A 115343-nucleotide genomic window follows, 5' to 3' on the forward strand; every position below is an offset into this window, starting at 1 on the left:
TCGCTCGGCCTGGCAAGTGACCCAACCAAAACCCGGCAGATTCTGCTTCAAAAGCCCCGCCGGAAAACCTACCAACGCCACCCAGAACCAGTACTGGGCGACCCACCGCCATTCTGAACGAATTCTTTCAATCGCAACTCGCACCCGGCGACCACCAACGCAACAGAGAGGATGTTGTGGCGGGATCGCCTGGGTTGGTCTGACCCTCAACGCAACTGACCGTGGTGTCTTTCGCCGGATCTGTCGTCCGGCCTGGGTGGTCTCGTGTGCACGTCACCAGGCGGGCGGAAGTGACCTGATAGGAGCCTGTCTCACCAGGACCCATCTCTGTTCTGTCCGCCCCGCCCAGCCCGGTGCGTGCCGTCCCGACACGGTCCAGCGAGCAAGGACGGCGGCCTTCAGGATGCCCGATCCACACACCCCTGCCCACGGCGAGGTGTTCGGCGGAGTCGACACCCACACCGACACCCACCACGCCGCCGCACTCGACCACCTCGGCCGCCTCCTGGGCGACGCCGAGTTCCCCGCCACCCCCGACGGTTGCGCACAACTGCCCGGCTGGCTGACCGGCTTCGGCCCCATCGCCACAGTCGGCGTCGAAGGCACCGGCTCCTACGGCAAACAACTCGCGATATCGCTGCGCCAGCACGGAATCCAGGTCCGCGAAGTCTCCCGCCCCGACCGGCGAACCCGTCGCAGCCACGGCAAATCCGACGTCATCGACGCCATCAACGCCGCCCGCGCCGTCATCTCCGACGACAAAACCGCCACACCCAAAACCGCCGACGGACCAATCGAGTCCATCCGCGCCCTGCGCATCGTCCGCGGTGGCGCGGTCAAAGCCCGCACCGCCGCCCGCAACGAACTCACCAACCTCATCACCACCGCACCCGCCGCGCTCCGCGAAGCCTTACGCGGCAAACAACCCAAAGCACTACTCACCGCCTGCACCGCCCTGGAACCCGACCTCACCCAGCTGGCCAGCCCCACCCACGGCACCATGCTCGCCCTGCGATCCATGGCCGAGCGAATCGCCGCCCTCAACCAGCAGATCACCCAGCTCGACAAACACCTCGACCGGCTGGTCACCGCGACCGCCCCCACCCTGGTCGGCCTGCTCGGCATCGGCACCGACGTCGCCGGCCAGCTCCTCGTCACCGCCGGCGACAACCCCCAACGCCTGCACAGCGAAGCGGCCTTCGCCAAACTCTGCGGCGTCGCCCCACTCCCAGCCTCATCCGGACGAACCGACCGGCACCGCCTCAACAAAGGCGGCGAACGCCAAGCCAACCGCGTCCTGCACATCGTCGCCGTCGTCCGCCTGCGCTACTGCCCACGCACCAAGGCCTACCTGCAACGACGCACCGAACAAGGCCTCACCAAACGCGACATCCTCCGCTGCCTCAAGCGCTACATCCTCCGCGAAGCGCACACAGCCATCATGAAAGACCTCGCACAACACGCTTGACGTCTATAGGAGCGTCCGGCACCCCCGCACGCAAACGGTCCACGCCCCGCAACCACCCGAGCAACCCGACCACAGAAATTCGTTCCGGCACACGCCCGACGAAGGAGGGCATGTGCCGGGTCGGCGCAGCCGTCAAGCCGTCATACCCGCCGAAGACGGGCCGCGATGACCCGATCAAGCGCCCGATCAGACAAAACACGAACCAACCGAGTGAGCACGGCAGCATCCCGCCCAATCGTGTACCGAGTACGCGGCCGACGCGCCGTCACCGCCTTGGCCACCACCAACGCGGCCGCCTCAGCCGAAACCCCCGCCGCAGTCCCAGAATCCATCAACGAGTTGATCGCCAGAACCATCCCGCCATACCGCCGCTCCTGCTCGGCAGTCATCCCAGCAGCCAACTCGTCCGCCGTCGCAATCCCCCGCGCGGCCATCTCCGTCCGAACCCCGCCAGGCTCAACCACAACCACCTGCACGCCCAAAGCCGCAACCTCCCGCCGCAGCGAGTCGCTGACCGCCTCCAACGCGAACTTCGCCCCGGCATACGCCCCGTAAGTGGGCATCGCCGCCTTGCCGCCAACCGAGCTGATGTTGACGACCCGCCCCTGACCGCGCAGCAACGCGGGCAGAAGTGCCTGCGTCACGGCGACATGACCGAACAGGTTGACCTCGAACGTCCGCCGCCACTGATCCATCGGCAGCGCCTCGACCGGCGCGTTCACCTGGATTCCGGCGTTGTTGACCAACGCGTGCAGCGAAGGGCCGACCCGCAATGCGAGCGCCTCCACCTGCTCCGGCTTGGTGATGTCGAGGATGACCGGCTCGATCCCGGCCGACCGGATGGCGTCGGCATCGCTGTCCTGGCGCACCCCTGCCAGCACGTGGAACCCCTGACGCGCCAGTTCGACGGCCGTCGCCCGGCCCATGCCCGTGGACGCTCCGGTCACGACGACCAGCTTCCGACTTTCAGATGACGTTGTCACCTCAACCACGGTACGCACTCAGATGACACTGTCAACTGTAGGATGAACGACATGGTCACCCGTGCGGAGTCCGCCGCCGCCACCCGCCGCGCCCTGCTCGACGCGGCCGCCGAACTGCTCGACCTCGGCGGTCCGGAAGCGGTCACGTTGCGCGAGGTCGGTGCGAAGGCGGGCGTGACGAGGGGAGCGCCCTACCGGCACTTCGCGGACAAGGACAGCCTGCTCACCGCCATCGCCGCCGAGTGCTGGGAGGACATCGGCGACCAGGTGCACGCCGTGCGGCTCGACGAAACGCTGCCGGCCGCCAAGAAGCTGCGGGCCGCTCTCCAGGTGCTCGTAGGCATCGGCAGGGAGCAGCCGCACCTGTACCAGATGTTGTTCAGGTGGAACGGAAAGCGCCTCAACCAGCTGGAGCGGCTGCACCGTCAGGTGTGCGGACCGGAAGGAGATCCGGAAGCCGCCGATCGAGGCGCCGCGCGGTTCCAGGACGAGTTCCTGGCCATCGTCGCCTCCGTCGTGGGAGAACAAGACGCGCAGCACTACGGCGCGTTGCTGCTCACCAGTGCGCACGGCATCGCGGGCATGGAGCACAGCGGCCACCTCGGTGCGGACAAGTGGCACACCACGGCCGACGCCCTCGTCGACACGCTCGTCCGGATGGTCTCGGCAGCGCCGTGATCGTTCGCGGGTTATGCTCGCGACCAAACGCTCAAACGAACAGGCGGACGGTCATGCGTGAACCCAGCGATGCGCGGCGGCAGCGGATTCTGGCTGTCATAGCGTCGCGGGGCACGGTCAAGGTGAGCGATCTGGCGAGCGAGCTGGACGTTTCGATCGTCACGATCCGGCGCGACGTCGAGGAGCTCTCGCGGCTCGGCAAGCTGCGCCGTGGGCACGGGGTCGCGCGGTCGCTCACGCCGGTGGAGCAGCCGTCGCCGAGACGGGACGCGAACGGGGCGGTCGCGCTGGTCGTGCCGGAGCGGCACACCTACCTGTACGAGACGATGAACGGTGCCCGCAAAGCGCTGGAAGAAGCCGGCATGCGGGTCGTGCTGCACATCGCGCCGCAGGTCAAAGGCGCCGAGAAACCGATCGTCGAACGGGCGCTCGCGGAACCGGTCCAGGGCCTGCTCATCGCGCCGCGGTGGCGCAGCCACGAGGAAGAGCTGAAAGACGACTGGCTCGCCGGGACCGGGGTGCCGACCGTGCTGATGGAGCGCCGGCCGAGTGGCCACCTGCGAGCGATGAACTCGGTGTGCTCGGACCACTGGTACGGCATGCACCTGGCCGTGAAGCACCTGACGGACCTCGGTCACCGCAGGATCGTGCTCGCCGCCCGCGACGACAGCCCGACCGCGCGAGCGCTCAGGAAAGCGTTCAAGGAGATCTCGGCCGACCTCGAAGACGCCATCACGGTCGGCAGCTCGCCGGACACCGGGCTGGTCGGCATCCTCCGCGCGCATCGGGCGACCGCGACGATCCTGCACGGTGACGTCGACGCGTTGATGCTGGTCCAGCAGCTGACGGACGCCGGCATCGCAGTGCCCAGGAGGTGCTCGGTCGTGGCGTACGACGACGTGGTCGCCGCGCTGGGCAGCATCCCGCTCACGGCCATCGCCCCGCCGAAGACCGAGGTCGGGAAAGTCGCGGCCCAGTTGCTGCTCCGGCAGCTGCAAAGCCCAGGTCAGAGCGTCGAACGCGTCGAACTGCTGCCCGAGTTGAAGATCCGCTCATCGACTGAGCGTTTGACCGTTTCTTGACGATAAACCGATCAGGCGATCAGGATGCGAATCATGCGCCTGAGTCGTCGCACACTCCTCGCGGCGGGCCTCACGGCACCACTGGCGGCCTGCTCAACTCCGCAACGCCGCGGTGCCGGGGGCCCGGTAGAGATCACGTTCTGGTCGGCGCTGCGCGGTAGCCAGCAGGTCGTCGACGCGTTCAACACCACGCAGAACCGCATCAAGGTGATCTTCCAGCAGATCCCCTCCGGCGGGCAGGGCGGCTACGCCAAGCTCAGCAACGCGGCCAGGGCGGGCAACGCCCCTGACGTCGCCACCATCGAGTACCCGCAGGTGCCGGGGTACGCGATCGACGGCGTCGCCCGCGACATCACCGACCTCGTCACCGATCGCGTGAAGCAGAAGCTGTTGCCACAAGCGCTCAAGCTGACGACGTTCGACAACCGCGTGTTCAGCGTCCCGCTCGACATCGAGCCGATGGTGCTGCACTACCGCGCCGACCTGTTCGAGGCCAACGGTTTCCAGATCCCCGAGACCTGGGACGAGTACACCGACCTCGCCAGGAAGGTGCGGGCCAAGTTCCCGGACAAGAAGCTCGGGCTCTTCCCGACCGACGGCGCCATGCAGTTCGCCTGCTACGCCTGGCAGGCCGGCGCGCAGTGGTTCGACACGGGCAACGGCAAGTGGCAGGTCTCGCTCGCCGACGCGCCCACGCGGAAGGTCGCCGAGTACTGGCAGGGCCTGATCGACGAGGACCTCGTCTTCCGCAACGCCAGCGACAGCAAGCAGCACGACGCCCAGGTCGGTCAGGACCGGGTGATCACCAGGCTGAGCGGCGCCTGGGACGCGGGTGCCCAGATGCGCGCCCGTCCCGGCCAGAAGGGCAAGTGGCGCATCGCTCCCATGCCCGTCTGGGACCAGCCGGTGGTCGGCACGCACGGCGGTTCGACGTTCGCGGTCACCAAGGACTCCCAGCAACCCGAGGCGGCCATGGAGTTCATCGAGTGGCAGTGCACCCACCCGGACGCGCTCACCGCTCGCCTCAAGAGCGGCACCAGCAGCCAGTACCCGGTCGCGCCCGGCCTCGTCGACGCGGGCGCCAAGGCGTTCCCCGGCGAGTACTACGGCGGCCAGGACATCTACCGGCTCTTCAAGCAGGAGGCCGACAAGGTCCGGGACGGCTGGGTGTGGGGCCCGCGGATGACCGCCACCCAGAAGGTCATGCAGGACGGCTTCGCCAAGGCGGGCGCCGGCGTCGGCACGCTGATCGAAGCGGTTCGCGAGGCCCAGAGCGGCACCATGCCCGACCTCAAGGCGCTCGGACTGTCCACTGAGGAGGTCGAGCGGTGAAGGGCAAACTCGCCTGCGCCGTGCTGATGGCGCCGTTCTTCCTCCTGCTCGTCACGGTCTTCCTCGTACCGACCGGCACCGCGATCTGGCTCAGCTTCTTCGCGCAGGACCAGCCCGGACTCGGCTTCGGCGCGGAGAGCACGGTTTTCGTCGGTGTGCGCAGCTATGTCGCCGTGCTGAGCGACCCGACGTTCCGGGGCGGCCTGCTCACGGTGGTGCTCTACTGCCTGATCTACATCCCGCTGATGGTCGTCGGCGCGCTCGTCCTCGCACTGCTGCTGGACTCCGGCGTCGCCAAACTGCGCGGCTGGGCCCAGATGAGCCTCTACCTGCCGCACGCCGTGCCGGGCATCATCGCCGCGCTGATCTGGCTGTACCTCTACACCCCCGGCCTGAGCCCGATCATCGACCTGTTCGCCAAGGGCGACATCCAGATCAACTTCCTCGGCATCAACACGGTGCTGCCGTCGATCGTGAACATCGCCCTGTGGAGCAACCTCGGCTACAACATGGTGATCTTCTACGCGGCACTCCAGGCGGTGCCTCGCGAAGTCCTGGAAGCCTCGGTCGTCGACGGCGCGGGCCCGGTCAAGCAGGCGCTCCGCATCAAGACACCGCTGGTGCGCGGCGCGATCGTCACGGTCGGCATCTTCACGCTGATCTGGGCCCTGCAGCTGTTCACCGAACCCGTGCTGCTCAGCCAGTCCACGCCGATGATCAGCGCCCGGTTCTCGCCGAGCATGTACATCTACGACGCCGCCTTCACCCGCAACAACTACGGCCTCGCCGCGGCCGCGTCCGTGATCCTGCTGGCCTTCACGATCGCGCTGTCCTTCGGCGTCACCCGCTGGACGAACAGGAAGGCCGCCTGATGACCCTCCTCGGCCGGACCACGGTGAACGTCGTGATCGGCGTCGCCGTCCTCTACACCCTGCTGCCGGTGATGTGGCTGCTGCTCGCCGCCACGAAGAACGTCGACGCGCTGTTCGAGAGCGACCTCTTCTCCTTCAGCGACTTCTCGTTCGTGGAGAACGTCAAGAACCTGTTCGCGATGGACAAGGGCCTCTACGGCCGTTGGTACCTCAACAGCCTGCTGTACGCGGTGATCGGCGCGGCGGCCAGCGCGTTCATCTCGATCGCCGCGGGGTACGCGTTCGACAAGTACTCGTTCCGCCACAAGGAAAAGCTCTTCGGCCTGGTACTCGCCGCGGTCATGGTGCCGCAGACCGTGCTGGCGCTGCCGCTGTACCTGATGGCGTCCGAGGCGGGCCTGGTCAACACGTTCTGGGCGGTGTTCATCCCGGCGCTGTTCAACCCGTTCGGCGTCTACCTCGGCCGGATCTTCTCGCAGGGCTACGTGCCCGACGAGGTGCTGGAAGCCGCCCGCATCGACGGCGCGGGCGATCTCGGCACCTACTTCAAGGTCGCGCTGCGGATGCTGGGACCCGGCATGATCACGCTGTTCCTGTTCCAGCTCACCACGATCTGGAACAACTTCTTCCTGCCCATGGTCATGCTGTCCGACCAGAAGCTCTACCCGGTGAGCCTCGGCCTCTACCAGTGGAACAGTTCGGCCACCGTGTCCCCCGAGTACTACCCGGTGGTGATCATGGGATCACTCTTCGCCGTGCTGCCGCTGATCCTGGCGTTCATGCTGCTGCAACGGTTCTGGAAGGCAGGTATGACCGCGGGAGCCGTCAAGTGAGGATCGCGGGCCTGATGTCGGCGGCAGCTGCCGCCGCCGTCCTCACGCCCGTGCTCGATGATCTCAAGTCGGTCTGCGACTTCGGCCCGGTCGTCCAGGACCTCGCCGATCTTCCGGATGTCGACCTGCTCGTCACCGGCTGGGGCTGCCCGCCGATCACCGCCGCCGTTCTGGAACGGTTGCCCAGCCTCAAAGCGATCGTGCACACCGCCGGTTCCGTGAAGGGCTTCGTCACCGACGCCTGCTGGGAACGGGGGATCGTGGTGTCGTCGGCCGCGCAGGCCAACGCGCTGCCGGTCGCCGAGTACACCGTCGCGATGATCCTGCTGAGCGGCAAACGCGTGCTCGAACGCGCCCGCGAATACCGCTCGACCAAGCGGATGACCGTGTACGGCGTCCCTGACACCGTCGGGAACTTCGGCGCGACCGTAGGGATCCTGTCCGCGTCGATGATCGGCCGGCGGGTGGTCGAGCTGCTGCGGCCCTACGATTTCCACGTGCTGGTGCACGACCCGTTCGTGACCGAAGTGGACGGTGCCGAGTCAGTGAGCCTGCCCGAGCTGTTCGAGCGCAGCGACGTGGTCAGCGTGCACACGCCGTTGCTGCCGGAGACCAGGGGACTGGTGAGCCGCGAGCTTCTGGGCCTGCTGCGCGACGACGCCGTCCTGATCAACACCGCCCGCGGCGCCGTGGTCGACCAGGAGGCCCTGGTCGACGAGGCCGGGCGGATCCGGGCGGTGCTCGACGTGACCGACCCCGAGGTGCTGCCCGCGGACCACCCGTTGTGGCGCAACGACAACGTGCTCATCACACCTCACCTGGCGGGCTCGCAGGGCAACGAGTGGGGCCGCCTCGGCAGGCACGCCGTGGACGAGGTCCGCAGGTGGGTCGCGGGGGAGCCGTTCCAGACCCCGGTGCCCGCGGAGCGAAGGGGGCGGATCGCGTGATGCTGCTGGCCGAGGCCTCGGTGCCTGCGGAGCGAAGGGGGCGGATCGCGTGATGCTGCTGGACGAGACCCCGGTGCCTGCCGAACGAAGGGAACACATCGCGTGAAGCTGCCAGCCGAGGACCGCTCACTCAGCCCCCACACCGGCCTCACCCGCACCCACTGGGTCGCCGCCGCCGACGGCCTGCTCGACGCAGCCTGGCGATACGCGTCCCCCGACCAGGCTTTCCTCGACCTGCCCGGCCGCCCCTCGCGCAGCGGCGTGCGCTCCGACGGCCTGGAGGGCTACGCCCGCACGTTCCTCGCCGCCGCGTTCCGCACCGCGCACGGCGAAGACCCGCACAACTGGCTGGAGCGCTACGCCGCCGGTCTGGCCGCGGGCACGGCGGGGGAGTGGCCCGCGATCACCGACGTCGGCCAGCCGATGGTCGAGTCGGCCTCGGTTGCGCTGGGCCTGCGGCTGACCAAGCCGTGGCTCTGGGACAAGCTCCCCGAAAGCGTGCAGGACCGCGCAGAAGCCTGGCTGCGCGAGGCGCTGAGGCGCGTCCCCGCGGCGAACAACTGGTACTTCTTCCCCTACACCGTGGCGTCGTTCCTGGAAGCGGCCGGCCGCGGCGACGACGAGACCCGGCAAGCGAAACACCGGGCGATGGAACTCCTCGAAGGCTGGTACCGCGGCGACGGCTGGTACTCCGACGGCGACGGCCGCGCGTTCGACCACTACAACGGCTGGGCGCTGCACCTCTACCCGGCTCTGGACGCCCACCTCGACGGCCGGCCGGTCACCACACACCTCGCCGAACACCTGAAGAGCTTCCACCTGCTGTTCGGCGCGGACGGCGCCCCGATCTACTTCGGACGGTCGCTGACCTACCGCTTCGCCGCCGCCAGCGCGATCGCCCTGGCCGCGGTCACCGGCGAGACCCCGCTGAGCCCCGGACACTCCCGCCGGCTCATCAGCACCACGTTGAAGTACTTCGTCGACCGCGGCTCACTCACCGACGGCCTGCTCAGCCTCGGCTGGCACGGCCCGCACGAGGCGTCGTTGCAGCCCTACTCCGGCCCCGCCTCCCCGTACTGGGCGTCGAAGGCGTTCGTCTGCCTGCTGGCCGGTCCGGATCATCCACTGTGGACCGCACCGGAAGAAGGCGACTCCGGTGACCAAACGCTTGCGCTCCCCGGCCCCGGCCTGCTGATCCAGCGGCACAACGGCGTCACCAGGCTGCACAACCACGGCAGCGACCACGTCCGCCCGTTCGAGGGCGAGCACGCGACCGACGACGACCCGCTCTACAGCCGTTTCGCGTACTCGACCACCACCGGCCCGACGTCCGCGAAGAACCCAGCCGACAACCACATCAGCCTGCTCATCAGGGGCGACCGCAGCGTGCGGCGGCGGATCCACCCGCTGGGCGCGCGGGACAACTGGGCGGCTTCCTGGCATCGGCCGGTGTTCGACGCGAACCAGCCGATGGTGCCGGGACTGCGGATCGAGAGCGTCACGGCCGTGTGGGACGACCAGGAACTACGGATCCACCGGGTGATCGGCGCCCCGCCCGGCACACGGGCGGAGCTGACGGGCTGGGCGACCGATTTGCCGAACGCGCTGGTGCCGGTCCGGGGCTGGAGCGGCGAGGAACGGCGCGCGGCGCCGCAGGGCACGGCGTTCACCACCAACGCGAGCATCCCCGTGCTGACCGCCGACATCGAGGGCACGGTGACCCTCGCGGCGGTGGCGGTCCTCGGCGGGACAGCGCGGGAGATCGACTGGGACGCCCGCGTCGACGAGGTGCTCAGGCTGACTCTCGACGCACCAACGTCGTCGGCAGGATGAGTGACGTCGGTGTGTCCCCGTCGATCAGCCGCAGCAGCATCCGGGTCATCTCCCGCCCGAGCGCGTCGATCGGCTGCCGCACCGTCGTCAACGCCGGAGTGGTGTGCTGCGCCGTCACGATGTCGTTGAACCCCACCACGGCCACGTCGGCGGGCACCTGAAGCCCGCGGGCCGCCAGCACCGACAACGCCTTCGCTCCGCCCTCCTCGGTGAAGTCGCCGTGCGCGACCCGTGAGTCCTCGAGTCCGGCCTCAGCTCATCGACGGCACCTAGCAAGAAGTCCCGTGAGGTAACGCGGCGGCGGGGGAGGGCCGATGTACCGGTGTGCGCATCACCCTTCTCGCCGCCGCGTTCCTTCTCGCCGCCTGCTCCTCCACTCCGGAGGCCGCCCCGACGCAGGCACCGCGGACCCCGACCACAGTGGAGCAGCCGGCCGGCAACGGCCCGAACTGCGCCAACGCCAACTCGTCCGTCGTGGGCAAGGCACTCGGACTGCGGCTGCAGGGCCAGCAGGAGACCGTCGAGAAGGCGGTCACGACCTGCAAGTACGTGGGTTCCGGCATGCCGGTCGAGGTGCGGTTCACGACGAACGCGACGGCCAAGTCGTTCGCGCAGGGCAAGCCGGAGAAGGCCAAGGTCATCGACGGGTTCCACGACGAGGCCTACGAGGCCACGGCCGGCGGTTCGGAGACCACCCAGCACACGGTCGCCGCGCGCAAGGGCAAGACGCAGGTCGAGGTCATGTCACCCGCGGGCGTCGAGCCGTCGAAGAAGCTGATCAGCGAGCTGCTGGAGCGGATCTAGACAGTGTGCGTCTGAACAGCGCCGGGCCGCATGGGCACGTCGAAGAAGGAAAGTACGCGCGCGCCCGGTGCGAGCCACGGGCGCACGAGTTCGTGCGCACGGCTGGGATCGCGGTGGAACAGGCCGACGCGAACGGCGAAGACCAGGTCGAACCGGCGGTCGCCGAGGTTCATGTCCTCCAGCGACGCGATGAGGAACTCGGCCTTGCCGGACGCCACGTACGGGGCGTTGCGGCGGGTCGCGGCCTCGACCATCTTCGTGGACCGGTCGATCGCGGTGAGGGTGCCGGTGGACAGCAGCTGACACACCATCGTCGCGGCCACGCCCTGACCGCAGCCGATCTCCAGCACCCGCTCGTCCGGCCGGATCGCGAGTTGGTCGACCACACATCGCAGACGCTCGCTCATGGTCCACATGATGCGTCAGCAGGGCGGGCGGGGCCACCACCGCGGCCCCGCCCGTCATCGCTACCCGAGGCCGCCGAGGTTGACCATCCAGTTGATGCCGAACCTGTCGACCAGGTCGCCGTACTCGTCGCCCCACATCTGCTTCTCCAGCGGCGTACCGACCTTGCCGCCGTCGGCGAGCTTCTCGAAGTACGTGCGGAGCACCTCCTCGTCGCCCGACAGGGACACGGTGATGGTGTCGCCGGGGTGGTATCCCATGCCGGGCGGCGTGTCGGAGGCCATGAGCGTGTAGCCGGCTTCGGTCTCCAGCTGCGCGTGCATGATCTGGTCTGCCTGCGGCGTGTCCTGCATGCCGAACTCGCCGAACGTGTTCATCTTCAGCTCGCCGCCGAAGACCGAGTGGTAGAACTCCATGGCTTCACGGGCGGAGCCGTCGAAGCGGAGGTACGGGTTGAGCCGAGTGGCCACCGGGATCGCTCCTTATAAGAGACGGACCCGAATCCTCGCAAACCCTTGGCATGCATACAACTTGAAGTTGCCCAAGAAGAGTTCTACTCCGTGACTCCGGGGTCACCCTGAGCGACCTTGCCCGTGTACATGAGTGTGGCCTCGGGTGTGAGCGGGTGGAACGTTCCGGCGCGCACGTCGCGGTAAGCGCGTTCCAGCGGTGAACGCTTGAAGAACGACCGTCCACCCAGGACCTCCATCGCGAGGTTCACGACCTCGATCGCCTCCACCACGGCCTGGCGCTTGGCCAGCATCACCGTGACGGTCGACTCGGCGTTGGCCGTGTAGTCGTCGCCGAGCTCCTCGATCGACCCCATCAGCGACCACCACGCGGTGCGCAGCTTGTAGTCCATCAACCCGATCTGCCGCACGGCGTTCTTCGACGTCGACCGCACGGCCACGTCCCGCGCGCCGGAGGCGATGCCGAAGTACGTCGCCCCGCACACCGGCGCGAAGTGGACGACCGCGGCGAACAGCGGCGCGCCGAACTCCCCGTACGGCCGTCGTGCCGCGATCTTCTCTGCCGGGATGAACACGTCCTCCAGCACCACGTCGTGGCTGGCAGTGCCGCGCATTCCGAGCGTGTCCCACGTTTCCTCGATGCGCACGCCCTCGGCGTTGAGCGGCGCGCTGAAGTGCAGCACCTCCTCACCGAGGACAGCGGACGTGGCCACGACGTTCGCGCGCGGCGACTGGCTGCAGAACGTCTTGCGCCCGGAGATCAGGAACCCGCCGTCCACCTGCGTCGCCGTGGTCGTCGGCCACAGCCAGTCCGACCCGCCGCTGGTCGCGATGACCAGGCCCTCCGCGGCCACGCGCCGCAGCACGCCCTCCGCGTCCGGTGCGCCCTTGCGTCTGCGATATCCCTGCATCAGCGTCAGATACAGGTGCATCGTGACGGCCAGCGCGGTCGCGCCGTCGTGCCGCGCGAGTTCGGCCTGGGCGTAACAGACCTGGCGCATCGTGGCGCCGAGCCCGCCCAGTTCCTCGGGTACGGCCAACGCCAGATAGCCCTCCTCGCGCATCGCCTCGTACGCCTCGGCCACGAACGTCGCGTCGCTGTCGTGTTCGGACGCGTGGGCCGCCGCGATCGCGCCGATGCGGGCGGCCATCTCCACGAACTTCGCGTCGTCGTCCTTGGTGACAGTCGGGAACGTGCTGGTCACCCGCGGTGTTTCAAGAGTTGTCATGCGACGAACGTAAGAACAGACAAGCCCCGCAGGTAGTTCTGAAAGTGAACCGGACGGCGGTAACGAAACACCCGCGACGACGGAGACTTTCCCTGTGAGGACGTATGCGCAGTACTGCCCGATCGTCCGCGCCGTCGAGGTGCTGGGCGACCGGTGGACGTTGCTGATCGTGCGGGACATGCTCGTCGGTGCCTCGCGCTTCAACGAGCTCTCCCGCGGTCTGCCGGGACTTTCGCGCGCCCTGCTGTCCCGTCGCCTCAGGCAGCTGGCGAACGCCGGGCTGGTGGTGCGCACCGGAGACGGCTACACGCTGACCCCCTCCGGGCAGGCCCTGCGCCCCCTGGTGTTCGGCCTGGCCGACTGGGGCGCCCGGTACGCGTTCGGCGACCCGCGCGCCGACGAGCTCGACCCCGAGGTGCTGATGTGGTGGATGCACGGCCGCGTCGACACCGGCACGCTGACCCGCCGCGCCAACATCGAGTTCCGCATCAACGACCGTCACCGCACGTTCTGGCTCGTGGTCGAACCCGGTGACGCCTCTGTCTGCTACACCGATCCGGGCCTGGAGGTCGACGCGGTGCTGGCGTCCGACCTCGCGACGCTCTACCGGGTGTGGGAGGGGGAGTACGAGCTCCTCGACGCCGTGCGCGCGGGCACGGTCGAGCTGACCGGTACGCGCTGGGTGGTGCGCGGCCTGCCGAACTGGCTCAAGCTCAGCCCGGTCGCCGAGTACGTCCGCGCGGCTCGGGAGGGCTGACCAGCGCGAACAGGTTCCGCCGAAACTTTTTGAAGATTTTCTGGGCCGATTGTCGATCCGGTGTCGTGGCCGTTCGACGCATCAGTGGAAGGACACCACAGCCCAGGAGGAACCCGAGATGACCGCCACGACCGTCACCGCCGCCCCTGCCACCCGCAAGATCGCCGTCGGCCGCTACGCCACGATCATCACCCGCGTGCTGATCGGCCTGCTGTTCACCACGACCGGCTTGAACGGGTTCCTGAACTTCATGCCCGCGCCGGATCCGAGCACGATGGCGCCCGCCGGAGTGGCGTTCACCGCCGCTCTCTACGCGACGGGCTACATGCTGCAGCTGGCCTCGGGTGTCCAGCTCGTCGCGGGTGTCCTGCTGGTCGCCGGCCGGTTCGTGCCGCTGGCCCTGGCGATCCTGGCGCCGATGGTCGTGAACATCTTCCTGATCCACGTCTTCCTGGAGCCGTCGGGCCTCGGGATCGCGATCTTCGTGGTCGTCGCCGAGATCGGTCTGGCATGGGCGTACCGCGACAAGTTCCGCCCGATGCTGCAGGCCCGCTAGAGCCCGCAAGCGAAATCCCCCGCAGGCCACGTGCCGCGGGGGATTTTTTGTTGCCCGTACTGGGTTTCGTGCCCGCGCATGTCGAAATCGGGAGGTCTGGTTCGACGTATCTGTGAAGGCGAAATCCTTGGAAGGGAACGGAAATGTCCACCACCCGCTGCGCCACCGTCATCATGCGAGTGCTGGTCCGCAGCCGGGTCGCGCCCGTGATCGTGACGGCGCTGAACGTCCTGCTGGACACCAGCCACCTCGTCACCGCGCTCATCGTGGCGCTGGCCGAGATCGCCGTGGCGCTGGGTTCCCTACCGCGCCACGAATGCCGCCAGCAGCGCCTGCACCTCGTACACGTCGACGCCCTTGCCGAACTGCTTGGAGATCGGCGCGTCACTGCCGGAGATCCAGATCTTCAGCTCCGCGTCCAGGTCGAAGGTGCCGGCCGTCTCGACGGAGAACTGCGTGATCGCCTTGTACGGCACTGAGTGGTACTCGACCTTCTTGCCCGTCATGCCCTGCTTGTCGACCAGGATGAGCCGCCGGTCGGTGAACAGGAACGAGTCGCGCATCAGCTGGTAGGCCGCGTGGATCTGTTCCCCCTGCGCCAGAAGCCGCCCGAACTCCTTCGCGGCGTCCCGCGGGTCGAGCTTCGACGCGTTCCCCATCATTCCGCTGAGAAGTCCCATACGTCCAGGTTTACCAGGCTTGCGGAAAGATTGTCCCGGTCTTGGCGTTCTCCTGCACTTCTCCTGCCCGGGCACTTCCGGGCGTTACCTGAAAGTGGTGTTCAACAGCCACTCGATCGGGGAGAACCACACGATGCGCAACCGTTTCGCCGGAGTCGCCGCACTGGCCGGAGCCGCTTTGCTGGTGACCGGATGTGCCGGAAATGCGGCAGAAGCCGCCAAGCAGGACTCCAAGCCGACGAACGACCAAATCAAGGCGCTGTTCGCGGACTGGAACGCAGCCCTCGCCACGGGTGACGCCCAGAAGGTGGCCGACCGTTACGCTCCGAATGCGGTCCTGCTGCCCACGGTGTCGAACCAGGTGCGGTCCACCCGCGCCGAGATCGTCGACTACTTCGAGCACTTCCTGCAGAACAAGCCGAGCGGCACCATCCTCGACTCGCACATCGCGGTGCTCGACGCCGACGACGCGATCGACGCGGGCACCTACCGGTTCGCGCTCACCAGGGACGGCAAGCCGACCACTGTGGACGCTCGCTACACGTTCGTCTACGAGAAGATCGACGGGAACTGGCTCATCGTGAACCACCACTCGTCGGCGATGCCGGAGCAAGTCTGATCCGCACGCACAGCCCGCCACCGGCCGCGGCGTCCAGCGACACCGCGCCGCCGTCGTCGGTGACGAGCTGCTTGACGATCGCGAGGCCGAGACCGGACCCGCCCTTGCCGGTCAGGCCCTGACCGCGCCAGAACCGGTCGAACGCCCGCGCGCGATCGGCCGGCGGCAGCCCTGGCCCGGAGTCGATGACCTCCAGCAGACCCGGCCGGGTGGTGCGGATCAGGATCGTGGCGCCGTCCGGGGACACCTCCAGCGCGTTGGACAGCACGTTGTCCAGCACCTGCTCGAGGTGCCCCGGCGTCGCGAGCACCCGGATGTCGAACCCCTCGGACACCAGCGAGATCGACCGCTCGTCGGCGGCGGCGCGCCAGGCGGTGAACCGCTCGGCGACGACGTCCAGCACCTGCACGGGTTCGGGATGGGCGACGTCGGCCTCGGCACGCGCCAGCGCCAGCAATCCGTTGACCAGCCGCGACATCCGCACGACCTCGGCGGTCGCCATCTCGACGTCCTCGCGGGTGTGCGGGTCGTCGACACCGTCGGCCACGTTGTCCAACGACAGCCGCAACGCCGTCAGTGGTGTGCGCAGCTGGTGCGAGGCGTCACCGATGAACGCCCGTTGCGAACGCACCAGCGTGCCGATCGTCTCGGTGGCGGTGTTCAACGTCCTGGCGAGCGTGCGGGTCTCGGGCGGCCCGGTCTCCTCGGCGCGCGCGGTCAGGTCGCCGTCCCGCAGCCGCGCCGCCATGCCGTTCAACTCACGCAACGGCCGGGTGACCCGCCGCGCCAGCCACAGCCCGAGGAACGCCGCCACGATCAGCACACCCACCGCGAGCAGCGCGCGGAAACCCCAGATGTACCAAAGCCGGTCGATGATCGGACCGTCCGGATAGGACAGCCGGATCGCGCCGACGACGGTGCCGTCCGGTTTCCGCGCCTGCACCGTGAGCTTCAGGCCTTCGGAGTCCCAGACCTTGCTCTCCGGTTCCGGCCCGAGCACGTCGATCTGGCCGAGCGTCTGCCGTTCGTAGGCGTCCACCAACGCGCTCAACGACCGCGTGTCGCCGGACGCCAGCAGCAGCGCGGCGGTGTCGGCCTCGCGTCGCGCGGTGTTCTCCGCGTCGCCGAACAGCTGGTTGTTCAGGGTGAACGCCACCGGCACGGTGAACGCCGCGATCGCCACGGCGACCAGCAGCACGTAGCTCCAGACGAGTTGGCGGATCATGGGAGCACCAGCCGGAATCCGACACCCCGCGCTGTATCTCCAGGGATGGCCGTCGCGGCCAGCGTCGCGTTGCTCCTGGCGGATCGGCGCGTCACGGGAGCACCAGCCGGAATCCCACGCCGCGCACCGTTTCCAGCGACGCCGCGTCACCGAGTTTGCGGCGCAGCACCCCCACGTGCACGTCCAGCGTCTTGGTGGGGCCGAACCAGTTCTCGTCCCACACCGCCTCCATGATCTGCTCGCGGGTGAACACCGCGCCCGGCTCCTCGGCCAGGAACGCCAGCAGGTCGAACTCCTTCGGCGCCAGCTCCACCTCGCCGCCGTCGAGGTGCACCCGCCGCCCGCGCCGGTCGATCCGCAACCGCCCGTGCTCCTGCGCGGCTTCCTTGTGCGCGGGCTGCGCACGCCTCAGGACTGCCCGCATCCGTGCGACGACCTCACGCACCCCGAACGGTTTGGTGACGTAGTCGTCGGCGCCGATCTCCAGCCCAACGACCCGATCGACCTCGTCCGACCGTGCGCTGATCACGATGATCGGCACGTCCCCGCGCGCACGCAGCTCGCGGCAGACGTCCAGGCCGTCCATGTCGGGCAGCCCGAGGTCGACAAGCGCCAAGACGAAGTCATCGGCGGTGAGCGCCTCCGCACCCGTGCGCACCCAACGGACCTCGAACCCGTAACGGGACAGCCCGCGCGTGAGCGATTCCGCGATCGGCTCGTCGTCCTCCACCAGCAGCACCCGCATGGGCGCTGATCATTCCACTGAACGCGGCAGGGCGTTTCTCAACCGGATCCCGCTCGACCCCAGCGAGCTGGTGGTCACCGCGTCCCAGAACGGCCACAGGTTGGGCAGCACCCCGCAGCCCGATCCCCGCCTCCTCGTGCAGCGCGAACAGATCACCGACCCGTTCGGCGGGCCCCAACGGCAGGACTGGCTCGGTCGCCACCACGGCGTGCCCATGACCGTCGCCCTTCTCGTCGAACGGCCGGAACACGTCGGCGGGCAACCGGTACGCGTACAGCCGCACGGTCCACATGCGCTCCAGCCATCCGTACTCGATCGCGTGCACGCGATCACCGCAGCCGGGCCCGATGATCCGGTCGCGGTCCGCCGCCGAGGTGCGCGAGGCCGTCCACGCCATCGCCCGCGGGCACTGCCGCGGAAACCAGTAGTCGGGGGAGCGGCCCGCGTCCACGGCCCACACGTACTCGCCGGGTTGCCGCGCGGTGGCCGCCAGGTGCGGCACGAACCGGGTGATCGAAGGATCTTCGGAGAAGTGCAACACCTGACCGGGTTCGGGCCGCATGTGGTCATACTGGCCCGCATGCGGAGGTTGATGCTCGCGGTTTTGCTCGTCCTCACCGGCTGCTCCTCGGGCGCGGACAACGGAGTCGGCTTCACCGCCGTCGACCTCACGGCCACCCCGGAAGCGTTGGCCACGCACGCCGACATGCTGGTGATCGGCACCCGCCCGTCCGACCACCCGGAACTGGTCACGCGCACCAAAGACGGCACTCTCACCAACGTCCGGCTGACCCCGACGACCCCGTACGGCAAGGAAGCGCACTGGTACGGCATCACCTCCGACGGCACCACGATCACCGGCGTCGGCGGCGAACGCGGCGGCGCGCACGGCAACGTCCGCTGGAGCGCCTGGACCGGCGACACCCGCCAGATCGTCGAGAAGACGCAGGCCTTCAGCACGTTCGGCGGCTACGGCGCGGGCGAACTGATCGGCGTGGTCCGCACCGCCCAGGGCCCGCGGATCATCGGCACCTGGCAGAGCGCCAAGGCAGGCCTCGACATCGCCGCCTGGACCTACGCGGAGGACACCTGGACCCGCCAGCCCTCCGCCGGCACCGCCCTGGAGAGCTCACAGGACCTCCTGCGCTTCCCGCTCGCCGTGACCCAGAACGGCGACGGCGCCCTCGTCGCCGGCTGGCAGATCGCGAAGGGCACCGTGGGCGCGGCCGTCTGGCAGTTCGACGGCACGACCTGGACCACCGCCACCCTTCCCGACGGCGACGCCGCACTGGCCGCCCGCTGCTGGGACGGCACCTGCCACGTCGTGGGCCGTGCCAAGGGCAAGCTCGCCTGGTGGACCGGCTCCGGCTCGGACTGGAGGAAGCTGACCACGCCGGACATCCCGGTCGGTGACGACGCCGTCCTCGCCGCGCCGGTCCCGGTCAACGGCACGCCGACGCTGTTCGTCGACCACAACGGCGTCAAGCTCGTGTCCGGAAAGGACGAACGGCCGGCGGACGGGCCGAGCGGTGAGGTCGTGGCGGCGGAGAAGGCCGACGATCAGGTGTTCGTGATCGCGGGCGGCCGTCTCTGGCGGCTCAGCTAGCCGGCAGCGCGCAACGTCTCCAACCCGTCGAACACCGCTTCCGTTCGGCGGGAGAGGCCGCGTCGGGGAGATCCTGCGCCATCGCTCACCGGTGTCGACGCGGTCGGAGGACTCCGGCCTGCCCCGGTACGCGCTGACCGGCATCGAGGTCGGCCCTTGTGACGCGCTTCACGGCGTTCGGCCTAGCGGGCGACGTGGCCGAACTGCGCCCGCGGACGGAACAGCTGGTCGGCGGGGTGGCGGAGCTGCCCGTGCGCTGGACAGCCCAGTGATCGATCCAGTAACGGTGGACGCATAAGGCGCTTCGCAGCGTGATGCCCGGTTTCTGATCACATTGCGCTGCTTGTCCCACATCTTCCGGTCATTGCATTCACCCGGATGCGTCACATCCATCCGTGCCGCGACAGAACTTCACGGTGAATGCGGCGATCTGGACGCACAATGGTCACGCTTGGACACACAATTGCCGAGGGTCAACTGTTGATGTGGCTGTTCGGCCGTCCTTTTCGCCACGCATGGGTGACTATGGCCCGGTCAGTGGGCCCCTGCGAATCGTGGGGGTGGGCGGCGGTCCGCCAGATCGGCGGTTAATCTCTTGCAACTCGTCCACTGCAATCCAGTGTGCCGACGTCGCAACCACCGGGGAGAGGACTGAACACGGGTGGCCGGATTTCTGTTGCGGCGGTTGGTCAACTACGTGGTGCTTGCCCTGGTGGCAACGTTCCTCGCGTTCACGTTGGCCTCCGCCACCTTTGACCCGATCGGGGTGTTGCAACAACGCAACCCACCGCCTCCGGCGGCATCGATCGAGGCGAAGAAACGAGACCTCCACCTCGACCAGCCGATCCCGCAGCGGTTCGTGACGTGGATGGGCGGTGTGGTGCAGGGCGACTTCGGTCGCACGATCACCGACCGCCCGATCACCGACGAGCTGGGCCGCCGGATCGGCGTGAGTCTGAGGCTGTTCCTGCTCGGCATCACGATCGGCATCCTGTTCGGAGTGCTGCTCGGTGTGGTGAGCGCGATCAGGCAGTACAAGTTCAGCGACTACTTCGCGACCTTGTTCAGCTTCATACTTCTGTCGACGCCGGTGTTCGTGCTGGGCACGTTGCTCAAGATGGGCGCACAGGGCATCAACGACTCGATCGGCACCAACGTGCTGATCTTCGTCGGTGAGCAGACACCGGGCTTCCAGGGCAACTGGTTCGAGCACCTCGGCGACCGGCTGCAGCACCTGATCGTGCCGACGCTGACGATCGCGCTCGGTCAGATCGCCTTCTACAGCCGCTACCAGCGCTCGTCGATGCTCGACGTGCTGGGCAGCGACTTCCTGCGCACCGCCCAGGCCAAGGGGCTGACCCGCCGCAAGGCGCTGTTCAAGCACGGTCTGCGCACCGCGCTGATCCCGATGGCGACCCTGTTCGCGTTCGGTTTCGGCCTGCTCGTCGTCGGTGGCACGTTCACCGAACGGATCTTCGGCTGGTTCGGCATGGGTGACTGGCTGGTCACCGGCATCTCGGCGCAGGACACGAACATCACGGCCACGGTGACGCTGTTCGTCGCGGTGTGCGTGCTGTTCTCCGGCTGGCTCGCCGACGTGCTGTACGCCGCGCTCGACCCCCGAATCCGTGTGAACTAGGCAAGGTGACGACGACGTGACCGTGATCCTCAACGAGGGCGACTCCGCGGGAACCACCGGCGCCGCCTCCGGCAGCCCGGTCGACGCGGCGCCCGAACCGGGCAAGGCCATGACGCGTGGCCGGCTCGTGTTCATCCGCTTTCTGCGCAACAAGCTCGCCCTGGTCGGCCTGGTGGTCATCGTGGGCATGTACCTGATGGCGTTCGTGGGCCCGCTTCTGTCGAAGTGGAGTTACGACACGCAGGACTACAGCGCGTTCCTCGAGCCGCCGTACTCCGAGCACATCTTCGGTACCGACAAGATCGGCACCGACATGTTCGCGCTGACGATGCGCGGGCTGCAGAAGTCGTTGCTCATCGGCTTGCTCGTGGCGCTGATCTCGACCACCGTGGCCGCGATCGTCGGCGCGACCGCCGGTTACTTCCTCGGTGTCGCCGACAAGGCGCTCATGTGGGTGGTCGACCTGCTGCTCGTGCTGCCGTCGTTCCTGATCATCGCCATCCTGAGCCCGTGGTTCCGCGGCAAGTCGTGGTTCCTGCTGGTGATCATGCTGGCCGCGTTCCAATGGATGATCACCGCGCGCATCGTGCGCGGCATGACGCTGACGCTGAAGGAGCGCGAGTTCGTGAAGGCGGCCAAGTTCATGGGCCAGCCCGCGCGCAAGATCATCGCCAAGCACATCGTGCCGAACATGGCGTCGCTGCTGATCATCGACGCGACCATCAACGTCGGTTCGGCGGTGCTCGCCGAGACGGGCCTGAGCTACTTCGGCTTCGGCGTCCAGTCGCCCGACGTCTCGCTCGGCACCCTGATCGGGCTCAACGCCGAGTCCGCGACGACCTTCCCGTGGCTGTTCCTGTTCCCGGCGGGCTTCCTCGTCGTGTTCGTGCTGGCGGTGAACTGGGTCGGCGACGGGCTTCGTGACGCGCTCGACCCCACCTCCACGCGCGTGCGACGCAAGGAGAAGAAGGAAACCAAGGAGAAGGCCGCCTGATGACCACCTCGGAGATCCAGTTCGACACTCCGGCCGACCCGGTCGTCGAGGGACCGGTTCTGCAGGTCGAGGACCTTCACGTGTCCTTCCCGAGCGAGTCCGGCCGCGTGCGGGCCGTGCGCGGGCTGAGCTACCACGTCTCGCCCGGCGAGGTGCTCGGCATCGTCGGCGAGTCCGGTTCCGGCAAGTCCGTGTCCTCGCTCGCCGTCATGGGCCTGCTGCCGGACTCGGCGCGCATCACCGGTTCCATCAAGTTCCAGGGTCGTGAGCTCATCGGCCGCGGCGACAACGAGCTGTCGAAGATCCGCGGCCGGCGCATCTCGATGGTGTTCCAGGACCCGCTGTCCGCGCTCACGCCGGTCTACACCGTTGGCGACCAGATCGCCGAGGCGATCCTGGTGCACCGCAAGGGCGCCGTGTCCAAGTCGGCCGCCGCCAAGCGCGCGGTCGAACTGCTCGACCTCGTCGGCATCCCGAACGCCGTCGAACGCGCCAAGGCGTTCCCGCACGAGTTCTCCGGCGGCATGCGGCAGCGCGCGGTGATCGCCATGGCGATCGCCAACGACCCCGACCTGATCATCGCCGACGAGCCGACCACCGCGCTCGACGTGACGGTGCAGGCGCAGGTGCTGCAGCTGCTCGAGACCGCGCAGGAGGTCACCGGCGCGGGCATCGTGATCATCACCCACGACCTCGGCGTCGTCGCCGGGTTCGCGGACCGGCTGATGGTCATGTACGCGGGCCGTGCCGTGGAGAAGGGCAAGGTCGACGAGATCTACGAGCGGCCGCGCATGCCGTACACCCTCGGCCTGCTCGGCTCGATCCCGCGCCTGGACGTCGGCGAGAAGCAGGCGCTCGTGCCGATCACCGGCCAGCCGCCGTCGCTCACGGACCTTCCCCCAGGTTGTCCGTTCGCGCCGCGCTGCCCGATGGTCGTCGACGCCTGCCACACCGCCGAGCCGCCGCTGATCGACGTCGACGGGTCGGACGAGCACCAGGCCGCGTGCATCAGGACCGGCGAGATCGCCGCCACCGACGCCGAGGGCGCCGAGGCGGCCGCCGAGATCTTCGGTGCCGAGGTCGTCGAAGAGGCCGAGATCGCCAAGGTGCCGCGGGAACAGCGCGACGTCGTGCTGGGCCTCGACAACCTGGTCAAGGAGTACGCGGTCAACAAGGGCGTGGTGTTCAAGCGCCGCGTCGGCACCGTGCACGCGGTCGCGGGCATCACGTTCGACGTCCGCGAGGGCGAGACCCTCGGCCTGGTCGGCGAGTCGGGTTGTGGCAAGACCACGACCCTGATGGAGATCCTCGGCCTGGAAAAGCCGATGAGCGGCGAGATCTCGGTCCTCGGCACGAACGTGTCCTCTTTGGACTCCAAGCGCCGCAAGGAGATCCGCCGCGACATGTCGGTGGTCTTCCAGGACCCGATGGCCTCGCTCGACCCGCGCCTCACGATCAACGACGTCATCGCAGAGCCGATGCAGGTCCACGGCTACGGCAAGGACGAGATCAACCGGCGCGTGCCGGAGCTGATGCGACTCGTCGGACTGCGTCCCGAGCAGCTGTCGCGCTACCCCGGTGAGTTCTCCGGCGGTCAGCGTCAGCGCATCGGCATCGCGCGCGCCCTCGCGCTCGAACCGAAGCTCGTCGTGCTCGACGAGCCGGTGTCGGCGCTGGACGTGTCCATCCAGGCGGGTGTCATCAACCTGCTGGAGGAGCTGAAGTCCAAGCTGGGCCTGGCTTACCTGTTCGTCGCGCACGACCTGTCGGTGGTGCGCCACATCGCGGACCGGGTGGCCGTGATGTACCTCGGGAAGATCGTCGAGATCGGCGAGGTGGACTCGGTGTTCGACGCACCGCGCCACCCGTACACGCAGGCTCTGCTGTCGGCGATCCCGATTCCCGACCCCGTGAAGGAACGTCAGCGGGAGAGGATCCTCCTCACCGGTGACCTGCCGAGTCCGGCGAACCCGCCGTCCGGCTGCCGGTTCCGCACCCGATGCTTCCTGCACGCGTCGCTGCCTCCCGAGAAGCAGCGCACGTGCATCGAGCTGGAACCGCCGCGCGAAACGCAGGCCCCCGACCACGAGGCGGCCTGCCACTTCGCTCAGATCCGTCAGGTTCTCTGATGCATCCGTCGCCTCAGACGACCTGCGAGCACGAAGGAACAGTGTCCCCGGCAACTGGTGTCCGGGCACGAGGGAGGTTCACGACAGTGAGTCGACGTACCAAGGTGGGAGTGACCGCGCTTGTCGCGTTCGCCCTCACGCTTACCGCGTGTGGGGGGCCCAGCAACAACGCCAACTCCGGGCTCAAGGGCGCGGACAACGCGATCGGCCAAGCGGACATCAACCCGCAGGACGCCGCCAAGGTCAAGGACGGCGGCGAGTTCCGCTGGCCCGTTGACCAGTTGCCGGACAACTGGAACTACAACCAGCTCGACGGCACCAACGCCGACGGCCGGCGCATGATCGACACGTTGATGCCCAACCTGTTCAAGCAGAAGCCGGACTCGACGATCGAGGTCAACAAGGACTTCCTCGACGAGGCGAAGCTCGCGTCCTCCGACCCGCAGGTCCTCGAGTACAAGATCAACTCGAAGGCCAAGTGGTCGGACGGCACGGCGCTGTCCTGGCAGGACTTCGAGGCCATGTGGAAGTCCCTGAACGGGACCGACAAGGCCTACGAGGTCGCCGGCACCACCGGCTACGAGGACATCGAGAAGGTCGAGAAGGGCGCGACCGACCAGGACGTCAAGGTGACGTTCAAGAAGAAGTTCGCCGAGTGGGAGGGTGGCCTGTTCTCGCCGCTCTACCCGAAGGCCATGTCCTCCTCTGCCGAGGAGTTCAACAAGGGCTGGGCCGACGCGCCGAAGATCACCGCCGGTCCGTTCAAGATCGGCACGATCGACCGCACCGCCAAGCTCGTCACGGTCGTCCGGGACACCAACTGGTGGGGCGACAAGCCGAAGCTCGAGAAGTTCACGTTCCGCCAGGTCGACCGCCCCGCGCTCGCGGACGCGCTCGCCAACGGCCAGATCGACTTCTTCGACATCGGTTCCAGCGTCGACAACTTCACGCGCGCCAAGTCGATGCAGGGTGTGACGATCCGCCAGGCGATCACGCCGGACTACTCGCACATCACCTTCAACGGTGCGGACTCCTCGATCCTCAAGGACGCGAAGCTCCGCGTCGCGCTGATGCGCGGTATCGACACCAAGGTCATCACCAAGGCGCTGCTCGGCCAGATGCTGAAGGGTGACGCGCAGGTCACCGGTAACCACTTCTTCCTGCTGGGTTCCGCCGGCTACAAGGACAACTCGGCCGTGGCGGCGTTCGACAAGGAAGCCGCGAAGAAGCAGCTCGACGAGCTGGGCTGGAAGCTCGAGGGCGAGACCCGCAAGAAGGACGGCAAGGAACTGGTCGTCCGGTACGTCATCCCGACGCCGAACCCCGTTTCCGACCAGATCGCGAAGCTCGTGCAGTCGCAGCTGAAGGAGATCGGCGCCAAGGTCGACATCCAGGCCGTGCCGTCGACCGACTTCTTCAAGCAGTTCGTCAACGTCGGCAACTTCGACATGACCGGCTTCCGCTGGCTGGCCTCGGCCACGCCGATCTCGGACAGCAAGGGCATCTACACCCTCGACCCGGCCAGCACCAACCAGAACTACGGCCGCATCGGCTCGGACGAGGTCAACAAGCTGCTCGAGCAGGCGAACGGCGAGCTCGACAACGCCAAGCGCCTGGAGCTGGCCAACGAGGCCGACAAGAAGATCTGGGAGCTGGGCGCCCAGCTGCCGCTGTACCAGCTGCCCGGCGCGGTCGCGGTGAAGAGCAACGTCGCCAACTTCGGTGCCGTCGCGTACGCGAACCGTCCGTACGACTACATCCACATGGGCTTCACCGAGTGATGTGTAGTTAGCTGCTGAACGGCCCGGCGGGCTTCCCGCCGGGCCGTTCGTTTCTGTTTGGAGCTTCTCTTGTTGCGTTCCCGGGTCCGCGCGCTGCGTCATGGTGTTCTCGCCACGGCGATCGTGCTGTTCGTCTGCCTCGTGGTCGGCCTGCTCTCGTGGCTGTCCTATTCGGACTCACGCGCTGTCTTGTCCTCGTTGACCTCCCGCGAGGTCGGCGAGGTGGTGTCCTATTCGGACGGTGCGGTCGAGGTGCGGTGGCCCTCGGGTTCGGCGCGCGTCCCGTACGAGGACGGCGTGAAGTTCGTGGGACGGCAGACGCAGGTGGCGTTCGACCCCGCGGACCCTTCGCGCGCGGTGATTCCCGGCTCGAACCAGTTCGTGGACACCGACCGCGCGCTGGGCGGCGTGACGTTCTCGCTGGCGGTGGCGCTGCTGGTGGTCTTCGCCGGTTTGGTGCGGCTGGTGCTGGCGGTGCGGTCCGCGCGGGCCGAGGCGGTCACGGTGCCGGTGCGGCGGATCCGGTTGCAGTCCGGCCTGATGGTCCGGTCGTGGCTGGAGATCGACGGGCCGGTCGAGCGATGGCTGCCTGTGTTCTACGACCCGGTGCTCGTGACGCTGCCGTCACCGGTCGACGCCGAGCTGCGGGGCGGGCGCGTCGCGTTCGTCGACGGGGTGACGATCTACCCGTCCGGCAAGGCCGTGACCACACATCCGAGGGGCCGGCGCCTCGACAACCCGGCGCAGCCTGATCCGGAGACCCGCGCGCCTCGCGGACTGCTGGCCCAGCTGCGGGTGGACGCGGTGTTCATGGTGCCCGCGCCGTTCGTCGGCATGTTCTGGGCCTATCTCGACGGCAGCGGCTTCACCGGCTGGATCACGGCGACGGTGATCGCCGCCGTGCTGGGCCTGTGGTGGGGCGCGTTCCGGGGTTCCGACCCTTCGTAATGCTTTGTGCCCGCTGAGCGACCTCCAACTAGGAGGCCGCTATGACCGACGTCACACTGCGCGTGCGCGAAGACGGTGCCGACGACGAGCGCATCGAGCAGCTCACCACGTTCCTGAGATCCGAACTGCAGGAGTTCGCCGCCGTCTCGGGCGTGCCCGGCGAGGCTCCCGCCGGCGCCAAGGCCATCGACCTGAACGAACTGGGCACCCTGCTGACCACGGTCTCCCAGTCCACCGTCCTGGCCGCGCTGATCAACGCCGTGTCGTCGTGGCTGGGCCAGCGCCGCGAACGTTCAGTGACCGTCGAAGCCGACGGCGACACCCTGGAACTGACCGGCGCGCCCTCGAAGGCCGAACTCGCCCAGCGTTCCGCCTGGCTGGGCCGGCACCTCCACCGCTACGCCCTGATCATCGCGAGCTACGAGTTCGCCGACCCCGGCCTCGCCTCCCTGCGCGCCCCCGCTCACGACGCCGCCCGCCTCGGCGAGGTCCTGGCCGACCCGCGCATCGGCGCCTTCGACGTGCAGACCTTGATCAACACCTCGGCCGCCGAGGTGAACGAGGCCGTGGAGGACTTCTTCGCCGACCGCGACCCGGACGACCTCCTGGTCCTGCACTTCTCCGGCCACGGCGTGAAGGACGAGGCCGGCGAACTCCACTTCGCCACCTCCGGCACCAAGCTCAACCGCCTCGCCGGCACCGCGGTCTCGGCGGACTTCGTGGCCCGCCGCATGAACCGCTCCCGCTCCCGCCGCATAGTGCTGCTGCTCGACTGCTGCTACTCCGGCGCGTTCGGCCGCGGCATGGTGGCCCGCGCCGGCGGCTCGGTCGGCATCGAGGAACAGTTCGGCGGCAGCGGCCGAGCCGTCATCACCGCCTCGTCCGCCATGGAGTACGCCTTCGAGGGCGCCTCGGTGGCCGACACCTCCGAAAGCGAACCGTCAGTCTTCACCTCAGCCCTGGTCGAAGGCCTGGAATCCGGCGACGCCGACCGCGACCAGGACGGCCACGTGGGCCTGGACGAGCTCTACGAATACGTCTACGACCGAGTGCGACGCGTGACCCCGCACCAAACCCCGGGCAAGTGGATGCTCGACGTCCGAGGTGACCTGCGCATCGCCCGCCGGGCCCGCCCCGTCTCAGTGCCGGCCCCGCTGCCCGCCGAACTGCAGGACGCCATCGACCACTCGCTGCCCGGCGTGCGCGCGGGCGCGGTGCCGGAGTTGCGGCGGATGTTGACGGTGGCGCACGAGGGCCGGGCGCTGGCGGCACGAATGGCGCTGCGCCGGCTCGTCGACGACGACAGCCGAATGGTGGCCATGGCGGCGCGCAAGGCGTTGGGGGAGCCCGGCGAGACGGGGGAGCCGCCGAAGTCGGGCAGCTCGACGACGACCGCGGCAGCGTCCGGCAAGGCTTCATCCAGCAAGGCTTCGACCCGTGCGGCTCCGTCTGGCTCAGCCGCGCCGGCCTCGGTCGCAGCCAGTTCGACGGCGTCCGCCTCGGCCGCGCCTGCTTCGGCCGCGCCTGCCTCGACCGCGCCTGCCTCGACCGAGTCCCGCTCGGCTACGTCCGCCACGGCTGAGTCTCGTCCGCCGACATCCGCCTCGACCAAGCCCGAGCAGGACAGGAGCCGGATTGTGCGCACCGCGTCCGGCGCCGCGTCAGCCACCTCCGCTGCGATCCCCAGACGAACCCCCACCACCCCGACGGCCCCCACCACCCCGGACCATCCCGAACCTCCACACGTGGCCTCCCCGGAGGCCGTCAAAGCCGCGATCCCCCGAGTAGCCGCCGGCCTGGCCCTGACCTTCCTCACCATCGGCCTCGTGTCCGTCCCAGGCGGCATCCTCGGCCACATGAGCGACGCCAGTCCCAGCACCTGGCTGTTCGGATCCCTGTGGCCATGGGCCCTGGTGGCGGCGATGTTCGCGGTCACCTGCCGCGACCACCCGTGGGCCGCCGGCGCCGCACTGGGCTTCCTGGCAGGCATGACCGGCCTGCTGGCAGGCACCGGCGACACCTACCTGTGGTTCCTCCTGGGAATCGCGGCAACCGCCCTGGCGATCGCGTGCCGGACGAGCCCGTGGTGGATGGCGGCAGCAGGGGGCGTGCTGGGCGCGGCAGGCGTGTTCGTCGTCGGTTCCTCCACCGGCGACCTGGACACGATCGAAGGCGCCGATCTGGCCTTCATCGCCGCGGCCGCCGGCCTGATCGGACTGGCGGGTTACCGCATCTGGCGCGAACGGGCGTGGGTCGGCGCGATCGCACCGGTCCTGTTGCTCCTCGACGCTGCCCTGAACCTGACCGGCGTCCCGTCCTACGTCGCGCACGCCAGCCTGGCGGGCCTGATCGTGGTGCCGCTGATCGCCGCGCTGACCAGCGGCATCGCCAGGTTCGCCGGATACCTGGCGGTCGCCGCCGGATTGCTGGTGCGCGCCAACGAGTACGTGTCCGCCGGCGAACCGTCGTTCACGACCATCGCGCACGTGACGCTGCCGCTGGCGGCGGCAGTGGTCGCCTACTTCTCGCGTTCGCGCTGATTCTTGCGGCGCTTGCCCTCGTGCATCGCGACGACGCGGGCGACGGGGATCGTGTGCCCTTCGGCGATCAGGTCGTCGGGCAGGCGTTGCGCCGCGGGCATGAGCGTCGTCCACGGGTCGCCGTCGAACCTGGTCCGGACGGTGAAGTCGGCCGGGGTCACGTCCCTCAGCGACTCCCACGGCACCGGGAACGAGATCGGCAGGCCCTCGCGCAGGCGTGGGCTGTAGGCGGCGACGACCGTGGCACCCCAGGCGCGCGTCGAGTCGAGGAACACTTTTCCGCCGCGCTCGGCCCGGATGTAGGCGGTCGTGGCGATCTCCGGGTTGAGCTTCTCCGCCCGCACGGCCACCGCGCGCGTCGCCGCGGCCACGTCGTCGGCGTCGTGCTGCTCCAACGGCACGAAGATGTGCACGCCCTTGGCGCCGCTGGTCTTGACTGCGCCCTCAAGGCCAGCCTGAGCCAGCGCTTCGCGGATCAGGAACGCCGACTCGACCACGACGTCGAACCCGGAGCCCTCCGGCGGGTCGATGTCCAGCACCATGTGCGTCTGGTGGTCGACCCCAGAATGATCACTGACGAACAACGGCACGTGGTACTCGACCGCCCGTTGGTTCGCGAACCACATCAGCGTCTGCTTGTCGTCGCACAACGCGTACTTGATCTGGCGGTGCGACGCCTCCGCCCAGACCTCGACGGTCTTGACGTAGTCCGGCGTGTACTTGGGGACGTTCTTCTGCATGAACGGGTCCTGGCCGCGCAGGATCCGCCACACCGACAGCGGCCGCCCGGCGAGCACCGGCACGAACCGGTCGGCGACGAAGTCCAGGTACTCGACCAGGTCGCCCTTGATCGTGCCGCCGAACAACGGCTGGTCGAGCGACGAGAACTTCATGGCCTCACTGTTCATCAGGAACCTCGAGTTCGTCTCGGGCGGCCCATTCCAGCAGAGGTTCGATGGACCACACCGCGTCGTCGATGCCGGCGTGCAGGTCGCCCAGTTCGGCGTAGCGCTTCGGCACCGTGGCGATGGTGAAGTCGCGCGGATCGACGTCCGGGATCTCGTCCCAGCGGATCGGCGTCGACACCGTGGCCTCGGGAAATCCCCGCACCGAGTACGCGGACGCGATCGTGTGGTCACGCGCGTTCTGGTTGTAGTCCACGAAAACGAGCGACGGATCGCGGTCCTTGCGCCACCACGTGGTCTCGACGTCGTCGGGCGCACGGCGTTCGACCTCGTGCGCGAACGCCAAAGCCGCCTTCCGCACGTCCTGGAACCCGTAGTCGGGCTTGATCCGGACGTAGATGTGCAGGCCCTTGCTGCCGGACGTCTTCGGGAACCCGACCGCGCCCAGCTCGGCGAGCACCTCCTCGGCCACCTGCGCGACGCGGCGCACGCGGTCGAACGTGCACGTGGGGCCGGGATCGAGGTCGATGCGCCACTCGTCGGGCTTCTCGGTGTCGGCCGCACGCGAGTTCCACGGGTGGAACTCCACAGTGGACATCTGCACGGCCCAGATCACGTCGGCGATGTGCGAGACGCACAGTTCGTCCGCATGGCGGTTGTAGCGCGGAAAGTGCACGCGGACGGTCCGCACCCACGGCGGCGCGCCGTGCGGAAGCCTTTTCTGGTGCACTTTCTCGCCGGTCACGCCCTCGGGGAAGCGGTGCAGCATGCACGGCCGTTGCCGCAGCGCGCGGACGATTCCGTCACCGACGGACAGGTAGTAGTTCGCGAGATCCAGTTTCGTCTCGCCGCGCGCGGGAAAGTAGACGCGGTCGGGGTTGGAGATCCGCACCACGCGGTCCTCCACCTCGAGCTCCACAGCCGGGGACTTGCCCATGTGGGCCACGCTAGCCGTTTCCAGGCGTTTCCTCAGCCCGAACGGTGCTTGCATGCCAAGCGTGGCGCCCACACTTGATACCGGCCTGTGGCTCCGGCGATTCTCCGAGGCTCCTCCGGGAGCGCCTCGGCTCGTGTGCTTCCCGCACGCGGGCGGCGCGGCGAGCTGGTACCAGCCGTTCGCCCGGCACTTCGAGGGCCGCGCCGAGCTGGTCGCGGTCCAGTACCCCGGCCGCCAGGACCGGCGCGCCGAACCGCTCACCTACGACATCAGGTCGCTGGCTGACCAGATCGCACCTCTGCTGGCCCCGTTGTCCGAGGATCGCCCGCTGCACCTGTTCGGCCACAGCATGGGCGCGATGATCGCGTTCGAGGTGGCGCTCCGGAACGTTCCGGACCACCTGTTCGTCTCCGGCCGCCGCGCGCCGCACATCGTCCGTGACGACCGCGTGCACCAGAAGGACGACGCCGGTCTCATCGCGGAGGTCAGGAAACTCGCGGGCACGAACGCGCGGGTGTTCGACGACGAGGAGCTCGTGCGGATGGTGCTGCCGGCGTTCCGCGCCGACTACCGGGCCGCGGAGACCTACCGCTACCGGCCGGGCCCGGCACTGTCCTGCCCGCTGACGGCCCTGACCGGCGACGCCGATCCCAAAGCGAGCGTTGCCGAGGTCGAACAGTGGAGCGAACGCGGCACTGGTGTTTTCACACTGAGAGTGTTCTCCGGCGGGCATTTCTTTCTGAACGACAACAGAAGTGCGGTCGCCGCCGTTGTTTCCGGCGAAACCCCTAGTGCCTGAACCCCTAATTTTGCAAGGGATTCAGGACCGTCGGAGTTGCGGACCTTTGGTAAAGGTGATGAGAGGAAACGGGATGACCAGGCGCGCACTGATCACCGGGATCACCGGGCAGGACGGGTCCTACCTCGCGGAGCACCTGCTGAAACAGGGGTACGACGTGTGGGGACTCGTCAGGGGACAGGCGAACCCGCACAAGATGAGGGTCTCGCGGCTCATGTCGGAGCTGTCCTTCGTGGACGGTGACCTGATGGACCAGGCGTCGCTGGTGTCCGCTGTGGACCTGGTGCAGCCGGACGAGGTCTACAACCTCGGCGCCATCTCGTTCGTGCCGATGTCGTGGCAGCAGGCGGAGCTCGTGACCGAGGTCAACGCCATGGGCGTGCTGCGCGTGCTGGAGGCGATCCGCATCGTCTCCGGCCTGTCCAGCAGCCGCCACAACGGCGCCTCGGCCAAGAACATCCGCTTCTACCAGGCGTCGTCGTCGGAGATGTACGGCAAGGCCGCGGAGACCCCGCAGCGCGAGACCACGATCTTCCACCCCCGCAGCCCGTACGGCGTGGCGAAGGCGTACGGCCACTTCATCACCCGCAACTACCGCGAGTCGTTCGGCATGTACGCCGTCGGCGGCATCCTGTTCAACCACGAGTCGCCGCGCCGTGGCGCGGAGTTCGTGACCCGCAAGATCTCGCTCGGCGTCGCGAAGATCAAGCAGGGCTTCCAGGACAAGCTCGCCCTGGGCAACCTGGACGCGTTGCGCGACTGGGGCTTCGCGGGCGACTACGTGCGCGCGATGCACCTGATGCTCCAGCAGGAGGAGCCGGAGGACTACGTCGTCGGCACCGGCGAGATGCACTCGGTGCGCGACGCCGTGCGCCTGGCGTTCGAGCACGTCGGCCTCAACTGGGAGGACCACGTCTACATCGACCCGGTGCTGGTCCGCCCGGCCGAGGTCGAGATCCTCTGCGCCGACACCACCCGCGTGCGAGGTGAGCTCGGCTGGAAGCCCGAGGTCGACTTCTCGTCGCTGATGAAGATGATGGTGGAGGCCGACCTCAAGCACGTCGCCACCGAGCACCAGTACGGCGAACTGCTGGCCGCGGCCAGCTGGTAGAGCGATCTGCCCCGGATCCACAGCCGCTGTAGTTTGCGGCTGTGGATCTTTTTTCGCTTTCCCTGGGGGCACTTCTCACCACGGTGAGGGAGCTGACGGACGACGACTTCGCCCAGCCGTCCGGCTGTGAGGGCTGGCTGGTGCGGGACCTGGTGTGCCACCTCGTGATCGACGCGCAGGACGTGCTGATCACCCTGGTGACCACCGACCGCGGACGCCGTGACGCACGACGCCGTGACGTACTGGAAGGTCGCGCACGAGCCGTCTGACGACCCGCTGTCGGCGTTGACCGTCCGGCTGGCCGCCGCGTACGACGAGCCGTGGATGCTGAAGTTCCACGTCGACGACGTGGGCCAGGCCGCGTTGCGGGCCGCTCAGCTCGCCGATCCGCTGATCAAGGTCAGCACCCAGGACATGGTGCTGTGCACGTCCGGCTACCTCGGCGCGTACGTCTGGGAGTGGACGCTGCACCACCTCGACCTGGTCCTGCACCTGCCGCACGTCGCGGGCCCGCCCGCGGAGACGGTGGCGCGCTGCCGGCAGATGCTGGAGCAGATCGCCGGTGCCTTCCCGGCGTCGTGGCCGGACGAGGACGTGCTGCTGGTGGGTACGGGAAGGCGCGCCCCGACCGAAGCGGAGCGCGCCGAGCTGGGAGATCTCCCGATCCCGTACGTCCTAGGCTGAGTACAGCCGGGCGTAGAAACCCTGGGCCGCCATCAGTTCCTCGTGCGTGCCGCGTTCCACGACCGCGCCCCGGTCCATCACGACGATCAGGTCGGCGTTGCGGATGGTGGACAACCGGTGCGCGATGACGAAGCTCGTCCGCCCCGCGCGCAGCGACGTCATCGCCTGCTGAATCAGCACCTCGGTGCGGGTGTCGATCGACGACGTGGCCTCGTCCAGCAGCAGGATCGCCGGCTGGGCGAGGAAAGCGCGGGCCAGCGTGATCAGCTGCCGTTCCCCCGCGGACAGGCCGCCGTGCTCCTCGTCGAGCACGGTGTCGTAGCCGTCGGGCAGCGAGCGCACGAACCGGTCCACGCACATCGCCTGCGCCGCCTCGACGATCTCGTCGCGGGTCGCGCCGGGCCGTCCGTAGGCGATGTTCTCGGCGATCGTGCCCTCGAACAGCCAGGTGTCCTGCGAGACCAGCCCGATCGCGGACCGGAGTTCCTCGCGGGTCAGGTGGGTGATGTCCGTGCCGTCCAGCAGGATCCGGCCGCCGTCGAGCTCGTAGAACCGCAACAACAGGTTGCCCAGCGTCGTCTTGCCGGCACCGGTGGGCCCGACGATCGCGACGAGCTGGCCGGGGGAGGCCGTGAGCGACAGGTCGTCGATCAACGGCTTCTCCGGCGTGTAGCGGAAGGAGACGCGGGAGAACTCGACGTGGCCGCGCACCGGCGAGACAGTCGCGGGCCTGGCGGGCGCCGGCGACTGCTCAGGCTCGTCCAGCAGTTCGAACACCCGCTGCGCGGACGCGATGCCCGACTGGAGCTGACCGGAGAAGTTCGCGACGTCGATGATCGGCCGGGAGAACATGCCGGAGTACTGGATGAACGCCTGCACGTCACCGATCGACACACTGCCGCTGGCGACTCTAAGCGCACCGACGACGGCCACCAGCACGTAGTTGAGGTCGGTGATGAACCTGGTCGCCGGCCCGATCAGCCCGGAGATCGCCTGCGCGCTGAACGACGACCGGTACATCGTCCCGTTGCGCTCGGCGAACTCCCCGGCCGCCTGCTCCTGCCGGCCGAACGCGGTGATCAGCGCGTGCCCGCTGTACATCTCCTCGACGTGCGCGTTCAACGCACCCGTCGACTGCCACTGCTCGGCGAACTTCGGCATGGCGCGCTTGGAGATCCACGCCGCCAGCACCAGCGCGATCGGCACGCAGACCAGTACCAGCACCGCCAGTTCGACGGAGATCACCAGCATGATCGCCAGCACCCCGACGACGCTGATGACGCTCGTCAGCATCTGCCCGATCGACAGCTGCACGGTCCGCTGCAGGTTGTCGACGTCGTTGGAGACGCGGGACAGCACCTCGCCGCGCGGGTTGCGGTCGAAGTAGGACAACGGAAGCCTGGTCAGCTTCGCGTCGATCTCCTCGCGCAGCTTGTAAACGGCGTGCTGGACGATGTTCGTGACGACCCAGCCCTGCGCGAGCATCGACAGCGACCCGATCACGTACAGGCCGAGGATGATCATCAGCAGCTGGCCGAGCGCGGGGAAGTCGACGCCCTGGCCTGGCACGATGTTCACGGTGCTGATGACGTTGGCGAGCGTGTCCTTGCCCTCGTCCCGCAGCTGGGCCAGGATCTGCTCCTGGGTGGCGCCGGCGGGCAACGTGCGGCTGACCAGGCCGGTGAAGATCAGGTCGGTGGCGCGGCCGAGCAGGATCGGGCCGAGCAGGTTGAGGCCGATCGTCACGACGGCGAGCAACCCGATCACGACGAGCCTGCCCCGGTATGGCAGCAGCAACGCGAACAGTCGTTTCGTCGTACTGGGTTTCTTCTTCTCCGCGACCTCTGTGGACACTTCGGGATCGGCGAGCAGTGTCATCGGACGGCCCCTCCCACAGGCTGGGAGAGGGCGATCTCCCGGTAGGTCTGGTTGGTGGCGATCAGCTCGGCGTGCGTGCCGGAACCGACGACCTGGCCGTCCTCCAGCACGACGATCCGTGACACCGCCTCGACCGTGCTGATCCGCTGGGTGACCAGCAGGATCGTGGCGTCACCGAGTTCCTGTGCGAGCGCGTTGCGCAACCGGGCCTCGGTGCCGAGGTCGAGCGCGGAGAAGCAGTCGTCGAGCAGGTAGATCTCGGGCCTGCGCACCAACGTGCGGGCGATCGCGAGCCGTTGCCGCTGTCCACCTGAGACGTTCGAACCGCCCTGGGTGATCGGCGCGTCGAGCCCGATCGGCCGCACGAACTCGGCGGCCTGCGCGATCTCCAGCGCGTGCCACAGTTCGTCGTCGGTCGCGTCTTCTTTGCCGTAACGGAGGTTCGACGCGATCGTGCCGCTGAACAGATGTGCCTTCTGCGGCACGTATCCGATGACCTTGTGCAGTGCCAGCGGATCGAGGTCGCGGATGTCCACGCCGTTGATCCGCACCTGGCCGCCGGTGACGTCGTAGAGCCTGAGTGCCAGCGACAGCAGCGTTGACTTGCCGCTGCCCGTGCTGCCGAGGATCGCGACCGTTTCACCAGGCCTGGCCACCAGGCTGACGTCCCGCAGCACCGGCTTCTCGGCGCCGGGGTAGCCGAACGTGGCGCCGCGCAGCTCCAGGTTCCCGCGCGTGGCCATCTCCGTGACGGGCTTCGCCGGCTGCCTGATGCTGGACTCGGTTCGCAGCACCTCGTCCACGCGAGCCGCGGACACGGCGGCGCGCGGGGCCTCGGTGAAGACCAGCATCGCCATGATGATCGCGACGATGATCAGCGTGACGTAGGACAGCAGCGCGAGCAGTGCGCCGAGCTGCATGCTGCCGTCGTCGATGCGATGACCGGAGAACCAGATGATCGCGATCGTCAGCACGTTCATGATGGTCATGACCATCACCGGCAGCGTCGCCATGATCCGCCCGACCCGCAGCGTGGTGCCGTAGAGGTCGCGGTTGGTGGCGTCGAAGCGGCCGCGTTCGTGCGGGTCGCGAACGAACGCCCTGATCACCCGCACACCGGTGATCTGCTCGCGCAGCAGGTGGTTGATGCGGTCCAGGAACTTCTGCATGGCCTCGTAGAACGGCGAGAGCCGCTTCAGCATCAGCGTGAGACCGGTGATCACGATGATGACCAGTGCGATCAGGATCGTCGACACCGGCACGTCCTGCACGAGCGCCAACGCGACACCGCCGACGCACATGATGATCGCGGACACGGCGACGTCCGCGGTGGTCAGCACGATGCTCTGGACCTGCTGGACGTCGTTGACGGTCCTGGTGATCAGCGACGGCGCGCCGATCTGGTCGACCTCGCGCGCCGACAGGTTCATGACCTTGCCGAACACCTTCTGCCGCAGGTCCCGGCCGAGCCCGGACGACATGCGGGAGCTGAGCAGCATCGCGCCGCTCGCGGTGAGGATCTGCACGGCGGCCACCCCGAGCATGGTGAGCCCGGTGTTCCAGATGTAGCCGGCGTCGCCGAGGAGCACCCCGTTGTCGATGATCTGCGCGTTGAGCGTGGGCAGCAGCAGGGTCGCGGCGGTCTGGACCAGCTGGAGCACCACCAGGAGCACGAGTGTTCCCCGGTAGGACCGGAGGTGGTGGTTCAGGAATCTGACGAGCACACGGACCAGCAGACCTCAGTTTCTCGCGGAGATTCCCTAGCGTTCGCCCTCCTACCGTCTAGGGCATGAGCGAAATCCTCAGCGCCATCGAATCGGACGACGCGGTGGCGCAGGACTTCGAGGCGCTACCGGTGCCGGAGAGCTACCGCGCCGTGGTGGTCGAGGAGCGCGACGCGGACATGTTCGCGGGCCTTCCGAGCTGGGAGAAGGATCCGCGGCAGTCGCTGAAGGTCCGTGAGGTCGCGACACCGGAGCTGGCGCCCGGTGAGGCGTTGATCGCCGTGATGGCGTCCGCGATCAACTACAACACCGTGTGGACCTCGATCTTCGAGCCGGTGTCGACGTTCGGGTTCCTGCGGAAGCTCGGCGGGCGGCACCACCTGCCCTACCACGTCGTCGGTTCCGACCTCGCCGGTGTGGTGCTGCGCGTCGGACCTGGTGTGACGGTGTGGAAGCCGGGCGACCGCGTGGTCGCGCACTGTCTGGACGTGCCGTTGGAGCACCCGGACGGCCACAACGACACCATGCTGGACCCGCAACAGCGGATCTGGGGATTCGAGACGAACTTCGGCGGCCTGGCCGATCTCGCGCTGGTCAAGGCGAACCAGCTCATGCCGAAGCCCGAGCACCTGACGTGGGAGGAAGCCGCCTCGCCCGGTCTGGTCAACTCGACCGCCTACCGCCAGCTGGTGTCGGCCAACGGCGGCAACATGAAGCAGGGCGACACGGTCCTGATCTGGGGCGCTTCCGGCGGACTCGGTTCGTATGCCACGCAGTTCGCGTTGAACGGCGGCGCGACTCCTGTCTGTGTCGTGTCATCGCCGGACAAGGCCGAGATCTGCCGCTCGATGGGCGCGGAGCTGATCATCGACCGGTCCGCGGAGGGTTACCGGTTCTGGAAGGACGAGCACGAGCAGGATCCGCGTGAGTGGAAGCGGTTCGGTGCCCGTATTCGTGAGCTGACCGGCGGTGAGGACCCGGACATCGTGTTCGAGCATCCCGGCAGGGAGACGTTCGGTGCTTCGGTGTTCGTGGCGCGCAAGGGCGGCAAGATCGTCACCTGCGCGTCCACGTCCGGCTATCTGCACCAGTACGACAACCGCTACCTGTGGATGAACCTCAAGCACATCATCTCCTCGCACTTCGCCAACTACCGCGAGGCGTGGGAGGCGAACCGGTTGGTGGCCAAGGGAAAGATCCACCCGACCCTGTCCAGGGTGTACTCGCTCGACGAGACCGGGCAGGCCGCGCACGACGTTCACCGCAACGCCCACCAGGGCAAGGTCGGCGTGCTGTGCCTGGCGCCGTCCGAAGGGCTGGGAGTCCTCGACCACGAGCTACGAGACAGAAACATCGACGCGATCAACCGATTCCGCACCTCTGACTGAAGGTTCCCAAGATGACGGAAGAAGTAATCGCGCCGGCTTCGGCGTGCCCGTTCCCGTTCGCCCGCGACGCCCGGCACCCGCTGGACCTGCCACCGGAGTACGCCAGGCTGCGTGCCGACCGGCCGGTCCAGAAGGTGACGACACCGGCGGGCGACACGGCGTGGCTCGTGGCCCGCTATCACGACGTGCGTGCGCTTCTCGCTGACACGGAACGGTTCTCCGCCGAGGTGATGAACCCCGGCTATCCGCGGTACCTGTTCCCGGTGGACCCGCAGCCGGGTGCGTTCGTGACGGTCGATCCGCCGGACCACACCCGGTACCGGCGCATGATCATGTCGATGTTCACCAAGAAGAAGGCCGAGGAGGTCCGGCCCTCGGCGCAGAAACTGGTGGACGACCGGATCGACGCGATCCTGAAGCTGCCGCAGCCGGTCGACCTGGTCACGCACTTCGCCCGCCCGATCCCGCTGACCGTCGTGTGCGAGCTGCTCGGCGTCCCCTACAAGGACCGCCTGGCGTTCGGCCGCTGGATCAACACCCTGGTCGAAACCACTTCTTCGCAGGCCCACCGCAACGCGGCGGCGGGCGCACTCTTCGGCTACCTGACCAAACTGGTGGCGCGGAAGGAGAAGGAACCCACTGACGACGTGCTCGGCCGGTTGGTGACGAACCAGATGGCCGCGGGGGAGCTCAAACGCGAAGAGGCCGTCGTCATCGGCATGATGCTCCTGTCAGCCGGCTACGACACGACGGCGTCGTCGATCGCGCTCAGCATCCTGACCCTGCTGGAACATCCCGAGCAGCTCGTGAAGCTGCGCGAGAACCCGGACCTGATCGTCGGCGCAGTCGAAGAACTGCTGCGGCACCAGAACGTCATGCAGTGCGGCGTCGGCCGGGTGGCCAAAGTGGACCTGGAGATCGCCGGCCAGCAGATCAAGGCGGGGGAGGGCATCATCGCCCTGCTGTCCTCCGCCGACCGCGACGAGTCGGTCTACGCCGACGCCGACACGCTCGACATCACGCGGAAGGACTCGACGCCGCTGGCGTTCGGGCACGGCATTCACAGCTGCATCGCGAAGTTCCTGTCCCGCGTGGAACTCCAGGTCGCACTGCAGACGTTGATCACTCGCATCCCGACCCTCGCGCTGGCGAAACCCGCTGACGAACTGCGGTTCCGCGACGGCGCGATCGTCTACTCGCTGCGGGAGCTTCCTGTCGTCTGGTGACTGTTTTCCTTGTAGGGGCACCCTTCTCGTAGGGGTGCCCCTATTTGTGTCTAGGGGTATGCCAGGCGCTCGGACGCGAGGATTCCTGACAGGTCGCGTCTCGAGATGGGTTGTGGGATGGACAACGAACAGAAGCTCCGGGACTACCTCCGCCGGGCCAGCACGGACCTCCAGCGCACCAAGCGGCGCCTGCAGGATCTCGAGGCGGCCGCGGCGGAACCGATCGCCGTGGTCGGCATCGGCTGCCGCTTCCCCGGCGGGGTGCGCAGTCCCGAAGATCTGTGGCAGATGGTCGTGAACGGGGAGCACGGCATCCGCGCCTTCCCGTCGGATCGCGGCTGGGACCCCGAGATGCTCGCTCTGTCGTCGAGCGACCAGGGCGGCTTCCTGGAGGGTGCGGGCGAGTTCGACGCCGACTTCTTCGGCATCTCGCCCCGCGAAGCCCTGGGCATGAACCCACAGCAACGCGTGCTGCTGGAGGTCACCTGGGAGGCCCTGGAGCGCGCGGGCATCGACCCGCACGCGCTGAAGGGCAGCCAGACCGCCGTCTTCGCGGGCGCGATGAACCAGGACTACCAGCTCGGCCCCGGCGAGGGCGGCGAGGGCATGGTCCTGCTGGGTTCGTCGAACTCGGTGATCTCCGGCCGCATCTCCTACACCCTCGGCTTCGTGGGCCCGTCCGTCACCCTGGACACCGCCTGCTCTTCTTCCCTGGTGGCAATGCATCTCGCGATGCAGTCACTGCGCGCCGGTGAATCGACCCTGGCCCTCGCCGGTGGCGTCACCGTCATGGCGAACCCCGCGACCTTCGTCGAGTTCTCCCGCCAGGGCGGCCTGTCCTCCGACGGCCGCTGCCGCTCGTTCGCCGACTCAGCCGACGGCACGGGCTGGTCCGAAGGCGTCGGCATGCTGGTTCTCGAGAGGTTGTCCGACGCGCGAAAGAACGGCCACGAGGTCCTGGCCGTCCTGCGCGGTTCCGCCGTGAACCAGGACGGTGCCTCGAACGGCCTGACCGCCCCGAACGGCCCGTCGCAGCAACGCGTCATCAAGTCCGCCCTGGTGAACGCCCGCCTGACCAGCGACCAGATCGACGTCGTGGAGGCCCACGGCACCGGCACCGTCCTGGGCGACCCGGTGGAAGCCCAGGCCCTGCTCGCCACCTACGGCCGCAACCGCCCCACCGACCAGCCCCTCCTCCTGGGCTCGATCAAGTCCAACATCAGCCACACCCAAGCCGCCGCGGGCGTGGCCGGCGTGATCAAGATGATCATGGCCATCCGCGCCGGCGTCGTCCCCCAGACCCTGGGCGTAGACACCCCGTCCACCCACGTCGACTGGGAAGCCGGCGCCGTCCAGCTGGTCACCTCGAACACCCCGTGGCCCGCCACCGGCGAACCCCGCCGCGCCGCCGTCTCGTCGTTCGGCCTCTCCGGCACCAACGCGCACACGATCATCGAGGAAGCGCCCGCCCCGGACCCGGCCGCTCAGGAATTGTCAGACCCCTCTGAGACGATTGGGATGGGGGGTAGCTCCCCCCAGGGGGCCCGCGAATCCGTATCGATTCCGAACGCTGATGCCGCGCCGACGAGGGCCTCTGCCGCGCCGACACAGGCCTCTGCCGAATCAGTGCAGGCCGGAGCCGTGCCAGTCGAGGCCGGAGCCGTGCCGTTCCTGGTCTCGGGCCGGTCGCGCGAGGCGTTGCGAGCCCAGGCCGAGCGCCTGCTGTCCGCCGTGGACGCCCCAGCGCTCGACTCCGCTGGTGCGCTCGACTCCGCCGGTGCGCTCAACGCCTCCCAGCCGCTCGCCCCCGCGCACGCGCTCGACCTCGCCTACTCTCTCGCGACCACCCGCGCGTCGTTCGACCACCGCGCCGCGATCGTCGGCGACCTCCGCACCGGCCTCCAAGCCCTCCTCAACGGCACCCCGGCGCCCGGCCTCGTCCAAGGCACGGCCGCCCGAGCCAAGCAGGCGTTCCTGTTCACCGGCCAGGGCGCCCAGCGCCTCGGCATGGGCAAGACGCTCCACGCCCGCTTCCCGGTCTTCGCCGAAGCCTTCGACGCGGTCCTGGAGCACCTCGATCCGTCCCTCAAGGCCGTCATCTGGGGCGACGACGAGGAAGCCCTCAACCAGACCCGCCACACCCAGCCCGCGCTGTTCGCCGTCGAGGTCGCCCTCTACCGCCTCGCCGAGTCCTGGGGCCTGAAGCCGGACTTCGTCGCCGGCCACTCCATCGGCGAGATCGCCGCCGCCCACATCGCCGGCGTGTTCAGCCTCCAGGACGCGGCCAAGCTGGTCCAAGCCCGCGCGCGGCTCATGCAGAGTCTCCCGGCCGACGGCGTGATGATCGCCGTCCAGGCCACCGAGGACGAAGTCACCCCGCACCTGACCGCCGGTGTGTCCATCGCCGCGATCAACGGCCCGGCGAGCATCGTCATCGCGGGCACCGAGGCAGAGACCCGCGCGGCCGCCCAGCACTTCGAAGACCGCAAGACCAAGCAGCTCAGCGTCTCCCACGCGTTCCACTCGCCGCTGATGGAGCCGATGCTCGACGAGTTCCGCGCGGCGATCGCGGACATCTCCTTCGAAGCACCGATCATCCCGCTGATCTCCAACGTCACCGGCGAACAGGCCCGCGTCGAGCAGATCACCACGGCGGAGTACTGGGTCGGCCACGTCCGCGAGGCCGTCCGGTTCGCCGACGGCATCAGCTGGCTCACGGCCCACGGCGTCACGCAGTTCCTGGAGATCGGCCCCGACGGCATCCTGTCCGCGCTGGTCGAAGAGGGCGCCATCCCGTTGCTGCGCAAGGGTCGCGACGAGGCCGAGGCGATCACGTCCGCGCTGGCCGCCCTGCACGTCCGCGGCACCAGGATCGACTGGCAGGCCTACTTCGCCCACACCAACGCGAAGCGCGTCGACCTGCCGACGTATGCGTTCCAGGCCAAGCGGTACTGGCCGAAGGGCGGTGGCGGTTTCCACGACCCGCGCGCCGCCGGCCTCGGTGCCGCGCACCACCCGCTGCTCACCGCCACCGTGTCGTTCGCCGACCAGGACGGCGCGCTGCTCACCGGCCGCCTGACCCGCCAGACCCACCCGTGGCTCGTCGATCACGCCGTGCGCGGCGCGGTTCTGTTGCCCGGCACCGCGTATCTGGAGCTCGCGATCCGCGCGGGCGACGAGGTCGGCTGCGACCGGGTCGAAGAGCTGACGCTGACCGCACCGCTGATCGTGCCCGAACGCGGCGGCGTCCAGGTGCAGCTGTGGATCGGCAACGCCGACGCGAGCGGCCGCCGCACCGTCAAGATCTACTCGCGCGCCGAGGGTTCCGACGACGAACCGTGGACGCAGCACGCGATCGGTCTCCTGGGCGCGCCCGCACGTGAGGCGGAGTTCGACACCTCGGTGTGGCCACCCGCCGGCGTCACGGCCCTCGACGTCGACGGCTGCTACGAGAACTTCGCCGCGATGGGCTTCGAGTACGGCCCGGTCTTCCAAGGCCTCAAAGCGGCATGGCGTGGCACGGACGGCGTCGTCTACGCCGAGGTCGCGCTGCCGGAAGGCGTCGACCCTGCCGGATTCGGCCTGCACCCGGCACTGCTGGACGCCGCCCTGCACGCCGCTCTCGTCTCGGGCGAGGGCGACGCGGGCCTGCCGTTCTCGTGGGAAGGCGTGTCGCTGCACGCGACCGGCGCCTCCTCGCTGCGCGTCCGCCTGACCCGCACCGGCGACAACGCCTACGCCATCGCGGCCGTCGACGGAGCCGGTGCGCCGGTCGCGTCGGTCGACTCGCTGGTGGTGCGCGCGGTCGCGGCTGAGTCCTCTGTGGACCGCGACTCGCTGTTCCAGGTCGACTGGGTGCCGGTGACGGTTCCAGCTGCCGGCAGCGCCGATGCTCTCGTCATCTCGTTGCAGGGCAACGAGGACGTTGTCGCTTCGGTCCACGAACTGACCGAGCGGGTGCTCGGCCTGCTGCAGGAGGAACGCGACGAGCATGTCGTGTTCGTCACGAGCAGCGCCGACCTCGCGTCGGCCGCGGTGTGGGGCATGGTGCGTTCGGCGCAGTCCGAGTCGCCGGGCCGCTTCTCGCTGATCGAGCTCGACGGCACCGACGCCTCCAACGCCGCGCTTGCCGCCGCCGTCGGATCCGAGGAGCCGCAGCTGGCCATCCGGGACGGCGAGATCTACGCGCCCCGCCTGGCCCGTGCCGAGATCGAGGAGACCCCGGTCGAGTGGGGCTCGAAGGTCCTCATCACCGGTGGTACCGGCGGTCTCGGCAAGGTCATCGCGCGGCACCTCGTCGCCGAGCACGGGGTTCGAGATCTGGTGCTGGTCAGCCGGCGCGGCACAGGTGACGTTTCTGAGCTGGAGTCGCTGGGCGCCAACGTCTCCGTCGTCGCATGCGATGTCGCGGACGCGTCGGCCCTGGCCGCCTTGCTGGCCGAGCACGAGATCTCGGCCGTCGTGCACAGCGCCGGTGTGCTGGACGACGGCGTGATCTCCTCGCTGACCCCGGAGCGCCTGCATCCGGTACTGGTGCCCAAGGTCGACGCCGCCTGGAACCTGGCTCAGGCCCTGCCGTCCGTGCCGCTGGTGCTGTTCTCGTCGCTCGCCGGCACGTGGGGCACGGCCGGTCAGGCGAACTACGCCGCCGGCAACCACTTCCTGGACGCGCTCGCGGAGTACCGCCCGAACACGATCTCGCTGGCCTGGGGAGCCTGGGCCGGTGACGGCATGCTCACCGAGGCCGACGCCGAACGCATGGCGCGCACCGGAATGCCGCCGCTGACCGTCGAGCAGGGCCTGGCACTGTTCGACCGCGCGGTGGCTTCCTCCAGCGCCGCACTGGTTCCGGCGCGGCTCGACCTGGGCACGCTGCGCCAACGCGGCGAGGTGCCGCCGTTGCTGCGCGGCCTGATCCGCGTCCGGACACGGCGCGCTGCCTCGGGTTCGGAGACCGCGGACACGTTGATCCGCAGGCTTTCCGGTCTGGGCGCGGAGGAGCGCACGGACGCGGTGCTGGACCTGGTCCGCGGCCAGGTCGCGGCCGTGCTCGGCCACGCTTCCGGTGACGAGATCGAGGCCACGCGCCAGTTCCAGGACCTCGGCTTCGACTCGCTGACCGCCGTCGAGCTGCGCAACCAGCTGACCGCGGTGACCGGGCTGCGGCTGCCCGCGACGATGGTGTTCGACTACCCGACACCCGTCGCGCTGGCCGCGCACCTGCTGGACGAACTGTTCGACGGCGCCACCGATGCCGTGGTGCCGAACGAGGTCAGGGCCGCCGTGTCCGACGACCCGATCGTGATCGTCGGCATGGGCTGCCGCTACCCGGACGGCATCGGCTCGGCCGACGACCTGTGGCGGCTGGTGTCCGAGGGCGGCGACGCCGTGTCCGGTCTGCCGTCGAACCGAGGCTGGGACCTCGAGAACCTCTACCACCCCGACCCCGACCACCCCGGCACGACGTACTCGCGCTCCGGTGGCTTCCTGCACGACGCCGGCGAGTTCGACGCCGGGTTCTTCGGCATGTCACCCCGCGAAGCTCTCGGCACGGACTCGCAGCAGCGCATCCTGCTGGAGGTCGTGTGGGAGGCGATCGAACACGCCGGGATCGACCCGGTGTCGTTGCGCGGCACGCAGACCGGTGTGTTCGCGGGCGTGATGTACAACGACTACGGCGCACGGCTCGGCGGCGGCGACTTCGAGGGCTTCCAGGGTTCCGGCACCTCACCGTCCATTGTGTCCGGTCGCGTCTCCTACACCCTTGGCCTCGAAGGCCCCGCGGTCACGGTCGACACCGCTTGCTCTTCTTCTCTGGTGGCAATGCACTGGGCGATGCAGGCCCTGCGTGCGGGGGAGTGCTCGCTGGCACTCGCCGGTGGCGTGACGGTCATGTCGACGCCGACCGCTTTGATCGAGTTCTCCCGGCAGCGCGGCCTGTCGCCGGACGGCCGTTGCAAGGCGTTCTCCGACTCGGCCGACGGCGTGGGCTGGTCCGAGGGTGCCGGTGTCGTGGTGCTGGAGCGCATGTCCGACGCCGTGCGCAACGGACATCCTGTCCTTGCCGTCATTCGTGGTTCCGCAGTCAACCAGGACGGCGCCTCGAACGGCCTGATGGCGCCGAACGGACCTGCTCAGCAGCGCGTGATCCGTGCCGCCCTGGCCAATGCCGGCCTGGGTTCGTCCGATGTGGACGTCGTCGAGGCGCACGGCACCGGCACCACCCTGGGCGACCCGATCGAGGCGCAGGCACTGCTCGCGACCTACGGCCAGAACCGCTCGGAACCGCTGCTGCTCGGCTCGGTGAAGTCGAACATGGGCCACACGCAGGCCGCCGCCGGTGTCGCCGGCGTGATCAAGATGGTGCAGGCGATGCGCCACGGTGTGCTGCCGCAGACCCTGCACGTCACCACGGCCTCCTCGCACGTCGACTGGTCCGAGGGCGCAGTCGAGCTGCTGACGTCTTCCCGTGCGTGGCCCGAGGTCTCGCGGCCGCGCCGTGCCGGTGTCTCGTCGTTCGGCATCTCGGGGACGAACGCGCACATCATCGTCGAGCAGCCGCCGGCCGTCGACGCTCCGGTTTCCGCGCCAACGGATGCCGTCGTGCCGGTGGTGTTGTCCGGCCGTACCCGGCGTGCGGTGCGCGGACAGGCCGCGCGCCTGCGTTCGTTCGTCGAGTCGGCGGATGTCTCGTTGCACGACTTGGCCTTCTCGCTGGCGACGACGCGTTCGGCGTTCGACCAGCGGGCCGCGGTGATCGCTACCGACCGTGAGTCGCTGTTGCGCGCGCTGGGTGCTCTGGCGACGGAGAACTCCGACGCCGCCCTGGTCGAGGGCGAGGTCGCGCCGGGCAAGGTGGCGTTCCTGTTCTCCGGACAGGGATCGCAGCGTCTGGGCATGGGCCGCGAGCTCTACGCCCGCTACCCGGTGTTCGCCGCCGCGCTGGACGAGGTGCTCGACCGGCTGCCCGTTCGCGACGTGATGTGGGGGTCCTCCGAGGACGACCTGCGACAGACCGGCAACGCCCAGCTCGCCCTGTTCGCGTTCGAGGTGGCGCTGTTCCGCCTCGTGCGGTCGTGGGGCGTGAAGGTCAACGCCCTGGTCGGCCACTCGATCGGCGAGATCGCCGCCGCGCACGTCGCCGGTGTGCTGTCCCTGGACGACGCCTGCACCCTGGTCGCCGCGCGCGCCCGCCTCATGCAGGCGCTGCCGACCGGTGGCGCGATGGTCGCCGTCCAGGCGACGGAAGCAGAGGTCACCCCGCTGCTCACCTCCGGCGTCTCGATCGCCGCGATCAACGGCCCGGACTCGGTGACCATCGCAGGGGATGAGCAAGAGGTTCTAGCGGTAGTTGGATCCTTTAACGATCGCAAGACCAAGCAACTTTCGGTGTCGCACGCGTTCCACTCGCCGCTGATGGAGCCGATGCTGGACGAGTTCCAGCAGGTGGTCGACAGTCTTTCGTTCAACAATCCGACGATCCCCTTGTTCGCCGGTGGAAATGTCGAGCAACCCGACTACTGGGTGCGGCACGTCCGCGAGACCGTCCGCTTCCACGACGCGGTCGAGTCGGCACGCGCGGCCGGCGTGACGACGTTCGTGGAGATCGGGCCGGAGGGTGCGCTCTCCGCCCTGGTCGACGGAGCGATCCCGGTGCTGCGCAAGGACCGTTCGGAAGAGGCATCGGTCGCGCTGGCGCTGGGACGTCTGTACGCCACGGGTGTGTCCGTCGACTGGAAGACCTACTACGGGCCGGCGCACCGGGTGTCGCTGCCGACGTACGCGTTCCAGCACGAGTACTACTGGCCGCTCGGTTCGACCGCTCCGGCGGTGACGGACGCGGACCCGGCGGACGCCAAGTTGTGGGCGGCCATCGAACGCGGCGACGCCCGCGAACTCGCGGCCCTGCTGCGGCTGGGCGAGGAGCAGAGCTCGTCGCTGAACGAGCTGATCCCGGCGCTGTCGTCGTGGCGCGCGGGCAACCAGGAGAAGTCGCTGCTCGACACGTGGCGCTACCGGGTGCTGTGGGCGCCGGTCCGCGTCACGGGCACCCCGGTCCTGTCCGGCCACATCGCGGTGCTGACGACGCCCGCCGTCGACGCCGAGCCGTATCGCGCGGTGCTCGCGGCTCATGGCGCCGAGGTCACCGTCGTCACCTCGGTCGCCGACGTGCCCGAGTGCGATCTCGTGGTGTCGTTGGTGGCGCTGGACGAGTCGCCCGCGCAGGTCCTGACCACCGGCCTGGAGCAGTCGATCCTGCTGGTCAAGTCGGTCGAGGCGCCGGTGTGGGCGGTCACGTCCGGCGCGGTCGCCGCGGAGACCTCGGACTCGGTGCGGTCCGCCGCCCAAGCCGCGGTGTGGGGCTTCGGCCGTGCGGCGGCGCTGGAGTACCCGCAGCGCTGGGCCGGTCTGATCGACATGCCCGAGGTGCTGGACGAGAACGCGTTGCGCCGCTTCGTCTCCTGCGTCGCCGGCCTGGAGGGCGAGGACCAGCTGGCGGTCCGTTCGTCCGGCGTGCTAGGCCGGCGCCTGGCGCACCGCCCGGTCGACGCGCTGCCGTCCGACTACACCGCCCACGGCACCGTGCTGATCACCGGTGGCACCGGCGGACTCGGTGCCACGACGGCGAAGTGGCTGGCCGAGCGCGGGGCTTCCGGTCTGGTGCTGACTTCGCGCCGCGGCATGGACGCACCCGGTGCCGCCGAACTGAAGGCCGCGCTGGAAGAACTCGGCCCGCGCGTCTCGATCGTCGCCTGCGATGTCGCTGACCGTGAGGCGCTCGCGGGTGTTGTGCAGGGGATCCCCGACCTGTCCGGTGTCGTGCACACCGCTGGTGCCGCGCAGCACGCGCCGCTCGAGCTGACGTCGCTGGACGACTTCGCGACCGTGTTGTCCGCCAAGGTGATCGGTGCCGCGAACCTCGACGCGCTGGTCGGCGAGGTCGACTTCTTCGTGCTGTTCGGCTCGATCGCGGGCGTGTGGGGCAGCGGTGGTCAGGCGGCCTACGGTGCCGCGAACGCCTACTGCGACGCGTTGGCCGAGGCACGCCGTGCGCGTGGCCTGCGAGCGACGTCGATCGCGTGGGGCCCGTGGGCCGAGGTCGGCATGGCGACGCACGAGGCCATGTCCGACAACCTCGCCCGGCGCGGTCTCACGTTCCTGCAGCCCGGCCAGGCCGTCGTCGAACTGAACCGCGCCGTGATGCACGACGACACCTGCGTCACCGTCGTCGACATCAACTGGGACACCTACTTCCCGCTGTTCACGTCGGTCCGCCCGGCGCCGCTGCTGTCCGATCTCCCCGAGGTCAAGGCACTCACGGTCGTCGAGGAGGTCAAACGCGACGACTCGGAGTTCGCGCGCACTCTGCGTTCACTGTCCGAAGAGGACCAGAAACGCAAGCTGGTCGACCTCGTGCGCGCCGAAGCTGCCGCGACACTGGGCCACAGCTCGGTCGAGGAAGTGGGGGAGAACCGCGCGTTCCGCGACATCGGTTTCGACTCGCTCACCGCCGTCGAGCTGCGCAAGAAGCTGTCCGACGCCACCGGTCTGCCGTTGCCCGCGACGCTCGTCTTCGATTACCCGACCCCGGTCGTCCTCGCTGATCACCTGCTGGCCGAACTGCTCGGCTCCGCGGAAGAAGCGCTGAGCTACTCGGCGAACATCGACTCGGACGAGCCGATCGCGATCGTCGGCATGAGCTGCCGCTTCCCCGGCGACGCGAACACCCCGGAGGCGTTCTGGGAGATGGTGCTCGCCGGCACGGACGCGATCACGGAGTTCCCCGGCGACCGCGGCTTCGACATGGCGCAGATGTACGACCCGGACCCCGACCGCCCCGGCACCACCTACACCACCGCGGGCGGCTACCTGCCCGACGCGGGCGACTTCGACCCGGCGTTCTTCGGCATCTCACCGCGCGAAGCCACCGGCATGGACCCGCAGCAGCGGCTGCTCCTGGAAACCACCTGGGAGGCCGTCGAACGCTCCGGTATCGACCCGGCGGCGTTGCGCGGCAAGAAGGTCGGCGCGTTCATCGGTTCCTCCTACATCGAGTACGGCGGCGGTGACGGCGGCTCCGAGGGCTACCAGGTCACCGGCTCCTCGCCATCGGTCCTGTCCGGCCGCGTCGCCTACGTGTTCGGCTTCGAAGGCCCCGCCGTCACCGTCGACACCGCGTGCTCTTCCTCTTTGGTGGCGATGCACCTGGCGTGCCAGTCGCTGCGCACCGGTGAGTCCGCGTTCGCCGTGGCGGGCGGCGCGACGATCATGCCGAACCCGAAGCCCCTGATCGCCTTCTCCCGCCAGCGCGCGCTCGCCAAGGACGGCCGCTGCAAGTCGTTCTCCGACACCGCCGACGGCATGATCCTCTCCGAGGGCATCGGCATGCTGCTGCTGATGCGCCAGTCCGACGCGCTCGCCGCCGGGCACCGCGTCCTGGCCGTCATCCGCGGCTCCGCCGTCAACCAGGACGGCGCCTCGAACGGCCTCAGCGCCCCGAACGGCCCGTCGCAGCAGCGCGTGATCATGCAGGCCCTCGCCAACTCCGGCGTGGCCACCAACGACATCGACGCCCTCGACGCCCACGGCACCGGCACCTCGCTCGGCGACCCCATCGAGGCCCAGGCACTGTTCAACACCTACGGCCGCGACCGCGACGCCGACCGCCCGCTGCTGCTCGGCTCGGTGAAGTCGAACATCGGCCACACCCAGTCCGCCGCCGGCGTCGCCTCCGTCATCAAGATGGTCATGGCGCTGCAACACGGCGTCCTGCCCCGCACCCTGCACGCCGCCGAACCCTCGACGCACGTCGACTGGACCCCAGGCACCATCTCACTGCTGCAGGACACGACCGAATGGCCGGAAACCGGCCGAGCCCGCCGCTGCGCCGTCTCGTCGTTCGGCATCTCGGGCACCAACGCCCACGTGATCCTGGAACAGGCCACGCCTGTGCCGGCACTGTCCGCACCAGAACTGTCGGTGCCGTCTGAGACGATTGGGATGGGGGGTGAATCCCCCCAGGGGGCCCGCGAATCGGTATCGATTCCGTGGCTGGTGTCCGCGAAGTCCGACGCCGCCCTGCGCGCCCAGATCGCCGGCCTCGGCGACCTCACCGCGAGCCCCGCGGACATCGCGTACAGCCTCAGCCTCCGCCCGGCCTTCGAGCACCGCGCCGTGCTCATCGACGGCGTGGAGGTCGCGCGCGGCACGGCGGACCTCGAGCGCAAGGTCGTGTTCGTCTTCCCCGGCCAGGGCTCGCAGTGGGTCGGCATGGGCGCGCGACTGCTCGACGAGTCGCCGTCCTTCGCCGCCCGCATGGCCGAGTGCGCCGCCGCCCTGCGACCTCACACCGACTGGAACCTCCTCGACGTCATCCGCGACCACGGCAGCCTCGACCGCGTCGACGTCGTCCAGCCCGCGAGCTGGGCGATGATGGTGTCGCTCGCCGAGGTCTGGAAGGACCACGGCGTCACCCCCGACGCCGTCATCGGCCACTCCCAGGGCGAGATCGCCGCCGCCGCGGTCAGCGGCGCGCTCAGCCTCGAAGACGCCGCCAAGGTCGTCGCCCTGCGCAGCCAGGCCATCGGCCGCGTCATGTCGGGCCGCGGCAGCATCGTGTCCATCGGCCTGTCCGCGCAGGAAGTCCAGCCGCACCTCGAAGAATGGGGCGACCGCCTCAGCCTCGCCGCCACCAACGGACCGCGCAGCGTCGCCGTGTCCGGTGACCTGGAGGCGCTGGACGCGTTCTGCGGCAAGCTCGTCGAACAGGGCGTCCGGGTCCGCCGCATCGAGGTCGACTACGCCTCGCACTCGGCCCAGGTCGAGGACATTCGCGACGACGTCCTGAACGACCTCGCGAGCATCACGCCACAGACGCCGCACACGAAGTTCCTCTCCACGGTCACCGGCGAGTGGAACGACGCCAACACCAACGCCGAGTACTGGTTCACCAACCTGCGCCAGACCGTGCACCTGCACGAAGCCGTCGAACAGCTCATCGGCAGCGGCCACCAGGTGTTCGTCGAGGTCAGCTCGCACCCGGTCCTCACGCCCGGCGTGCAGGACGCGCTGGAGGGCAAGCGCGGTGTCGTCACCGGCACGCTGCGCCGCGACATCGGTGGCCTGCAGCGCGTGCACGCGTCGATGGCCGAGGTATGGGTCCGCGGCCTTCCGGTCAAGTGGCACCTCGACGGCACCCGCGTCGACCTGCCCACCTACCCGTTCCAGCACGAACGCTTCTGGATCGGCCCGCCGCAGCACCCAGTCGCCGCCCCCGACTCGGACCCGGCGGACGCCGCGTTCTGGCAGGCCGTCGAGCAGTCCGACCTCGCCACCCTCACCCAGAGCCTGCACCTCGACGAGGCCACGCTCGCCGCCGTCCTGCCCGCCCTCACCACCTGGCGGCAGACCAGCCGTGATCAGTCCACAACGGACTCGTGGCGCTACCGCACGACGTGGAAGCCGTTGCGCGGCATCGACAACGGCAAGCTCGCCGGCACCTGGGCCGTCATCACCACAGACGGCATCGACGACACAGACGTCGTCCAAGCACTCGGCGACGTGCAGCGGATCGTCCTGGACGCCAACGACGACCGTGCTGCCGTGGCGGCGAAGCTGGTCGAGACGGACCACATCGTCTCGCTGCTGCCCACCGACGAACGCCCGGGAACGCTCGGCCTCCCGGTCGGCCTGCTGCTGACCGTCCACCTGATCAACGCGCTCGGCGACGCGGGCAGCACCGCCCCGGTCTGGAACATCTCCCGCAACGCCCTCTCGACCGGCCGCTCCGACACCGTCGACCACCCGGCGCAGGTGCAGGCGATCGGCATCGGCTGGACCGCAGCGCTGGAGCACCCGCAGCGCTGGGGCGGTTCCATCGACCTGCCGGAACGACTCGACCAGCGCGCCGCGCAACGGTTCGTCGCGGCCCTGGTCAACGCCGGCGACGAGGACCAGCTCGCGATCCGCGCCTCCGGCACCCTCGCGCGCCGCGTCGTCCGCGCTCCCGCGCGCCCCGGCACGCAGGACTGGACCCCGCGCGGCACCATGATCATCACCGGCGGCACCGGCACACTCGGCCCGCACGTCGCGAGGTTCTTCGCGCACAAGGGCGCCGAGCACCTGGTGCTCACCAGCCGCCGCGGTCTCGACGCGCCGGGAGCCCGCGAACTCGTCGCGGAACTGGAACAACTCGGCACACCCACCACGGTCGTCGCCTGCGACATCGCCAAGCGCGACGACGTCGAACGCATGCTGAACGACCTGCGCGCGGAAGGCCGCGAGATCCGTTCGGTGATCCACACCGCCGCGGTGATCGGCCTGCACTCGATCGACGGATCCACTGTGGAGGGTCTGAGCGAGATCCTGGCCGCCAAGGTCGACGGCGCCGCCCACCTGGACGCGTTGCTGACCGAGGACCTCGACGCGTTCGTGCTGTTCTCGTCGATCTCCGGCATGTGGGGCTCCGGCAACCACGCGTCCTATGTGGCCGGTAACGCCTACCTGAACTCGTTGGCCGCGAACCGTCGTGCGCGTGGCCTCAAGTGCACTTCGGTCTCGTGGGGCATCTGGTCCGACGACATCGGCCTCGGCCGCGTCGACACCGACCAGATCCGCCGCAGCGGCCTCGAGTTCATGAAGGCACGGCTGGCGCTCGCCGGTCTGCAGCGCGCGATCGAGGACGACGAGACCGAGATCGCCATCGCGAACATCGCCTGGGACCGCTACTACCCGGTCTTCACCGCGATGCGCCCGACCACGCTCTTCGAGGAACTGCCGGAGGTCCGCGCCCTCGCGGTCGCCGCCGAGCAGATCACGTCATCGGACAGCGACCTCGCGGCCAGGCTCAGGACCCTGCCGCCCGCCGAACGCGAACAGCAGCTGCTCGACATCGTCCGCGCCGAAGCCGCGTCCGTGCTGGGCATGGCCTCGACCGACGCGCTGACCGAGCACCGCGCGTTCCGCGAGGTCGGCTTCGACTCGATCACCGCGGTCGACCTGCGCAACAAGCTCGCCGCCGCAACAGGTCTGACGCTGCCGACCACGATGGTGTTCGACCACCCGAGCCCGCTCGCGCTCACCGAGTTCCTGCTCGGCGAACTGCTCGGCGCCGACGTTCCGGCCAGCACCCAGGTCGTCGCCTCGGCCGCGTCCGACGAACCGATCGCGATCATCGGCATGTCCTGCCGTTACCCCGGCGGCGTCAGCTCCCCGGAAGACCTGTGGAACGTCGTGATGAACGGCGTCGACGCGATCTCCGGCTTCCCCGCCGACCGCGGCTGGGACGGCGACTCGCTCTACAACCCCGACCCGGACGCCCCCGGCGGCGCCTACTCGGTGCAGGGCGGCTTCCTGCACGACGTCGCGAACTTCGACCCTGGCTTCTTCGGCATCAGCCCGCGCGAGGCCCTGTCGATGGACCCGCAGCAGCGCCTTCTCCTCGAGACCGCCTGGGAGTCCATCGAACGCGCCGGCATCGATCCGCAGTCGCTGAAGGGAACCCTGACCGGCGCCTTCATCGGAGCGTCCTACCAGGACTACTCGGCAGGTGGCTCCGACCAGCCCGGCGACGAAGGCCACATGATCACCGGCACGCTCTCCAGCGTGCTGTCCGGCCGCGTCTCCTACCTGTTCGGCCTCGAAGGCCCGGCCGTCACCCTCGACACGGCCTGCTCTTCTTCTTTGGTGGCACTGCACCTGGCCTGCCAGTCACTGCGCGATGGTGAAAGCAGCCTCGCCCTGGCCGGTGGCGTCTCGGTCATGGCCACACCCGGCGCGTTCGTCGGCTTCTCCCGCCAGCGCGCCCTGGCCAAGGACGGCCGCTGCAAGGCCTACTCCGACGCCGCCGACGGCATGACCCTCGCCGAAGGCGTCGGCCTGGTCCTGCTGGAGCGGGTGTCCGACGCAGTTCGCAACGGCCACCGCATCCTCGCCGTCGTCCGCGGCTCCGCGGTGAACCAGGACGGCGCCTCGAACGGCCTGACCGCCCCGAACGGCCCGTCCCAGCAACGCGTCATCCGCCAGGCCCTGGCGAACGCGCGCCTGGAACCGTCCGAAGTGGACGCCATCGACGGCCACGGCACCGGCACCGCACTGGGCGACCCGATCGAGGCCCAGGCCCTGCTCGCCACCTACGGCCAGAACCGCGAACGCCCGCTGCTGCTCGGCTCCATGAAGTCGAACATCGGCCACACCCAGATGGCCTCCGGCGTCGCCTCCATCATCAAAATGGTGCTGGCGCTGCGGGCGGGTGTGCTGCCCCGAACCCTGCACGTCGACCAGCCCTCGACCAAGGTCGACTGGTCATCGGGCTCGATCAAACTCCTCGCGACAGAAGAACAGTGGCCCGAAACCGGCCGCCCGCGCCGCGCCGGCGTGTCCTCGTTCGGCCTCTCAGGCACAAACGCCCACGTGGTGTTGGAAGCGGCGCCGGGGATCCCCCCGATTTCCAGCGTACCGATCGAAACGCCTGCTCAAGAAGCCACCGCGCAATCTGTGGACAACTCGACCCCTGTGGACAACTCCACCGATGTCGATCTCCACACCCCGGAATCGTCCGCCCCCCGTGCGACGATTGGAGTGGGGACCTCGGCCTCCCCCGGAGGGGGCGAGGCGGGATCGATCCAGTCCGGCGCCGTGCCGGTGCTGCTGTCGGCGCGCGCGGACGAGGCCCTCAAACAGGTCGCGGGCAACCTGATCGACGTCGACGCCGACCTCGGAGCCCTCGCCGCCGCCCTCGCCACCAAGCGGTCCACGTTCGAGAAGCGCGCCGTCGTCGTCGCGAGCAACCGCGACGAGCTGGTGCGTGGTCTCACGGCGTTGCGCGACGACCAGCCCGACGCGAGCGTCACCCGTGGCCAGACCAGGCGCGGCCGCACCGCGTTCCTGTTCACCGGCCAGGGCTCGCAGCGCCTCGGCATGGGCCGCGACCTGTACGAGCGCTACCCGGTGTTCGCCGACGCCCTCGACGCGGTCTGCGCCTACCTCGACGCGGATCTCGACCGCCCGCTGCGCGACGTCATGTGGGGCGACGACGCGACACTGCTCAACCAGACCGGCTACGCGCAGCCCGCGATCTTCGCGATCGAGGTCGCACTGTTCCGGCTCGTCGAGTCGTGGGGCGTCACGCCGGACTACCTGGCGGGCCACTCCATCGGCGAGATCGCCGCCGCGCACGTCGCCGGCGTCCTCAGCCTCGACGACGCGTGCACGCTGATCTCCGCCCGCGCCCGTCTCATGCAGGCCCTGCCGACCGGCGGCGCGATGATCGCCGTCCAGGCAACCGAAAGCGTCATCACCCCGCTGCTGACCGACCGCGTCTCGATCGCCGCGATCAACGGCCCCACGAGCATCGTCATCGCGGGCGACGAGGCCGAGGCCGAAGCGATCGCGAACCGTTTCGACAAGACCAAGCGCCTCACCGTCAGCCACGCGTTCCACTCGCCGCTGATGGAACCGATGCTCGACGACTTCCGCGCGGCGATCAGCGGCGTCCAGTTCGGCAAGCCGTCGATCCCAGTGATCGCGGATGACGTCACGGACCCGGAGCACTGGGTGCGGCACGTTCGCGAGGCCGTGCGGTTCGCCGACAAGGTCACCCAGCTGGAAAGCCTTGGCGTGCGGGCGTTCCTGGAACTCGGCCCGGACGGCGTGCTGTCCGGCATGGCCCAGGAATCGCTCACCGAGGAAGCCGTGCTGGTCCCGGCGCTGCGCCGCGACCGCGACGAGGTCGGCACACTGCTGACCGCGCTGGCCGGCCTTCACGTCCGCGGCACGACCGTCGACTGGTCCGCCTACTTCGCGGGCGCCGACGCCGAGGTTGAACTGCCGACCTATCCGTTCCAGCACCAGCGTTTCTGGCCCGAACCCGTCACCGCGACCGACCAGGACGGGGACTTCGTCGACGACGAGTTCTGGGCCGCGGTCGAACGCGAGGACTTCACCGCGCTGGCACAGTGGCGTTCCCGCAAACAGCAATCCACTGTGGACTCCTGGCGCTACGCGGTCACCTGGAAGCCGATCACCGCCCGGTCCACCCTCACCGGTCCGTGGCTGGTCCTCACCAACGACGACGCGTCCGAACTGATCGAGGCGCTCGGCGTCGAAACGGTGGTGGTCGACGCGGCCCACAGCCGTGCACAGCTCGCCGAGCAGGTCCGTGGCGACTACGCCGGTGTGCTGTCACTGCTGGCGCTGAACATCGACGCCGAGGCCGCGCTGGTCCGCACTTCCGTTGTGGTGCAGGCACTCGGCGACGCCGGAGTCGACGCCCCGCTGTGGGTGGCGACGCGCGGCGCGGTGTCGGTGGGCGGCGGCGAGCAGATCCTCAACCCTGATCTCTCCACGGTGTGGGGTCTCGGCCGCGTGATCGCGCTGGAGCACCCGAAGCGCTGGGGCGGCCTGATCGACCTGCCCTCCCAGCTCGACTGGAACACCGCGCGCCGCATCCCAGGCGTGCTGGCCGGTACGGGCGAGGACCAGGTCGCGGTGCGGCCGTCCGGCGTCTACGGCCGCCGCCTCGTCCACAGCACCCCGAGCGCGCTGCACCGCGACTACCGGCCGGGCCGCGTGCTCGTCACCGGCGGCACGGGCGCGATCGGCAAACAGGTCGCGCGCTGGCTGCTCGACCACGACGCCGAGCAGGTCGTCCTGGTCAGCCGCACCGGCACCGCCGAGTTCGACGACCCGCGCGTGATCGTCAAGGCCTGCGACGTCGCCGACCGGCAAGCTCTCGAAACACTTCTCGCCGAGCACCCGGTCACGTCGGTCTTCCACGCGGCCGGCGTCGTCGAGGACGGCCTCGTCGAGTCGATGGACGCCACGTCGTTCACGAACCTGTTGCGCGCCAAGGTCCACGCGACCCGCAACCTCCACGAACTCACGCACGACCTCGACGCGTTCGTGCTCTTCGCGTCGACCGCGGGCGTCATCGGCGGCGCGGGCCAGGGCAACTACGCCGCGGCCAACGCTTTCCTCGACACCTTCGCCGAACACCGCCGCCTGCAAGGACTTCCCGCCACCTCAGTGGCATGGGGCCCGTGGGGCGAGTCCGGCATGGCGGTCGCGGGCGGCGTCGCGGAACGCCTCAAGCGCGGCGGTTTCACGCCGATGGAGCCCGCACTTGCCTTGCAGGCACTCAAGCAGGCCATCGAACACGGCGACGCCGCCGTGATGGTCGCGGAGATCGACTGGGAACGGTTCCTGCCCGCCCTCGCGAGCCTGCGCCCGGCGCCGCTGGTCGTTGACCTGCCGGAGGTCAAGCGCTTCCACACCACCGAAAAGGTCGTGGAAGCCGACCAGCCGCAGTTCCGCAAGGCGTTGGCCGGCCTGTCGAAGGCCGAACGCAACCGCGCGGTGCTGGACCTGGTGCGCGGCCAGATCGCCGCGGTTCTGGGCCACGGCAACGCTTCCGACGTCGACCCGGACCGCGCGTTCCTCGACCTCGGCTTCGACTCGCTCACGACGCTGGAGCTGCGCAACCGCCTGCAGGCCGCAACCGAACTGACGCTGCCCGCCTCGCTGCTTTACGACTACCCGACGCCGTACGACCTGGCAGAGTTCCTGCTGGGCGAGGTCGGCGACGTGCCGACGGAAGTGGTGGCCAAGCGGGTCGACGACGACCCGATCGCGATCGTCGGCATCGGCTGCCGCTTCCCCGGCGGCGTGACGTCACCGGAAGCGTTCTGGGAGCTCGTGTCGAGCGGCGGCGACGGCATCAGCACGTTCCCGCCCGACCGCGGCTGGGACCTGGCCGCACTGGGCGCCGGTGCGTCGGCGTCGCTGGAAGCAGGTTTCCTCAACGGTGTCGCGGACTTCGACGCGCACTTCTTCGGCATCTCGCCGCGGGAAGCGCTCGCGATGGACCCGCAGCAGCGCCTGGTCCTCGAAACGGCCTGGGAGGCCATCGAACGCACCGGCATCGACCCGCTGTCGCTGAAGGGCACCGCGACCGGCGTGTTCGTCGGCACGAACGGTCAGGACTACGAGAACGTCCTGCGCCGCTGCGTCGACCCGGACATCCAGGGCTACCTCGCCACCGGCAACACCGCGTCGGTGATGTCCGGCCGCCTCTCCTACGTCCTCGGCCTCGAAGGACCCGCGGTCACCATCGACACGGCGTGCTCGTCGTCGTTGGTCGCCATGCACTGGGCGATGCGCGCGCTCCGCTCCGGTGAGTGCTCTCTCGCTCTCGCCGGCGGCGTCTCGGTCATGTCGAGCCCCGACTCGTTCGTCGAGTTCACGACCCAGGGCGGACTCGCCCCCGACGGCCGCTGCAAGGCCTTCGCGGACGGCGCTGACGGCACAGCGTGGTCCGAGGGCGCGGGCATCCTCGTGCTCGAACGCCTGTCCGACGCCGTGGCGAACGGCCACGAGGTCCTTGCTTTGGTGCGCGGCTCTGCCGTCAACTCCGACGGCGCCTCCAACGGCCTGACCGCCCCGAACGGCCCCTCGCAGCAGCGGGTGATCCGTCGCGCTCTCGCGGACGCTGGTTTGTCCGTGCGTGACATCGACGCCGTGGAAGCACACGGCACCGGCACGACGCTGGGCGACCCGATCGAGGCCCAGGCGCTGCTGTCCACGTTCGCCGACCGCTCCGAACCGCTCTACCTGGGCTCGGTGAAGTCGAACATCGGCCACTCCCAAGCGGCGGCCGGTGTCGCGGGCGTCATCAAGATGGTCGAGGCGATGCGCCACGGCGTGCTGCCCCGCACCCTCCACGTCGACTCCCCGACCTCACACGTCGACTGGACCTCAGGCCCGGTCACGCTGCTCACCGAGAACACGACCTGGCCTGCCGCGGGCCGCCCCCGACGCGCGGGCATCTCCGCATTCGGCCTCTCCGGCACCAACGCCCACGTGATCTTGGAAGCGCCGGGCTCGGGGATCCCCCCAATTTCCAGCGTACCGGACGAAACCGCTGGTCAGGGCACCGCCGCGGAATCTGTGGACAACTCGGCGCCTGTGGACAACCCGGCTGTTGTCGATCTCCGCACCCCAGAACTGTCAGCCTCCCGTGGGACTATTGGAGTGGGGACTTCGCGTCCCCCCAAGGGGGCCCCCGTCGTTGTTTCGGCGAAGTCCTCCGATGCTCTGCGCGCTCAGATCGACCAGCTTCGCGCGGTCGACGCCGATCAGCTGGACCTGGCGTTCTCGGCGGCGACCACGCGCGCGCAGTTCGCGCATCGGGCGTTGCTCATCGACGGCGCAGAGGTCGCCAACGGCGTGGCGCGCAAGTCGGGCACGACGGCGTTCCTGTTCACCGGCCAGGGCTCGCAGCACCTCGGCATGGGCCGCGAGCTGTACGAGCGTTTCGAGACGTTCAAGCAAGCCTTCGACGAGGTCCTCGCGCACCTCGACCCGGACCTCAGGAACATCATCTGGGGCGAGGACGAGGAGCAGCTCAGCCAGACCGGCACCACCCAGCCCGCGCTGTTCGCGATCGAGGTCGCGCTCGCCCGGCTCGTCCAGAGCCTCGGCGTCCTGCCTGACCACGTCGCCGGCCACTCCATCGGCGAGATCGCGGCCGCGCACATCGCCGGCGTGCTGACCCTCGAAGACGCCGCGAAACTCGTCACGGCCCGCGCGCGACTCATGCAGGCACTCCCGGCCGGTGGCGCGATGGTCTCCATCCTCGCCACCGAAGCAGAAGTCGCGAAGCAGATCGGCAAGTCCAAGAAGGTATCGATCGCCGCGGTCAACGGACCCCGGTCGATCGTCATCGCCGGCGACAAGGCCGCGGTCGCGAAGATCGCCAAGAAGTTCGAGAAGACCAAGCAGCTCACCGTCAGTCACGCGTTCCACTCGCCGCTGATGGACCCGATGCTTGACGACTTCCGCGCCGCGATCGCCACCATCACCTTCAACCAGCCGCGGATCCCGATCGCCACCACCGGTGACGTCACGACCGCCGACTACTGGGTGAACCACGTCCGCGACACCGTCCGCTTCCACGACAACGTCCAGAGCCTGGGCAACGTCGACACGTTCGTCGAGATCGGCCCGGACGGCGTGCTCGCCGCGATGGTCGACGGAGCCGTTGCGACGCAACGCAAGGACCGCGACGAGGTCAGCGCGTTCGCCCTCGCGCTCGGCACCCTGCACGTCCGGGGCGCCGACATCGACTGGCAGCAGTACTTCGCGGGCACCGGAGCGCGCAGGATCCCGCTGCCCACGTACGCGTTCCAGCGCGAGCGCTACTGGCCGACGACCACGCCGAAGTCCGTCGCCGACGACTGGCTGTACGAGGTGGTGTGGGAGCAGCACAACGTCCCCACCACGACCGAGGGCACCTGGCTCGTCCTCGGCGACGCGGCCGGGTTCGCCGGAGAAGCGGTCACGGAACTCGTGCCGGGCGACTACCGCGGTGTCATCTCCATCGGCGGCACCAGCCCGTTCGAGATCCTGAACACCCTGGCGGACAACAACATCACGGCCCCGCTGTGGTGCGTGAGCAACGAACCCGCCGTCTGGGGCGAAGGTCGTGTCGCGGCACTCGAGCAGCCGGAACGCTGGGGCGGCCTGATCCGCGTCGAAACCGACACGTGGGCGATCCCTGTTCAAGAGCGGGAAGTCACCTTCCGCGGCGACGGCGTGTTCGTCCCACGCCTGCGCCGCATCGAGGCCACCACACCGTGGAACCCGACCGGCAAGGTCCTCCTCGTCGGCGCCGACGGCTCGATGGGCGAGCAGCTCCGAAGCCTGATCGACACGACCGACACGCTCGACGACGACGTCACCGCGGTGATCCACCTCGGCGGCATCGACTCCCTGAAGGAACTCGACGAGCAGCTGGGTGACCGCGAACTGGAAGCGTTCGTGATCTTCGGTTCGGTCGCCGGCACATGGGGTTTCCGCGGACAGCAACAACAAGCCGCCCACTCCGCGATCGTCGAGGAGTTCGCGCGGCAGCGGAAAGCACGCGGCCTCAAGGCGACCTCCATCGCGTACGCACCGTGGGAGGGCACGACCGACCAGAGCATGACCGCGCACCTGCGGATGAGCGGCATCCCGGTCCTCGACGCCCCGAACGCCATCGCGGCCCTGCGTCAGGCTGTCGCGAGTGGACGGACGAACGTCGTCGTCGCGAACGTCGACTGGAACACCTTCCAGCAGCCCAACAAGCTGTTCAGCCAGTTCGAGCAGCAGAAGCCCGCCGCCGAACCGCTTCTCCAGCAGACGCTGCTCAAGCTGCCCGAATACGAACGCCACGGAGCGCTGCTCACTCTCGTTCGCGAGAAGGCGGCACTGGTCCTCGGCCACAACGGAACCAGCGCGATCGAGCCGGACGTCCCGTTCCGCGACCTCGGTTTCGACTCGCTCACCGCGGTCGACCTGCGCAACCAGATCCAGACCGAGTCGGGCCTGCAGCTGAGCGCGACGCTGGTGTTCGACTACCCGACGCCGAACGAGCTCGCCGAGCACCTGCTCACCGAACTCCTCGGCGGCGCGGACGAAATCCAGTACACGGTCAGGGCGACCACGGACGAGCCGATCGCGATCGTCGGCATGGCCTGCCGTTACCCCGGTGACGTGCGGTCGCCGGAAGACCTGTGGAAGCTGCTGCTCGACGCCCGCGACGCGATCGGGGACTTCCCCGCCGATCGCGGCTGGGACCTCACCACTCTCTACAGTGGACAGAGCGTCACCCGCAGCGGTGGTTTCCTCTACGACGTCCCGAACTTCGACCCGGACTTCTTCTCGATCTCGCCGCGTGAAGCGATGGTCATGGACCCGCAGCAGCGCATCGTGCTCGAGACGGCCTGGGAAGCGCTGGAACGGGCGGGTGTCGACCCGGCGTCGATCCGCGGCTCGCTCACCGGCGTGTTCGTCGGTGGCGGCAGCGGCGAGTACCGGCCGTCGCCGGAGGAGACCGGCCTGGAGTGGCAGACCGCGCAGTCCGCGTCGCTGCTGTCCGGCCGTCTCGCCTACACGTTCGGACTGCAGGGCCCGACGGTCTCGGTCGACACCGCGTGTTCGTCGTCGCTGGTCTCGCTGCACCTCGCCGCCCAGGCGCTGCGCACGGGCGAATGCGAGATGGCGCTGGCCGGCGGTGTGTGCGTGATGTCGACACCGGTCGGGTTCATCGAGTTCAGTGCTCAGGGCGCGTTGTCGGAAGACGGGCGCTGCAAGGCGTTCTCCGACAACGCGGACGGCACGGGCTGGGCCGAGGGCGTCGGCATGCTGGTTCTGGAACGGCTTTCGGACGCTCAGCGGAACGGCCACGAAGTGCTCGCGGTCGTGCGCGGTTCGGCGATCAACTCCGACGGCGCGTCCAACGGCCTCACCGCCCCGTCCGGGCCGGCCCAGCAGCGCGTTATCCGGCAGGCGCTGGCCGCGTCCGGGCTGCGACCGTCCGATGTGGACGCCGTCGAAGCGCATGGCACCGGCACCAAGCTCGGCGACCCGATCGAGGCGCAGGCCCTGCTGAACGTCTACGGGCAGGACCGCTCGGCGCCGCTGCTGCTCGGCGCGGTCAAGTCGAACATCGGGCACACGCAGGCCGCGTCCGGTGTCGCGGGCGTGATCAAGATGGTGATGGCGATGCGGGCGGGCGAGCTGCCCAGGACCCTGCACGCCGATACGCCGTCCTCGCACGTCGACTGGAGCACCGGCGCGGTCCGGCTGCTGCAGGAACGCACGGACTGGCCTTCGGTGGACCGCGCACGGCGGGCCGCGGTGTCGTCCTTCGGCGCCAGCGGCACCAACGCCCACGTGATCTTGGAAGGCCCGCCGGGGATCCCCCCATTTTCCAGCGTACCGGATGAAATCGCTGGTCAAGGGGCCGCTGAGCGATCTGTGGACAACTTTGGAGTGGTTCCGGTGCTGGTGTCCGGCCGTACCCCGGCCGCCCTGCGTGACCAGGCCGCGCGCCTGCTCGACGTGGACGCGGACCTGGCGGACATCGCCCGTTCCGCGGCCACCACGCGGGCGTCGTTCGACCAGCGCGCGGTCGTGCTGGCCGGCAGCCGTGACGAACTGACCGACGCGTTGGCCGCCCTTGCCGCTGACGTGCGGAACCCGCTGGTGATCAGGGACGAGGTGGCGCGCTCCGGCAAGCTCGCGTTCCTGTTCGCGGGTCAGGGTTCGCAACGGATCGGCATGGGACGCTCGCTGCACGGCCGGTTCCCGGTGTTCGCGGCGGCGTTCGACGAGGTCCTCAGCCACCTCGAACCGGCGCTCGCGGACGTCGTCTGGGGCGACGACCAGGACGCGCTGAACCTCACCGGCAACACGCAGCCCGCGCTGTTCGCCATTGAGGTCGCGCTGTTCCGCCTGGTCGAGTCGTGGGGTCTCAAGCCGGACTTCCTGGCGGGCCACTCGATCGGCGAGATCGCGGCGGCCCATGTCGCCGGCGTGCTCAGCCTGGAGGACGCGGCGAAGCTCGTGACCGTGCGGTCGGCGCTGATGCAGGCGCTGCCCGAAGGCGGTGCGATGGTCGCGGTGCAGGCCAGCGAGGACGTCGTGCTGCCGCACCTCACCGACGGCGTGGTGGTCGCGGCGGTCAACGGTCCTGACTCGGTGGTCATCGCCGGGCCGGAGGACGCGGTGATCGCGATCGCCGAACGCTGGAAGTCGAAGCGGTTGCGCGTCTCGCACGCCTTCCACTCGCCGCTGATGGACCCGATGCTCGACGAGTTCCGGTCCACTGTGGAGTCCCTGACGTTCCACCAGCCGCGGATTCCTGTGGTGGCGGAAGGTGACGTGACCAGCGCCGAGTACTGGGTCCGGCACGTGCGGGAAGCGGTGCGGTTCGCGGACAACGCGCGGACGCTCACCGAACGCGGCGTCACGACGTTCGTCGAGCTCGGCCCGGACGCGACGCTGTCCGGCTTGGTCGACGGCGGTGTTCCGGTGCTGCGCAAGGACCGCGACGAGGAACAGTCGATCGTCTCGGCGCTCGCCCGCCTGCACACCCGTGGCATCAAAGTCGACTGGGCCGAGTTCTTCGGTGCCGGCCGCAAGATCACGCTGCCGACTTACGCGTTCCAGCACCAGCGGTTCTGGCCGTCGACGATGGCCGGTTCCGCCAAGCCCGCTGTCTCGTCCGGTGACGACACGGCGTTCTGGGCCGCGGTCGAGGGCGAGGACTTCGGGTCGCTGCAGAACGTGCTCAGCGTCGACACCGACGCGCTGTCGCAGGTGCTGCCGGCGTTGCTGGACTGGCGCAAGCAGCGCGCCGACCTCGCGCTGGTCGACAGCTGGCGGCACCGGATCACGTGGAAGCCGTTGGACGCCACCAGGTCCGGCGAACTGACCGGTACGTGGCTCGCGGTGACGGCCGGGCCGGACGACTGGAGTGACGCGGTCATCGACTCGCTCGGTGTCAGCGTCGTGCGGGTCGACGTCGCTGCACCGAACCGTGAGGCGATCGCGGACGAACTGCGGTCGTTGGGCACGTCGTTCGCCGGTGTGCTGTCGCTGCTCGGACGTGCCGACGCGGGGGAGGGCAGCGCGCCCGCCGGTGTGTTGCTGACCGCCGCGTTGATCCAGGCACTCGGCGACGCGGGCATCAACGCGCCGCTGTGGTGCGTCACCCGCGACGGCGCTGCCGTCAACGGCACGGCGTTCGAGGACCTGACGCAGGCCGCGATCCACGGCCTCGGCCGGGTCGTCACGCTGGAGCACCCGGAGCGCTGGGGCGGTCTGGTCGACCTGCCGTCGGTGATCGACGACCGGGTCGCGAACGGCCTCACGTCCGTCCTTTCCGGACTCGACGGCGAGGACCAGGTCGCGGTGCGGGCGAACAGCCTGTTCGGACGGCGCCTTGTCGCGGCTCCGGCAGCTGTTCCGGCGCAGGACTGGCAGCCGCGCGGCACGGTCCTGATCACCGGTGGCACCGGTGCGCTCGGCGGTCACGTGGCTCGGATGCTCGCGCAGCACGGCGCCGAACACTTGGTGCTGGTCAGCCGCAGCGGGGTGAACGCGCCGGGAGCCGACGAGTTGCGCTCGGAGCTGGTCGGCCTGGGCGTCGACGTCACGATCGCGGCGTGTGACGTGGCGGACCGGAAGTCGTTGCAGGCGCTGCTTTCCTCGATCCCGCAACCGTTGACGGGCGTCGTGCACACCGCGGGCGTCATCGACGACGGCGTGCTGGACAAGATGACGCCGGAACGGTTCGAGGCGGTCTTCCGCAGCAAGGTCACCTCGGCGCTGCTGCTGGACGAGCTGACCTCCGACCTGGACGCGTTCGTGCTGTTCTCCTCCGCGTCGTCATCGGTCGGCAGCCCCGGCCAGGCGAACTACGCGGCGGCGAACGCGATGCTCGACGCGCTGGCCGATCGCCGGCGCGGCCAGGGGCTCGCGGCGACGTCGATCGCTTGGGGCGCCTGGGGTGGCGGCGGCATGGCCGACACCGAGGACGCGCTGGCCAACGCCAAACGCGCCGGAATCGCTTCGATGGACCCGGTCCTGGCATGTGCAGCGCTTCGACAGCTCGTCGGCGAGGGTCTGCCGACCGCGGTGGTCGCGGCGGTGGACAAGGGCAGGTTCTCCGGTGGGTTCCGACCGAACCCGTTGCTGCGGGAGCTGGCTGCCGAAGCCGCGGTGGAAGCGCCGGTCGCCGAAGGCGCGTTCCGGGAGAAGCTGCTGGCGCTGCCCGCGGCGAAACGGTTCGACGAGGTGCTGGACCTGGTGCGGACGCGGGCGGCCGAGGTGCTCGGACAGGCTGACGTCGACGCCGTGCGCCCAGACCGGCCGTTCCGCGACCTCGGCTTCGACTCTCTCGCGGTGGTGGAGCTGCGCAACCAGCTCAACGCCGCCACCGGGCTGGCATTGGCGTCGACGCTGGTGTTCGACCACCCGTCACCGGAGGAGCTCGCGACGCACGTGCTGACCGAGCTGATCCCCGCCGACTCCGTGTTGTCGGAGGAGACGGAGATCCGCGACCTGCTGGCGCGGGTGCCGCTCGCCCAGCTGCGCGAGATCGGCGTGCTGGAGCCGTTGATGCAGCTCATCGGCAAGGGAACGGCGGCAGCGAACGACGAGGACATCGACGGGATGAGCGTCGACGACCTGATCCAGGCCGCGCTCGACGGCCAGGCCGACTGAGGTCGGATCTGTGACGGCCGGCTGCTCCTCCGGGGGCGGCCGGCCGTTTCGTCGTTCCCGGGATTTCTGAGGAATTCGCTACCGCTTTGGCTGCTGCAATTGCTCGCGGGATGACCGTGTCCGGCTGGACTGACGGAGCTGATGAATGAGTACCTCCAGCGAGAAGGTTGTCGAGGCCCTCCGCGCCGCGATGAAGGAGGCGGAGCGGCTGCGCAAGCAGAACCGGCAGCTCGTCGCGGCCGCCACCGAACCGATCGCGATCATCGGGATGGCATGCCGCTTCCCCGGCGGCATCAGCTCGCCGGAGGACCTGTGGGAGCTGGTGTCGTCCGGTCGTGACGCGATCACCGGCTTCCCGGCCGACCGCGGCTGGGACGTCGAGGCGTTGCTCGGCGGCGGGGTTGACGAACGCGGCCACAGCGTGTCCGTGCAGGGCGGCTTCCTGCACGGGATCGCGGACTTCGACCCGGCGTTCTTCGGCATATCGCCGCGCGAGGCCGTGACGATGGACCCCCAGCAGCGCTTGCTGCTGGAGACCTCGTGGGAGGCCCTGGAACGGTCGGGCCTGGACCCGACGTCGTTGCGCGGCTCGCGCACGGGCGTCTTCATCGGCACCAACGGCCAGGACTACGAGCACCTGCTGATCCGCGGCCTCGACGACGCGACCGGCGACGTCGGCACGGGCATCGCGGCCTCCGCCGAGTCCGGCCGCATCTCCTACGCGCTCGGCCTCGAAGGCCCCACGCTGACCGTCGACACGGCGTGTTCGTCGTCGTTGGTCGCGTTGCACTTGGCCGTGCACGCCTTGCGCGCGGGGGAGTGTTCGTTGGCGTTGGCCGGCGGCGTGAACGTCATGTGCACGCCCGGCTCGCTGGTCGAGTTCTCGCGCCAGGGCGGACTCGCCCGCAACGGTCGTTGCAAGGCCTTCTCCGACGACGCCGACGGCACCGGCTGGTCCGAGGGCGTTGGCGTGCTCGCATTGGCGCGGCTGTCTGACGCCGTGTCGTTGGGCTACCCGGTGCTCGCGGTCGTGCGCGGTTCCGCGGTCAACTCCGATGGCGCCTCCAACGGCTTCACCGCTCCGAACGGCCGTGCGCAGCAACGGGTAATTCGCGCCGCACTAGACCGCGCGGGTCTGTCCGCCGCTGAAGTGGACGTCGTCGAAGCGCATGGCACCGGTACACCGCTCGGCGACCCGATCGAGGCGCGCAGCCTGCTGGCGACCTACGGCGCCGATCGTCCTTCGCCGCTGCTGCTGGGCTCGGTCAAGTCGAACCTCGGCCACACGCAGGCCGCCGCCGGCATCGCGGGCATCATCAAGATGGTCCAGGCGATGCGCCACGGCGTCGTGCCCGCCACGCTGCACGTCTCGCGCCCGTCCACCCACGTCGACTGGACCACGGGCTCCGTCGAACTGGCGACGACGGCCGTCGCGTGGCCCGCTGCGGATCGCGTTCCTCGCGCCGCCGTCTCGTCGTTCGGCGTTTCCGGCACCAACGCGCACGTGATCTTGGAGGGGGCGCCGGGGATCCCCCCAATTTCCAGCGTACCGGACGAAAATGCTGGTCAAGGGGTCGCAGAGCAATCTGTGGACAACTCGGCGCCTGTGGACAACTCGGTGCCGTGGCTGGTGTCGGCGAAGTCGGAGGACTCTCTCGCGGCGCAGATCGAACGGGTCCGCGCGCTCGGCGGTGAGGCCGTGGACGTTGGTTTCTCGTTGGCGACCACGCGCGCGTTGTTCGAGCACCGGGCAGTGTTGCTGGGCGGCACCGAGATCGCGCGAGGCTTCGCACGGCGGACCGAGCTCGCGTTGCTGTTCTCCGGGCAGGGTGCTCAGCGCGTCGGCATGGGCAAAGGGCTGTACGAGGCCTTCCCGGTGTTCCGCGAGGCGTTCGACGCCGCGCTCAGCCACCTCAAGCCGGGCCTCCGCGACGTCATGTGGGGCGACGAGGAAGCGCTGAACCAGACGGGCAACACGCAGCCCGCGCTGTTCGCGTTCGAGGTGGCCCTCTACCGGCTGCTGGAGTCCTACGGCGTCGCCGCCGCGCACGTCACCGGCCATTCGATCGGTGAGATCGCCGCCGCGCACGTCGCGGGCGTGCTGACCCTCGAGGACGCCGCGACACTCGTCACCGCACGAGCCCGGCTCATGCAGGCGCTGCCAGCAGGCGGCGTGATGATCGCGCTGCAGGCCACCGAGGATGAGGTCACCCCGCACCTGACGTCGGGCGTGTCCATCGCCGCGATCAACGGGCCGGAGAGCATCGTCATCGCGGGCGTGGAGAAGGAAGCACGCGCGGTCGCCGCTCACTTCGCCGATCGCAAGTCCAAGCAGCTGAGCGTCAGTCACGCGTTCCACTCGCCGCTGATGGACCCGATGCTCAACGACTTCCGTGAAGCCATCGGCGGCATCACGTTCCACAGCCCCGAAATCCCGATGGTCGGCGACGTCACGAACCCCGAGCACTGGGTGCGCCACGTGCGGGACGCTGTGCGGTTCCACGACGCTGTGACCGGCCTGGGCGACAGGACGTTCCTGGAGATCGGCCCCGACGGCGTGCTGTCCGCGCTGGTGGAGCAGGCGATTCCGGCTCAGCGCAAGGACCGGGACGAGCGCACCGCGTTCGTCACCGCGCTCGCCCGCCTGCACGTCGCGGGCGTCAGTGTCGACTGGAAACCGTTCTACCCCAACGGCAAGCGCGTCGACCTCCCCACCTACGCGTTCCAGCACGAACGCTATTGGCCGTCGGTGTCGGTGAGCGCCGGTGACGCCGCCGGACTCGGCCTGACCCCGGCGGACCACCCGCTGCTCGGCGCCGCGATGACCGTCGCGGGCTCCGGCGAGCTGATCCTCACCGGCACGCTGACCAGGACCTCGTGGCTCGCCGACCACGTCGTGTTCCCGACCGCGGGCGTGCTCGAGCTGGCCTTCCGCGCCGCGGACCTCGCGGGCCACGAGCGCGTCGAGGAGTTCACACAGGTCGCGCCGCTGGTGTTGCCGGACAGCGGTGCCGTGCAGGTGCAGTTCCAGGTCGGGCGGGACGGCGCATTCCGGTTCCACGCACGGCGAGGCGCCCAAGAGTGGGTCGAGCACGCGAACGGTGTTCTCGGACAGGGCGTTCCACCGCGGGTGCTGGACACCGAGTGGCCACCGAAGGGTGCGACGGTCGTCGACCTCGACGGCTTCTACGACGAAACGCCTTATGGGTCAGCGTTCCAGGGGCTGCGCGCGGCCTGGCGGCGGGGGCAGGAGGTGTTCGCCGAGGTCGCGTTGCCCGTTGACGCGAAGGGCTTCGGTGTTCACCCGGCGCTGCTCGACGCCGCGACGCACGCCGCCGCGATCATCGGCACCGAAGGCGTTCCCGCCCACTGGCACGGCGTTTCTCTTTACGCGAACGGCGCGGAGGTCGTTCGGGTGAAGCTGTCCGCTGTGGACGGTGGGCTCACGCTGACCGCGGTCGACGTCGCCGGTGACCCGGTGCTGGCTGCGGACAAGGTCGTGATTGAACCGCTCGGCGAACTGGCCGGGCAGACCGGCGTCGACTCGTTGTTCCGCCTCGACTGGGTGCCCGTCACCTACACGCCAGGCGGCGCAACGGTTGTGCACGTCGCAGGCGAGCCGTCGCCGGAGTCCGCGCACACGCTGGCAGCGGAAGCCCTGAGCACGCTCCAGAGCGCCACCGGAAAGCTGATCTTCGTCACGCGCGGCGCCGTCACCGGCGACGACGTCGCGGCTGGTGCGGTCTGGGGCCTGGTGAGGTCCGCGCAGACCGAGGACCCCGGCCGGTTCCTGCTCGTCGACCTCGATGACGCGCCCGAGTCGGAAGCACTGCTGCACGGACTCGGCGGGCTGATCGACGCGGGGGAGACCCAGGTCGTCGTGCGCGCGGGTGAGGTGTTCGCCGGTAGGTTGGCGCGCGCGACCGGAAGTGTTGCGCGCGACTGGGATTCCGCTGGCACGGTGCTGATCACCGGCGGAACGGGCGGCCTCGGTGCCGTTCTCGCGCGCCACCTCGCGACGCGCGGCCAGTGCAAGCTTCTGCTGGTCAGCCGCCGCGGACTTGACGCTCCCGGCGCCGCCGACCTGCGCGACGAGCTGATCGCCCTGGGTGCGGACGTCGACGTGAAGGCGTGCGACGTCACGGAACGCGCTGCGGTCGCCAGTCTGCTGGACGGCGTGCGACTGGCTGCCGTCATCCACACCGCCGGTGTGCTGGACGACGGCGTGATCGGTTCGCTGACGCCCGAACGGCTTTCCGCCGTCATGCGCCCGAAGGTCGACGCCGCGTGGAACCTCCACGAGCTCGCCGGTGACGCACAGCTCGTCCTGTATTCGTCGGTGTCGGGCGTGATGGGCGCGGCGGGTCAGGGCAACTACGCCGCGGCCAACGCATTCCTCGACGCGCTCGCGGCTCACCGCCGCGGACTCGGCTTGCCCGCGCTGTCGCTGGCCTGGGGCGCCTGGGACACCGGCATGACGTCCACTTTGGACGAAAGCGACCTGCGCCGGATGCCGATGCTGTCGGTCTCACAGGGTCTTGCCCTGTTCGACGCCGCCGTGGGCTCGGACGAGTCGTTGCTGGTCCCGCTCGCGTCCGGTGGTGGTGCCGGGCAAGGCGACGTTCCCGCGATCATGCGCGGCCTGGTGCGAGCGGGCAGGCGCACGGCCGCGCGCGAGATCGTGGCCGGTGGCCTGCTTTCGAAGCTCGGCGGACTGTCCGGCGCCGAGCGCGTGCGGATCATCGTCGACGTGGTGCGCGCTGAGGCCGCGAAGGTCATCGGATACGCCAACGCCGACGCGGTGGGCGCGGAGAAGGAGTTCCGCGCGCTCGGGTTCGACTCGCTGACCGCGATCGAACTCCGCAACGCCATCGCTCTGGCCACCGGCCTGACGTTGCCCGCGACGTTGATCTTCGACTACCCGACGCCGCTCGTGCTGGCCGAGCACCTGCTGGCCGAGTTGACCGGCGAGGGTGCCGATCTCGACGTGTCCGCCCAGGGCAGCGCCGACGCGGACGACCCGATCGTGATCGTCGGCATGGCATGCCGTTTCCCCGGCGGCGTCTCGACCCCCGAGGACCTGTGGCGACTGCTCGCTGACGGCACCGACGCGATCGCGAGCTTCCCGACCGACCGCGGCTGGGAGCAGGACGCGCTGGCCGCCGGCGGCACCGTCGAGGGCGGCTTCCTCTACGGCGCAGCGGAGTTCGACCCGGCGTTCTTCGGCATCTCGCCGCGCGAAGCCCTCGCCATGGATCCGCAGCAACGCCAGCTGCTCGAAGTCGCCTGGGAAGCCGTCGAACGCGCGGGCATCAACGCCACGACTCTGCGCGGCTCGAAGACCGGCGTTTTCGTCGGCACGAACGGTCAGGACTACACGAACCTCGTGCTGCGGGCACGCGGTGACATCGAGGGCCACGCCTCGACCGGCCTCGCCGCCGCGGTGATCTCCGGCCGCCTCTCCTACACGTTCGGCTTCGAGGGACCCGCCCTCACGATCGACACCGCCTGCTCTTCCTCTTTGGTGGCCTTGCACCTGGCCGCGCAGTCACTGCGGTCCGGCGAATCCTCCCTGGCCCTCGTCGGCGGCGTGACGGTGATGTCCACACCGATGAACTTCGCCGGCTTCAACGCCCAGGGCGGCCTGGCGGCCGACGCGCGCTGCCGTGCCTTCTCCGACAACGCCGAGGGCACCGGCTGGGCTGAAGGCGCGGGCGTGCTCGTCGTCGAACGCCAGTCCGACGCCCTCCGCAACGGCCACGCCGTGCTGGCCGTCGTGCGCGGCTCGGCGGTGAACCAGGACGGCGCCTCGAACGGTCTGACCGCTCCCAACGGCCCGGCGCAGCAACGCGTGATCCGCCAGGCCCTCGCCAACGCCGGTCTGTCCACCTCGGACGTCGACGCGGTCGAAGCGCACGGCACCGGCACGCGTCTGGGCGACCCGATCGAAGCCCAGGCGCTGCTCGCCACCTACGGCCGCGACCGTGTTGGAGCGCCGCTCTACCTGGGCGCGATCAAGTCGAACCTCGGCCACACCCAGGCTGCCGCGGGCGTGGCGGGCATCATCAAGATGGTGCTGGCGTTCCAGCACGGCCTGCTGCCCCAAACCTTGCACGTCACTGAGCCCTCCACGCACGTCGACTGGTCCGCGGGCGCCGTCTCGCTGCTCACGTCGAACACCCCGTGGCCTGCGACGGACCGCCCGGCCCGTGCCGGCGTCTCGTCGTTCGGCCTGTCCGGCACCAACGCTCACGTGATCTTGGAAGCCCCGAGCGGGCCGTCCTCTTCTGGCCAGGAATTGTCAGACCAGCCTGAGATGATTGGGATGGGGGGTGGATCCCCCCAGGGGGTCGGCCAATCGGGATCGATTCCGCAGGTGGCGGCCGTGCAGCAGGACGGTGCGGCACGGCAGGACAGCGCGGCACGGCAGGACAGCGCGGCACGGCAGGACAGCGCGGTGCCGTTGGTGGTGTCGGCGAAGTCCGCGGCGGCGTTGGACGCGCAGATCGAGCAGGTCCGGGCGGTCGAGGGGGACGCGCTCGACGTCGGGTACTCGTTGGTGCACCAACGCGCGTTGTTCGAGCACCGGGCCGTGGTGGTGGACGGCGACGTACTGGCTCGTGGTGAGGCGTCGGGGAAGACGCTCGCCATGGTGTTCTCCGGGCAGGGCGCGCAGCGGCTGGGCATGGGGCGGGAGCTGTACGAGGAGTTCCCCGCGTTCAGGGCCGCGCTTGACGAGGTGTTCGAGCATCTTGCGAACGTGCGCGAGGTCATGTGGGGTGAGGACGCCGAGGCGCTGAACCAGACGGGCAACACGCAGCCCGCGCTGTTCGCGATCGAGGTGGCGCTGTATCGGCTGGCGGAGTCGTTCGGCGTCGTCCCGCGGCTGCTGGCCGGGCATTCGATCGGTGAGATCGCGGCCGCGCACGTCGCCGGGGTGTTCAGCCTGGAAGACGCGGCGATGCTCATCCGCGAACGCGCGCGACTCATGCAGGCGTTGCCACAAGGCGGCGTGATGATCGCGTTGCAGGCCAGCGAGGACGAGGTCGTTCCTCACCTGACCTCCGGCATCTCCATCGCGGCGATCAACGCAGCCGATTCGCTGGTCATCGCGGGGGTCGAAGATGAGGTTCGCGCGGTCGTAGCGAGGTTCGACGGCCGTAAGAGCAAGCAGCTCAGCGTCAGTCACGCGTTCCACTCGCCGTTGATGGAGCCGATGCTCGACGAGTTCCGCGAAGCGATCGCGGGAATCCGGTTCAACGAGCCGAGCATTCCGATCGTGACCACCGGTGACGTCACCGACCCCGAGTACTGGGTCGGCCACGTCCGTGACACCGTGCGGTTCACCGAGAACGTCGGCAAGCTCGAGGAACGGGGCGCGAGCGCGTTCCTGGAGATCGGTCCGGACGGGGTGCTGGCGGCGCTCGTGGACGGAGCGATTCCGTTGCTGCGCAAGGATCGTGGCGAGCACAAGGCGTTCCTGGCGGCGCTCGCGAGGCTGCATGTCAGCGGCGTGGACGTTGACTGGTCGAGCTTCTACAACGGCGGGCGCGGGGTCGATCTGCCGACGTATCCGTTCCAGCACGAGCGTTTCTGGCCCGAAGCGGCGACCGGCGTGGTGGCCGCGGATCCGGCTGACGCGGCGTTCTGGACGGCGGTCGAGCAGGAGGACGTCGCGTCGCTCGCCGCCACGCTCGACCTCGACGGCGAAACGCTTGCGGGAGTGCTGCCGGCGTTGTCGGCGTGGCGCGGCAAGCGCAGGGCGCAGTCCACCGTGGAGTCGTGGCTGCACCGGGAGAGCTGGCAGCCGATCACGGGTCTCACTCCGAAATCGGGCAAGTGGCTCGTGGTCGGGCCGGCCGACGATGTGCTGGTCAGCACGCTTGGGGACGTCACGCGGATCGACGTCGAGCGGGCCGATCGTGAGCACCTGGCGTCGCGGCTCGCGGATTTCGCGCAGGAGCCGTTCACCGGTGTGATTTCGTTGGTGGGCGAGGGTGAACTCGAGTCGATCACCGGCACGGCCGCGCTGATCCAGGCTCTTGGCGACGCGGGCGTGATGGCCCCGCTGTGGGTGGTGACGCGTGGTGCGGTGTCGACCGGGCGCGCGGACGTCGTCAGCGATCCCTGGCAGGCCGGCGTGTGGGGGCTCGGCCGGGTGGCCGCGCTGGAGCACCCGAACCGCTGGGGCGGCCTGATCGACCTGCCCGCCGAGCTGGACGAACGCGCGGCGCAACGGTTCGCTGCGGTGCTGGCGAGCGACGAGGACCAGGTCGCCGTCAGGGCGTCGGGCGTGTTCGGCCGCCGTGTTCTCGTGGCACCGCGCGCATCTCAGGAGTGGCAGCCGCGCGGCACCGTGGTGATCACCGGTGGCACGGGCGCGCTCGGCAAGCACGTCGCACGCGACCTCGTGGCGCGCGGCGCGGAGAAGGTCGTGCTGCTGAGCCGCCGCGGCATGGACGCGCCGGGTGCGGCGGAGATCGTCGCGGAGCTGGGCGTCGAGGTCGTGAAGTGTGACGTCGCGAACCGCGCCGAGCTGGCCGCGGTGCTCACGACGGACGTCAAAGCCGTTGTGCACGCGGCCGGCGTGCTGGACGACGGCGTGCTGGACGGGCTGACACCCGAGCGGTTCGCCGACGTGTTCCAGGCGAAGGTCACCTCGGCATTCCTGCTCGACGAACTGACCCGCGAGCTGGAACTGGACGCGTTCGTCCTGTTCTCGTCGGTCGCGGGCGCGATCGGCAACCCAGGCCAGGCCAACTACGCGGCCGCGAACGCCGTGCTCGACGCCATTGCCGTGCGACGTCGTGAACACGGCCTCGCCGCGACGTCGATCGCATGGGGCGCCTGGACCGGCGACGGCATGGCGGGCGAGGAACGCGTCGCACGGACGATCAAGTCGGTCGGCGCGTCCACTTTGGACCCAGAACTCGCGATCGCGGCGATGCGAGGCGTGGTGGCGGAGACCACGCCTACCGCCGTGATCGCGGACATCCACCACCCGCAGCTGCTCGGCGCGTTGCTGAGCCTGCGGCCGTCGCCCGTGCTGGCCGAGTTGCCCGGCGCCCGCGAAGTGCTGGACGAGCTGGCGGCCGCGCGCCGCGACAGCGAGTCGGCCGCCACCGAACTGCGTCGCAGCCTGCGTGAACTGCCTGCCGCGCAACGGTTCGATCCGGTTCTGGAGCTGGTCCGAACGCGCGCCGCGCAGGTGCTCGGCCACTCCGGCAAGGAGGCCGTGGCCAGCGACAAGGCGTTCCGCGACATCGGGTTCGACTCGCTGACCGCGGTCGAACTGCGCAACCAGCTCACCGAGATCACCGGTCTCGCGCTGTCCGCCGGCCTGGTGTTCGACTACCCGTCACCGCGGGTGCTGGCCGAACATCTGCTGGCGTCGTTGCTCGGAGAGGGTGTCGAGGCTGACGACGTCTCGGTCGTGCAGACCACCGACGACATCGCGATCGTCGGCATGGCCTGTCACTTCCCGAACGGCATCGACTCGCCGGAAGACCTGTGGCAGCTGCTGGTCGCGGGCGAGGACGCGATGTCGGACTTCCCGGCGGATCGCGGCTGGGACCTGGCCGCGCTGCAGAGCTCGACGTTGCGCGGCGGGTTCCTGACCGGGGTCGCGGACTTCGACCCGGCGTTCTTCGGCATCTCGCCGCGGGAAGCGCTGGCGATGGATCCGCAGCAGCGGTTGTTGCTGGAGACGTCATGGGAGGCCGTCGAACGTGCGGGTGTCGACCCGTCATCATTGCGTGGCTCGCGCACCGGCGTGTTCGTCGGCACGAACGGGCAGGACTACCAGCACGTCGTCATGGCCTCCAACGAGGACCTGGAAGGCCACGCCGGAACCGGTCTTGCCGCTTCGGTGATCTCCGGGCGCATCTCCTACGCGCTCGGACTGGAAGGGCCCGCGGTCACGATCGACACGGCGTGCTCGTCGGCCTTGGTGGCGCTGCACCTCGCCGCGCAGGCGTTGCGCGGCGGCGAGTGCTCGCTGGCGCTGGCCGGTGGCGTCACGGTGATGGCGACGCCGACGTCGTTCTCCGGCTTCTCGCGGCAGGGCGGCCTCGCGCCGGACGGCCTGTGCAAGGCGTTCTCGGAGTCCGCGGACGGCACCGGCTGGTCCGAGGGCGTCGGCATCCTCGTCGTGGAACGGCTTTCCGACGCCGTCGCCGCCGGGCACCCGGTGCTGGCGGTCGTGCGCGGCTCTGCGTTCAACCAGGACGGCGCCTCGAACGGGCTGACCGCGCCGAACGGTCCTTCGCAGCAACGCGTCATCCGGCAAGCGCTTGCGTCCGGCGGTCTGGCACCGTCCGATGTGGACGCTGTGGAGGCGCACGGCACCGGCACCGTGCTGGGCGATCCGATCGAGGCGCAGGCGCTGCTGACCGTGTACGGGCAGGACCGTGCCGATCCGCTGTGGCTGGGATCGGTGAAGTCGAACCTGGGCCACACGCAGGCGGCGGCCGGTGCGGCGGGTGTGATCAAGATGGTGATGGCGTTCCAGCACGGCCTGCTGCCGCAGACCCTGCACGTCACGTCGCCGTCGTCGCACATCGACTGGTCGGCGGGCGCGGTCTCGCTGCTGACCGAGAACACCCCGTGGCCTTCGCTCGACCGGCCTTGGCGCGCGGGCGTCTCGTCTTTCGGCATCTCGGGCACCAACGCGCACGTGATCTTGGAGGCGGCGGCCGCGGGGATCCCCCCATTTTCCAGCGTACCGACTGCAACGGCAGGTCAGGGCGCTGCCGCGGGATCTGTGGACAACTCGGCGCCTGTGGACAACTCGGGTGTTGTCGATCTTGCCGGCCAGGAGTTGTCGGCCTCTCGTGGGACGCTTGGAGTGGGGACCTCGGACTCCCCCTGGGGGGCCCAGTCGGGATCGATTCCGTTGGCGGTGTCGGCGAAGTCGGCGGCTTCGCTGCGGGCGCAGGTCGAGCGGATCGGCGCGGTGCGGGCGGCGGAGGTCGACGTCGCGTACTCGCTGGTGAAGTCGCGGGCCTTGTTCGAGCACCGGGCGGTGTTGTTCGAGGGCGCGGAGATCGCCACCGGGGTGGCGGGGGAGCACACGCTGGCGGTGCTGTTCTCGGGGCAGGGGTCGCAGCGGCTCGGCATGGGCCAGGAGTTGTACGCGCGGTTCCCGGAGTTCGCGGACGCGTTCGACGACGTGCTCGCGCACCTCGACCCCGAGTTGAAGGGTGTCACCTGGGGCGACGACGAGGAGAAGCTCAACCAGACCGGGTACACGCAGCCAGCGTTGTTCGCGTTCCAGACGGCGCTGTACCGGTTGCTTCAGGCGTTCGGGATCAGGCCCGCCCACCTCGCCGGGCACTCGATCGGTGAGATCGCGGCGACGCACGTCGCGGGCGTGCTCAGTTTGGAGGACGCGGCGAAACTCGTCAGTGCGCGCGCGAGTCTCATGCAGGCGTTGCCGCGGACCGGCGCGATGGTCGCTGTGCAGGCGACCGAAGAAGAGGTGAGCAGGCACCTCACGAGCAAGGTGTCGATCGCGGCCGTCAACGGGCCTGCGAGCGTCGTCATCGCGGGCGACGAGACCGAGGTCGAGGCCATCGCGAGCCGGTATGAGAAGACCAAGCGGCTCAAGGTCAGCCACGCGTTCCACTCGCCGCTGATGGAGCCGATGCTCGACGACTTCCGCCGTGCGATCGCAGGACTCCGGTTCAGCGCGCCGAAGATCCCGATCAGCGCGACCGGCGACGTCACCGATCCCGAGTACTGGGTCAGCCACGTCCGCGACGCCGTCCGGTTCACCGACAACGTCGCGAAGATCCCGGCGACCAAGTTCCTCGAGGTCGGGCCGGACGGGGTGCTGTCCGCACTCGTCGACGGCGCGATCCCGACGCTGAGGAAGAACAAGACCGAACAAGCCGCGCTGGCCACCGCACTCGGTCAAGTACACGTTGACGGAATCAACGTTGACTGGACTCCGTGGCTCCGGGGCGGACGGCTGATCGCCCTGCCGACCTACCCGTTCGACCACGAGCGGTTCTGGCCCAAGGCCACGGTCGGCGGCCGCGCGGGCGACCCCGCCGCGTACGGGTTGCGGTCCGGCGGGCACCCGTTGCTCGGCGCGGCCATCGCCGTCGCCGGCACCGACGAGTTCGTGCTCAGCGGACGCCTCAGCCTCGCTACGCACCCGTGGATCGCCGATCACGTCGTCGGTGGAGCGGTGCTCTTCCCCGGCACAGGTTTCCTCGATTTCGCGATCCGCGCGGGCGACATGGTCGGCTGTGATCGCGTCGACGGGCTCACGATCGTCGTGCCGCTGGTGCTTCCGGAGCGGGACGCCGTCGCCGTTCAGGTGCGGGTCGGTGCGCCGGATGATCACGGGCGCCGGGCGGTCAGCGTGCACTCGCAGCACCCGGACGCCGACGAGTGGATCCAGCACGCCGGCGGCACCCTCGCCGAAGGCCCGCACCAGGCCGAGTTCGACACCGGCGAGTGGCCGCCGGCCAACGCGGAAGTCCTTGACCTGGAAGCCTTCTACGAGACGCTCGCGGAAGGCGGCCTGGCCTACGGGCCGATCTTCCAGGGGTTGCGGCAGGCTTGGCGTCACGGCGACGAAGTGCTCGTCGAGGTCGCGCTGCCGGACAGCGTCGATGACGCCGCGACGTTCGGTGTGCACCCGGCGTTGCTCGACTCGGCGTTGCACGCCATCACGTTCGTCGAGGGCGCAGGCCAGGGGCTGCCGTTCGAGTGGAACGGTGTGTCGCTGCACGCCATCGGGCCGTCACGGCTGCGCGTTCGCCTCAAGCACACCGGCGGTGACGCCGTCGAGGTCACCGCGGTCGACGTCGAGGGCGCGCCTGTCCTGTCGGTGAAGTCGCTGGTGGTCAGGACGCCGTCCACGAAGGCACCCAGCAACCCCGTGCAGGACTCGCTGTTCCGCGTCGACTGGGTTCCCGTGCAGGTCGGCGAGGCAAGCGAGATCGACGCGCGAGTCGTCGAGATCAACGGTGGCGCGGATGCGGCGGCCGTTCACGAGACGACCCAGCGCGTGCTGGAGATCTTGCAGAACGCCGAAGAACGCGTGGTCTTCGTGACGCGTGGTGCCGCGGCGGTCGGTGACGAATCGATCACCGACCTCGGTGCGGCGGCCGCGTGGGGACTCGTGCGGTCCGCGCAGGCCGAAGACCCCGGCAAGTTCCTGCTCGTCGATCTGGACGAGCGCGGCGAACTCACCCCCGGCATGCTGGTGACCGAGGAACAGCAGCTGATCGTCCGCGACGGCACCGTCCACGCTGGACGGTTGGCGCGCCTGCAGACCGGGCCGGCGCTGGTGCCGCCGGCCGGTACGCCGTGGCGTCTCGACACCACCGCGAAGGGCAGTCTGGACAACCTCGTCCTGGCGCCGTGGACGCCAGAACCGTTGCAGGGCAAGCAGGTTCGAGTCGCGATCCGGGCGGCGGGCCTGAACTTCCGTGACGTGTTGAACGCGCTCGGCATGTATCCGGGCGAGGCGGGGTCGTTCGGCGCGGAGGCCGCGGGTGTGATCGCCGAGGTCGGGCCGGAGGTCGAGGGGCTGGAGGTCGGCGACCCGGTGTTCGGGCTGCTGTTCGGCGGCATGGGACCGGTCGGCGTCATCGAAGAGCCTTACCTGACCAGGCTTCCGGACGGCTGGACGTTCGAGCAGGGCGCGTCGGTGCCGCTGGTGTTCCTCACCGCTTACTACGCGTTGATCGAGCTCGGGAACGTGCGGCCGGGGGACAAGGTCCTCGTGCACGCCGGCGCCGGTGGTGTCGGCATGGCGGCGATCCAGGTCGCCCAGCACCTCGGCGCGGAGGTCTTCGCGACCGCGAGCGAGGGCAAGTGGGACGTGTTGCGCGGGCTCGGCCTCGACGACGCGCACATCGGCAACTCGCGCGACACGTCGTTCGAGCAGAAGTTCCCGCGGGTCGACGTCGTGCTGAACGCGTTGACCGGCGAGTTCATCGACGCGTCGCTGCGGTTGCTCGGTGAGGGCGGGCGTTTCGTGGAAATGGGCAAGACCGATCTGCGGGAGGACGTGCCGGGCATCTTCTACCGGCCGTTCGACCTCGGTGAGGCGCACCCCGACCACGTCCAGCGCATGCTCGTCGCGCTCGTGGAGCTGTTTGAAAGCGGTGTGCTGAAGCCGCTGCCGATCGCGGCGTGGGACGTGCGGCGGGCTCGGGACGCGTTCCGGTTCATGAGCCGTGCCAAGCACATCGGCAAGATCGTGATCACCGTGCCCAGGGGCTGGGATCCGTCAGGCACTGTCGTGATCACCGGCGGCACGGGTGGTTTGGGCGCGGAGCTGGCGCGGCATCTCGTCGGGCAGGGCGTGCGCAAGCTGTTGCTGCTGAGCCGTCGTGGCCTCGACTCACCGGGTGCGGCGGAGCTTTCGGAGCTGGACGCGGACGTGACGATCGCGGCGTGCGATGTGGCTGATCGGGACGCGTTGGCTACCGTCCTCAATGGACATAAGGTGACCGCTGTCGTGCACACGGCCGGTGTGCTGGACGACGGTGTGATCGCCTCGATGACGCCGGAGCGGCTGGAGAAGGTGCTGCGGCCCAAGGTGGACGCGGCCTGGAACCTGCACTCGCTGGTGCCGGACGCGCACTTCGTCCTGTACTCGTCGGTGTCCGGTGTGCTGGGAACGGCCGGCCAGGGAAACTATGCGGCTGGTAACGCGTTCCTCGACGCTCTGGCCCAACATCGGCGCGCGTTGGGACTTCCCGCGGTGTCGTTGGCTTGGGGCGCTTGGACGTCCGAGGTCGGCATGACCAGGACGATGGACTCGGCCGCGTTGGAGCGGCTGGAGAAGTCGTCCATGCCGCCGATCTCGCTGGAGCACGGCCTGGCGCTGTTCGACGCGGCGATCGGGGTGGACGAGCCGCTGGTCGTGCCCGCGCGGATCATCACCGGAGCCAGCACGACGATGGTGCCGCCACTGCTGCGCAACCTCTTGCGAGGCGGGCGACGGACTGCTGCGCGCGTTCAGGGAACCGTTGCGTTGCAAGGTCTGCAGGACGTTCGACCGGCTGAGCGGATCAGGACCCTGGTGGACCTGGTGCGCGGCGAGGCGGCGGCGGTGCTCGGGCACGCGTCGGCCGACGCGATCGACGGTGAGCGCGAGTTCCGGCAGCTCGGGTTCGACTCGCTGACGTCGGTGGAGCTGCGCAACCGGCTCGGTACCGCGACGGGGCTGACGTTGCCCGCGACGCTGGTGTTCGACTACCCGACGCCGCAAGCGTTGGCGGAGCACCTGATCGCCGAGCTCTTCGGCGGTTCTACCGAGGTCGAGGACTCGGTGCGGGTGTCCGACGAGGCCATCGCGATCGTCGGCATCGCCTGCAGGTTCCCCGGTGGTGTTTCCTCGCCGGAGGAGCTGTGGGAGCTGGTGCTGGGCGGGCGGGACGCGATCACCGGCTTCCCGGCGGACCGCGGCTGGGACGAGAACCTGGTCGGCGACGGTGCCGGGCAGTCCGTGACCGGGCAGGGCGGCTTCATCGAGGGCATCGCGTCGTTCGACCCGGCGTTCTTCGGGATCTCGCCGCGGGAGGCCGTGTCGATGGACCCGCACCAGCGGCTCGTGCTGGAGACGTCGTGGGAGGCGCTGGAACGCACGGGCATCGACCCGCTGGCGTTGCGCGGATCGCGGACCGGTGTCTACGTCGGTGCTTCCGGGCAGGACTACGCGCACCTGATGCTCGCGTCCGAGCAGGCGCTGGAGGGGTACTCGGGCACGGGGACCTCGCCGAGCGTGATCGCCGGCCGGGTGTCGTACGCGCTGGGGCTGGAAGGCCCGTCGATGACGATCGACACGGCGTGCTCGTCGGCACTGGTCGCGTTGCACTTGGCGGTGCAGGCGTTGCGCAACGGCGAGTGCTCTTTGGCGCTGGCCGGTGGTGTGCAGGTGATGTCGGCGCCGGGTGCGTTCATGGAGTTCTCGCTGCAGGACGGCCTCGCGCGTGACGGCCGTTGCAAGCCGTTTTCCGACACCGCTGATGGCACCGCATGGTCTGAGGGCATCGGTGTGCTCGTGGTCGAGCGACTGTCCGATGCCGTCGCGGCTGGGCACGACGTTCTCGCTGTCGTGCGTGGCTCCGCGGTCAACCAGGATGGTGCGTCCAACGGCCTGACCGCGCCCAACGGCCCCTCGCAGCAGCGCGTCATCCGTCAGGCGCTGGCTTCGGCCGGGCTCAAGTTCGCCGACGTCGACGCCGTGGAGGCGCACGGCACGGGCACGACGCTGGGCGATCCGATCGAGGCGCAGGCGCTGCTGGCGACCTACGGCCAGGACCGCACCTCGCCGCTGCTGCTCGGCTCGATCAAGTCGAACATCGGCCACACGCAGGCCGCGGCGGGCGCCGCCGGTGTGATCAAGATGGTGATGGCGCTGCGACACGGCCTGCTGCCACGCACGATCAACGTCACCGCGCCTTCGACGCACGTCGACTGGACGGCGGGCGCGGTGTCGCTGTTGCAGGAGAACACGCCGTGGCCCGCCACGGACCGTGTGCCCCGTGCAGGCATCTCGTCGTTCGGCATCAGCGGCACGAACGCGCACGTGATCTTGGAGGCCGCGCCGACCCCGCCGGAATTGTCAGACCCGGCTGAGATGATTGGAGTGGGGACCTCGCGTCCCCCCAAGGGGGCCCCGCTCGTTTTTTCGGCGAAGTCCTCCGCTTCGCTGCGCGCTCAGATCGAACGGGTCCTGGCGGTCGAGGCGGACGCGTTCGACGTCGGGTTCTCGCTGTTGAGGCGGTCGCGGTTCGAGCACCGCGCGGTGCTGCTGGACGGAGTGGAGATCGCTCAGGGGCAGGCCGGTCGGCGGAAGCTGGCGGTGCTGTTCTCCGGGCAGGGGTCGCAGCGGGTCGGCATGGGTCGGGAGCTCTACGAGCGGTTCCCGGTGTTCCGGAAGGCGCTCGACGCCGTGCTGGAGCACGTCGACGTCCGCGAGGTCATGTGGGGCGACGACGCCGAGGCCTTGAACCAGACCGGGAACACGCAGCGCGCGTTGTTCGCGATCGAGGTCGCGCTGTTCCGGCTGGCGGAGGCGTTCGGGATCGAACCGGACTACGTCGGCGGACACTCCGTCGGTGAGATCGCTGCCGCGCACGTTGCCGGGGTGCTGAGCCTCGAAGACGCCGCGAAGCTCGTCAACGCCAGGGCCGCGCTCATGCAGGCGCTGCCCGGCGGGGGAGCGATGATCGCGGTCGAAGCCACCGAGGACGAGGTGGAGACGAAGGACGCGGTGTCCATCGCGGCCATCAACGGGCCGCGGTCGCTGGTGCTCGCCGGTGAGGAGCAGGCGGTCCGACAGATCGCTGACGGGTTCGCCGCGCAGGGCCGCAAGACTAAGCGTTTGCCGGTCAGCCATGCGTTTCACTCGCCGTTGATGGAGCCGATGCTGGAGGACTTCCGCGCCGTCGTGACGGCGCTGGACCTCGCCGCGCCCCGCGTCCCCGTCGTGTCCAACCTGGCCGGGCGGATCGCGGGCGCCGAGCTCGCCGAACCGGAGTACTGGGTCCGGCACGTCCGGGAGGCAGTGCGGTTCGCCGACGGCGTGACCAGCCTGGAAGCCGCGGGTGTCAACGCGTTCCTGGAGATCGGGCCCGACGGGGTGCTGTCCGCGCTCGTCGACGGGGCGATCCCCGCGCTGCGCAAGGACCGCGACGAGACCACCGCCTGGCTCACCGCGCTCGCCCGGCTCCACGTAGCCGGCACCCACGTCGACTGGGCGCCGGCGTTCGACGGCACCGGCGCGAAGCGCGTCGACCTCCCGACCTACGCGTTCGACCACGACCACTACTGGCCGACGCCGATGGCCCAGGCCGCCGACGCGTCCGGGCTCGGCCTCGGGCCCGCCGACCACCCGCTGCTCGGCGCCGCGATGACCGTCGCCCAGCAGGACGCCGTCGTGTTCACCAACCGGCTCGCGGTCGCGTTCCCCGAGACGGCGTTCGCGGAGATCGCGTTCCGGGCCGCGGACCAGGTCGGCTACGGCACGGTCGAGGAACTGACGATCACCGGCCCACTCGCCCCCGGCGTGCTGCAGGTGTGGATCGGCGCGCCGGACAACGGAAAGCGCGCCTTGACCGTCTACACGCGACCGAACGACGAGCAGCCGTTTGTCCCGATCGCCACCGGAACACTCGCGGAAGGCGAGTACCGGGCCGGTTTCGCGGTCAGCGAGTGGCCGCCGAAGGGTGCGACGGCGATCGGTGAGCGGATCTGGCAGGCCGGCGACGCGGTCTACGCCGAGGTCACGTTGCCGGAAGGCGCCACGGACGCCCAGTTCTACGGCGTCCACCCGGCGCTGCTCGACTGCGCGACCAGGTTCACCGAGGAAACCCGGGTACCGCTGGAGTGGCACGACGTCAGCCTGCACGCGGTCGGCGCCGACACGCTGCGGATCAAACTCGGCAACGGCGAGTTCGCCGCGGTCGACACCAACGGCTCGCCGGTCGTGTCGGCGCGGAACATCGTGTTCGGCGCACCGCTTGCGGCACAACAACACCAGGACTCGCTGTTCCGCGTGGAATGGGTGCCCGCTCCCGAAACCCAGCCCGCCACTGACGTCCGCGAGGTCCGGTTCGCCGGCGACAGCGTGCAGCAGGCGCACCAACTCGCGGCCGAGGCGCTGGAACTGGTGCAGCAGTCCGAGGACCGGCTGGCCTTCGTGACGAGCGGCCTGGCGAGCGCGACCGTCGAAGGCCTGGTCCGCACCGCGCAGTCGGAGAACCCGGGTCGCTTCCTGCTCGTCGACACCGACGGCAGCACCCCGCTGCCCACCGGCCTGCTCGACGCGGGAGAGACACAGGTCCGAGTCCGCGACGGGCAGGTGCGGGTCGCTCGTCTCGCCCGAGTCACCGGTACGGCCGAGATCAGCGAGTGGGATCCAGACGGCACTGTCCTGATCACCGGTGGAACCGGCGGTCTGGGCGCGGAACTGGCCAGGCATCTCGTGGCCGAGCGCAACGTCAAGCGCCTGCTGCTGGTCTCGCGGCGCGGCGGCGACGCACCGGATGCCGTTGCGTTGCAAGCAGAACTGACCGCGCACGGGGCCGACGTCACGATCGCCGCCTGCGACACCGCCGACCTCAAGGCCGTGAAGAAGGTGGTCAAGGGCGTCAAGCTCACCGCCGTCATCCACACGGCCGGTGTGCTCGACGACGGCATCATCGGTTCGCTGACGCCGGAGCGGCTGACGACGGTGCTCAAGCCGAAGGTCGACGGCGCCTGGAACCTCCACGAGGCTACGAAGAAGCAGAAGCTCAAGGCGTTCGTGCTCTACTCGTCGGTGTCGGGCGTGCTCGGCAGCGCCGGTCAAGGCAACTACGCGGCGGCCAACGCGTTCCTCGACGCACTGGCGGAGTACCGGCGTGAGCAGGGTCTGCCGGCGACCTCGCTGGCGTGGGGGCCGTGGGCGCAAACCGGTGGAATGACGGCACATCTGCAGGACGGCGCGATGGAACGCATCGGCCGCACCGGCATGCCGCCGCTGTCGGTCCGGCAGGGCATGGCGCTGTTCGACGACGCCACCTCCCGTGAGGACGCGGTGCTCGTGCCGGCCCGCATCGCCACCGGACGCGCCAACGGTCCGGTCGCGGCGATCCTGCGCGGCCTCGTCCGGGGTGGGAAGCGCGCGGCCGGCACCGGCGAGTCCACTGTGGACTTCGCGCAGACGTTGAACGCGGTGCCCGCAGCGGAACGCGCCCAGTACCTGGTCGATCTGGTGCGCGGCCACGCGGCCGGCGTCCTCGGGCACTCCTCACCCGCGGCGATCGACAACGACAAGCAGTTCCGCGACCTCGGCTTCGACTCGCTGACCGCGGTGGAGCTGCGCAACAGCCTCGCCTCCGCAACGGGTCTGAGGCTGCCCGCGGGCCTCGTCTTCGACTACCCGACGCCCGACGAACTGGCGTCCTACCTCGCGGGCGAACTGCTGGGCGATGACGCGGGACCGTCGATCTCCGGTGAACTCGACCGGCTGGAGGCATCGTTGGCGGCCTGTTCGGCCGACGACCTGGCCCGCGACGGCGTCGCCGCCCGGCTGCGCAACCTGCTCACCCAGTACGGCAGCGGCGCCAAGGCGGAAGAGGCCGTGAGCGACCGCATCAACACCGCGACCGTGGACGACGTGTTCGCCTTCATCGACAACGAACTCGGCCGCCGCACCGAGCGCTGACCCCACCACGCACGCAGACGGAAGGTTTCCGGCGATGCCGAACGAAGAGAAGCTCGTTGAGTACCTGAAGTGGGTCACCGCCGATCTCGCCCAGACCCGGCAGCGACTGGAGGAGGTCGAGTCCGGCAAGCACGAACCGGTCGCCATCGTCGGCATCGCCTGCCGGTTCCCCGGTGACGTCCGCTCGCCGGAAGACCTCTGGGAACTCGTGTCGTCCGGAAAGGACGCCATCACCGGGTTCCCGACCGACCGCGGCTGGGACCTGGGCACGCTGGCCGGTGGCACCAGCGCGACGTTGCAGGGCGGATTCCTCTACGACGCCGCCGACTTCGATCCCGGCTTCTTCGGCATCTCGCCGCGCGAGGCCCTGGCGATGGACCCGCAGCAACGACTCCTGCTGCAGACGACGTGGGAAGCCGTCGAACGCGCGGGCATCGACCCGACGTCGTTGCGCGGCTCCCGCACCGGTGTGTTCGTCGGCACCAACGGCCAGGACTACGGCCACGTCCTGATCGCCTCCCAGGAGGACGTCGAGGGCCACGCCGGCATGGGCACCGCCGCGAGCGTCATCTCCGGCCGCATCTCCTACACGTTCGGTTTCGAAGGCCCGGCCGTCACCGTCGACACCGCCTGCTCTTCTTCTTTGGTAGCACTGCACCTGGCCTCGCAGGCCCTGCGCAACGGCGAATGCTCCCTCGCGCTGGCCGGCGGCGTCACCGTGATGGCGACGTCCTCGAACTTCGCCGGGTTCACCCGGCAGGGCGGCCTCGCGACTTCGGGACGGTGCAAGGCCTTCTCCGACGACGCGGACGGCACCGGCTGGTCAGAGGGCATCGGCGTGCTGCTCGTCGAGAAGCTCTCCGACGCACAACGCAACGGCCACCCGGTGCTCGCCGTCGTCGCCGGCAGCGCGATCAACCAGGACGGTGCCTCCAACGGTCTCTCCGCCCCGAACGGCCCCGCCCAGCGCGAGGTGATCAAGGCGGCGCTGGCCTCCGCTGGCCTGTCCGCGTCCGATGTGGACGCTGTCGAAGCCCACGGAACCGGCACCGTGCTGGGCGATCCGATCGAGGCAGAAGCCCTGCTCGCCACCTACGGCCAGGAACGCGCCACGCCGCTGCGGCTCGGCGCGATCAAGTCCAACATCGGGCACACCCAGGCCGCGGCGGGCGTCGCGGGCGTCATCAAGATCGTGGAGTCGCTGCGCCACGACACCCTCCCGCCCACGCTGCACGTCACCGAACCCTCGTCGCACGTCGACTGGTCCGCGGGCAACGTCTCGCTGCTCACCGAGACGACTCCCTGGCCGCGCAACGGAAAGCCGCGCCGGGCGGGCATCTCGTCGTTCGGCGTGAGCGGCACCAACGCCCACGTGATCATCCAAGAGGCGCCGGAATTGTCAGACCCGCCTGAGATGATTGGGATGGGGGGTGGATCCCCCCAGGGGGCCAGCCAACCCGGATCGATTCAGGCCAGCGGACCGGCGGCGGAGGCCGGTCTCGCGGGCAAGCACCCGTTCGTGGTGTCGGCGAAGTCGGCGAACGCTCTGAAAGAGCGCATCGAGCAGGTCAAGGCCCTCGAAGGCGACCCGCAGGACATCGCGTACTCATTGCTCACCACGCGCCCGACGACGTTCGAGCACCGCGCGGTCGTCCTCGACGGCGACGTCATCGCCACCGGAACTGTGGCGCGCAAGCCGGTCGCCGCGCTGTTCTCGGGTCAGGGCGCCCAGCGCGTCGGCATGGGCAAGGAGCTGTACGAGGCGTTCCCGGCGTTCCGGGAAGCCCTCGACGCGGCCCTCGAACACCTGCCCGGCGACCTCAAGCAGGTCATGTGGGAGGACGAGGAGAAGCTCGACCAGACCGGCTACACCCAGCCCGCGCTGTTCGCGTTCGAGGTGGCGCTGTACCGGCTGCTGGAGAGCTACGGCTTCAAAGCCGACAAGGTCGCGGGCCACTCCATCGGTGAGATCGCCGCCGCCCACGTCGCCGGTGTGCTCAGCCTCGAAGACGCCGCGAAGCTCGTCCGGGAACGCGCGAGCCTCATGCAACAGCTGCCCGCGGGTGGCGTGATGATCGCGATCCAGGCCACCGAGGACGAGGTCACGCCGCACCTCACCGCCGGCGTCTCGCTGGCCGCCATCAACGCCGAAGACTCCGTCGTCATCGCCGGCGTTGAACAAGAGGCACGGAAGATCGTTGAACAGTTCAACGACCGCAAGACCAAACAACTGCAGGTCAGCCACGCGTTCCACTCGCCGCTGATGGACCCCGTGCTGGACGACTTCCGCAGCGCCATCGCGGGTATAACGTTCAACAATCCGACGATCCCACTGATAACCCGTGGAATTGTTCACCAAGCCGACTACTGGGTCGGCCACGTCCGCGACACCGTCAGGTTCACCGACAACGTCAACGAGATCGGCGACGCCACGTTCGTCGAGATCGGCCCCAGCGCCGTCCTGGCCGCGCTCGTCGACCGCGCCATCCCGACGATGCGCAAGGACAAGGAGGAGGTCACGGCGTTCGTCACCGCGCTGGCCAAGCTCTACACCGCCGGCACCAAGATCAGCTGGCCGAAAACCGGCGCCAAAACGGCACTGCCCACCTACCCGTTCGACACCGAGCGCTTCTGGCCGCGGAGCACCATGGCGCCGGGCACCCAGCCGAACGCCAGCCGCCCCGCCCTCCACGAACTGCACTGGGTCAGGTCCACTGTGGACGCACCGGCCATCACGGGCGCGCGGTGGGCCATCATCGGCGGCGACGAGTTCGACCTCGCCCACGTCCTGTACGCGGCGGGCCAGTCCGTCAGCGGCTACGGCGAAACTCTCACCGAAGCTGCTCAGCACACCACCCCCGACGTGTTCGTCGTGGCCGTCACCGGCGAGAACACCCCCGAGAGCGTGCACGCCAACACCCAGCGCGCCCTGAGCCTCCTGCAGGAAGCGCTCAAGTTCGAGAACTCCCGCGTGGTGTTCGTCAGCCGCGGCGCCGCCACCGGCGAGGACCTGGCCGCGGCGGCCGTCTGGGGTCTCGTCCGCACCGCCCAGGCCGAGAACCCCGGCCGGTTCCTGCTCGTCGACAGCGACGGCCTCGACGTCTCCGGCGCCCTGCTCACCGAACTGGTCAACGGCGACGAACCCCAGGTCGTCGTCCGCGAGGGCAAGGTCAGGGTCGCCCGCCTCGAGGAACTCCCGGAGAACCCCGGGGCCAGGCACGAGTGGGACGAGAACGACACCGTCCTGATCACCGGCGGCACCGGCGGGCTCGGTGCCGAACTCGCCCGGCACCTCGTCATCCGGCACGGCGTGAAGCACCTGCTGCTGGCCAGCCGTCGTGGCGAAGAGGCGCCCGGCGCGCAGAACCTCAAGCAGGAACTGGAGAACAAGGGCGCCAACGTCACCATCGCGGCCGCGGACGTCTCGAACCCGAACGACGTCCAGACCCTGTTCGCCGCCACGGAACGCCCGCTCACCACGGTGATCCACACGGCGGGCGTACTGGATGACGCCCTCGTCGACGCCCTCACCCCGGACCGCCTCACCGCCGTGCTTACCCCGAAGGTCGACGCCGCGCACCTGCTCGCCCAGCACGACCTGAAGCTGCTCGTCTTCTACAGCTCGGTCGCAGGCGTCATGGGCGCCGCCGGGCAGGGCAACTACGCCGCCGCCAACTCCTACCTCGACGCCCTCGCGACCAGCCGCGCCGACACCATCAGCCTCGCCTGGGGCCCGTGGGCGCAGGACGGCGGCATGACCGCGGGGCTCAGTGATGCGGCCATGGACCGCATCACGCGGTCCGGCATGCCGCCGCTGGCCGCGGAACAGGGGCTCGCGCTGTTCGACGCCGCCCTCGCGGCGCGCAAGCCCGTCGTCGTCCCGATGCACGTCAACCGCGACCAGCAGCGCGTCGCCCCGTTGCTGCGCGACATCGTCGACGAGCAGATCGTCCCGCAGCAGAGCCAGCTGGCCGCCGTCACGGTGCTGGACCGGCTGCGCAACCTCGACTCCGACGAGCGGGCCACCCAGGTCCGCGAACTCGTTCTCGGCACCTGTGCCGCGCTTCTCGGCCACAACGACGTGTCCAAAGTGGACCCGGACAGGAACTTCCTGGAACTCGGCTTCGACTCGCTGATCGCCGTCGAGCTGCGCAACCAGATCAACGACATGCTCAACCTGAAACTCCCCGGCAGCGCGGTGTTCGACAGCGGCACCCCGGTGGCGTTCGCGCAGAAGGTCGACGGCGAACTCGGCACCATCGCCGGGCCGACGACGAGCAACGGCATGACCGTCAACGCGACCGACACCGTCTTCGGCCTGTTCATGGAGTCCGTGACCAGCGGCAAGGTCGTCGAAGGCCTGAGGATGCTCAAGGCCGTCGCCAACCTGCGCCCGATGTTCGACAGCCCGGCCGAGCTCGAGGACCTGCCCAGCCCGGTGACGCTCGCGGACGGCCCGCAGCTGCCGAAACTCGTCTGCGTCAGCGCCCCCGGCGCCACGGCGGGCGTGCACATGTACGCGCGGCTCGCCGCCCACCTGCGCGGCAAACGACACGTGAGCGCCCTGCCGCTCATCGGATTCGGTGAGGGAGAGGCACTCCCGCGCACCACCGAGGCCGCCGCCAGGTTCGTCGCCGAGAGCATCCTCAACGGCACCGACGGCGACCCGTTCGTCCTCGTCGGACACTCCTCCGGCGGCACGCTCGCCTACTTCGCGGCCGCCGTGCTGGAAGAGACGTGGGGGATCACACCGGAGGCGGTGATCATGCTCGACACGCTGAGCATGAACTACAACTCCAGCGAGGGCATGGACTTCGACGCCGTCACGACGAACTACTTCAACACCATGGACTCGCCCGCGGTGAACATGAACAGCACCCGCCTGTCCGCCATGGCGCACTGGTTCCCGCTCATCATCGACACCGGCCTCCACACGACGGTTCCGAAGCTGCTGATCCGCTGTGCCAACGAAGTCAAGGGCACCGACCTCGTCACCACCGACCAGGACGTCGACGTTCCCGCGGACGAGATCCGCGTCGTCGCCACCGACCACATGGCGATGGTCAAGGAGGACGCGGGCGTCGTCGCCGGCGTGATGGAGGACTGGCTCGTCACCCGTATCGAGAAACTGGAAGGCGTCCGATGACCACATCGCAGGAACTGCCCCTGATCGGGGTCGAACTGCCGTCGATCCTGACGTTCAGCGAACTCCGCCTGCGGCTGCAGGAGCAGGCGCCGGTGTGCCGCATCCGGACGCCCGCCGGCGACGAGGGCTGGCTCGTCACCCGGCACGCCGAGGTGAAGGCGCTGCTGCAGAACAACAAGCTCGGCCGCAGCCACAAGGACCCAGCGACCGCGCCGCGGTTCATGCGCAACCCCATGCTCGACATGCTCGTCACCAGCGACGACATCGAGGTCGAGAAGGAGCGCCACGAGAAGAAGCGCGTCCTCTACACCAAGAGCTTCGCGGCGCGCCGGGTCATCGAACGCAAGGAACGCGTCGAGAACATCGCCAACGCCAAGCTCGACGCCATCATCGCCGCCGGTCAGCCCGTCGACCTGCACGACGCCTACTCGATGGACTACTCGCAGCAGGCGTTGTGCGACATGGTCGGCATTCCGGAGGAGGACCGGGCCAAGCTGCTGGAGATGATGGACACCGTCGGCGCGTCGGACCAGCAGAGCGCCGAGGCCGGCATGGAACCGCTGTTCTCCTTTGCCGCGGACATCGGCGAGCGGCGCCGCTCAGAACTCGGCGACGACGTCATCTCCCGCTTCATCGAGACCGGCCTGACCAACGAGGAGATCGGCCTGCACGTCGTCACGCTGCTGTTCACCGGCCTCGCGGGCCTCGCCAGCCACCTCGACTTCGGCGTGCTGCTGTTCCTGCGCAACCCCGAGCAGCGCGAGAAGGCCATGTCCGACCCGACGATCATGGCCCAGGCCGTCGACGAGGTCATGCGCGCCACGATCAGCTCGCCCGTCCTGCCCCGCTACGCGAGCGAGGACATCGAGATCGGCGGCGTCACGATCAAGGAAGGCGACCTGGTGATGCTGGACTTCAGCCTCGCCAACTTCGACCCGCGCGCGTTCGACGACCCGCACAGGTTCGACGTCACCCGCGCGCCCAACCACCACTTCACGTTCGGTCACGGCATGCGCCACTGCACCGGTGCCCCGCTGGTGCGGATCATCCTCGCCGTCGCGTTCACCAAGCTGTTCGAACGCCTGCCAGGGCTCAAGCTCGCCGTGCCGGAGTCGGAGCTCGAATCGCACCCCGGCGGCCGGCTCGCCGGCGGACTGGAGAGGTTCCCCCTCACCTGGTGAGCGGGGTCACTCCTGCTCTTCGAGGCGCGCCTTCTCCGCCAGGCGCGCCTCTTCGGCCTTGAAGTCGACGTAGACCTGCCGCTCGCGGACCAGCCAGTCCGGGTTCTCTTCCTTGATCGCGTTGATCTGCTCGGTGGTCAGCGCCTCGGTGATGCCCGCCCGGACCAGCGCCGACGTCGAGATGCCGAGCTTCTGCGCGATGAGCTGCTTGGGGTGCGGGCCGTTGCGGCGCAGGTCCGCCAGCCACTGCGGCGGGTTGGCCTGCAGTTCGTTGAGCTCGTCGCGCGAGACGACACCCGCCTGGAACTCCTCGGGCGTCGCCTCGAGGTACACGCCGAGCTTCTTGGCGGCGGTGGCGGGCTTCATCGTTTGCTGCGACTTCATGCGCAAAGAGTAACCGCACCGTCGGGTAACCTCAGCACGTGACCGGCTCTTTCACGCTCGCGTACGTCCCAGGTGTGACTCCCGGCAAGTGGGCTCGGGTCTGGGAGGAACGCCTGCCGGAGACGCCACTGCACCTCGTCCAGGTGACCGCCGCGGAAGCCGCCGGGAAGGTGCGCGCCGGCGAAGCGGATGCCGCGCTGCTCAGGTTGCCGGGAGACCGCGAGGACCTGCACGCGATCCCGCTCTACACCGAGACCACCGTGGTCGTGTTCCCGAAGGACCACGAGTTCGCCGCGGCCGACGAACTGTCCCTTGAGGACCTCGCGCAGCACGTCCTGTGGCAGCCGCTCGACGACACGCTGGAGTGGGACTCGGTCCCCGGTCAGCCGCCCGTCGAACGGCCCGGGACCACCGCGGACGCCATCCAGATCGTGGCCGCCGGCGTCGGCGTGCTGGTCGTGCCGCAGTCGCTGGCCAGGCTGCACCACCGCAAGGACCTCAAGCACGTGCCGCTGATCGACGCGCCGCAGTCACGGGTCGCGCTGTCGTTCCCGATCCGCGACGAGAACCCCGAGCTGATCGAGCACCTGATCGGCATCGTCCGCGGCCGCACGGTCAACAGCACCCGCGGCCCCGCGCCGGAGCCCGAGCAGTCCAAGCAGAAGCCCCAGCAAAAGAAGCCACAACAGCAGCAGCGGCAGGGCCCCGCGAAGGCCCGGCAGCAGAAGCCGCAGGCCAAGCGCGCGAAACCCCGCCGCGGCCGTTAGTCGTGCACGGTGATCGCCTGGGCCGGGCAGATGCCCCTGGCCGTGCGCGCGCTCGACTCCGCCTCACCCGACGGGCTGTCGTCGAGCACCGTGACGAACCCGTCGTCGTCCTGGTCGAACACGTCCGGCGCGGCCAGCACGCACTGAGCCGAGCCGATGCACTTGCCGGTGTCCACACTGATCCGAGCCATGACGTTCCTTCCTCACCAACGCACAGGTAGCGCGTGGAGTCCGAAGAGGACTCCGTCGTACTTGAACTCCAGCTCCTCCAACGGCACCGCGACCTCCAGGGTCGGGATCCGCTTGAAGAGGCCGCGGTAGGCGACGTCCATCTCCAGCCGCACCAGGTTCTGCCCGAGGCACTGGTGCACGCCGTACCCGAACGCCACGTGCCCGGTGGCCGAACGCGACGGGTCGAACTCGTCCGGCCGTTCGAACATCTCCGGGTCGTGGTTCGCGCCGGCCACGAGCGGCACGATCCCCTCGCCTGCCCGGACCAGCTGCCCGCCGATCTCCACGTCCTCGATCGCCACCCGCAACGCCACGAGGTCGGCGACCGAGTGGTAACGCAGGATCTCCTCGATCATGCGGTCGTCGTCGATCCACTGCTTCTGCTGCAGCAGCGTGACGACGCCGAGCGAGATGTTGTTCGCCGTCGTCTCGTGCCCCGCGATCAGCAGCAGCATCGAGACGCCGGACAGCTCCTGGGGCGTCAGCAGGCCGCCCTGGAGAAGTTTGCTGATCAGGTCGTCGCCGGGCCGCTTGGACTTGATCGTGATCAGCCGGTTGATGTAGCGCAGCAGGTGCTCCGACGCCTTGTCCCGTTCCTCGTCGGTCGACGTCAGCGTGACGAGGACCTTCGTCTTCTCCTCGAAGAAGTCGCGGTCCACTTTGGGCACACCGAGCAGGGACGAGATCACCAGCGACGGCACCGTGAGCGAGAAGTCCTCGACGAGCTCGGCGGTGTCGCCCCTGGCGAGCATCTGGTCGATCGCGCGGTCGACGATCTCCTCGACCGCCGGCCGCAACGACCTGATGCGGCGCACGGTGAACTCGGGGATCAGCGCCTTGCGGAACCGGTTGTGGTCCGGCGGGTCCAGCGACACGAACCAGCCCGGCACGTCGTCCGCGGACGGCGCGCCCACGGTCCGCGACGGACGCGGAAACCCGACGTGGGTGGGGTTGGAACTGATGCGCGGGTCGGTGAGGACCGCGCGCACCTCCTCGTGCCGGGTGACCAGCCACACCGTCTCACCGGACGGCAGCGCGGCCTTCGTCAGGCCGGGTTTGGCCCGGAAGTCCTCGTACTCGGGCGGCGGGAACGGTACGCCGGGCCGGCGCATCATGAACGGGACTAGGTCGGCGTCAGTGCTCGTCATGTGTCATACCTCGTAGAACTGGCGGACTTGCCCCACGATGTAGTCCTGGTCGTCTTCGGTCAGCTCGGCATGGGTGGGGAGGTACAACCCGTCCTCGGCGAACCTGTTCGCGTTCAGCGACGGCCACACCGGGTCGAGATAGCCGGGCTGCCTGCTCATCGGTTTGAAGAAGAGTCGGGTCTCGATCCCCTTCTCCGCGAGGAATCTCATGAGCTCCTCACGGCGTTCCGCGCGCAGGTCGTACATCCACAACACGTCACGCGGCGGCATGAGGGTGATTCCTCCGATGCCCCGGAGGCCCTCGTCGTACCGCTTCTCGATCTGTGCGCGCGTTGCGATGATCTCGTCGAGGCGTTCGGTCTGCGCGAGCGCGACCGCGGCCTGCAGGTTGGTCATCCGGAAGTTGTAGGCGAGCTTCTTGTGCAGGAAGCTGTGGTCGCGGGTGAACGCCATCCCGCGCAGGTGCGCCATCTGGCGCGCCAGGTGCGGGTCGTTGGTGACGCAGATGCCGCCCTCACCGGACGTGATGATCTTGTTGGCGAACAACGAGAAGGCCGCGATGTCCCCGGTCGGTTTGACGCCGTGCGCCTCGGCCGAGTCCTCGACCACGCGCAGGTTGTACTCGTAGGCGAGTTCGAGGATCGGCTCCATGTCGCACCGCCGGCCGTAGACGTGCACCGGCATGATCACCTTGGTGCGCGGGGTGATCTTCTCCTCGATCTTGGTGACGTCGATGTCGAGGTCGTCACCGCAGTCCACGAAAACGGGAGTGGCGCCGGTGTAGGTGACGGCCCAGGCGGACGCGATCATCGTGAACTCGGGCACGATCACCTCGTCGCCAGGACCGATGCCCAGCGCGCGCAACGCGAGCGTCAGCGCCGTCGTGCCGGACGAGCAGGCGACGCCGTGCTTCACGTCGTTGTAGGCGGCGAAAGCCTCCTCGAACTGCGGCACATAAGGGCCCTGCGAGGAGATCCAGCCATCGGTCACTGCCTTGGAGGTGTACTCGAGTTCGTTGCCGCGCAACGACGGCATCGACACGGGGTAGCGGTAGCTCATCGTCAACTCACTTCGCGGTGTTCGACTTCTCGGCCAGTGCCGGCAACGAAAGGACCAGGTCGGCGGCCGTCTTGCGGCCACCGGCGGAGTGCTGCAACGCCGCCAGACGCTCGGCGTTCTCGGTGAACCGAGGGTCGTTCAGGACTCGGGTGAGCTTGTCCACCACGTCGTGCGGGTCGACGGTGTGCGGCTTGTCCAGCGTCAGCCCGACACCGAAGCTCGTCGCCCGCACCGCCTGGTCGTAGCAGTCCACCCACAGCGGCCGCGACACCATCGGCTTGCCGAAGTAAATGCTTTCGGTGTAGGCGTTTCCGCCCGCGTGCGTGAAGAACAGCTTGACGCTCGGGTGCGCCAGCACGTCCAGCTGCGACGGCACCCACGTCTCGATCCGCAGGTTGCCGGGCAGCTCGGAGGGCAGGAACTTCTGCTGGTCGCGCGGCAGTTTCCACAGGATCGAGTGCTTGCCCTCCAGGCTGCGGGCGACCTGCACGAACGCCTCGACCTGGTCACGGGTCAGCCGTGTGATCGTGCCGAAACCCATGTAGACGACGGACTTCTGCGCGTCGAGCCACTCGCCGAGTTCGCCAGGAGGGGCTTGGGGGAGCGGCGGTACCAGCGCGCCGACCGTGCGGATCTTCTCCGGGATGTCGAAGGGGTAGTCCATCTCCGGGATCGAGTAGCACAGCACGAGTTCGGCCTGCTCGACCCGCGCGAACTGGCCGGAGGCCCTGGGGGAGATGCCCAGCTCGGCGATCACCTTGGCGTTGCGCGCGTTGCGGTCCTTGTTGTCCTTGGTGAACGCGGTCGCGAGGGTGCGCCAGCCGAAGAACCTGTTGGCCCAGCGCTGGGTCCAGGACATGTCGGCGGGCAGACCGGTGTGCGGGCGTGGAAAGTCCTTCGGTGTGTACGACGGGCCGATCGGGATCGCCGACGTCACGAGGTTCGACGGCACGAACGGGTTGCTGATCACGTACGGAACGCCCTTGGTGATGGCGACCTCGTAGCCGAACATGCACATCGACTCGACGATCATCAGCGCCGGCTGGATCTCGTCGACCAGCTCGGCGAGCCCGCGGTACTTGGGGATTCGCTGCTCGGGCCGGTTCGTCTGCTCGATGACGGCCTTGCGCGCCTTGAACCGCGACCGCTGCGTCACCTTCGCGTAGACGTCGTCCGGCCACGTCACCGACGACATCTCCGGAATCACCTCTCCCAGCGAGAAGAACTCGATCGGCGACCCGACCGCCGCCGCCTCGACCTCCTCACGGCCCTTGTCGTCGGTCGCGAACCACAGGTCCTCGACACCACGGCGCGACAGCTCCTCCGCTAGCACGAGCATCGGGTTCAGCAGGCCGCTCTCCGGCAGACTGACGAACAGGATCGGCCGCTGGCTCATGGACTTCACCCTTCTGACACCACGCGAATGACGTGGAGACTGCCGGACGGCCCAGTGGTGTGTCCCGGGTTGCCAGTGTTCTCGAGAAGAAGCCCTAGTGTTCGAAAGCACGGCGAATTCAGGAGAACACCTAGAACTGGCGCGTATCGATTTGATGAGGATGTGCTCGGCTGCGACCCTCGGTGTCGACTCGTCGTGCCCGCTCCGGGGGGACGCGGTGGTGCCTCATCACCACACACCGCGCTGCGGCACGACGGCTTCCTGGCGAGAGGTACATCATCATGACCGGGACGTCTGACAACAGCATGACCAAGGCGAAGCTCGCGGGTCTCATCGAGCGCGACGACCAGTGGGCCACCTTGGAGACGTTGTTGACGGATTCCCTGTCAGGATCCGGAAGGGTCGCTCTGCTCACCGGTCCGGTGGCGAGCGGGAAGACCGAGCTGCTGCACGCGTTCGGTGAGTCCTGCGGCGTCAACTTCGTCAAGGCGACGTGCTCGGCGTTCGAGCGCGACCTGCCTTTCGGTGTGGTGGGCCAGATCTTCCACCCGCTGGACGCGCCCGCCGAGGTCGGCGAGCTGCTCGACGCCGCCGCGCGTTCGGCCGAAGGTCCGTCAGCCCGGCAGTTGCACGCGTTGTGCATCGCCTTGATGGACCTGACTGCCGAGGCACCGCTGGTGATCGGCATCGACGACGTGCAGCACGCCGATTCGTCGTCGTTGCACTGGCTGCTTTACCTGATCCGGCGGCTCGGCCAGGTCAAGGTCCTGCTGATGCTGAGCGAGACCGCGTCACCGCGCGCCGCTCACACGGCCCTGCACACCGAGTTGCTGCGGCACCCGCATTGCCGCGATGTTCCTTTGGCACCACTGAGTTCTGTCTGCGACCTGTTCGACACGCCCCTGCACGCCGATGACGCGATGGGACTCTCCGGCGGAAACCCGTTGCTGATCCGGTCGTTGCTCGACGACCAGAGGTTGTGCAAGCCGCGCGACGACGGCGGTCTCGTCATCGGCCCGAGCTACCGGCGCGCACTGGTCAGCTGTCTGCACCGCTCCGATCACCACGTGCTGCCCGTCGCGCGTGCTTTGGCCGTGACGGGGGAGCAGGCGACACGGGATTCGTTGGGGCGTCTCGCTCGGGTGGACGCCGACACCGTCGCGTCCGCTTTGGACGTCATGAACGAGGCCGGGTTGCTGGCCGACGGCTGGTTCCGCGACCCGGCCGCCCGCGGCGCTGTGCTGGACGACCTGTCCGCGCAGGACCGCAAGGAGATGTACCTCGGGGCGGCTTTGCTGCTCCACGACGAGGGCGCGCCCGCCACCGAAGTGGCTCCCTACCTGGTGATGGCGGATCACTCCGAGAACCCGTGGATGGTTCCGGTGTTCGAGGAGGCCGCCGAGCACGCGTTGCGCGACGAGCAGATCGACATGGCGCTGCGGTATCTGGAGCTGGCGCACCGGGCCTGCGTCGAAGTGCACGGCAGGGCGGCGATCGCGGCGAAGCTGGTGCGGGTGGAGTGGCGGGTCAACCCGTCCGCCGCCGGACGCCGGCTGGGCACGGTCGTGCCGGCGATGCGGGCGGGACAGCTGTCCGATCGGGACGTGACGTCGCTGGTGCAGCCGATGTTGTGGAACTGCCAGGTCGACGAGGCCACCGAGGCGCTGGAACGGGTCCGGCGCGCCACCACGACGAGCAACGGCGTGCGCGCGATGGAGCTGTGGCTCGCCTGCTCGCACCCGACTCTCGCGCGGCGGCCCCAGTCCGAGCCGGTGAAGACCCGGATGGTGAGCCTGACGTCCGGGCCGATGCTGAAGGCCGTCACCGCTTTGGCGAACGTGCTGACGTACGGCTCCAGCGACTCCTCGGCCACCGACGCCGAACACGTCCTGCAGGCGGCACGGCCGTCCGACAGCGGGTCGTGGGGGCCGGAGTCGGCGATGCTCGCGTTGCAGGCCCTGGTGTACGCGGACCGGCTGGACGTGGCGGCGCAGTGGTGCGACAAGCTGCTGGAGGAGGCGCGGGCGAAGAACCTCGGCGTGGCACGGGCGTTCTTCTCCTGTGTGCGCGCCGAGGTGTCGTTGCGGCGCGGCGACCTCACCACCGCCTTCGAGCACGCGCACAACGCGCTGGACTTCATGCCGGCCGGTGGATGGGGTGTCGCGCTGGGGATGCCGTTGGGGATCCTGATCAACGCCGCGACCAAGATGGGGCGGCACGAGGACGCGGCGTCGTTCCTGGAACAGCCGGTTCCCGAGGCGATGTTCCAGTCCCGGTACGGGTTGCACTACCTGTACGCGCGCGGACATCACTACCTGGCGACCTCCCGCCACTACGCGGCTCTCGCGGACTTCCTGTCGTGCGGCGAGCTGATGACGTCCTGGGGCGTGGACCAGCCCGGCGTCGTGCCGTGGCGGACCTCGGCCGCGGAGGCCTGGTTGCTGCACGGGGCGAACCGGGACGAGGCGAAACGGTTGATCAACGAACAGCTGGCGCGGCTGGGGCCGGACGCGTCGCGCACCCGCGGGGTGGCGTTGCGGTTGCTGGCCGCCACGAACCAGCCGCACAACCGGCCGCAGTTGTTGCAGGACGCGGTGGTGATCCTGGAGGAGTACGGGGACCAGTACGAACTGGCCCGCGCCCTGGCCGACCTGTCCAAGGCACATCAGGCTTTGCGGGAGCACCGGCGGGCGTGGACCGTGGCCCGGCGCGCCTGGCACGTCGCGAACGTGTGTGACGCGGCTGAGTTGTGCGAGGAGTTGTTGCCCTCGCGTGGCAAGGCTGACGCGGAGGACGCGCCGGCCGAGGAGAAGCCGGTGGATCCGATCGCGACGCTGACCGACGCCGAACGCCGGGTCGCGGCGCTGGCGGCTGTCGGCTACACGAACCGGGAGATCGCGTCGAAGCTGTACATCACGCCGTCGACGATCGAACAACACCTGACGCGGGTGTACCGGAAGCTGAACGTGAAGTACCGCAAGGACTTGCCCGCTGACCTGCACTCCTACCTGCCCAGCACGGCCTGATCGCCCGCGGGGGCAGCCGTTGCCTCCCTCGCGGACACCCGTTGTGCCGTGCTGGCCTGCCACGCCGGTGTGTCAGCGTCGAAGGCGTGGGAGCCGGGACGACGCGGGAACCCGGCCGGCCGAAACACGGGCCGGCCACGTCGGTCGCGCGCGGAAAACCGGCCGCGCCACACGGGATCGCGCAGCTGCAGACCACGGCGGGCAACGCGGCGGTGACCTCGTTGATCCAGCGGCAGCAGGTGCCACAGGCGGAGGCCGCGCTGACACCGGACCAGCGCAAACAGCTGCTCGCCGCGGCCACCACCCTGCGCAGGGTGCCCGCGCTCAGCGCCGCCGACGACGCGTTGCTGGGCAAGGCGATGGGCGGTGCGCCGCTGTACGACAAGATCGGCGAACGGGACCGCAAACGCGCGCAGCTCGCCGAGCTGAACCGGCAGCGGATGACCCTGACCCCGGTCGCGGGCGTGCCCGATCCGCAGAGCGACGAGGGCCGCCGGCTCGCCAGGGTGATCACCGACATCGCCACGGCGGAAGGCGAGCTGAGGGCACTCGACACGGAGGTCCGCGAAGGGTTGCGCCCGCTCGGCCTGACCTCGGAAGCCCAGCTGGTCGACCTGGTCACCGTGCAGTTCCCGCGCCGGTTCCTCGAGCGCGGCAAGCAGATCATCCTCACCGAACTGCAGCAGAACCGCGAGCTCGCCGAACGGGAACGCGACAGGTACGCGGGAGGACAACCCGACCAGAACGCCCTGCGCGCCGCCGCCCGCGACCTGCGGACCCGGCGCGACGAACTGGCGGGCCTGGAACAGCAGCTCCAGCAGGCGCGGTCCGGCACGGAGGCGCTGCCCGGCGGCGTGCGCGAACCGGCCCAGATGACGTCGTCGGACCACGACGTGCAGCGGATCGGCCGGGTCATCGGCGAACGCTCCGCCGACCTCTCCCGGCAACGCGACCAGTACCGCGTGCGGTTCCCGATCCTGGACCAGCTGCCCGACCCCGCCGTGGTGGCCGACGCCGACGACGCGCGGCTGGCCCAGCTCACCTCGGGACCGGCGGGCCAGGTGATCGCGGACATCGACACGACCAAGCGCAACGTCGAGTCCGGCCGCCTGAAGGTGTGGAACCTGCGCGACGCCGTCGACATGACCGTGCTCGACCTCGGCATCGGCGGCAACGACGTGCTCATGCGGTCGGTCCGCGAGCACATCGAGCAGGAACGCGGCGAGGAGACGCTCGTCCGCATCGCGACGTCCGCCCTCGCGCTGACCGCCGCGATCATCGCCACCGTCGCGAGCGGCGGGGTCGCGCTGCTGGCGGGCGGGCTCGCACTGGCCGCGGGAGCGACGCAGGCGGTGCAGAGCTACCAGACCTACGCCGCGGAGGTCGCGGCCGGCAACATCGCGCTGGACCCGCGGGTCGCCGACATCTCGCTCAACGAACCCGATCTGTTCTGGCTCGTCGTCGACATCGTGTTCGTGGTGGCCGACGCCGCCCAGGTGCTGCGGATCTTCAGCGAGATGCGGCTGGTGGCGCACGCCCTGCGCGACACCGGTGACCTCGGCGAGTTCGCCAGGGCGGCCAGGGCCGCGTTGCCGGCGGCCGCGGCGGACAAGGTCATCGCCAGGGCCGCCCGCTACGCCTCCTCCCTGCCCGCGCGTGGCGGCGGACGGGCCGGGATCGCTGAGTCGCTCGAGTGGCTGACCGTGACCAACCCGCTGACCGGGCGGCCGTTCAGCCAGGCCCGCTTCGCCCAGGAGATCGAGGCTGTTCGACGTGCGTTGCTCGCCACCGAGGACATCGGTCGTGTGCACGCGGAACTGCGGAGGCTGGGCATCACGATCGACCGCGCGACCGTGGCGTCGATCAAGCGCTACAACTTCGACAGCGCGGGCATCGCCATGAGCTACCGCAACTACGTGGCGTGGCGGCGCCTGGCGTCCGGGCAGGGACAGGTGCGGGACGCGCAGTACATCGTGCACGAGGCCGCCGAGGTCGGGCACCTGCGCACCAACCGGTCCCGCACCGGTTTCGACCACATGGGCGCCGGGTTCGAGAACATGAGCCGGGGTGAGCAGGCCCGGTGGACCGCCGACTTCGACCGCGCGTACATGGCCGCCCACCGCCAGGCGCTGGAGGCGGAGTACGACTTCCTCGCCGCCACCGTGTCGCGGATGACCAACGGCCGGGTGCGGATGAGCAGATCACTCGCCGCCGTCGCCGACCGCGCGCGGTCGGAGGCTCGGGACCTCATGATGATCGACGGCGTGGTGCTGAAGGAGCACCGCGACTTCGCCCGATGGGAGAGGGAGGCGGCCGCTACCGTGGAACTGGGCACCGCACTGCGGGAGAGGCTGCGGCTCGGGCCGAATCCCACGATCTCCGACCTGGTCGGAGCCGTCCGCACCGCCCGCCAGTAGGAGACCCGTGCAGTAGGAGAGACCCGTGCTGACCGACGACGAACTGCGCGAGACGCTGGACGACCTGGCGTCCGCGGACGCGCGCACCAGGGTGATCATGCTCGGGGTGCTGGCGCGCAACCCCGCCGGTGATCCGCGGTTGCTGCCGCGCCTGACGGAGCTGACCACCGACGAGACCCCGGTCGTGCTGGCGATCCCGTACGAGATCGGCGAGGTGCGCTGGGCGGCGGCACGGGCGCTCGCCGCCGAACGCGCCGTCCAGGACCTGCCACCGCACGCCCCTGCCGAGCTGCCGTCGCCGCTGTCCGCCGACCGGCTGGCCCGCCTCGCACAGGAGGCGGGCCTCACGACCGCCGCGGGCCTGGAGGGGTTGCAGCGGGCTTACGCCGACCTGCGGGACCGCGGTCTCGTTCCCTTTCAGAGCAGCGGCAGCTGACCCTTCAGGTCTTTCACGAGTTCCGGCAGATCCGCGCGGTCCTTGGCGAACCCGAACACGTAGTAGTCCGGCCGTACCAGCGCGGCGACCTTCCGGTGGCCCGCGAGCCAGGGCAGGTACAGGCGTTCCACGTCCACGACCTCGTGCGCGCGGGCGATCTTCGGCGGGATCCCGGCCGGCATCACGCGCACCAGGTGCGTGCCGAGCGACTTCAGGAACTCGAGCTCGTCCTCGCCCAGCGCCTCGTACGGGTCCAGCGTGGTGATCAGCTGCCAGCCGCGCCCGACGACGTCGTCGAACCGGTCCCGCTCGGTCCCGCGCGCCACGACTCCCTGCGGCGACAGTTCACCGTCCGGCAACGAGATCCCGGCAGCGGTTCGCCGGACGACGCCGTCCTCCAGCGCGTAGGCGGACGGAGCGAGATCGACGCCTTCCGGCTTGGCCTGCATGGCGATCAGGAACGCGTCCCGCCGCGCCGCCGCGACGGGGTCGAGCTCCGACACGATCTTGCCCACCTCGATGGACATCTCGATGGTGTGCCGCACCTGCAACGCGCGCTCCGCCGGATACGCGTCGAGCAGTGAGTCGGCGGCCAGGTCCCGCAGCACGAGGTCGAGTTTCCAGGCCAGGTTCACCGCGTCCCGGATGCCGGAACACATGCCCTGCCCGGCGAAAGGCGGCATCAGGTGGGCGGAGTCACCGGCGAGCAGCATGCGTCCGTCGCGCCACTTGTCCGCCATCGCGGCCTGGAAGGTGTAGACGATGTTCCGCGTCAGGTCGGCGTTGTCCGGTGTGACGTCGTAGGGCTTCAGCAGCTCCCACATGCGTTCCACAGTGGACATCTCTTCGATCGACTCGCCGGGCAGGCGCATGAACTCCCAGCGCCGGTGCCCGCGGCCGGACGCGACGATCGTGGTCGGCCGGGCCGGGTCGCACACCTGCACGTCGTTGGGGCGGAAGGCCCGCTTCTCGTGGAAGACGACGTCGACCAGCAACCAGTCGTGCTTGAAGTTGAGGTCGATCATCCGCGAGCCCATGACGTCGCGCACGAAGCTGTTCGCGCCGTCGCACCCGATCACCCACGACGCCGTGACGTCACCCTCGTGGTCCGGGCCGGGAGCGGAGATCGACACGTGCGAGCCGTGGTCGACGATCTCCTCGACCTTGTGCCCGAACAAGGTCGTGATGTTCGGCAAGGTGGTGACGTGCTCGCGCAGGGCCCGTTCGAACGTCGGCTGGTGCATCACGGTCGCGATGGGCCAGCCGTCCCGCCCGGGCTCGTAGGGCGCCTCGAACGAGAAGAGCTCGCGGCCCTCGGCGTTCTGGAACATGTACTGCCCCAGCGGTTCGCCGAGCTCCATCAGGTCGGCGCCGATGCCGGCCGACGCGAACGAGCGCGCGGTCTCGCCGTCGAACGCGACGACCCGCGGGAACGGGTACTGGCCGCGGTACTTCTCCAGGATGACGACCCGCCATCCCCGGTGGGCCAGCAGGATGGCCAGGACGAGGCCGACCGGGCCGCAGCCGACCACCGCGACATCCGCCGTCTTGTGTGACGTCATCTGTTTCCCTGTCTGGAGGTCAGAAGACCGAGTCGATCACTCCGAGCGCCTGTTCGGGGTTCAGCCGGGGGTCGCAAAGGGACTCGTAGCGCTCGGAGAGAGCCTTCTCGTCGGGGACAGACCCGCCGACGCACTCCGTCACGTCGGTCGCGGCCACTTCCAGGTGCAAGCCGGCCGCGTGCGCGCCCTCGGTCTCCAAGATGTGCCGGAACGCCGTGGCCTCCTCGATGATATGGGTGACATGTCGAGTCTTTTGCCCACATTCGGCCTTCACCGTGTTGCCGTGCATGGGGTCCGAGATCCAGACGACGGGGTGTCCGGCGCGCCGGACGGCCCGCACGATCGGCGCCAGCGCGACGTGGATGTCCTCGCGGCCCATGCGGACGATCAACGTCAAGCGGCCGGGCGTGTGGTGCGGGTCGAGCAGCTGGCACAGGCGCACGACGGTCTCGGGGTCCGCGGTCGGGCCGACCTTGACGCCGATCGGGTTCGCGATCGCGGAGAACATCGAGACGTGGGCGTGGTCGAGCTGGCGGGTGCGCTCGCCGATCCACGGGAAGTGCGTCGAGGTCAGGAACTGCTCGCCGGTGCGCTCGTCGGTGCGGATGAGCGCGTTCTCGTAGTCCAGCACCAATGCCTCGTGAGCTACCCACGGGCCACCGGCGAGTTCCTCGGCACTTCCCGCCCAATGGGCGCGCACTTCTCGGATAACGGCGGACGACGCGTCGTAGGCCTGAAGCATTCGTTCGGGGTCGTGCCTGCGGGCGAAATTGTCGGCCTCGAACGAATTGACCAGCTCACCGCGGAACGACGGCAGATCGACTCCGTCAATCGTTTCGAAGTTGCTCGACCGGGGTTTCGCGTACTGGCCGGCCATCCGTCCGAAACGTGCCACCTGCTGGCCGGTCCGTTCCGCCAGGCGGGCGGCGACGCGCTGCACGTTCCGCACCTTTCGGGAAGTTGTCAGCGGGTCGGTGTCGGAAAAGGACTCCGCGCAGTCGCCGAGCTGCAGGACACGCGCCTCGCCGAGCGCGGCGAGACCGAGCGCACGTTTGGCCTCGCGAATTTCGGAATGCGAGACCAGGGGGAGTGCGCCGGTCAGTTCCGCTTCGATCAGGTCGTAGTCGGGGTGGTGGTGCCAGTGGGGCTGTTGCGTCGCCGGCAGCGTCATCCACGGCGCCGCGGTCTGCGTGTAAGTGAACTCCGTCAGCTTCACCGTCTGAGGCATTGTTCTCGCTCCTGTTCCTGGTTCGGCCGGACGAGTCAGGCGATGATGCCCTCGATCTCCACGAGGAGATCGGCGCGGCAGACGTCGACGTTCAGGTACTGGATGCGGGCGTTCGGGGAGAAACGCTCCTCGCACATCTTCTTCACCGTCGGGATGTCGGCGCGGTGCCGGACGTACACCTTGATGTTGTCGACGTCCAGCAGGGAATTGCCCCGCACGATCTCGTAGTCCGCCAGGTTCTCGTCGGAAACGAGGTGCTCGATGTTGTCGAGTGACAACTTCACCTGCGCCACGACGTCGCCGTCGTGCAGCGTCTCGTGCCCGCGGATGCTGGCGGTGCCGGCCACGTAGATCTGCCCTGACCTGCGGTCGGTGTGCGTGCCGGCGAGGTAGGTGGCCCGCGCGAACTTGGGCGGGCGCGGGCCGTACTGCCGCGGGTAGTGGTAGGCGGCCATCTGCTTGGAGTTCTCCACCGACGTCAGCGCGGCGGAGCGGGAGGCGAGGAAGTAGAAGGCGATGCCACCGCCCAGCGAGCCGATTCCGGTCGCGCTCGGCACCTCCTTGTCGCCGAAGTGGAAGAGTTCGAACGCCTCCGCGCGGCCCTTGCAGAAGTCCCGGTAGATCTCCAGGCCCTCGGCGTTGTCGCCGTTGATGTCGTTGAGGAAGTTCCACATGCGGAAGCAGTTCTTGTAGCCGAGGCCGTCCATCAGGTCCAGCGCCGCGACGTAGGCCGCGCGGGTGTCCTCTGTGTAACGGCCCGTGGGGGCGATCCGGCCGGCGACGAGGAGGTACTCGCCGTCGTGGGCGTAAACAACGCCGTGGTGCTCGCCGGTCTCCACGGGACGGGCGGTCGTCCACACCTCCGCGAATGCCTCGCCGAGGTCCGCCGCCATGTGCAGGTCCAGTGTCAGAAGGCCATTCTCGACACGCGGGTCGGTGCACTCGGTGGTGTAGTTGATGACTCCGAGAACGTTTCCGGTGGCCGCGACTTCGCTGACTTCGGTCAGGCCGGTGAAGGCCGAGCTGGGAAGCTTCACCGTCTGCTGCGCCTGAGTCATTGGAATGCCCCTCCGAGGAGTAGGTAAAAACATTTGGCGGAGTAAAACCCGGTATTTGTTTCGAACTGCTCTTCCTGGCCTGTGATCAAAGATTAGCACCGGGCACGCTCCGCAAAACTGCTCCGCCAGCGGAAAGCACTTTCGGGCGGGATGATAGGGGGGTCCTAGGGGGGTGCTAGGGGATTTCCTACTTACTGGACCGATGAGGCCGAGGCTAGCATCGCTCGAGGTGCAAGCCTCGTCGCCAGTAAATAGGGAGCGCCGTCGGGATGTTTCGAACCGAACTGATCCGGCCGTTGTCCGAGCTGCTGCGATACCACGCCGCGAACGCGCCGGAGAAGGTCGCGTTCGCGGATTCGCGCCGCGCGGTCACGTACGCGGAGCTGGAGCGGCGGACCTGGCGGCTCGGCGGGCACCTCGCGGACCTGAGGCTGCAGCCGGGTGACCGGGCGCTGATCTTCCTCGGCAACAGCGTCGACATCATCGAGAGCTACCTCGGGATCACCCGCGCGAACGCGGTCGCGGTGCCGTTCAACCCGCACTCCGCCGACGCCGAGCTCTCCTACGTGCTGGACGACAGCGGCGCCCGCGTCGTCATCACCGACACCGCGCACCTCGACCAGGTCCGCAAACTGTTGCCGGGCCGTCCTTATCTCAAGGTGGTCGTCAGCGGCGGCGAACCGCTTCCGCGCGGCGGCTCCGTCGTCTCCTATCAGGAACTGACGTCGACAGACCCTCCTGTTCCCGCGCGGGACGACCAGGGTCTCGACGACGTGGCGTTCATGCTCTACACCTCCGGCACCACCGGCAAACCGAAGGGCGTGCTGTCGACCCAGCGCAGCTGCCTGTGGTCGGTCGCCGCCTGCTACGCCCCGGTCATCGGCCTCAACCACGACGACAAGGTGTTGTGGCCCTTGCCGTTGCACCACTCTCTCGCCCACGTGCTGTGCGTCGTCGGTGTGACCGCGGTCGGTGCTTCGGCACGCATCCTCGACGGGTTCGCCGCGGACGAGGTGCTGAGTGCGTTGGAAGGTGACGAGTACACGTTCATGTGCGGTGTTCCCGCCATGTACCACCATCTTGTCGAAGTCGCGCGCACGCGCGAGGTGTCGGGCAGCACCTTGAAGCGCTGCCTGACCGCGGGCGCCGCGTGCCCGCCGGCGTTGCGGGTGGAGTTCGAGGCGCTGTTCGGGGTCGCCCTGCTCGACGGGTACGGCAGCACCGAGACGTGCGGCCTGATCGCGGTGAACTGGGCGCAGGGCACCAGGGTTCCGGGTTCGGTCGGCCTGCCGGTGCCGGGCCTCGCGGTGCGGCTGGTCGACCCGGACACGGGTGCCGACGTCGACGTGGAGGCCGAGGGCGAGGTGTGGGTGCGCGGCCCGAGCCTCATGGTCGGCTACCACAACCAGCCGGAGGCGACCGCACAGGCGATGCCGCACGGCTGGTACCGCACCGGCGACCTGGCCCGGCGCGATCTCTACGGCTACGTCACGATCACCGGCCGCGTCAAGGAACTCATCATCCGCGGCGGCGAGAACATCCACCCCGGCGAGGTGGAGGAGGTGCTGCTCAAGGTCCCCGGTGTCGCCGACGCCGCGGTGGTCGGCAAGCCGCACGACATCCTCGGCGAGGTGCCGATCGCGTTCGTCGTGCCCGGCAGGCAGGGCCTCGATCCGGTGCGCCTGTACGACGCCTGCCGTGAGCAGCTGTCGAACTTCAAGGTCCCCGAAGAGCTGTACGAGATCGACCACATCCCGCGCACGACGTCGGGCAAGATCACCCGGCACGTGCTGCTCGACCGCCCTGCCCGGCTGCGGGCGGCGAGCGGCGGGCAGCACGAGTCGTTGCTGCGGATGGACTGGGCGCCGATGACGTCGGTCCGCACCGCGAGCCTGGAGCTGGCGAAGCGGTGGGCGGTCGTCGGCCCCGACATGTTCGGGCTCACCGCTTCCCTTGTCTCATCGGGTGTGCACGTCGCCACCTACCCCGACGCGGCCGCGCTGCACGTGTCCGTTGTGGAGGGTGAGCCCGCGCCGGACGTGGCCGTGCTGTGCTGCCCCGACGACATGGACACCGGCGGCAAGCTGACCACGGCGGCGCAGGAGGCGTTGCGCAAGGTCGGTGGTGTGCTGCGAACGTGGGTGAACGACGACTGGTTCGCGCACTCACGCCTTGTCGTACTGACGCGTGGCGCTGTGGCCGCTGGTGTCGAGGACGTGCGCGACCTGGTGCACGCGCCGGTGTGGGGCCTGCTGCGATCGCTGCAGGTGGAGTTCCCGAACCGGTTCACGCTGATCGACATCGACGACCTGCCGCCGTCGACCGGGGTGCTACCCCTCGCGGTCGCCGCCGACGAACCGCAGCTCGCGATCCGGTCCGGCATCGCGTTGATGCCGCGGCTCAAGCGCGTGTCGGCGTCGGTCGACAGCGACGAGGTGCTGCGCATCGACCCCAGGCGCACGGTCGTCGTGACCGGCGCGGACGGCACCATGGGCGCGGCGCTGACCAGGCATCTCGTTGCCGCCTATGGCGCTCGGCACCTGTTGCTGATCAGCCCGCGCGGCCGCACCGACGAGGCGACCGCGCAGCTGGAGAAGGACCTGGCCGAACTGGGCGCGAAGGTCGCGGTCGCGGCCTGCGACGTGGCCGACCGCGCCGCGCTTGCCGACGTGCTCGGCAAGCTGAAACGGCCGATCACCGCGGTCGTCCACGGCGAGGGCGAGCACCCGGCGAAACCGTCGGCGAACCTGCCGCGCGCGGACGTGTTCCGGTCCGTTGTGGACGGTGCGGTGAACCTGCACCAGCTCACGAAGAACGGCGAGGTCACGGCGTTCGTCATGCTCTGCACGGTGGCCGGCGCGCTCGGGCTGGTCGGGTCCGGTGAGCAGGCGGCGGCCAACTCGTTCCTGGACGCGCTGGCCCGCTACCGCCGCAAGCGCGAACTGGCAGCGACGTTCCTCGCGGTCGGGTCGACGGACGCGCCGACGACGGCGTCGCGGGTGGGTGAGCTGTCGACGCACGAGTTCGCCGCGATGTTCGACGCCGCAACCTCTGTGGGCCTGGCGCAGGCCGTGATCATGCGGATCAACAGTGCCGCGCTGCGTGAGCAGACGTCGTCGACCGAGGTGCCGGCGTTGCTGCGCGGCCTGATCGACGTGTCCGCGCGGCTCGCGACACCGGACGAGCGCGACCTTTCGGCGTTGAGGCAGCGACTGGTGGCGATGTCGCCGGAGGAGCAGGACATCTTCCTGCTCAACCTGGTGCGCACCGAGGTCGCGGGCGTGCTCGGGCTGACCGGTGCGGAGCGGGCGGAGTCGAAGAAGACGTTCCGGGAGCTGGGGCTCACCTCGGTCACCGCGGTCGATCTGCGCAACCGGCTGACCGCGGCGACCGGCCTGCACCTGTCCGCGCCGGTCGCGTTCGACTACCCGACACCGGTCGTGCTGGCCCGGCATCTGCGGGCGGAACTGCTGGGCGAGCGGGCTTCCGTGGTCGCGTCGGACGTGGTGCGTGCTCACCCGGACGAGCCGATCGCGATCGTCGGCATGGCCTGCCGGTATCCCGGTGGCGTGGCGTCGCCGGAGGACCTGTGGCGGCTGGTGACCTCGGGTGCGGACGTGGTGTCGCCGTTCCCCGCGGATCGCGACTGGGACCTGGAGAAGCTGTTCGACGGCGCCTCCCACACCCGCTCCGGCGGTTTCCTGCACGACGCCGCCGACTTCGACGCCGAGTTCTTCGGGATCTCGCCGCGTGAGGCGCTGGCGATGGATCCCCAGCAGCGGTTGCTGCTGGAGGTGTCCTGGGAGGCTCTGGAACGGGCGGGCATCGACCCGTTGTCGTTGCGCGGCACCAACGGCGGCGTGTTCGCGGGCGTGATGTACCACGACTACGGCGCCGGGCTGCTGGACGCGCCCGCGGGCACCGAGGGGTACTGGACGACCGGTACCGCGGGCAGTGTCGTCTCCGGCCGCGTCGCCTACACCCTGGGGCTGCAAGGACCGGCGGTCACCGTCGACACGGCTTGTTCTTCGTCTTTGGTCGCTTTGCACTGGGCCGCGCAGTCGCTGCGGTCCGGTGAGTCGTCGATCGCGCTGGCGGGCGGTGTGACGATCATGTCGACGCCGCAGACGTTCGTGGAGTTCTCACGGCAGGGCGGGCTGTCCGCCGACGGCCGCTGCAAGGCGTTCTCCGACTCCGCCGACGGCACTGGCTGGTCCGAAGGCGCCGGTCTGGTGGTTCTGGAACGGTTGTCGGACGCTCGCCGCCACGGTCACACAGTGCTCGCGGTGCTGCGCGGTTCGGCGATCAACCAGGACGGCGCTTCGAACGGCCTGACCGCGCCGAACGGCCCGTCGCAGCAGCGCGTGATCCGGCAAGCGCTGGCGTCCGCTGGTTTGTCCACTTCGGACGTCGACGCGGTCGAGGCGCACGGCACGGGCACGACGTTGGGCGATCCGATCGAGGCCCAGGCCCTGCTCGCGACCTACGGCCAGGACCGCACGGTTCCGCTGTGGCTGGGTTCGGTGAAGTCGAACCTCGGCCACACGCAGGCCGCGGCGGGTGTCGCGGGCGTGATCAAGATGGTGATGGCGTTGCGGCACGGCGTTCTGCCGCGCACCTTGCACGTGACCTCGCCTTCTTCGCACGTGGAGTGGGGGAGTGGCCGCGTCGAGCTGCTGACCTCGGATCAGCCGTGGCCCTCTGTGTCTCGCGAACGACGTGCCGCGGTGTCGGGCTTCGGCGTTTCCGGGACGAACGCGCACGTGATCCTGGAGGAAGCGCCCGAGGTCGAGGTGACGCCGGAGGAACCGTCCACCGTGCTGTCCGTCGTGCCGTGGGTGGTGTCGGCCAAGACTTCCGTCGCGCTGGACGCGCAGCTGGAGCGGTTCCGGTCGGTTCAGGCTCCCGCTTTGGACGTGGCGGCGTCGCTGGTGTCGACGCGGACGCAGCTGGAGCACCGCGCGGTTGTCGTGGACGGCACGGAGATCGCGCGCGGCGTGGCTTCGGAACGGCCGCTCGCCGCGTTGTTCTCCGGACAGGGTTCGCAGCGGCTCGGCATGGGACGCGAGCTGTACGAGCGCTTCCCCGTGTTCGCCGCTGCTTTCGACGCGGTGCTGGAGCACCTGGACGCTTCGCTGCGGGACGTGATGTGGGGCCACGACGTCGAGGCGCTGAACGCCACCCGGTACACGCAGCCGGCATTGTTCGCGATCGAGGTGGCGCTGTTCCGGCTGGCGCAGTCGTTCGGGATCCGCCCGGACTTCGTGGGCGGGCACTCGATCGGTGAGATCGCCGCCGCGCACGTGGCCGGGGTGTTCCCGCTGGAGGACGCGTGCCGGCTGGTCGACGCGCGGTCGCGGCTGATGCAGGCGCTGCCCGCGGGCGGGGCGATGGTCGCGGTGCAGGCCACCGAAGAGGAAGTGCTGCCGCATCTCGGTTGCGACGTGTCGATCGCCGCGGTGAACGGGCCGCGTTCGGTGGTGGTGGCCGGCACCGAGGAGGGCGTGGCGGCGGTCGTCGATCGGTTCGCGGACCGCAAGACTAAGCGTCTCCCGGTCAGCCATGCGTTTCACTCGCCCTTGATGAACCCGATGCTGGACGACTTCCGCGCGGTCGTCGAGGGCCTGTCGTTCTCCGAGCCGCAGATCCCGGTCGTGTCGAACGTGACCGGGCAGCTCGCCGTGCGCGAGCAGCTGACCTCGCCGGAGTACTGGGTGCGGCACGTCCGTGAGGCCGTGCGGTTCTCCGACGGCGTGCGGGCGTTGGGACGTCAGGGCGTTTCAGCGTTCCTGGAACTCGGTCCCGACGGCGTGCTGTCGGCGCTGGTGGCGGAGATGACCGAGACCGGTGCGGTGCCGCTGGACACGGCCGTTGTGCCGGTGCTGCGCCGCGAACGGCCCGAGGAGGCTTCCGCGGTGTCGGCGTTGGCGCGTCTGCACGTCGTGGGTGTGCCGGTGGACTGGACCGTGCTGTTCGAGGGAACCGGCGCGGTGCACGTCGATCTGCCGACGTACGCGTTCCAGCGTTCTCGTTTCTGGCCGGAGCCCGAGGCCGTGGTCGGCAAGGCGGATCCGCTGGACGCGGCGTTCTGGCAGTTGGTGGAGAACGACGAGCTGGCTGCGGTGCTGGATCTCGATCCCGATGTCGCGGCGGCCGTCGTGCCGGCTTTGGCCTCGTGGCGGACCCGGCAGCGTGCGCAGTCCATTGTGGATTCATGGCGGTTCCGGGAGTCGTGGAACCGGCTGTCGCTGGCGGGTGCGTTCTCCGGGTCGTGGCTGGTCGTCGTGCCGCCGGGGGAGCAGGACACCTGGACGCGCGATGTCGTGGAGATCCTCGGCGGTGTCGCGGTGCCGTTGGACAAGGTCTCGGGGCTGGCCGGGAGGGAGTTCACGGGCGTCGTGTCGCTGCTCGGTGTCGCGGACGACTCCGGTGACGTGCCTTATCCGCTCACCGGGACGTTGGAGCTGCTGCGGGCTTTGGAGGGCGTTGAGGCTCCGTTGTGGACGGTGACGCGCGGCGCCGTGTCGACCGGGCACGGGGACATCGTGACGTCGCCGGTGCAGGCCGCGTTGTGGGGCATGGGCCGGGTCGCGGCGCTGGAGCTGCCGCGCCGGTGGGGTGGCTTGATCGACTTGCCGGGCAGCGTCGACAACCAGATCGCCCAGGGCTTGCAAGCGGCGCTGGTGAACTCGCTGGGCGAGGACCAGATCGCGGTGCGCGGCAACGGTGTCTTCGCCCGCCGCCTGGTGCCCGCGCCACGTGGCGAGCACGGCGAGGAGTGGACGCCGTCCGGCACGGTCCTGATCACCGGCGGCACCGGTGCGCTGGGTGGCTTCGTCGCCCGGTCCGTCGCCGCACGGGGTGCTTCCCACATCGTCCTGACCTCGCGCCGCGGTCCGCTGACCCCGGGCATCGAGCACCTGGTGGCGCAGCTCGAAGGGTTCGGCGCCGAGGTCTCGGTCGAGGCCTGTGACGTCGCCGACCGCGCTGCTCTGGAAGAGCTGCTGAGCCGGTTCCCCGACCTGAGCGCCGTGGTGCACTGCGCGGGGATCGACTCCGGTGATGCGCCTCTGCTGGAGCTGAGCGCTGAGCAGCTCGGGGAGTTGTTGCGCGCCAAGACGGTGTCGGCGCGGCACCTGCACGAGCTGACCGGGAACCTCGACGCGTTCGTGCTGTTCTCGTCGGGTGCGGCGGCCTGGGGCAGCGGTGGCCAGCCCGCGTACTCGACCGCGAACGCCTACCTGGACGGCCTGGCGCAGTTCCGCCG

General features: G+C 69.3%; 52 protein-coding genes and 2 pseudogenes (1 of these 54 running past the window's edge). 33 read left to right on the forward strand and 21 right to left on the reverse strand.

All coding sequences use genetic code 11. From position 1 onward, the window contains the following. Positions 1–436 precede the first annotated feature (436 nt). Positions 437–1468, forward strand: coding sequence for an IS110 family RNA-guided transposase (locus SK803_RS10280; RefSeq protein ID WP_319965614.1), 1032 nt, complete (start codon positions 437–439; stop codon positions 1466–1468). Positions 1469–1608: 140 nt separating this feature from the next. Here SK803_RS10280 and SK803_RS10285 read toward each other — a convergent pair whose 3' ends face one another. Beyond that, positions 1609–2415, reverse strand: a complete 807-nt coding sequence (locus SK803_RS10285) for an SDR family NAD(P)-dependent oxidoreductase (RefSeq protein WP_319965615.1) — start codon at positions 2413–2415, stop codon at positions 1609–1611. A gap of 87 nt (positions 2416–2502) precedes the next feature. Between SK803_RS10285 and SK803_RS10290 the strand changes: the two genes are divergently transcribed. The 7 genes from SK803_RS10290 (at position 2503) to SK803_RS10320 (ending at position 10028) form a co-directional block, all read left to right on the forward strand. After that, entirely contained in the window at positions 2503–3129 is a 627-nt protein-coding gene (locus tag SK803_RS10290; protein ID WP_319965616.1) for a TetR/AcrR family transcriptional regulator, read from the forward strand. Between the two features lie 53 nt (positions 3130–3182). Beyond that, positions 3183–4211: a substrate-binding domain-containing protein gene (locus SK803_RS10295; protein ID WP_319965617.1), complete on the forward strand. Its 1029-nt coding sequence runs from the start codon at positions 3183–3185 to the stop codon at positions 4209–4211. Between the two features lie 33 nt (positions 4212–4244). After that, a complete protein-coding gene (locus tag SK803_RS10300) occupies positions 4245–5543 on the forward strand; it encodes an ABC transporter substrate-binding protein (protein ID WP_319965618.1) in 1299 nt (432 codons plus the stop codon). After that, positions 5540–6415, forward strand: a complete 876-nt coding sequence (locus SK803_RS10305) for a carbohydrate ABC transporter permease (RefSeq protein WP_319965620.1) — start codon at positions 5540–5542, stop codon at positions 6413–6415. Before SK803_RS10300 ends, SK803_RS10305 begins: the two co-directional genes overlap by 4 nt. After that, entirely contained in the window at positions 6415–7248 is an 834-nt protein-coding gene (locus tag SK803_RS10310; RefSeq protein WP_319965621.1) for a carbohydrate ABC transporter permease, read from the forward strand. The genes SK803_RS10305 and SK803_RS10310 overlap by 1 nt, the downstream gene beginning before the upstream one ends. Beyond that, positions 7245–8195: a hydroxyacid dehydrogenase gene (locus SK803_RS10315; protein ID WP_319965622.1), complete on the forward strand. Its 951-nt coding sequence runs from the start codon at positions 7245–7247 to the stop codon at positions 8193–8195. Before SK803_RS10310 ends, SK803_RS10315 begins: the two co-directional genes overlap by 4 nt. A 102-nt stretch (positions 8196–8297) precedes the next feature. Continuing rightward, positions 8298–10028, forward strand: a complete 1731-nt coding sequence (locus SK803_RS10320; protein ID WP_319965623.1) for a DUF2264 domain-containing protein — start codon at positions 8298–8300, stop codon at positions 10026–10028. Here the strand turns inward: SK803_RS10320 and SK803_RS10325 are convergent. Further along, positions 9988–10209, reverse strand: a complete 222-nt coding sequence (locus SK803_RS10325; RefSeq protein WP_319965777.1) for a substrate-binding domain-containing protein — start codon at positions 10207–10209, stop codon at positions 9988–9990. The two genes, SK803_RS10320 and SK803_RS10325, sit on opposite strands and share 41 nt — an antisense overlap. A 143-nt stretch (positions 10210–10352) precedes the next feature. Between SK803_RS10325 and SK803_RS10330 the strand changes: the two genes are divergently transcribed. After that, positions 10353–10832, forward strand: coding sequence for a hypothetical protein (locus SK803_RS10330; protein WP_319965624.1), 480 nt, complete (start codon positions 10353–10355; stop codon positions 10830–10832). Here SK803_RS10330 and SK803_RS10335 read toward each other — a convergent pair. From SK803_RS10335 to SK803_RS10345, 3 genes are all read right to left on the reverse strand, one after another. After that, positions 10829–11239: a class I SAM-dependent methyltransferase gene (locus SK803_RS10335; RefSeq protein ID WP_319965625.1), complete on the reverse strand. Its 411-nt coding sequence runs from the start codon at positions 11237–11239 to the stop codon at positions 10829–10831. The two genes, SK803_RS10330 and SK803_RS10335, sit on opposite strands and share 4 nt — an antisense overlap. A 60-nt stretch (positions 11240–11299) precedes the next feature. Beyond that, complete coding sequence (locus SK803_RS10340; RefSeq protein WP_319965626.1) at positions 11300–11707, reverse strand: VOC family protein; 408 nt, start codon at positions 11705–11707, stop codon at positions 11300–11302. Positions 11708–11790: 83 nt separating this feature from the next. Further along, positions 11791–12936, reverse strand: a complete 1146-nt coding sequence (locus SK803_RS10345; RefSeq protein ID WP_319965627.1) for an acyl-CoA dehydrogenase family protein — start codon at positions 12934–12936, stop codon at positions 11791–11793. Between the two features lie 94 nt (positions 12937–13030). Here SK803_RS10345 and SK803_RS10350 point away from each other — a divergent pair, with 94 nt between their 5' ends. Beyond that, positions 13031–13693: a winged helix-turn-helix transcriptional regulator gene (locus tag SK803_RS10350; RefSeq protein WP_319965628.1), complete on the forward strand. Its 663-nt coding sequence runs from the start codon at positions 13031–13033 to the stop codon at positions 13691–13693. Between the two features lie 118 nt (positions 13694–13811). Next, positions 13812–14249, forward strand: coding sequence for a hypothetical protein (locus SK803_RS10355; RefSeq protein ID WP_319965629.1), 438 nt, complete (start codon positions 13812–13814; stop codon positions 14247–14249). Between the two features lie 302 nt (positions 14250–14551). Here SK803_RS10355 and SK803_RS10360 read toward each other — a convergent pair whose 3' ends face one another. Beyond that, positions 14552–14929, reverse strand: a complete 378-nt coding sequence (locus SK803_RS10360) for a PH domain-containing protein (protein WP_319965630.1) — start codon at positions 14927–14929, stop codon at positions 14552–14554. A 133-nt stretch (positions 14930–15062) separates the two neighbouring features. On the opposite strand from SK803_RS10360, the gene SK803_RS10365 reads away from it, so the two are divergent. Further along, positions 15063–15548, forward strand: a complete 486-nt coding sequence (locus SK803_RS10365; RefSeq protein WP_319965632.1) for an SgcJ/EcaC family oxidoreductase — start codon at positions 15063–15065, stop codon at positions 15546–15548. Here SK803_RS10365 and SK803_RS10370 read toward each other — a convergent pair. From SK803_RS10370 to SK803_RS10380, 3 genes are all read right to left on the reverse strand, one after another. After that, positions 15505–16773, reverse strand: a complete 1269-nt coding sequence (locus SK803_RS10370; RefSeq protein ID WP_319965633.1) for a sensor histidine kinase — start codon at positions 16771–16773, stop codon at positions 15505–15507. The two genes, SK803_RS10365 and SK803_RS10370, sit on opposite strands and share 44 nt — an antisense overlap. Positions 16774–16864: 91 nt before the next feature. Continuing rightward, positions 16865–17512, reverse strand: coding sequence for a response regulator transcription factor (locus SK803_RS10375; protein WP_319965778.1), 648 nt, complete (start codon positions 17510–17512; stop codon positions 16865–16867). Beyond that, positions 17397–18080, reverse strand: coding sequence for a DUF6886 family protein (locus SK803_RS10380; protein WP_319965783.1), 684 nt, complete (start codon positions 18078–18080; stop codon positions 17397–17399). The genes SK803_RS10375 and SK803_RS10380 overlap by 116 nt, the downstream gene beginning before the upstream one ends. Positions 18081–18098: 18 nt before the next feature. Between SK803_RS10380 and SK803_RS10385 the strand changes: the two genes are divergently transcribed. The 7 genes from SK803_RS10385 to SK803_RS10415 all read left to right on the forward strand — a co-directional run bounded on the left by SK803_RS10385 (position 18099) and on the right by SK803_RS10415 (position 29155). Continuing rightward, positions 18099–19124, forward strand: coding sequence for a hypothetical protein (locus SK803_RS10385; protein ID WP_319965634.1), 1026 nt, complete (start codon positions 18099–18101; stop codon positions 19122–19124). Positions 19125–19785: 661 nt separating this feature from the next. Continuing rightward, positions 19786–20763, forward strand: a complete 978-nt coding sequence (locus SK803_RS10390; RefSeq protein WP_319965635.1) for an ABC transporter permease — start codon at positions 19786–19788, stop codon at positions 20761–20763. A 16-nt stretch (positions 20764–20779) separates the two neighbouring features. Then, the gene (locus SK803_RS10395; RefSeq protein WP_319965636.1) at positions 20780–21757 is read left to right on the forward strand and encodes an ABC transporter permease; all 978 of its coding nucleotides are present in this window, start codon (positions 20780–20782) and stop codon (positions 21755–21757) included. Beyond that, on the forward strand, positions 21757–23886 hold the full coding sequence (locus SK803_RS10400) for an ABC transporter ATP-binding protein (RefSeq protein WP_319965637.1): 2130 nt from the start codon (positions 21757–21759) through the stop codon (positions 23884–23886). The genes SK803_RS10395 and SK803_RS10400 overlap by 1 nt, the downstream gene beginning before the upstream one ends. Before the next feature lie 110 nt (positions 23887–23996). Next, entirely contained in the window at positions 23997–25667 is a 1671-nt protein-coding gene (locus SK803_RS10405; protein WP_319965638.1) for an ABC transporter family substrate-binding protein, read from the forward strand. A gap of 69 nt (positions 25668–25736) precedes the next feature. Then, a complete protein-coding gene (locus SK803_RS10410; RefSeq protein WP_319965639.1) occupies positions 25737–26615 on the forward strand; it encodes a hypothetical protein in 879 nt (292 codons plus the stop codon). Positions 26616–26656: 41 nt separating this feature from the next. Further along, entirely contained in the window at positions 26657–29155 is a 2499-nt protein-coding gene (locus SK803_RS10415; RefSeq protein WP_319965640.1) for a caspase family protein, read from the forward strand. On the opposite strand, the gene SK803_RS10420 is transcribed toward SK803_RS10415, so the two are convergent. Both SK803_RS10420 and ligD read right to left on the reverse strand, forming a co-directional pair. Further along, positions 29134–30048, reverse strand: a complete 915-nt coding sequence (locus tag SK803_RS10420; protein WP_406601514.1) for a DNA polymerase domain-containing protein — start codon at positions 30046–30048, stop codon at positions 29134–29136. The two genes, SK803_RS10415 and SK803_RS10420, sit on opposite strands and share 22 nt — an antisense overlap. Before the next feature lie 4 nt (positions 30049–30052). Then, complete coding sequence (gene ligD / locus SK803_RS10425; protein ID WP_319965642.1) at positions 30053–30997, reverse strand: non-homologous end-joining DNA ligase; 945 nt, start codon at positions 30995–30997, stop codon at positions 30053–30055. Positions 30998–31130: 133 nt separating this feature from the next. On the opposite strand from ligD, the gene SK803_RS10430 reads away from it, so the two are divergent. The 3 genes and pseudogenes from SK803_RS10430 to SK803_RS10440 all read left to right on the forward strand — a co-directional run bounded on the left by SK803_RS10430 (position 31131) and on the right by SK803_RS10440 (position 33591). Then, complete coding sequence (locus SK803_RS10430) at positions 31131–31796, forward strand: thioesterase II family protein (RefSeq protein ID WP_319965643.1); 666 nt, start codon at positions 31131–31133, stop codon at positions 31794–31796. 73 nt (positions 31797–31869) lie between these two features. After that, positions 31870–32907 carry a GDP-mannose 4,6-dehydratase gene (locus SK803_RS10435; protein ID WP_319965644.1) on the forward strand — a complete coding sequence of 346 codons (1038 nt, stop codon included), beginning with the start codon at positions 31870–31872 and terminating at the stop codon, positions 32905–32907. 41 nt (positions 32908–32948) lie between these two features. After that, positions 32949–33591, forward strand: a pseudogene (locus tag SK803_RS10440) (maleylpyruvate isomerase N-terminal domain-containing protein). Here the strand turns inward: SK803_RS10440 and SK803_RS10445 are convergent. Next, complete coding sequence (locus SK803_RS10445; protein ID WP_319965645.1) at positions 33583–35469, reverse strand: ABC transporter ATP-binding protein; 1887 nt, start codon at positions 35467–35469, stop codon at positions 33583–33585. The pseudogene SK803_RS10440 and the gene SK803_RS10445 sit on opposite strands and share 9 nt — an antisense overlap. Beyond that, on the reverse strand, positions 35466–37193 hold the full coding sequence (locus SK803_RS10450) for an ABC transporter ATP-binding protein (RefSeq protein ID WP_319965646.1): 1728 nt from the start codon (positions 37191–37193) through the stop codon (positions 35466–35468). Before SK803_RS10450 ends, SK803_RS10445 begins: the two co-directional genes overlap by 4 nt. 65 nt (positions 37194–37258) lie before the next feature. Between SK803_RS10450 and ccrA the strand changes: the two genes are divergently transcribed. The 6 genes and pseudogenes from ccrA to SK803_RS10480 all read left to right on the forward strand — a co-directional run bounded on the left by ccrA (position 37259) and on the right by SK803_RS10480 (position 93364). After that, a complete protein-coding gene (gene ccrA / locus SK803_RS10455; protein WP_319965647.1) occupies positions 37259–38581 on the forward strand; it encodes a crotonyl-CoA carboxylase/reductase in 1323 nt (440 codons plus the stop codon). 11 nt (positions 38582–38592) lie between these two features. Beyond that, positions 38593–39807 carry a cytochrome P450 gene (locus SK803_RS10460; RefSeq protein WP_319965648.1) on the forward strand — a complete coding sequence of 405 codons (1215 nt, stop codon included), beginning with the start codon at positions 38593–38595 and terminating at the stop codon, positions 39805–39807. 117 nt (positions 39808–39924) lie between these two features. Continuing rightward, positions 39925–66855, forward strand: a complete 26931-nt coding sequence (locus tag SK803_RS10465) for a type I polyketide synthase (RefSeq protein WP_319965649.1) — start codon at positions 39925–39927, stop codon at positions 66853–66855. 145 nt (positions 66856–67000) lie between these two features. Then, a complete protein-coding gene (locus SK803_RS10470; protein WP_319965650.1) occupies positions 67001–87037 on the forward strand; it encodes a type I polyketide synthase in 20037 nt (6678 codons plus the stop codon). A gap of 34 nt (positions 87038–87071) precedes the next feature. Then, positions 87072–92183, forward strand: a pseudogene (locus SK803_RS10475) (type I polyketide synthase); the annotation flags it as partial. After that, positions 92180–93364: a cytochrome P450 gene (locus SK803_RS10480; RefSeq protein WP_319965652.1), complete on the forward strand. Its 1185-nt coding sequence runs from the start codon at positions 92180–92182 to the stop codon at positions 93362–93364. The pseudogene SK803_RS10475 and the gene SK803_RS10480, both read left to right, overlap by 4 nt. A 6-nt stretch (positions 93365–93370) precedes the next feature. On the opposite strand, the gene SK803_RS10485 is transcribed toward SK803_RS10480, so the two are convergent. Continuing rightward, positions 93371–93730, reverse strand: coding sequence for a DUF5997 family protein (locus SK803_RS10485; RefSeq protein ID WP_319965779.1), 360 nt, complete (start codon positions 93728–93730; stop codon positions 93371–93373). A gap of 56 nt (positions 93731–93786) precedes the next feature. Here SK803_RS10485 and SK803_RS10490 point away from each other — a divergent pair, with 56 nt between their 5' ends. Continuing rightward, positions 93787–94515, forward strand: coding sequence for a LysR substrate-binding domain-containing protein (locus tag SK803_RS10490; RefSeq protein ID WP_319965653.1), 729 nt, complete (start codon positions 93787–93789; stop codon positions 94513–94515). On the opposite strand, the gene SK803_RS10495 is transcribed toward SK803_RS10490, so the two are convergent. From SK803_RS10495 to SK803_RS10510, 4 genes are read right to left on the reverse strand one after another with little or no spacing between them, the layout of a single operon-like run. Further along, on the reverse strand, positions 94512–94706 hold the full coding sequence (locus SK803_RS10495) for a ferredoxin (protein WP_319965654.1): 195 nt from the start codon (positions 94704–94706) through the stop codon (positions 94512–94514). The two genes, SK803_RS10490 and SK803_RS10495, sit on opposite strands and share 4 nt — an antisense overlap. Before the next feature lie 12 nt (positions 94707–94718). After that, positions 94719–95894: a cytochrome P450 gene (locus tag SK803_RS10500; protein WP_319965655.1), complete on the reverse strand. Its 1176-nt coding sequence runs from the start codon at positions 95892–95894 to the stop codon at positions 94719–94721. A gap of 3 nt (positions 95895–95897) precedes the next feature. Then, a complete protein-coding gene (locus SK803_RS10505) occupies positions 95898–96953 on the reverse strand; it encodes a DegT/DnrJ/EryC1/StrS family aminotransferase (protein WP_319965656.1) in 1056 nt (351 codons plus the stop codon). A 7-nt stretch (positions 96954–96960) separates the two neighbouring features. After that, positions 96961–98349 (reverse strand): glycosyltransferase, encoded by a 1389-nt coding sequence (locus tag SK803_RS10510; RefSeq protein WP_319965657.1) that lies wholly within the window; start codon positions 98347–98349, stop codon positions 96961–96963. Between the two features lie 281 nt (positions 98350–98630). On the opposite strand from SK803_RS10510, the gene SK803_RS10515 reads away from it, so the two are divergent. The 3 genes from SK803_RS10515 (at position 98631) to SK803_RS10525 (ending at position 104228) form a co-directional block, all read left to right on the forward strand. Next, positions 98631–101375 carry a helix-turn-helix transcriptional regulator gene (locus SK803_RS10515; protein ID WP_319965658.1) on the forward strand — a complete coding sequence of 915 codons (2745 nt, stop codon included), beginning with the start codon at positions 98631–98633 and terminating at the stop codon, positions 101373–101375. Positions 101376–101461: 86 nt separating this feature from the next. Beyond that, complete coding sequence (locus SK803_RS10520) at positions 101462–103792, forward strand: hypothetical protein (RefSeq protein WP_319965659.1); 2331 nt, start codon at positions 101462–101464, stop codon at positions 103790–103792. A gap of 25 nt (positions 103793–103817) precedes the next feature. Further along, on the forward strand, positions 103818–104228 hold the full coding sequence (locus SK803_RS10525; protein ID WP_319965660.1) for a hypothetical protein: 411 nt from the start codon (positions 103818–103820) through the stop codon (positions 104226–104228). On the opposite strand, the gene mhpA is transcribed toward SK803_RS10525, so the two are convergent. From mhpA to SK803_RS10540, 3 genes are read right to left on the reverse strand one after another with little or no spacing between them, the layout of a single operon-like run. After that, entirely contained in the window at positions 104210–105790 is a 1581-nt protein-coding gene (mhpA, locus tag SK803_RS10530; protein ID WP_319965661.1) for a bifunctional 3-(3-hydroxy-phenyl)propionate/3-hydroxycinnamic acid hydroxylase MhpA, read from the reverse strand. The two genes, SK803_RS10525 and mhpA, sit on opposite strands and share 19 nt — an antisense overlap. A gap of 19 nt (positions 105791–105809) precedes the next feature. Continuing rightward, complete coding sequence (locus SK803_RS10535) at positions 105810–107018, reverse strand: 3-deoxy-7-phosphoheptulonate synthase (protein ID WP_319965662.1); 1209 nt, start codon at positions 107016–107018, stop codon at positions 105810–105812. A gap of 35 nt (positions 107019–107053) precedes the next feature. Further along, the gene (locus SK803_RS10540; protein ID WP_319965663.1) at positions 107054–108076 is read right to left on the reverse strand and encodes an FkbO/Hyg5 family chorismatase; all 1023 of its coding nucleotides are present in this window, start codon (positions 108074–108076) and stop codon (positions 107054–107056) included. A 269-nt stretch (positions 108077–108345) separates the two neighbouring features. Between SK803_RS10540 and SK803_RS10545 the strand changes: the two genes are divergently transcribed. Then, a protein-coding gene (locus SK803_RS10545) for a type I polyketide synthase (protein ID WP_319965664.1) crosses the window boundary here: on the forward strand, positions 108346–115343 show its 5' portion. It continues 796 nt past the right edge of the window; 6998 of the gene's 7794 nt are visible here — the first part of the coding sequence; its start codon is at positions 108346–108348; the stop codon falls past the right edge of the window.

Source organism: Lentzea miocenica, from assembly GCF_033949945.1.
In the GTDB taxonomy this organism is placed as follows: domain Bacteria; phylum Actinomycetota; class Actinomycetes; order Mycobacteriales; family Pseudonocardiaceae; genus Lentzea; species Lentzea miocenica.

Coding starts and splice junctions, on each gene's coding strand:
- SK803_RS10290 (WP_319965616.1), top strand. CDS start 2,503: ATGGTCACCCGTGCGGAGTCCGCCGCCGCCACCCGCCGCGCCCTGCTC.
- SK803_RS10295 (WP_319965617.1), top strand. CDS start 3,183: ATGCGTGAACCCAGCGATGCGCGGCGGCAGCGGATTCTGGCTGTCATA.
- SK803_RS10300 (WP_319965618.1), top strand. CDS start 4,245: ATGCGCCTGAGTCGTCGCACACTCCTCGCGGCGGGCCTCACGGCACCA.
- SK803_RS10310 (WP_319965621.1), top strand. CDS start 6,415: ATGACCCTCCTCGGCCGGACCACGGTGAACGTCGTGATCGGCGTCGCC.
- SK803_RS10335 (WP_319965625.1), bottom strand. CDS start 11,239: ATGAGCGAGCGTCTGCGATGTGTGGTCGACCAACTCGCGATCCGGCCG.
- SK803_RS10345 (WP_319965627.1), bottom strand. CDS start 12,936: ATGACAACTCTTGAAACACCGCGGGTGACCAGCACGTTCCCGACTGTC.
- SK803_RS10355 (WP_319965629.1), top strand. CDS start 13,812: ATGACCGCCACGACCGTCACCGCCGCCCCTGCCACCCGCAAGATCGCC.
- SK803_RS10360 (WP_319965630.1), bottom strand. CDS start 14,929: ATGGGACTTCTCAGCGGAATGATGGGGAACGCGTCGAAGCTCGACCCG.
- SK803_RS10365 (WP_319965632.1), top strand. CDS start 15,063: ATGCGCAACCGTTTCGCCGGAGTCGCCGCACTGGCCGGAGCCGCTTTG.
- SK803_RS10370 (WP_319965633.1), bottom strand. CDS start 16,773: ATGATCCGCCAACTCGTCTGGAGCTACGTGCTGCTGGTCGCCGTGGCG.
- SK803_RS10380 (WP_319965783.1), bottom strand. CDS start 18,080: ATGCGGCCCGAACCCGGTCAGGTGTTGCACTTCTCCGAAGATCCTTCG.
- SK803_RS10385 (WP_319965634.1), top strand. CDS start 18,099: ATGCGGAGGTTGATGCTCGCGGTTTTGCTCGTCCTCACCGGCTGCTCC.
- SK803_RS10400 (WP_319965637.1), top strand. CDS start 21,757: ATGACCACCTCGGAGATCCAGTTCGACACTCCGGCCGACCCGGTCGTC.
- SK803_RS10415 (WP_319965640.1), top strand. CDS start 26,657: ATGACCGACGTCACACTGCGCGTGCGCGAAGACGGTGCCGACGACGAG.
- SK803_RS10420 (WP_406601514.1), bottom strand. CDS start 30,048: ATGAAGTTCTCGTCGCTCGACCAGCCGTTGTTCGGCGGCACGATCAAG.
- ligD (WP_319965642.1), bottom strand. CDS start 30,997: ATGGGCAAGTCCCCGGCTGTGGAGCTCGAGGTGGAGGACCGCGTGGTG.
- SK803_RS10435 (WP_319965644.1), top strand. CDS start 31,870: ATGACCAGGCGCGCACTGATCACCGGGATCACCGGGCAGGACGGGTCC.
- SK803_RS10445 (WP_319965645.1), bottom strand. CDS start 35,469: ATGACACTGCTCGCCGATCCCGAAGTGTCCACAGAGGTCGCGGAGAAG.
- ccrA (WP_319965647.1), top strand. CDS start 37,259: ATGAGCGAAATCCTCAGCGCCATCGAATCGGACGACGCGGTGGCGCAG.
- SK803_RS10460 (WP_319965648.1), top strand. CDS start 38,593: ATGACGGAAGAAGTAATCGCGCCGGCTTCGGCGTGCCCGTTCCCGTTC.
- SK803_RS10465 (WP_319965649.1), top strand. CDS start 39,925: ATGGACAACGAACAGAAGCTCCGGGACTACCTCCGCCGGGCCAGCACG.
- SK803_RS10470 (WP_319965650.1), top strand. CDS start 67,001: ATGAGTACCTCCAGCGAGAAGGTTGTCGAGGCCCTCCGCGCCGCGATG.
- SK803_RS10480 (WP_319965652.1), top strand. CDS start 92,180: ATGACCACATCGCAGGAACTGCCCCTGATCGGGGTCGAACTGCCGTCG.
- SK803_RS10485 (WP_319965779.1), bottom strand. CDS start 93,730: ATGAAGCCCGCCACCGCCGCCAAGAAGCTCGGCGTGTACCTCGAGGCG.
- SK803_RS10495 (WP_319965654.1), bottom strand. CDS start 94,706: ATGGCTCGGATCAGTGTGGACACCGGCAAGTGCATCGGCTCGGCTCAG.
- SK803_RS10500 (WP_319965655.1), bottom strand. CDS start 95,894: ATGACGAGCACTGACGCCGACCTAGTCCCGTTCATGATGCGCCGGCCC.
- SK803_RS10505 (WP_319965656.1), bottom strand. CDS start 96,953: ATGAGCTACCGCTACCCCGTGTCGATGCCGTCGTTGCGCGGCAACGAA.
- SK803_RS10510 (WP_319965657.1), bottom strand. CDS start 98,349: ATGAGCCAGCGGCCGATCCTGTTCGTCAGTCTGCCGGAGAGCGGCCTG.
- SK803_RS10515 (WP_319965658.1), top strand. CDS start 98,631: ATGACCGGGACGTCTGACAACAGCATGACCAAGGCGAAGCTCGCGGGT.
- mhpA (WP_319965661.1), bottom strand. CDS start 105,790: ATGACGTCACACAAGACGGCGGATGTCGCGGTGGTCGGCTGCGGCCCG.
- SK803_RS10535 (WP_319965662.1), bottom strand. CDS start 107,018: ATGCCTCAGACGGTGAAGCTGACGGAGTTCACTTACACGCAGACCGCG.
- SK803_RS10540 (WP_319965663.1), bottom strand. CDS start 108,076: ATGACTCAGGCGCAGCAGACGGTGAAGCTTCCCAGCTCGGCCTTCACC.